The sequence below is a fragment of the Paenilisteria newyorkensis genome, from assembly GCF_000766145.1.
Classification (GTDB): Bacteria; Bacillota; Bacilli; order Lactobacillales; family Listeriaceae; genus Listeria_A; species Listeria_A newyorkensis.
This window is the reverse complement of record NZ_JNFB01000024.1, coordinates 115,343-230,685: the sequence shown is the minus strand read 5'-3', so window position 1 is coordinate 230,685 and position 115,343 is coordinate 115,343. Positions and strand designations below refer to the sequence as shown.

The window sequence follows — 115,343 nt, the reverse complement described above, 5'->3', positions numbered from 1 at the left end:
TTGGATACCCCGCATCACTTTTGAATCCTTATTCAGCGTGTGCCAATGAATAACATCAATCGTCTTGCGCGCTATTAACTCCTTGATAATCTTCCGTGTTCGCACCACGTACTCCAAATCCTGCAACTTTTTAACTGGCGCAAAAGGAACTCGAATCACCCGCAAGCCGTCCAACATTTCCTCTCTAATTTTCCAGCCGAAACCGTCATATTTTGTAAGTACGGTTACCTCGTGCCCCTCCTGCAAAAGTTGCTTGCTAACCTCATACACATACGCCGCAACGCCTCCAATATTCGGTAAAAAATCACTCGATAACATTAAAATTCGCCGTTTTGTCATTAAATCGATCCTTTCCCCGCGATAACTAACCATACCGTTTTGAAAAAAATAATGATGTCTAACATCGCGGTCTGTTTCTCAATATATTCTAAATCCAGACGAATTTTTTCCCCGTTATTAATATCGCTCCTACCGTTAATCTGAGCCCAACCGGTAATGCCAGGCTTCACCATCAATCGCTGTTTCTGCTTTTCCGAGTAGCAAGACGTAATTGGCACAATCTCTGGACGCGGTCCAATAAGCGACATATTGCCAAACAGCACGTTCACAAATTGTGGCAACTCATCAATACTAAACTTCCGGATAAAACTCCCAACCTTCGTCACACGCGCATCCTGCTCCCCTGTATCTTTAAAAATAAACGTATCCGGAACGCCATTATCCCATGTGTACGCACTATCCGAACTACTCGCAACCCGCTCCGTCATCGATCTAAATTTATAAATCACAAACGGCGTATCATTTTCCCCACTACGTTCCTGTTTAAAAATAACCGTTCCACCGTCCTCCAACTTAATCGCAATAGCCACAATCAGAAAAACTGGCGAGAGGAGCACGATTGCAATCAACGCCCCCATAATATCCATCATCCGTTTACTGCTACAATAACCAGTCCTGACTATCTTACTTATCAGCATAATCATCTACGCCTCCTTTACTTCAATAGTTCCAGCTGCCCGATCTGCCTTTCGGGACGTCCCACCGACACGTAATGCACATCATTCATTTCCGCTATATCAAAGCAATTCCTGCCATCATACACATGAGCCCGACGCATTTTTTCACTAAAATCCTGCGACGTCAAAGCCACAATTTCCTGCCATTCCGTAAAAATAAAGCACATTTCCGCATCCGTAATACCCGCTAATGCCGATTTCGCATACGTCACACGATCCCCCAACACACGACGCGCATTTTCCATCCCAACTGGGTCATAAACCGTCACATTGGCGCCAGCCTTCACCAGCTCCAACACATTCCAAATCCCTGGCGACTCCCGCAAATCATCCGTATTCGGCTTAAACGTCAACCCCAACACAGCAACTTTCCTACCCGCAAAACTCCCAAAATCCGCCTCTGCCCGATGCAATAATTTATAAATTTGAGCCTGATTCACATCAATCGCCGCTTTGACAGTACGCATTTTATAACCCGCATCTTCCGCGAGACGATACAGCGCCTTCGTGTCTTTCGGAAAACAAGAGCCACCATAACCAACACCAGCATTCAAAAACGCCTTGCCAATACGCGGGTCAAGTCCCATACCGCTCGTGACGCCATCAATGTTCGCGCCCAACACTTCACATAGATTCGCAATGTCATTAATAAACGAAATCTTCAACGCCAGAAAATCGTTCGACGCATACTTTATCATTTCCGCACTAACCAAATCCGTCACGACAAACGGCTGATGGAAGCCAGCGTAGACTTCACGCATCCGCTTTTCCGCCTGCAAAGTCTCGACACCAAGCACAATCCGCGAACCTTCAAGCGTATCCTTAACTGCCGTCCCCTGCGATAAAAATTCTGGCGCCGAGACGATTTCTAACTGCTCTTCTGCATTTCGACGCGCGTTGATATAATCAATCAACTGCCGATTCGTCCCCACCGGAACCGTCGACTTCATCACAATCAGTGTATTTTCGCGCGCATAGTTCGCAATATCATCTGCCACCTCGTAAATAAATTTCAAACTCGCCGATCCATCCAATTCCTCAGGTGTCCCAACACAAATAAAAATGATATCCGCTTGCGCATAAGCCGCCCTCATATCTGTCGTAAAATGCAGCGTTCCTTTCTCCAGATTCTGCTGTATCATCTCCTCTAATCCCGGCTCATAAATCGGTGAAATTCCTTCTTCTAATTGAGCGATTTTCATCTCACTAATATCCGCACATATAACATGCTTCCCAGTCTGCGCCAGGCTCACCCCCGTCACAAGTCCGACATAGCCGACACCCGCCATTACAATCTTCTCCATCATTTCACACCCCTAAAAAATTCTCTTTTTGACCGCATTTGCCATGTAGCCAACCATGCAATACGAAGCGCGCCAAGCTGGTAACCCTACTTCTTCACGATACATTCGCCAATTCGCGCGTACCATTTTCCATTTGTTGCTCGATAATGACCCCGAAACAACACGATAATAAGCCAATACATTCGGTATCCCATACGCCACATGACCTTTTTTCAAAATACCTAACCACGTCGCTGTATCCTGCCTCGACCGGAGTTTTGGCATCCTAACTTCACCAACAATATTCCGATCCAACATCACAGTGAGGCAACCAATAATCGTGTTCCGAAGCAATTTTTGATATGTCATCGTTTCTGGAACTCGGATAATTTTTTTCAAATCGCCCCGCTCATCCACACTTTGATACGCCGTAAAAGTAAAACCTACATCCAGCTTTCTCATATACTCCAACTGTTTTTGTAACTTATTCGTCGCCCAAAAATCATCGCTATCCAAAAAAGCAATGTATCGCCCACTGGCCATCGCCATGCCCTTATTCCTAGCCATAGCAGCACCTTCATTTCCAGCCGATTCTAGCGCCACAATCCGCTTATCTCGCCTCACGTACTCCACCACAATCTGCCGACTCGCATCCGTTGAACCGTCATCGACAACAATAAGTTCCCAATTCTGATACGTCTGCGCCATCACGCTTTCCATCGCTTCTTGAATATGCGTTTCACCGTTATAACAAGGCATAATCACACTAACTCGGCCATCTATCCACCGCTTTTCGCCCACGAACGGACCTCCTTCCTAACTCTTTTAACATATTTTTCGTACGCTCCGCTTGCCCTTTCTTGTTCACGTGGTAAACAGAGTTATAGAAATATTCCGAATCATACATATACAAACTAGTACTTCCCAACACATGAAAATGCTGCGTTAAAAACGACTCCAATTCCCCAAAAAACGGCTCCATCTCATACATTTCAAAATACACCGTATCCGGATACGTGAGGTAAAACTCAATCTGATGCCGTTCACAATAATTTTTTAAAGCTAGCAAATTAGCTGTCACCGCATTCTCCTCAAATTCCGCAAACTGCAGTGGTATTTTTTTATGCTTTGGCAATTCGCAACCATGAATATTTCGATAAAAACCCGATGGACTCATATCAAACGACTTCTCCTCAAAACGCAAATTCAACACAAAATTTTTCATCAAATAATACGCACGCTCTTTCCAAGTAAAGCGATACAACTGACCCCGATCATACATCCGAAAATACTCATACGCAAAAACATCATACAACGGTCGATCGTACAACCCGTATGCCAACGATAGCACCAACGTATCACCACTTTTCAAACACAATTTCGCTTGATCGATAATAAAACCCGCGCCAAACCCAATATTAGAGCCCAAATTAACCGTGGGAACACCTAGATGCTCACTCAAACAATCCGTATCAAAACTATACAAAACCTCACTACCACCAGCAATCACAATCTTATTTTCAGCAATCCCATCCGCATACTCCTGCTTTTTCTCCAGCATCTGCTGCAAAATCTCAATTCGTCGCGATTTGTAGAACCAGCTATACAGCCCAATTGCTCCAAAACCAGCCAGCACAATCCCGACAACCCCGATTAAAAACCCCATTCACCATCTCTCCTCCAAAAAGCCTGATTACTAACAATCGCCAGCGCAATCCCTAACGAAATCCACAAAAACCGAATCTCAATAATCGTACTAATCCCAACCGACGCACTTAAAAATTCAGCCATAATTAACACTGGAACGACTGCAAAAAAGCCGTATTTCATATGCACGAAAAGATATTTCAAACTCAAAATCAACACCATCACAATCACCGCGAATAAAAAGAATGACCACAGTCCAATATTCCCGACTGTTTCTAGAATAAAATTATGCGGTGCCCGATACGCGTTATCCATCGTCCCATGGCCCATAATCGAATTATTCAACTCAATCGGAACATTCCCAACGCCAACACCTAAAAAATGCGACTCATTAATAATTTGCAACGTTTTTTGGTACATCATCAATCGCTCATTCGTCGATCCACCTTTTTCCGTAAAAGCCGAAACCACATCTGTGAATAAGCTACTATTCTCGGCCCCTAGGTGCAACACGTTCACAGACACAATTGCCAGCAACCCAATGACCGAAGCAATCACACCCCACACTCTAAACCAAAGAATTAACAGCACGACCACCTCGATAATCCAAATCACCATCGAAACCCGCGAATACGTATTGATAACTAAAAAACCACTCAAACCAACAACCGCAACAATCAATACATACTTCACATGCCACTTCCACGTATTAATGCCCCACACAACCAATGGCAAAAACATCACCAAAAACGCGCCAAAATCATTATAATTATATTGCAATCCCGCCGGCCGATATTTATGCCGTTCCTGCGTATACTCCAACACATTTCCCGAAAGACTCATATGCCACCCCGTCAAAACCTCAATCAAGCCAATAACGAGACAAAAACCATATACCGCACTAATAAAATACGTAAGCAGCGCCAAATCCTTTTTCGAACGCACATGATAAAGCGTAATTAAAATCAAATACCCCGCCTCAAAAACAAAATACAGATAACGAAACGTCGCACTGATATAATTCGCCCAAAGCATCGATGCCACATTTCCAAACAACCAACACATAATCAGAATCACAATCACTTTTTCCATTTTGCTATAACCTAATCGATTCCGCGACAACTTCCACAGAAACAACGGAACATGTAATAACAACAAAACCCGAAAAAGAAAAATACTATTATTCCCCGGCAACCCTAAATAGGAACCAAAAAATGAAGTCACAACAATCCCAATCCAAAGCGCATATTCTATCTTATTAAAATCAAGCATGAATACGAGTACAAGTAGCAAAACACAAATCGCCATGATAATGCCGATACCACTTAATAGACTTGCCACAACGCCAAAACAAAGCAACAACATGCAAATAATTAATTTCCAACTTTCCTTCATTACAACCATTCCACGCGCTTCTCTCCTAATAATAACTGTACGTCGCCATCTCTCTTTTGCTAAGTTTCTTGTCGTTGTATATCGCACCTAAAAACTTGTCTTGCTTCGCCTCAATCAAATCAATCGCTCGACAAATATCTGCTTTTTTAGTGTAAGCCGCTTTAATTACTAAAATCACACCATCACTTGCCGCACCAATCGTTCGCGAATCAGATATTAATAAAATCGGTGGTGTATCAAACAAGATAAGATCATACTCTTCACGAACACACGCTATAAAAGTTTGAAAATGTTCGGAGTTCAATAATTTTGTTGGCGCTGGTGGTAACGGTCCAACCGGCAAAAAGTAAAGGTTCTCCAGCCCTGTTTCCTGTACAGCCTCCTGGTAATCAACCACACCTGTTAAAACCGAACTAAATCCTGGTTGATTCACTTGCTGAAACGACTTACTCAATCGCGGGTTATGCATGTCCGCATCAATGATCAACACCCGCTTCCCTTGCATTGCATAAACAGCTGCCAAGTTCATTGATGTAAATGTTTTCCCTTCACCTTTATGCGCCGAAGTCACTGTAATAATCTGTGCCTTATTATTAGAAAACTGAATACTAGACTGAATCGAGTTTAACTTTTCAAAAAAAACCGACCTTACTTCTGTGACAGGCAACTTATCCCACATCAACTTATCTTCATGACTCTTTTTCAAAGTACTCAATCTCTACTCCTCCTTTTTCGAACATGCGGCACATCTCCAAGAACCACCACGCCCATGTCAGTTAACTGCTCCTCCTTCGTAACTATCGTATCAAGCAAAATAGCGATAATTAGAAAACTAATGCTTAATATAATTCCAATGATGAAAGTAATAATGTACTTACTCACATTCGAAATCGCCGTCCCATACTCGCCTGAGGTAATGATTGTTACCTTCGTACCTTTCACCAACGCTTTTAATTCCTTCGACGCATATTTCGCGATGGCATTCACAACAAGCGCACTTTCTTCAGGATTTTCCGACTTATAACTTATGCTGTAAACGAGCGATTTCTCATCCACATTCACGGCTGTTTTTCTCTGTATCTCCTCAAAACTCTCTACTGCTTTCGTTTCCTTCACTACATTTTTCAGTACTTTCGGACTTTGAATCAACTTCGCATACGTATCTGTCAGTCCCTGCGTCATCAATAGCGACTCATACGTTTGCGATGCCACCCCGTCCGCATTTACTGTGACAAATAACTGTACATTCGATGTATACTGCTTCGGTATAAAATAAGAATACAAAATGAAAACCGTCGCTAGTAAAACAATTGGAAATGCAGTAATCCAAATAATGTTCTTTTTAGCCACACTCCAAATATCTTTAAAACTTAATGTATGCATCTATAAGCACCTTTCCTCATTTATTTTTCCCATCTTTTGATACAATTCAAGTAACTTTTTCTCCTCATGACTCCAGTTGTAAAAATTTTCAAAATAATAACGACCACTACTTCCCATTCTCGCAATAAGCTCCGGTCTATCTAATAATCGCATCACAGCCCCACCCAACTCTTCAATATTCAAAGGATTCACGCAAACGCCAGCTTCTGTACCATCGATTAACTCCTTCCAATCGGGAAAATCAGAAGCAACAATAGCCATATTGGCAGCCATATACTCATATAACTTCGTTGCGAGTGAATTCAAGTAATTAGGAAGCGGATGAAGCAAGCATAAACCAATATCCGCTGAATAAAGTTCTTCCCACATTACATCATATGGAATGGTTCCCTTCCAGAAAACTTGCTCCTGTAAATCATTTTCACGTATAAAATTAGTCATTTGATCCACTAATTCAGGAGCCATTGTACCGATTAAAACAAGTTCAAAGTCTGTACCCCAATGTTGTTTAATATATTTTGCTAGCTGTAACATTTCCATCAAGCCACGAGCTTTTGTGATATCTCCAATGTAAACTAATTTTTTTACACTTCCACTTTTCACCTCAAAAGGCGGTTGATATGTCGGAAAATTATATGTATCAATCTTGGGGCAATTAAGAAAATCATAATCTACTTTGTACGAACGTTCTGCAAATATGACGGCATCCATTCGTATCAACAGCCTACGCTCAAGTTGTCGAATCATTTTAGAGAGCGGCATTCTCATTCCCCGCCAAATCCATGGTTTCGATTGGATAGCTTTAGGGAAATTTTCATACATATCGTATATAAAAATAGCATCCTTTTTTCGCGCCCTCACTAACAACGCGACTAAAAGTAGTTCCGGATCATTAAAGTGAAAATAACCTGCTTTCGAGTTTATAGCAGCTTGGTAAATTTTCCACCAATTTAACGGTCTGAAATAACGTTTTCTCTTCGGCAAAATCCGTAATTGCACGTTGGTAAGTTCGCTAGTAATATTTCTACCTTGCTCAATTGCCATAAGCTCAACCTTGTAACCATCCTGCGCTAAAGACCTCGCTGTTTTATGATACAACCTAGTCCCGTTCCAACTATGAACACTGCTGCATAAAAATACCGTATCTTCATTCATCTTTTACACACTCGAATTCTATAGATTTTTTGTAACCAAAATCACTTTCGCGATTTCATAACTTGCATAAATTAGTTTAATATAGTCCACAATTTTAATCTGTTCAAAAATCACACGTGAAAATGCATTTTTTGACAAGATACACCTTTAACATTTGAAAACAAGCTATCTAAAAGCTTTTATAAGTCTATACATATTTCAAATTAGCATCCTAACCCTGTATTTTTCGAAAAACATATAGTAATATACTATACGTTCTGCACGTGCAAACAGTTTCAAAATCACTACAGATTTATTCCAATTGATTATAGCTATCAGAAAAAGGAGGAAACTTATTATGAAAAACTGCCTATCCAAGCAACACCTGCGTCATCTTAAAATCATCAACTTGCTATACGATAATAAAAACATGACGCTCGATAAAATAAGCTTTACACTGGGATTTAACAGCCGCACCCTACGAAAGGACATAGAGCAAATAAACGATTATGCAGCCCCCATCGAGATTTTATCGTCCAAAAATGGTTTTTACACATATATTCCGATGAATTATAATATCAATTATTTATACGCCGCTATTTTGCATGATAGTACAGAATTTTCGTTAATCGAAGAAATTTTCTTTAATGAAAACCATTCCATTGACTCACTCTCTGAAAAATTATTCATCAGTAGCTCCACGCTCCGCAGAACAATCTCTTATCTCAACAAAACATTGAAGAAAAAGAAAATAAAAATAAGCTCGCAACCACTGTTATTAACGGGGGACGAGTCTGAAATTTGCAATCTCATCATTCACGTCATGGAAGAGAAATACGGCATTTCCAACATTCCTTTTCCCAAAATCCAAATCGGTGCACTTGATAAAATCCTTACTTGGGTCGCTAAAGGGAATGGGCAGCAAATGGATTTTTGCGAATTAAATCGGCTCCGGCTTTGGATCATGATTATCCTTACACGCGTCAGAAATGGACACATCCAATCGAAAGACGCCAAATTCCCAGAGGGAGTAGATACGTCTCTCCTAAAAAACAAAGTACTGACTGGTCTTTTCAAATCAGTATTTAAAATCGAGTTAACAGAACCCGTCGCTTACAGTCTATTCGGCGTATTCATCCATACAAAATTCGCGTTCAACTATGAGCATCTAGAAGAATTAATTGCTAGTGATAATGCTGTAAAAATTTCAGTAGAAAAAAATCAACAACTACTTGATACCTTATCCAACAAACTAGAAATTCCCATCGAAAATAAAGAGCATATCCTCATCAATATTTATAATACTGCCGTACTCTCAAGCAATTTGAGCAGTGAAAACTATATTCTCTACAATTCGCACCAAGCTTTAGTACATCGAATTACAAACCAACATCCTTACTTTACAGACATACTAAACGAAACACTCAAAAAAATCTTTGGGTCCTCAGGGTACAATAAAAATCGGCGGGACACACTTACTTATATGCTGCTAACACATTGGCGCAATCTCGCTATCCATCTGCAGCAAGGGACGCCTACTGTCAACGTTTTCATACTTTTAGATACAGATATCGAGCATATGGAACTCATTAAGGATGAACTCTACGTCCAATTCGATAATAAATTTAACATCTCCATCACAGAAGAGTTCACCCTATCCGCCTTCAAGAAAAAAGCTTCCATGTACGATATCGTCGTCACCAATATTCCCGGCCTCTCTTTCAAAAATGATGCAATGGTCGTCTGCATTTCCATGTTTCCGACACCCCTAGATATTAAAAATTTACAAAATTGCTATGAAAAACTGACAAGCGCATCAGAGAACTAGATCAAAAAAGAGAAACTATCCATCTATGCCAGTAAAGCATTGGTATCGATGGATAGTTTCTTTATTCGCTTATTTTCTTGATTTCATGTATATTCGGATTCCTAATACGGATACCAATGCCCCGAACAACACTACCCATGGTGAAGCCTGATCCCCCGCTGTCGGTAATTCTGGTTGTTTTTGTGGCTTTTCAGGCTGATTCGGCTCTAGTTGCTCGTTTAATTTCGTTAGTTCTATGGTTTTCGTAGCATTCGACTGGTTAATTTCAAACGCAACCTCTTTCTCATCTAATATATATCCTTCCTGCGCCTTGATTTCTTTAAAAGAATACTCGCCCCATGCCATATTTTCAACCCTGATTTCTCCATTTTCATCGGTGATTAGCTGATTTTGAACGATGTTTCCTTTATTATCGAGCAGTTGGAATGCCACACCGGAAAGAACCTGCCCCGTATCGCTATCTTTTTTCGTTAGTATGGCGGAACCTTTTGCGCGGTTGTTTTCAACGGTAACCGTGATGGCCTTCGTTTCACTGCTAATAACCTCGATTGTTCTTTTGGTTCGGTCCAAAACATAACCTTCAGGAGACACAACTTCCTCCAAAATATAGTGCCCCGGCTCCAAATTTTCAAAACGTAATTCGCCATCTGAGTTGGTCTTTCCTGTTTTAATTCCCTGATCTGATGTCAACGTGAACTGAGCGCCGGCCAACTTATCTTTTGTTTCGGCATCTACTTTGTCAACTTGGATAGAGCCTACATCATTTCGCGCATTCTTAAAGAGCAACTCTATTATTTCCGAGTTATCAGCCTCAATAATAAGCGGTTTCGGTGTCGTATCTAAAGCATAGCCTTCAGGTGCCGCGGTCTCAACTACGGTGTATTCTCCCGGTTCAATATCTTTAAAAAGTAGTTCTCCCGCCCTATTCGTCGTACCTTCACGAACCACATCTCCAGCTTTATTCAACACTTGAAACGTTGCCCCAGCCAAAAGTTTACCGCTATCTTCTTGATCCACTTTTCGAATCAAAACGCCGTTGCTTACTCGTTTCGTCACGACCGTATTGGAGTCATATTGCTTATCATCCAACTTGATTTCACTTTTATTCGTCACTGTGCCACCAACAGGAAGATCCGCGGCGTCTACCTCGAACGTCACTTCCCCTTTTTCACCTAGCGTAATGTCTTTTTTCGCGGTGAACATCATCGTTTGTCCGGCAAGTTTCATGTCAAATAAATCTGTCCCTGCCAACATTTTTCGATATTGCAAGCGATTATCTAGTGTGTCTGTAAAAACTTGCCCCGCCTTAATCGTACCAGCAATCGCCCTCAACGTTAGCGAGTAAGCGAGCGTGCTATCATCACCAATTAATAAATTCTTATCCACTGATTTTGTTAATACCTTATTAAAATTCGTATTACTATCCGGACGCACTAAAATACTTCCCGAAACATCATCCATATTCGTACTTTGCATCGTAGCTGTATTCTTATAAACCTCTTTATTCGTATCCATATTCACACGATATTCAATCAACAAACAATCAGTTTTCGTCAGATTTTTAAAATTCACTTCGAGACGTTGCGTCGCTTCATCAAACGAAATAGCATCTTTATACTGACTCGTCACATACTTTCGCGAACCATCTGTTGCAATTTTTACAATTCGAATCCCCTTAACCGCAGCAAAATCACTAGCTTCAATATTCGGTGTTATAACTGGACTTTGTTCCACCGATAAACCATCTGGAATCTGATCCGTCACCGTCACATCGCCTAATTCAAAGTCACCATATGGATTCACCGCTAAATGAAAAATATTGTACCTAGAATCACGCTCATCTAAAATACCAATGCCATTCGAATCGACCGCGGATTTCCACCATTTCTCAAAAGGAGTCGGTTTTCCGCCTTCCTCAACTTCCACCCGTAACGTTTGCGAATCCGATTTACCGTTATACGTTACTTCAAATGTTTGCTCAGGACTAATCTCCGTTCCCGGTCGCAATAATGGCGCTTGAAATGCCAAACGGAAAGAAGCCGACCAAGCACCGCCCTCATTGTAACTCGCGTCTGGCTTTACATACACCGCAATACTATTCGGATCATCGTTTGCTGGATTTTCCATATGATCAAACGTAAAGGCATCGGAATAAATATTCGCCAAATCCCCCGACGAAAAAATCTCCCGTGAAATCGTCACTTTAACCAAGCCATTCTCATCCACAATCGTATTCGCATCGGCACTAAGCGTGACCTTCATATTCACTTGACCATTACTAATAATCGGATCATCATACACTTCTAAACCAATATCGAAATTGCCCGCATCCACACTCGCCTGCCCTGCAACACTCGGAAGCATGGCACTGCCACAAATAACTAAAACTAACAACATACTAATTAATCTCTTCATCTCGTACTTACCTCTCCTTAACAAATGATGCCACAGCTTAAAAAATAATTGGTGCTAGAATTGGTAAATAGCTTAGCAAATCAAATATATAAATGTTTCGAACGCCATTTTCATGATTCATACAACTTTTCCAAAGCATCTAGGCAAACCAATTTTTCTATAAACCATCACATCATAAAGTATTAAATTTCCTAGATTCATTGTTTTCACTCTCTTACTTTTCAAAAATGAAAGTCGATAAGACGGTTTTCATTCATCTTATCGACTTTCTACTCACCTATAAACTAGTTATTTCACAACGGCTTCTGTCTCATTTGTTGTATAATCACCTGATAATGAGCCAAATATTGGATCTTCAATAATATCCCACGGTGAAGAAGCAAAAGCTAGCGTGCTAGAAAATTTGTAGCCAGACGGTGCGTTATCAATCGGAATGTTAGGGTATTTTTTCAGAATTTTACCGAAATCAAGCACGACATCTGCTCTATATTTCCCCTGAATAATGAAAAATGATTTTGGAAACTCGACAACAACGCGATCAGAGAAAATTTTCAAATCGCTTGGTGTAATTTTTTTCGTGCCGTTTGGTGTCGAAATTTCTCCCGTGATAGCTCCTAAAAACTCGTCTTGCAGCGCGATATATTTGAATTCATCTGGAATTTTAATCAGTAAATTCGCGTTATCAAAGTCGACAAATCCTAAGCTTTTGCCTTCGTAATGTAGCGTCGCCTTACCAGAGTTGTTCACACCCGGAATATATTTAGCGAGAGATCCTTCTAAAGAGCTCTCCGCCAAAATATGCAACGTATCTGTTGAGCCACCTGTATTTACTTCTTGCGCTGATGCAACCACACCATCGACTTGTAGTGCACTTAATCCTACCATCGCTGCCAAACCTACTGCTAGAACTTGACGTTTATTCATTTCTCCACACTCCCTTATTTTCTAATTGCTGCTGTTTCTTCTGTTACCCATTTACCTTCTTTTGAGCCAATTAAGTTGAAATCAATCATCGCATCTTCTGAAAGTACCGCCGCAAAAGAGTAACCAGATGGATTCTCATCAATTGGAATATTTGGGTATTTGTCTAAAATCGAACCGTAATCAATGGAAAGATCCGCGCTGAATTTAGAACCAATAATGTAGCTAGCTCTTGGGTTTTTTAGGACAATTCGGTCTGCATAAATAGTAATGTCCCCTGCCGTGTATTCGTGTGTTGCCGAGCCGAGCAATGTTGGATACGTAATACTACCCTTGATTGCTCGTTTGAATTCATCTTGTAACGCAACATATTTGAATTCATCTGGAATTTTTACAATCAAATTCGATTTATCAAGCAAGCCAATGCTAACAATCGATTTGGCCGTATAATGCGCGGCGATATTACCTGATTTCGGCACTCCTAGGATGTATGGTGTCAATCTTCCTTCTAGTTCACCACTCGCTAGCAAGCTCAAGCCGTATGTTCCAATCTCGCTGCGCTGTGTTGTGTTCTCCTGTGCGTGAACATCTCCTGGCTGTACTACAAATAATGAACCTGCTAATGCTAATGTGCCTAATCCTACTACATATTTATTCATTCTGTTCCTCTTTCCTAATCCCCTAGTGGACCTTGTTTATTTATTTTCTCTAAAAATTAGTTTGTTACCATCACTGTTGTTCGCTTAATTTCAAATCCTAATTTAGAATACGATACGACTTCTACTTTATCTGTACTGTTTTTGACATAGCCGAGCGCATATACTGCATATTTACCACCTTTCACAAATGCATGGTTCACCGTTTTGCCATTGACAACTAGATCAATTTTATGCGCACCACCCGTCGCTGTTCCAGTAATCAGGTCTTCACCTATTTTATAGGGATCAGCCGTAATGTCTGCACCATCCATGAGATATTTGACATTGACAGGGACTTCCTTAAGCAAGACGCCCTCTTCATTGTAACCACATATCGTCACGTCATCTGTTTCACTCATAATTTTTCCTTGTGCATAAATTTCATACTGGCCATTCTTTGTGGCTATCTGATTTACAATTTTGCCATTGACCTTCAGTTTCACTTGCTTAATATCACTGCTTGCTTTACCTGTAATATTTTCATCAAGCGTCATAATAAAGTCGCTAGCAGTCAGTTCTGTTTGCGATTTCACGATGTTGACTTTCGCCTCTGCAATGACGTTACCTTTTCTGTCCAAACCTTTAATCACTACATCATCTGTAAACTTAGTAATGTATTGGCGGGCGTAGATTTTGTAGTTTCCTTTTCCAGCGTTATTCGTTGATGCTGTCATCCGATCGCGACCATTTACGAAAACTTTTACTTTCACGATGTCTCGTGAATGTGTACCAGTAATGTATTCATCATGGCGATCAAAATCGTAATCATTGGCAGTCAGTTTCGTCTCGATTTTTTTGATTATGACATCTTTTTTGGCGACTACTTTTCCAGATGCGTCAAGCCCATAGATTTCGACTTTTTGATTAGGATCTGTGATGAATTCAGCGGCCCAAATTCTGTATTCTTCGCCAGTTGTGGCCGTTGTATTTTTAACAACGCCATCTACGACAAGTTGGACTTTTTTGATGTTGGGAGAGTTGGTACCGGTGATGTAATCGTCAAACATTTCGTACTCGTCTGCTGTCAATAAGTACTCTTCTTTCGGAATGACGGTGACTTTGATTGTTTTGGTTGTTGTGTTGCTATCTGAATCAGTGACTGCGTACTCCACTTCGTAAACGCCTGACACGTTTGGGTTAACCTCATTTTTGAGTATCTTGATGTCTTTTGTTAGGTCGCCATCCTCTGCGTCATGCGCCGTTACACCTTCTTTTGGATCAAATTTATCCCCTACCTCGATAGTTTTATCTTCAGCGTTGATGACTGGTTTTTCGTTTGATCGAACCGTAACTTTGATGGTTTTCGTCGTTGTATTGCCGTCTGAATCCGTTACCGAATACTCCACTTCGTAAATTCCTGGCACGTTTGGATTGACCTCATTCCGTAACACCTTAATGTCCTTCGTTAGGTCGCCATCCTCTGCGTCATGCGCCGTCACGCCTTCTAGTGGATCGAACTCATTGCCTACTTTGATGGTTTTATCCTCAGCGTAAATGATTGGCTTTTCATTTGAGCTAGCCTCGCCGCTTCCGCTAATTCTTCCGTAGTTTAGCATCTGAAATTTCGCTTCCAAGTCTGCGTCGGTAGATTCCGTATTTTTGGAGCTTGAGCCATCAATGGTTGTTGTCACCATGTTTTTCTCCCAAGCATTGTCGGGCTCTCGATCGTATTCGCCGCCTGTCTTCGTCCAAGTCATCACTGTAGCATCTTTAATCGCAAACATCGTGTTTTTAGTAGCGTAAAAAAGCGGGCTATGCGACTTCTTGTTTTTGATATCGTATGCTTTTGGATTATCCAGCGTTATTCTCGAACCGCCAACCGCAGTAATGACGCCCTTCATGCTATTTCCTGTGACCATAAAAGTGGCTTCTGGATGAATGTTAATCACGCCTGCTTCTTGTAAATCCACAGCTGGATATTCGCCACCACCGCGACTTGTAAGCGCCAATTTTGCATCTTTATGCACAGTTATTGTCGGCGTTGAGTAGTATGCGCCCCTCGCTGCAAAACCTATCGCAGTTCCCGATGCATCAATTTTTAGCGCCGCCGATTCTGCGACATTAATATCGTATACCTTGCCATCAAAAGCGGGATAATAGTATAGGCCTTCTGTATCTTTCGGTGCAACCGCGATGTTCACGTTAGCGCTAGGCTCCACGCTCACTTTCCCAACCGCTTTTCCGCCTACATACTCGCCATCAAAGGCAAAAGCAGCACGTTTGGCGCCATCCGCAGCAATCCCGTTATAATGACCGTTTTCCTTGAATATGACATGACGCACACTCGCATTTTCATACAGTGTCTTCACCGTATTTTGACCGACAAAACTTACTGTTCCGTTCGATGCCTTCACAAGCTTAGAACCGTTGTAATCCATACCTTGAAAAACGACGTCCCAACCACGATTGGCTTCGATGAACTTATAGTCCGCCGCACGCATACCAAGCGCTTTCATATTCTCAACCGTCAATGTGCGATTTTCACCGGTGTAATTCTCTTTTGCACGAATGGCGTATTGTCTCGCATCCACAATCACACCTTGATCCGCGTTACCGTTGATACTGACATTTCGCCAATTCATCTGAATATCTTCTGAAAACGCAATATCTGCTTCAATACTAATGCTTTCCACAGTCGCGTCTTGCAAAGCCTTCTTCAACTCGGCGAACGTATTTACTTTTACAGTCTCGGCCATTGTTTGGCTCGCCGCATTTTTCGAAACAGCTTTGGCATTCGGAATACTGATGTGCATTTGACTCGCAATAACTAGAACAATCAGCATTATTTTAAACATTGATTTCATAATAATAAGCTATTCCTCCCCTCAAACATAATTTTTTTCTGTACTTATGCTTCTCCATATACATTGCTATTACAGGCATCCCTCCTTGCATACAAAATGGATGTAATGTTTTCATTTTATGTGATAACAGCCAATGTATCTGACCAAAAAATGACATAACACATATATTTTTTGAAAAAATAAGGATATGAATTCCCTGTTAAATCATGGCTTTGTTGACCTCATGCGTTATCCTTCACAAATAATCTTAGTATTGGATACTGCTAGTGTGACCTAAAATTTAGGGACAGCTTTTCATGATAAAAAACTCGGAGAATAGCTCCGAATCCTATTTGGTAGCGATTTTTTTCATAAAATGCTCATCTGTAAGTATTTTTTGATTAGATGTCTTTCTAAATAAATCATACGATAACCCTAGACAAGAAATTGTCGCTTGGCATCAAAAATTTTAGGATGCACATCAATTATTTTATATGAGAAAAGAGGGTTAACATGTATTTAGATTATGCTGCAACTACACCGATACACCCATCGGTACTAGAAACAATGTTTGCTGTGATGGAGCAAGAATTCGGGAACCCATCCAGTGTACACCGATTTGGTCGGAAGGCTCGCTACATTTTAGATTCAGCCAAAGTTACGTTAGCTACGAGTATTGGCGCGAAAGAAAACGAAATTATTATGACAAGTGGTGGCTCAGAAAGCAACAACTTAGCCATTTTTGGTGTGATAAATCAACTGCCTCGAAATGCCGGAAAGCACATTATTACGACACAAATCGAGCATGCTTCTGTGAAGGAGGCAATGTCCTATTTAGAGACACAAGGTTTTGAAGTTACTTATTTGGCAGCACAAGCGGACGGTTCCATTTGTCTAGATGTTTTGCAACAAGCAATCCGCCCCGACACGGTTCTTCTGTCTATCATGATGGTGAATAATGAAACGGGTGCTATTATGCCGATTAAGGAGATTAACGCGCTGATTCGAAAGCATCACCCGACAATGATTTTCCATACAGATGCTGTTCAGGCCTATGAAACGCAAAATATCGATGTCACTGAACTTGGCGTAGACCTACTTTCCACCTCTGCCCATAAAATTAGCGGACCTAAAGGGATTGGTTTTCTTTTTAAAAGACAGGGTTGCAAAATTGAGAGCTTAGTAAAAGGCGGCGAACAGGAGGAAAATAATCGCGCTGGGACGGAGAATATTGCGGGAATCGCAGGGTTTGCATACGCGGTGAAAATCATGCAACAGCCTGAAAATAACGTTGTGCCTCATATCCAAGCATTGCGGAATACATTTTTACGAGGTATCGCTGGGCAAGTTGCTTTTGAAGTCAATGGTAGCAATACAAACAAGGCACCGCATATTTTAAATATCTGGTTTCCCGGTATTCCATCGAATTTGCTAGTCCCGCATCTAGATCTCGCTGGTATTGCGATTTCGGCTGGCTCTGCTTGTTCTTCTGGAAGCGTGCAGTTAAGCCATGTTTTAGTTTCGATGTTTGGCCCAGAAAACCCAAGAAATACCGAATCCGTTCGCATTAGTTTTGGTCCAGATTTAACGATTGCAGATATCGAAAACGCTACAAAAATTCTAGTAAAAACAATTTTGAAAATCCAAGACTTATTGCAAAAGGAAGTGTCTCTATGAAAAAAAATATAACAGTAGTAGTAGGTATGAGTGGCGGCGTAAACTCATCGGTTGCCGCCTATTTACTAAAAAAACAAGGATATAACGTCATCGGCTTGTTCATGAAAAACTGGGACGAGAAAAATGAGGATGGCATTTGTACTGCAATAGAAGATTATCGAGATGTTGTAAAAGTCGCGACTGAGCTTGATATTCCTTACTACTCGATTAATTTTGAGACAGAATATATGGAACGTGTATTTAAACATGTCGTTCGCGGCCATTTGGAAGGGAAAAATCCCAGCATTGATGTCCGCTGTAACCAAGAAGTAAAATTCGGTCTTTTCAAGAAATACGCAAAACAATTAGGCGCTGATTACATCGCGACGGGCCATTACGCCAAAATAAGCGTTGTCGATAACGATATCAAGCTTATGACTGGCGCTGATCAAAATGAACAAACCTATTTTCTAAGCATGCTGAAAAAAGAACAATTAGAAAATGTGATTTTCCCGTTATCCGGATTGGCGAGGTGGGAAATCCGTGAACTTGCTATTGGCGCGAAGCTTGCAACCGCCGCAAAAACCGATTCTGATGGTCTTTGCTATATTGGCGAGCAAGAATTTAACCAGTTTATTCGTGATTTTGTAGACCAGGAAAAAGGCGCTATCATTCATGAACAAGAGGAAATCGGCGAACACGATGGTTTGGCTTTTTATAAAATCGGTTCAAGCTATGAATTCGTGACAAAAGACACTACGCTACGACTAACCGTGATTGAGAAAAATGACAGAAATAATACGCTCACCGTTAGCGAAGATCATAATCATCCTCAATTATTCGTCACGGAAGCTCTAATTGAGAGTATAAGCTTGTTTTCACACGCCAGTAACACCTTTGATTCGCTTATTTGTCATGCCAAAACAGGCTACCGCAAGGCAAATATTAGAGTCACCATTTCTCCAAGGAACGAGCGTACACATATCCTATTTGATGAACCAGTACGAGCTCTTTTGCCAGGTCAACATATCGCTCTTTATAGCGGTTCTGAATGTATTGGAGGCGCTATCATTGTCTAGGCTCTTGTTACAAGAAAGTATCTCTAACTATAAAATTTTACATGACGCGCAAGAATCACTTTTTCCCTATATCATTTCTAGAATGGAAAGCAACTCCTCTTTTTCTGTATTAGGCAACATTGCGGCGACTACGCTAGGAATTATAGAAGAGGATGGCGCGACAATCGAATACATGGGTACTCGCTTCGGACCATTATGTAAAGGTTTTTACTTTTGTATTCCTGGTGTTTTCGAATTCACTGGAAAAGCAGTTTTACTAGAACGTACTGGGTACAATGGAAATTTGACAATAGGAAAGGCGAATTTAAAAAGCAATGCTAACCTAGATTCTCTATTTTTCGAAGTACCATTAATTACACAATTAGCACCTAGTACACCTGCATTGAACTATTTTATTTTTCCAAAGGGTTGCCACATTGCATTGCCAAAATCAGTCCACCTCTATGTCGCAAGCGGCAATATTATCCACGATCATGAATCACTAACAGCGAAAGATATCCGTTTTACGACAACATCTACCACGATGGAAGTTAAAAGTGAAGTGGGTAAAGGTTTTCTACTAAGGGCTTTCTAAATTAAAAACAGGTTTAGTGAAGGTACCGATCCCTTACACTAAACCTGCCTTTCGTTGCTCTATTGATTCAAAATACTCTCTTCCAAAAATTCCGACCGATCTCCGTAAACACGCTCAATATGGCCGTCACCCCAATTGCACAGCGCACTTAAAATACTCTCCAGTGATTGCCCGTATTCACTCAATTCATATTCCACTTTCGGCGGCACTTGATTATACACAATCCGATTGATAATCCCATCTTGCTCTAACTCTCGCAATTGCTGCGTGAGCATTTTTTGCGTGATGGATGGAATAAGGCGTTTTAGCTCGCTCGTCCGTTTTTTTCCGTGCGTTAAATGGCATAGAATCACACATTTCCACTTGCCGCCAATGACTTCAAGTGTAGCCTCGACGGAGATATTATATTTCTTTTTCATATTTGGCTCCTTTTCATAGGTACTAAAAAGTGCCTACAGCACAAAAAAGTACGTACTTGTTTTAATGTCTACTAAGTATCATAATAACACTTGTCATCAAAAAAGCAAGCAGAACTTAGGAGGGTTTAACTTTGAAAGGGAATCGAAATATTTTTGCCTTATTAGCTTTAGCAGTTAGTGCTTTTGCGATTGGAACGACCGAATTTATCAGCGTCGGGTTGTTGCCACTCATCGCCGAAGACTTAGCAATACCAGTGAGCACAGCAGGTCTGACCGTCTCGCTTTATGCAGTTGGCGTCATGTTCGGCGCACCAATCCTGACCGCACTCACATCACGCATGAATCGCAAAACGTTACTGCTCGCCATCATGATTGTATTCATACTCGGCAACTTGGCCGCGGCATTCTCCAACACCATCGCGCTACTACTCATCGCCCGCGTCATTTCCGCCTTCGCGCACGGCGTCTTCATGTCCATCGGGTCCACCATCGCGGCTGACCTCGTCCCACCAAACAAGCGGGCAAGCGCCATTTCCATCATGTTCACCGGACTCACCATCGCAACCGTAACCGGCGTCCCAATCGGCACACTCGTCGGGCAACAGTTCGGCTGGCGCGTCGCGTTCTTCGGCATCGCAGCAATCGGCATCATCGCCCTTATCGCGAACCTCATCCTGATTCCGAAAAAACTGCGTCCCGGCACCAAAATGACGCTCGGCGACCAAGTCAAAGTACTCACAAATGGCCCACTACTACTCGTGTTCGCCATCACAGCACTAGGCTACGGCGGAACCTTCGTCGTATTCACCTATCTAACACCGCTACTCGAACAAGTCACCGGTTTCCCAACGAGCACCATCGCGATTCTCCTTTTCATCTACGGAATCGCCATCGCAGTCGGCAACATGATCGGCGGAAAAGTCGCGAACAAACGGCCAATCCAAGCCCTATTTTACATGTTCATCGCGCAAGCCATCGTGCTCGGATTGCTCTACTTCACCGCCCCATCCAAAGTTTTCGGACTCGCAACGATCCTGCTCATGGGCGTGTTTGCCTTCATGAACGTTCCCGGCTTACAAGTCTACGTCGTGATTCTAGCCGAGAAATTCGTCCCAAAAGGCGTCGACATCGCGTCCGCCCTTAACATCGCAGCATTCAACGCAGGAATCGCGCTCGGCTCCTATCTTGGCGGCCTCGTCATCACCCACATGCGCATCATCGACACGACCTGGATCGGCATGATCATGGTCCTCGTAGCCGTCGCCCTAACCGCATGGAGTAAAAAATTAGAAACAAAACAGGAGGAATTTTAAAAATGAAAACAGTCAAATTAGCAAATGGAATCGACATGCCCGTCCTTGGACTCGGCGTATTTAAAGTAGAAGAAGGCGCAGAACTCGTGTCCGCCATCAAAGAAGCTATCCGAATCGGCTACCGCAGCATCGACACCGCAGCCATCTACGGAAACGAAGCCAGCACAGCGCAAGGAATCCGCGAATCCGGCGTCCCACGCGGCGACCTTTTCATCACATCCAAAGTCTGGAACGCCGATCTCGGCTACGAAGAAACGCTCGCCGCATTCGACGAAACCCTGCGCAAAATGGAGCTCGACTATCTCGACCTCTATCTCATTCACTGGCCAGTCGAAGGCAAATACATCGACGCATGGCGCGCCCTCGAAAAGCTCCACAAAGACGGCCGCATCCGCGCAATCGGCGTCAGCAACTTCCAGATTCACCACCTAGAAACGCTCAAAAAACACGCCACCATCATGCCCGTCGTGAACCAAATCGAACTCCATCCAAGACTCACACAAAAAGAGCTCATCACGTATTGCACTGAAAACAACATCCGCGTCGAAGCCTGGTCCCCACTCATGCAAGGCGGCCTGTTCGACAACCCGACACTCCAAGAAATCGCAACCAATCACGGCAAATCCGTCGCCCAAGTCATCCTGCGTTGGGACTTACAAAACGACATCATCGTCATCCCAAAATCAACAAAAGCCCACCGCATCGCAGAAAACATGGACATCTTTGACTTCGAATTAACCCCCAAAGAACTAACAAAAATCGATGCGCTCAATCAAAACCTCCGAGTCGGTCCAGACCCAGATAACATTGATTTCTAAACGCGAAAAAGCGATGGTTCACAGAAAAACCATCGCTTTTTTCTACTTCTTGAATGTATATTTATTCGTATTCCTCACAACCATACTATTCGGATCCGCAATCCTCGTCACCAATTTTGCCTTCCTCGTATTCAACTTCCCATCCGTAAACAACGCAACATCCCGATAATTTTTCGACAAAATCATCCCATATCCCGACACCTTGCTCCATTTCATATTATTCCACTCCCCATTATTATGCGCACCACGAAAAGCAATAACCTCAGTCGGCATCGCAACAATTTTCCCAATGTAATTCCCGATGATCGCCGTCCGTTTATTATTCACAGTCAGCGAAATCCCATTATAATTCGTCCGACCGCTACTCTCCAGCTGCACCCGATTCCCCGAAACAACCGCGCCAAAAGTCGATTGCATCACGATTCCGCCACCATAAATACTGACCGCCTGCACATTCTCGACCTGATTATTCAAAACCTGTATACCTGTTGCATAAACCGCATCCCGATTCTTCTTCAATTTCGCACCCGAAACAACGATCCCCCGAACCGTCTTAAATTTCTCCGATTTCACCAATTTCAGCTTCGCATAATCCGCCTGCTTATTAATCCGGTTATTACGAATCATCACATTTTGAGGCGGGCTAACCGTTCCCACATCACCAGCCAGCGTTATCGAAACCACCGCAATCGCGTTTCTCACATTCACAATCGTATTATTCTGAATCACCAAATTCCGTCCATGATGCGTGTCAATCCCTTCCCAAACCGCATTATTCAAAATATACGAATCCGTAATCACAGCACCATCACTACGCGGATTCACCTTCGCCTGCACACTCGCCACCAATTTACTATTATAAATCTCCGTCAACGCAATATTGTACGCCAATCGTTCCCCCATCACGCCAATATCCCGCACCGTCACTTTTTGAACCGTCGTATTGTTCGCCGAATAGCCAATAATCCCCGCATACCCAATCGCCGAAACCACCATCTGCGCCGGCGTCGTCCCAGCAATCCGCACCCGATCCGTATACTTCATATAAATCCCATTCCCACCAAAATTCCGAATCCGGCTATTCACAATTTGCACATTCCGCACACGCTGACTCGCACTCGCACCAACAATCTCAATCCCATTATGCCGCTGATTCACAACCTTACTCTTCTGCCCATCCAAAACAACATTTTCAAGCTTCGTGTCGCTTCCCATCCTCACAACCGGAATCGACTCATTTTTCCATATCTTCAAAACTGGCATCGCGCTCAAACTAGCCCCACGGAGCGTCACGCCCGCCGGAACAACCACCGTCCGCGCAAGCATCATTTCCCCTTTCGGCAATGTTACCACTTTCTCCGATGCCACCTTACTACTCTTCGCTTTTTGTAACGCTGAATCCATCATTTGACTATTCATCTCTGGCGACAACTCCACCGAAGCGTTCGCGCCCGAAGAAAACATCATGGTGAGAAATACTAGCAATGCCCCAACGACAATCTTGGCCTGCATCATCCTATTCTCCTCCATTCAAAACAGCTTTTCCCCCTTTACCATCATTTTTCCCAATCCAAACAAAAAAGCGTGAAAAGCACAGCTTCCACTGCCAATTCACGCCATTCAATCAAATATATTTCAAAATATCACTCGGCTTCTCCAACACAACATTCGCGTCCGCAAAACCGTCCGTCCTCCTCGCACCCCACAAAGCCAGCCCGAAATCAGCACCAGCCGCGTGAGCGCACGCCATATCATATGTAGCATCCCCAACATAAAGCGTCGTCGCCGGATCCGCACCAAGCAACGCCATACACCGTAAAAGCGGATCAGGATGCGGTTTATGATTCTCCGTGTCACTCGCACAAACAATCGCGTCAAAATACTGCGCCAAATCAAACGGATAAAATCCCGTCTCCATCTCGCCCGCATTTTTCGAAGTCACCACACCGATTCCGCCCAACTTCGCCAAAACCTCCACGATTCCGTCGAAAACCTCGACCTCCTCATTCAGCTTAGCCTCCATCGCGAACCAGTCCGCCATCACCGCATCCCGATCCTTCACATCCAGTTGCGCCAATGCCTTCTCGCCCGTAATCCCAAGCGCAAACCGCAAATCATCCTGCTCATAATGCAAACCAACATTCCCGAGCGCCACGCGTAACGCCTGTAAAACCACGCGTTCCGTATCCAAAAGCGTCCCATCCACATCAAAAATCACCGTTTTATACACCAAAATACCGCTCCTCTCGCGCGCACCACTCACTCCACAAAATGATGCTGGTGATGCGTCGTATATTGCCGTCTCTTCTCATATTTAAAACGCTGCACTTCCGGTTTCACACCATATCGCGCCGTCCGTAACTCCCGCGCAAAATCCGCCAAATCACCATCCACAGCCTCACCCAACTCAAAACACATATCCCCACAAGAAAACGTCACGAAAAGCCGTCCATTCTCCGGAACAACCACAATATCCGTCAACTTCGCAATCGGAAACGTCTGCCGCTTTTTCAAGCCCAAGCTATAATTCCGATCAAAAACAAGATAATCTCGCTCCAAATAAAACTCCCCGTACTGAAACTCCATCCCAAAATTCGCCGTCACTTTACACATACCTTGCACACGCATCCCAATCGCCTCCTCTAATCAAGTGTAGAATATACACCAGATAAATCGGCGGCAAGCGTCCGCATCTCGAGATTTTGACGGACTTCCGGTTCTCACATACACCAGTATGCTCCGCTTCCGGCTTCCGCCAAAATCTCGAAATACAAACGCTTTCGCTCGATTTGTGCAATGCCAAATTGGCATCCTACACCAAAACAAATACGTAGTGTTTTCACTCTACACTAAAGATAAACGATGAAATGCGTTTCAGGTCAAGCCCCTATATCGAATTTCGCATAATAATTTTATGTTGCACCAGTTTTTTCTCCACTTTTCCATTCAAAAATAGCTCCACAGCGCACTTCCCAATCTCCCGCAAATTCTTATCCACCGTCGAAATATCCAGCACATCTGCAATCGCCAAATTCTCCTCACCCAAAATCGCAATGTCCCGCGGCACATCCAAGCCCCGATGCGTCACATAATAATGCATCCCAGCCGCGACTTCATCCCCATTCGCATACATCGCCGTCGGAGGTTCCGCCAAAGCCAAAAACGACTCCGCCGCCCGCTTCCCGTCCGCCACATCATAACAATCCTGCAAAATAAGCCCCGCGTCCAGTTCCCCGAATACAGCCTCATACGCCATTATTTTCAACTTCGTACTATTGCTCCACTGCTCCGCGCGTCCGGTCGTAAAGCCAACACGCCCATGCCCAGCATCCTTAAAAGCCTGAAACCCGTCCGTGTACGCCTGAAACTGATCCACATAAGCACACGAAATCAGCGGATCATTAATATACTCACAAGCCACAATCGGCCCATAATTCGCATACGGCGCAATCGTTTTCCAATCATTCGCCCGCGACGCAATAATCAGCCCATCAATCCGCTTCGTTTTCAGCATCCGTAAATACCGCTCCTCCTCTGCCCGATCATACCCAGTCGGACAAATCACAACCGAATAACACTTCGCAAAAGCCGCCTCTAAAACACCGTTCATCACCTTATCAAACCACGGATGATCATTATACGGCAGCACAAAACCAATCGTATTCGTTCGCCCCCGACTAAGATCCACCGCATTCCGATTCGGACTATAATCCAGCTCCGCCATCACCTCTTGCACACGCTTACGTTTTCCCTCCGCCACATACGGATGCTCATTCAAAACCCGCGAAACCGTCGTCACCGAAACCCCCGCCAATTTTGCAATATCCTTAATATTCGACAAGCCACGCACCTCCGTTTTCACCTACCCCTATCATACCCATAAAGCCCCAGCATCTCAAGTCTCAAAAATGTACAGCGAAAAAACCGTGTTTAGCCTCAAAATCACTTTTTGTATTATTCATCAATTTCTGTTAAAATTTATATACAAACTACAACGTAAGGTGGGATCAGATGGAAAGCACGATAGAACATAATACGAGAAAACCGCTTTTAAGCTTTGACGAACTAATCCACAAAATGCGTAACAAAGGAATCCAATTCAACATCATCAATACCGCAACAGCCAGAGAAGTTTTAGAAAAACACACATACTACTTCAAATTAGGCTCCTTCCGAAAAAATTATAAACAAGATTCCAACGGGCATTATATAAAACTAGAATTTGCTTATTTAGCAGACGTCGCAACACTCGACACCCAGCTAAGATATATCCTTTTAAAAATGTGTTTAGATATCGAACATGCTATTAAAACAAAAATAATAACCAATGTTACAAATGATCCACGTGAAGACGGATACAGTGTCATCGATCTTTTCTTTACAAAAACGCCCTCTAAAAAAGACATTTTATTCGAGCATGTCAGTAAGTCCAGCAAACTATACAAAAATTATTACACCGAAACACCTATCTGGGTAGCATTCGAGCTAATGAATTATGGCATGTTCACAAGGTTTGTAGAATATTACTATGCCAATGTCCAACTCAATAAAACACATTTCAAAAAAGCTAATGAACTCATCAAATATGTGAAAAACATCCGAAATAAAGCAGCCCACAGTAGCCCTATCATCCTCTCCATTCACCCAAACAAGCAAAAAAATTCCTATCTCTATAATATAAGCAAAGAGATAAACCTGACCAATAATCAAATCAAAGTAGAACGCATCCATGATATCCTCGCTATTTTCATCTTACATCAAGCCTACTGCACCAAAGGCATTCATACCGATCGAATAAACCTTATGACAGCATTTCTTAAAAGATATGAGCAAAATAAAAAATACTACGCTAACAATGAGAATATAAAACGATTCTTCTCTTCTCTCTACATTTTAGTTGACAAATATCACTAAACCATCTATTATTATATTCAAGGAACAAGGTTCAAACCTTGCGGATCAATTGTACGCATGCGATCTGTTTTGCACGAAATAAAGAGGCCTAGTAGTTCAAGCTACTAGGTCTCTTTTGTGCCCTCATCACACAAAAATGCGTCTCCAAAACTATCCTTGGAAACGCATCTTCATCATTACTCTTGCCGTTCTATCTCCACTCGCATTGTGACAACACGTGAATCCTTAATCTCCGTCACAATAAAAGTTAAATTCTCATATTCCAAAATGACCTCTTCCCCATCATCTGGAATCGTCTTCAGCTGCGTCAACACAAAGCCCGCAATCGTATCAATCCCCTTGTCAGGAAGTTCCACGTGAAACAATTCATTGAAATCGTCAATCGGCATACGTCCCTCAACAATAAATGTATGCTCATCCAACTGCTTCACCTCGTCAGACAACGCATCAAACTCATCATCAATCTCACCAACAATTTCCTCCAATAAATCCTCCACCGTCACGATACCCGCAACGCCGCCATACTCATCCATCAAGATTGCCATTTGATTATGTGATTTTTGCATTGCTTTCAACAAATCATCCACAAAAATCGTCTCCGGCACAAAGAAAGCCTCTTTTACTAACTGTTTCACGTCGATATTATCAAAACCATACTTCCTCGCCGCCAAAAATACATCCTTCATATGCAGAATACCATACACCGAGTCCATGTCATTCAAATAAACCGGAATACGCGAATAATTACGCTCCAAAAGTTTATCCACCAACACACCCGAATCCTCATTCGCATCAATCATAAAGCTATCCGTCCGCGGCACCATCACTTCCTTCGCATAAATCGTGTCCATTTCAAAAACACCACGAAGCATGTCCAGTTCCGCCTTTTCAATCGCGCCATCACGCCGACCAGTCTCAATAATAAGCTGCATTTCCTCACGCGTCATTTTTTCCGTATTCTCATTCTTATCCATGCGCGTTATTTTCACAAGCACATTCGTCGAGAACGACAAAAATTTAACGAAAGGCGCTAAAACCGTACTGATAATCATAATTGGTCGTACTGAAAAACGAGATATCGCTTCCGCTTTTTGCAAAGCCAACCGCTTCGGATAAAGCTCACCAAAAACAAGCGTAATATAAGATAAAATAATCGTCACAACGACTACAGCCATCTCATTCGCAAAAGCAGTTCCACCAAATCGCGTCCCCAGAACAGAGGCAATACTCGTTGCCGCCGCCGCACTAGAGAAGAATCCAGCAAGCGTGATACCAACTTGTATCGTCGCGATAAATCGACTCGGATCATCTATCATTTTCACAAGCAACTGGGACTTCTTATCCCCTTGCTCCGCCTGTGATCTGACACGGTTTTTATTGAGCGATACCAAAGCCATTTCCGCCGAAGCAAAAAACGCATTCAATAACGTCAACACCAAAATAAGAATTAATTGTACAATAATCTGCTGACTCTCGGGGTCAGGGTTCATCCAACCATCCACTCCTTTATCTTAGTATGGAACATACTCGGTGTAAATCGTCGGCAAGCGTTCGCAATCGAATAATTTGGCGGACTTCCGGTACTCATGTACACGAGTACACTCCGCTTCCGGCTTCCACCAAATTATCCGATTACAAACGCTTTCGCTCGATTTGTGTAAAGCTAAGTCTTCATCCTACCCAAAAAGATCAGAACTGCGACTCAACCTTGTTCGAGTACATTCATACACTTGATAAAATTCTACCATGTTTCGCTACGGTTCTGCAAGAAATCATAATTCTTTAAAAATACTGACAGCGTCGTCTTGGATCATTGTGTATTGGAAGGGCAGTCGTAGCAGCTCTTGGTTCACTGCGAATACGGTGCTTCCGCTTTTGCGATAGTCGGTTAGGTTGCAGAATGGACTGACTTTGAAAGAGGTTCCTACGATGACTATCAAATCTGCTTTCGTGATTGCTGCTAACGCGCCATTTATTGCTTCTTCTGGTAAATTTTCTTCGTATAGTACGACTTCTGGGCGAATGATGCCGCCGCAGTTTTCGTGTTTATCTGATTCTAAATATTGCTCTGAACGTACCGTCATGCCGCATTTCTGGCAGTGACAGCGATATAGACTGCCGTGAAATTCTACCACGTTGCGCGACCCCGCTTTTTCATGCAGACCGTCAATGTTTTGCGTCACGACCGTCACCTTTTTCCCCGCGCGCCGCTCGATCTCCGCCATTTTTTCGTGAATTGCATTCGGCTCCGCGTCCGGATAGTACATACTATCCCGCACAAACGCATAAAACTTATCCGGCTCGTTTCGCAAACACGTCGCGCTCAGCAGATACTCCGGATTTTCCCGTCCCGTATAAAGTCCATTTTTCGAGCGATAATCTGGGATTCCTGAGGGCACCGAAACACCCGCTCCCGTCAAAAACACAATCCGTTCACTACTCGCCAGACTTTCCGCAAGCGTCATCATCACTCCACCTCCCCAGGATACACGCGATCCTTCCAATTCCACCACTTCAAAAGCGCCGGATCAGGTTCTTCCGTCTCCACAAAATACACCGCACAGCGAAACGTGTACAGCACACAAGGATCAACTCGCGCGCCCTCAAATTCACACATCAACTCATACAAATGCAGTGGATTCTTCCCTTTCAAATCCGCCATTTTAGAAACACCAATATTATGCAGCGCCTCACTCAAACGCTTCCCGATTCCAGGTATTTGCAATAACTCATCTTTCATCACGACCGCCTCCGTTCCTTGCCTCTATTCTACCACGCATGCTATACTAACTACCAAACATTTAAAGGAGCGTCACCCAATGAAAACCAGCATCCAACTAAAAATGATCCAAACCATCGCAAAAGTAGGCAAAATAAACAAACTCTGGTACTTAAAAGGCTCTGCACTAAAAACCACAATCGCAAAAAAACAAAGCAAAATAGCCCTTCCATCCAAAAAATTACGCGAATCTTGCGCGGTAACTTCCCATCAAATAGAAGGGTTCGATCTCTATGAAGTCTCCCCAAAATCCGATGCGAAAAATCTCATTATTTATCTTGCAGGCGGAGGCTTCGTGCTTCCCATCAGCTCTTTACACTGGGACTTCATCCAATTATTAGTCGACGAAACGAACAGCAAAGTCATCGTCCCACTTTACCCACTAGCACCCAATCACAATGTCGATACCGTCATGCAATACCTCACGACCATCTATAAAAATAGCACTCAACAGCAACAACCCGAAGCAATCACCATCATGGGCGACTCAGCAGGTGGCAACTTGGCGCTGGCCTTTAGCATATACCTGAAAACACTAGGTTTACCGCAACCAAAACAAATCATTGCCATCTCACCAGTCGTCGATCTCACATTCTCAAATCCTGACATCGCTGCAATTGAAGCAAAAGACTACATCGTCGGCACTCCCGCGCTAAAAGAAATCGGAGAATGGTATCGCGGTACGCACACTTTGCAAAGTCCCATTATCAGCCCATTTTTCGGTGATTTCACCCACACAGCACCCCGCGTTATTTTTAGCAGTACAGGTGATTTAACGAATCCCGACACACGCCTTTTCGCCGAGAAGCACAAGGAAAACACCACTTACTACGAGTACCCAGATTATCCACATATCTTCCCGATCTATCCTATTCCAGAAGGTGAAGATGCCCGTCGCAAAATTATTTCTCAGCTCAAAACAAAGAACAAGCCACAAATTTAGAATGGCTTGTTCTTCGTTTCCTTATTATTTCTGCGTCGCTTCCCAATCCGCCAAGAATTTCTCAATACCCGAATCAGTCAGCGGATGCTTCAACATTTGCTCATACACTTTAAACGGTATCGTCGCAATATCCGCACCCGCACGCGCGCACTCAATCACGTGAATCGGATGACGCACACTCGCCGAAATAATCTCCGTATCAATATCATGCACTTCAAAAATTTCCGCAATGTCGCGAATCAAAATCAAGCCATCCGAACCGATATCATCCAAGCGTCCTAAAAACGGCGAAACATATGTAGCACCCGCTCGTGCCGCAAGTAAAGCCTGCGCTGCCGAGAAAACTAGCGTCACGTTCGTCTTGATACCTTCCTTATTTAACACCGCGACCGCAGCCAAACCCTCACCCGTCATCGGAATCTTAACGACCATATTCGGATGGATTTTCGCAATCACGCGACCTTCTTCAATCATTTTTTCTGCTTCCAAACTCACGACTTCACCACTGATTGGCCCGTCCACAATCGACGTAATTTCCTCGATGACCTGGTTAAAATCCCGACCTTCCTTCGCTATCAATGACGGGTTCGTTGTCACCCCAGCAATGAATCCCATTCGGTTCGCCTTCCGGATCTCCTCTACATTTGCAGTATCAATAAAAAATTTCATGTTCATCCTCCTCATACGCGTTAAACGCTTTCATAACTTCCACCTCATTGTATACCTTTTGCCACTAAATGTCTCATGAACTGCCTTTTCCACAAAAAATAGGCACAACATTCGCGTCATGCCTAGCATTGTTCTATAATCTATCCTTATCTACAATAAGTAATGGCTTCGGCCGATTGCGGAGAATTCCCGCCTCAATCAGACTCATCACCGTATGCGCCACATATTCACGCGACGTATTCGTATATCTTCCCAAAATTTCTTGCGTGAGTTGTCTCGGCAAAATAATCCCGTCGTCAGTCTCCGTGCCCAGCTCAAGCCCCGTTTTCAGAAGTACCTTCCTAATCCGCTCTTCCTTCTTCAAAAAAGTCAGCTTGCAGAAAAATTGGTATTCCTGTAGCTCTTCCGCCAAACACTGCGCCATGAAAAACGTGCCTTCCTGTTCGTGTTCATCCAAAATTGAAAACAAGAATGTACTATCCACTTCCATAATTTCGCCATGTCCTAAGCTTAGCAACTTTTGGCTCGGCTTCCAAGTATCATAATAAATATGGTGCAGTCCAAAACAATCGTGCTTCCCTATGAAACGCGTAATACCGCCCTTTGGCTTCTCATCTTGTATCACCACGCCATAGATACCACTCAAAATAAAGTATATTTTGAATTCTTTGTCTTGCTTATTCCGTAAAATATCGCCTTTTTTCGTACGGCTTACAGAACAATACTTATTATAATCCGGATGCTCAAAACAGTACTCTATTAATTTCGTTACAGTAATACTTGATTTTCCTTCTTTTAGAAATAGCATAGGCTCTCCTTCTCACTTTCCAATCGATGTATCTCTGAATTATAACATATGATAACTAAAAATGACTACTATATTACCGTCGAAAAGTTTATATTTTAGACACATTGGTCATTAAAAATACGATTTTAAAGCCTAAATCGTAAATTATATACACGATAAAATCCCAAAACAGGAATTTTAGTTCAGTTTTTTAACAATTATGAAACTGTATAATAAATGTAGCTTTTATCACATTAACCGTTGTTCATATTCCATTCACAATCATGCTTTATATTAGAGTGGCAGGAGGGAAACCTCACAAAGATATCGTAACATCGAAAGGAATGGAAAAAACATGAAAAAGAAAGCCAAGTCATCCTATAGCTGGAAACAGTTTTTCCAACTACTCATTTCCACTAGACCGTCAAAAGCAGTCATCATCGGCGGCTTTTTAGCAAGTTTAGTCACAACCGCGGCAGGACTCCTAATCCCGCTGTTCACCAAAAATCTGATCGACGGTTTTTCGCCATCCTCACTGAGCTGGCAAATGATCGTAACCATCGTCGCCGTCTTTATCCTCCAAGCCGTGACAAACGGTTTTGCGATTTTTCTACTCAACTTAATGGGCCAAAAAATGGTCGCGTCGATGCGTGAGAAACTATGGAAAAAAACGCTCAATTTGCCAGTATCGTATTTTGATAATACCAAGTCTGGTGAAATGGTCAGCCGAATGATTAACGATACCGTGGTCATCAAAGAGCTCATCGCCGACAGCCTGCCGCAGTTCGTAACCGGCGTCATCTCCGTTATCGGCGCCATCACCATCCTATTCGTTATGGATTGGAAAATGACATTGCTACTCATCGTCGCCGTTCCAATCACAGCAGTCATCATCGCACCACTCGGTCAAAAAATGTTCAAAATATCCCGAGGCATGCAAAAAGAAACCGCCGACTTCACGGGTTCTATCAGCCAAACATTATCCGAAGTACGCCTTGTTAAGTCGTCTAACGCAGAGGCAAAAGAAATCAGCGACGGCACATCCGGCATCACGCGCCTACTAAGATTCGGCGTCCGTGAAGCAAAAGTAACAGCCGTTATCGGCCCCTTGATGCTCTTCGTCGTGATGGGTGTCATCGTCGGAATCATCGGCTACGGCGGTATCCGCGTCTCAGCCGGCACACTTTCCACCGGTACACTGATTGCGTTCCTACTTTACCTATTCCAAATTATCGTTCCCGTCACATCTTTCGTCACCTTCTTCACCCAACTCCAAAAATCAAAAGGTGCCACAGAACGCATCTCCGAAATTTTGGAACATGAAGAAGAAAACATTTATGACGGCGCCAAAGTCGATGTTAGCGGCAAGAAAATTACTGCAAATAATCTCTTTTTCTCCTATAATGAAGATGAGCCAATTTTGCAAGATATCTCATTTGAGACAAGACCTGGCGAAGTTATTGCGTTCGCAGGGCCAAGTGGTGGCGGTAAATCGACCCTATTCGCCATTCTTGAGCGCTACTACAAGACGAATTCCGGTGAAATCCTGATTGGCGGGCAACCTTTGAACGAGATTTCGATTCATTCATGGCGCAGTCAAATCGGCTATGTTTCCCAAGAAAGCGCGATGCTATCCGGCACAATTCGCGACAATTTATGTTATGGTTTAGATAAAGAATTCAGCGACGATGACCTGTGGGCCGTTACAAAACTAGCCTACGCCGACACCTTCATTGCAAAACTGCCAAATCAACTAGATACCGAAGTCGGCGAACGTGGGGTGAAACTTTCCGGTGGTCAGCGTCAACGCATCGCGATTGCACGAGCGTTCCTTCGCGATCCAAAAATCTTGATGCTAGACGAAGCAACAGCTAGCCTTGACAGCCAATCTGAACGCATTGTCCAACAAGCCTTGGCGAACTTGATGGAAGGTCGGACAACATTCGTGATTGCCCATCGCCTATCCACGATTGTGAACGCGAATCAAATCCTATTTATCGAACACGGCGAAATCACAGGCCGCGGAACACATAGCGAACTCGTTGCCAGTCACCCACTATACGCAACATTCGCAGAGCAGCAGTTGACTTAATTGAAAAAAGTAGCGATATTTCCCGGGAAATATCGCTACAATTCGGAGGTGGAAACAATGAACCGCATTTTGATGGTAGATGACGATAGCAACATTCGCGAACTCGTCACCATTTTTCTAGAAAAAGAAGGCTTCACCGTTTTCAATGCAGAAGATGGCGTTGACGCGCTCGCCGTCCTTGAAAAAACGACGGTCGATTTAGCGATTATCGATATTATGATGCCGAACATGGACGGCTGGGAACTATGCAGCGCAATCAAAAATTTTCAAGAAATTCCCGTCATTTTCTTAACCGCACGTGGCGAAATCGAGCAGAAAATCAAAGGGTTCAGCCTCGGCGCCGATGATTACGTCGTCAAACCATTCGCCCCAGAAGAACTCGTAGCAAGAATCCGCGTCCTTCTGAAGCGCTATCAAATCCTAGCAACCCAAGAAATCCGCATAGGCAACATCTCCCTCAACGAAAAAGAGATGCTCGTCATGCTTCAAAACCGCGCCATCACGCTACCACTCAAGGAATTTCAACTCCTATTCCGACTCGCCGGCTATCCCGATAAAACATTTTCTCGCGAGCAACTCATCGAAGAAATCTGGGGCTACGATTACGAAGGCGACGAACGCACAGTGGACGTCCACATCAAACGCCTTCGCGAAAAATTCCCAACCGACATCTCCGGTTTTTCAATCCGCACCATTCGCGGACTCGGCTATCGCTTGGAGGAAGCCTAAATGATAAAAACACTCAAAAGAATTGGCAGTAGCATCCTGGTCGGCATTTTTTTCGTCCTATCCAACCTTGCCTCCTACACCGTTTTCACTTGGCTAAAAACAACCATCCATTTCTCTTGGCCAACCATCTGGGAACAAGCAGTCATCGCGGCTGGCGGCATCATTATCATGGTTTGTATCGGATTCATCCTCAGCCGCTTCTTTTTCCGACACGAAAGAACCTATTTCAAAATTTTCCGCTCCGTCCTAGAAGAAATTGGACGCGGTAATTTTCAAGTCAGCGAGCTATTAATCCCTTTGCAACGCATGGACGACGGTAATATCCGCGACACCGTTTTTCAAGTCGAAAAAATGGCAGAACAACTCGGCGAAATGGAAACACTGCGGCAAGACTTCATCGCCAACGTTTCCCACGAAATCCAATCACCACTCACATCGATTTCCGGCTTCACCAAACTGCTCCAAGACAACAACCTAAGCACCGAAAAACGCACCCATTACCTAGAAATCATTCAAGCAGAAACAAGCAGACTCTCCAAAATCAGCGAGAACCTACTCAAATTAACCGCCCTAGAAAAAAACGACTACAAACTAAACCCCACCGAGTTCCGGCTAGACTATCAAATCCGCGACATGATTCTAACCGCCGAACCCCAGTGGCAAAACAAGCAACTAGACGTCATCGTAGACCTCACACCAACCAAAATCTACGGCGACGAATCCCTACTCTACCAAGTTTGGCAAAACCTTTTTCATAACGCGATCAAATTCACACCAGAAAAAGGCACAATCCAAGTCACACTCGCCAAAAATAAAGACGACCAAACCGAAATCACCATCCAAGACAGCGGCATCGGCATTTCCCAAGAAGACCAATTACGCATCTTTGAACGATTTTACAAAGCCGACCTCTCTCGCCAAGCCAAAATCGGCGGCAGTGGACTCGGACTCTCAATTGTAAAACGAATTGCCGACCTACATGACATGACGATTGCCATTGATAGCAGCGAAGGATACGGAACCAAAATAACAATACAACTCTCGAATTTAAACAAACAGTATGCGCTGCGAGCTCAGAATTTAGACCTAATTTAATTAGACTCCTTGGCTAGCCTGAAATCGGTTAGCTCTTTTTACGTTATCCTACTTTTATCGATCGGCTTTTAATAAACATTTAATCTTTTCAAGATATCCAGTTAATATATGGATGATAAAGTTAATATAACGAAGGCTAGTTGTTACTTAGCAGAATACACATGCAAATCAAAAAAAGAGAAGGAGACTAAAAACATGAAGTTAACAACAAAATTTGCAGCAATAACCATATGCACCATTGGTCTAAGCGGAATAATGATACCACAAACAAGTGCATCATCCACAGAAAACATGGTTAGCGAGGCAACGAGTGCAAAAGCAACACCTAAAATCAAGAACGCTTTCCATCCATTATTAGCTAGTGATATTGCATTATAGTTAGGCAAAACAACAGAAGACCGCTTCACTGCTGAGGATGCAGCTAAAATTACAAGCCTAGTTATAAAGTCCGATGTTACAACATTCAAAGGTGTGAATCAGCTAGTCAACTTAAAACAGTTATTCTATGCTGGTGGTAGTGTTAAATCTATTGACCTAAGCGCGAATACAAAACTAGAACACCTTGCATTAGTAAATGGTCAAATGACAAAACTCAATGTAAGTGCTAATGAAAATCTAGTAAGTCTATCCATCAATAATAATTTGCTAAGAGCGTTAGATCTTACAAACAACGCAAAATTAAAATCATTACAAGCAAGCTCTAACCGTTTGAGAACGCTTGATTTTTCTAAGAACAGCGAGCTAACTTCTATTACTGTGGACAACAATCTATTAACAAGCTTGGACACAACATCTAACAAACAGTTGCAAACACTTTGGGCATATAATAACAAAATAGAGACAATTGACTTGTCCAAAAACAATCAGCTATCTATGCTATCTCTTGATAATAACGCTCTAAAGACATTAGATTTATCGCAGAACAAATCGCTACTTTTTGCTAGTGCTGCGAACAATCCAGGCGTTGTAACAGGAGCTATCAAAGAACTCTATCGTACTTATTAAATAATAATCTAGATTTGCGTGTTCTGTCTTCTTATTTCATATAGCATTCGTTAGAAAACATACTAAAAATAATAGACGAGGCCTAACTCATGGCCTCGTCTATTATTTTTAGTTACGATTTGATGTTATACTATTTCTCTTGCGAATGCGCTCATACCACATGGTCTCTGTACGACACATCCTATTTTTTCTAATCTATATCAAGGCGTATCTTCCAATGTCCAATGAATCGTTGTGCTATATTCCTTATTCGCACGCGCCGTTCCTGGACGAACATTCAAGACTAACTCAGAAGCATCCGCCGTATTTAAATCAATCTCCGTCACACCGTCTGAACCTGACGTATTTGAGAAAAACTCATTCGCCACGCCATTTAGCGGTGTCATAATCACATTCCCGTCTTGCTGATTTCGAACAAACAAGCTATTGATCAATTCCTCACCATCCGCCGTTGCGAGCGGAGAATCCAGTTGCGCCGTCAGTTTCCAATTAGTCCCTTCCGAACGCGTATCTTCAACCGTCAACTTCACATCATCTTGCGGCTTCAAAAACTGTTCACGTGAACTAATAGCCGCCGTTCCAAATGAAATTTCCGGTGTCGCTGATTTAAATTGTAACGTTCCAGCCAGAACCGTGACCGTAATCTCACGCTCTAACTCACCCAACGTCACCTTCACTTGATATTTTCCAGGTGTCGATGTAATCGCCTCATATCCAGTTACCTGAACAAACGCCATCACACTCTCACCCGTTGGAATAAAGTACGCCTGCACATTCGCCATTTCTAAAACCATGTCCTTCAAAGCAGCCGGTGTTCCTGGCACGTCCGCCGTCGCTACTATGAAATCGTTCGCATGCAAGAAAGAATTCTCATCTTTAATCGAGCTATCATTTTGCACAAAAACCGGAATCACAAAATCCGCAGCATTCCCAGCATTATCCGTCAACGTCACCGTCGCCGTCGTGTAGCCAATTTTAGAAACATCAGGCACTTCTGTAATCGCATAACTAATATTATCATCGCCGTTTCCAGCGTTATCCGTCACATTTTCCACAAGATTCTTCGGATTCGTCGTGAACTTATCACCAAGCGTTACAAACTGCCTAATCACGTCCGCCGTCGGAGCCGTTGTATCCACAACAGTCATCTGATTAGACATGATACTCGTATTCCCAGTCGCATCCTTCGCCACCGCGTAATACACTGTGTTCGGCGTCATCGGGCGTTTCTCAGCAGGAACCGTTATCGCAAAATTCCCCGTCCCGTTCGTCACACCACTCACAAACGCACTATCATCCTCCGCGTCGTAAATCGTAACCGTCGTTCCAACCTCCGCTTGCCCACTAATCACCGCATCCACATCTTTAATCGCGGCCAAAACTGGTACCTCAGGAGCCGTACCATCTTGAACAACCGTTTGCGCCGAAGCATCCTTCCCGTTCAAGAAAGCATAAATCTGCACCGTATTACCAGCCGTCAAAAACGTCCCCGCAGGCAACTCATAACGATAATTCCCGTCATTATCCGCAATCAAATGAAACTTCGTCGTCTTATCTTCCTCATTCGGTGAATCCAGCGTCCCAACAGGAATCGCAGGGTCACCAGAAAGTTGCACCGAAGCACCCGGATTCGCCTTCCCAGTAATCACCCGACTGTTTTCACGCTCCACATTATCACTCAAATTCCCAATCGTCACATCCACATCCGGAATCCCTTCAAAAAGGACACGCTTGAAATTCTGCGTTCTAAAGTTCGTCGTAAAACTATTTTTCGTCGCCGCATTTACCGATTGACCCGTTGCAGCCGTTACGTTCGCCGCACTATACGTCACCTTAACCTGAAACATCGGATTCCAAAGAAAACTAGAATTATCATCCATGCCATCCGTCCAAGCCTTCGTATTCCAAGCCTGAATCGACTGAACATCCACATCCAAGTTCCCCGACATCCGCAACAAACGAGCACCAGCAGCCGAATTCACATTATTAAACCTAAGATCAACACGTTTCGCGTTCGCAAATTGGAATTTTGAAGTCCCACGCAGATAAACCAAGTTCTTAGCCCCAGTCCCATCCGAGCTGACATCAAACACGCCATCCTTGCCAATCAAAATCGTACCAGTTCCCGTACTAAAAACATCCTGCGTAGAAGTCCCAGTATCCGTCGCTTCGAGCTTAAACTCCGCATTATCGCTAACATTCAAAGTTCCCGCACCATTAATATAGAACGGGCTACCATAATACATCGCGCCACGAGCCTTAATATCCACTTTTGCGTTATTAGAAACACTAAACGTACCAGCGTTCATCCAAATCCCGCCAACCGCAGTCCCCGAGGATGGAACCGCATTATCCATCTTCAGCGTCGCGCCATCACGTACGTTAATATTTCCATAACTAGTGATTCCTGAAACCGCACCATCCGCGACCGTAGAATTCGTTCCGGACGTATAAATGTCCAAAACCGAGTTCTCCGCAATATCTACCGTTCCACCTGTATAAATATACATCGCGCCACTAGATTCATTCGTCACCTTCACATCCGCGCCTTGCATTATATTCATATCACCAACCGCAAACGTCGTCTGATTCGCAAGCGTCGTATAACTCACACCATCAAAAGGGCTCACATAACTATTCGTCTGCGCAAAAGATGATTTTCCAGAAATTTTAGTCGTTGTCGCTGGGGCATGAATCGCTTGAGAACCACGGTAATTCACGTTATTATAAACAATCGTATTCGTAGCATTCGTTCCACCAGCCGAATTATCAGTATAAAAACCATAATAATTTTTCCCATACGTATTCAAATCATTAAACGTCACCACTTTTGGCAAAGAATACGTATCGTAAGGCGCATAAGACTGGTTTCTAAAATCAATCGTATGCCCATTCCCATTTATCGTAAACGGACGTTCCGGCATCCTTTGATAATAAGCACCCGTATTCGTCGGGCTCGCATCCGCCGCAGAAAACGCCGCATAATTAATATCCGCTAAAACATTAATTGTCGCGATATCCTTATTCATCATCGCATTATGAAACTCCGTCAACGTACTCACATTGGCAACGCTTGGATCTATAACATCCGCAAAAGTAACCAGTTCGTCCGCAACTCTTGGCATCACTTGCGGGCTCGGCGGTGCCACCGTCTTCTCTTCCTCTACTTTCGGCGTGACTTCTTCCACTTGTTCCCGCTCGGCGTCAATCGTCACCACATCCGACTTCACTTCATTTCCACTCGCATCATATCTCACAGCCTGAAGCGCATAACTCTGCGCCTTTTCAGCCGTCAAAAGTAAATCATACACATGCTCCGTCGCTTCACTATTCCAAGTCACCCGAGCAATCCCAGACTCCTCATCAAAATCAAGCGTACCCGCATTTTTCGCAGCATTATGCTCCTGCGTCGCCGCCAAATCCAAAATCATCCCAACCGGAATCGCGATAGAAACCGCATTCACCGTCTCCTCATCACTCGGCGGATCATCCGAATAACTCAGCGCCGTATCGTCTTTTACAGTCAAACTAAACTGGCGATTCTCCGTCTGCTTTGGCTTATCCACAACAAGCGACAAACCAGTTCCAGCCGAAACTTCAGTCGAAAACCAATTACCAAGACCCGCACTATTTATCGGTCCAATCATCGTAATCGTAAAAATCAGAAGAATAACAATTGGCATCTTCATTCTTTTTTTCATCATATAAAAAACTCCTCTCGTATCTCGTAAAGGCACACGTCCACGTCCATTAATCTAGCTACACTTCTATACTACATGCCAACACACGAAAAAACGGCCTTTTATCAAAAATTTCTACCGCCGAGGAATAAATGACGCCACAAAAAAACTTATCCTGTAAACGCAAATTTACAAGATAAGCTCCATTTCTTCTATTAAACTATTCAATCCCCGCCAATTTATGCGTCTGAATACTGAGCGACCACTTATCCTCGCCACGCTCCGCATTCAATTTTCCAAGCTGGCTAATCGTCTCCAACATATTAAATCCGCCATCCTCTTCACACGGCGATAAATAATACCGTTTCGCAGGAATCAACACCTCAATCTGCGCACAAAATTCCTGAATATCGCCATCCACAACTATCCGAACCTCATCCGCGCGCGATAAATGACGCTTCTCATACATTTTACTGTATAAACGTTTCGGACTCGTAGCCACATAATCAATCTCCACCGGCACTTCCTTCAAGCCATTCGTCTCAATCGCCAAATAGTAACCCTCCGCCTTCAAAACTTGCAAAAGCTCCTCAATCCCGCGTTGAATCGTTGGCTCACCACCAGTTATAACAATATTTCGCGCCGTATATTTATGCACCTCGTCCAAAATCTGCTGGCCCGTCATCATCTCGAACTCATTATAATTCGTATCACACCACGGGCAATCCAAGTTACACCGGCCAAAACGAATAAAAACGCTCGGCATCCCCGTATTATAACCCTCACCCTGCATCGTCTCAAAAATCTCCACAATTCGATACTCGCGGTCCATCATGCCCGTTCACCTCTATACTCACAAAAAGAAGTCGGCGTCTCACCAAGTCGAATCGCAGAAACGGGCAAATACGGCACTAACCAATCAAAAATCACCATCGCCATTCCCTCCGCAGTCGTCCGGCAAGGCAGCGCAACCGTTTTGCGATCCATCTCTTGCAGTAATTTTGCAATGCGGCACTCGTTCTCATTTTCCTCAAAATAAGCAAAAGCATGATCCAATTTCGCCGTCACGTGCTCCTTCACGATCCGCTTGATATCGCCGTAATCCAGCACCATCCCAGCCTTCGAACCATCCGCAATCAAGTCACCAGCCACTTCCACCTGCAGCGTATACGTATGACCATGCAAATGATGACATTTCCCGTCATGCCCATCCAACATGTGCGCCATATCGAACGTAAACTCCTTCGCAATCCGCATCATATCGCGCTTCCAGCCTTCTGCTCCAAGTACTCCGTCAAGCCCTTCTCCCGCAACTCACAACTCGGGCACTCGCCACATCCGCCTTCCACGCCCATATAACACGTATGCGTATGCTCCCGAACATAGTCCAGCCGTCCCAGCTCATCCGCTAATCTCCACGTTTCCGCCTTCGTCAAATACATCAACGGCGTCTTCACCACAAAAGGATAATCCATCGCCAAATTCAGCGTCACGTTCATCGATTTCACAAACACATCGCGGCAATCAGGATACCCACTAAAGTCCGTTTCACATACACCAATAATAATATCCGTAATGCCCTGCCCCTTCGCATACGTCCCCGCGAGCAACAAGAACAGCGCATTACGCCCATCTACAAACGTATTCGGATACTCCTCCGATTCCCCTTGCGAAATCTCCATCGACTCATCCATCAACGCATTATTTGTCGTTTGTTTTATAACCGACGTATCAATCACCGTCTGCTTCACATTCAAATCCTGCACAATCCATTTCGCCTTCTCAAGCTCAATCACATGCCGCTGACCATAGAAAAACGTGATAACCTCGACATTCTCTTTCCCATAATCCTGAATCGCCTGAAACAAACAAGTCGTCGAATCTTGCCCACCAGAAAAAACCACTAACGCTTTTTTATTTGTCATTTTCATTTCCTCCTACCGATTATCCACTTTTTCAGGGTACATATCATGATTCATTAGGCGATGCATCGCAACTTCTTCAAAGCGCGAGTCAGGTTTGCCATAATTCGCATACGGATCAATCGAAATCCCACCACGCGGCGTGAATTTCCCCCATACTTCAATGTATTTTGGCCCCATAAGCTCGATCAAATCCTTCATTATGATATTGATACAATCCTCATGAAAATCGCCATGGTTTCGAAAACTAAACAAATAAAGCTTCAGTGACTTACTTTCAACCATCATTTCGCCAGGCACATAGGAAATATAAATCGTCGCAAAGTCAGGCTGCCCAGTCATCGGACAAAGACTCGTAAACTCAGGGCAATTAAATTTCACAAAGTAATCATTATCCGGATGCTTATTCGGAAATGCTTCCAACACTTCCGGCGCGTAATCCATCCGATACTCCGTCCCCTGATTTCCTAAATGTGTGACACCAGCCAGTTCATCTTGGTTTCTCATATTTACTTCTCACTCCTTAGTTTTTTTACGTGGGATTGTCCCGAACCACGGAAACTTTAAACTTGTGCCTACACGATGTAAATCGGCGGCAAGCGCTCGCATTCAGGAGATTCGGCGGACTTCCGGTTCTCATGTACAGTCGTACACTCCGCTTCCGGCTTCCACCGAATCTCCTGAATACAAACGCTTTCGCTCAATTTGTGTGAAGCAGAATTTTTCGTCCTACCCTAAGGTAAAAACCTAATTCTGCGTCACGTCATGCTTAGCCACTCGTCTTAGCTTCTTTTAGAAATTAACACAGTTTTTGGGAATAGTCAAAGAAGTGTGCGCTAAGATGACGAATAGCGCACACTTCTTTGTTATAATAGCGAACCTAAAAACATTCCCGCAACGACCAGCGCGAGTCCCGCCGAATACGTCACGATTTGATACAAAATCACTTTTTTCCATTTGCGCTCGGCGTGTAACTGCACACTTTCCAATTTAAACGTCGAAAAAGTTGTAAATGCTCCTAAAAATCCCGTCGTTGCAAGCAGATTCCAGTCAAACGACAACTGCAACTGTACAACAAAGCCAAGCACAAACGCTCCCGACAAGTTAATAATCAACGTTGCAATCGGAAAATCCCATTTTACACGGCGCTTTATCCAAGTCGACAGCCAATATCGCGCATTTGCCCCAAAGAAAGCACCAATCGCAATGGAAATCACGTCCATCCACATCACAAATCGCCCTCCTTGACCGCTTCTCTTTTGCGCACGAATCGCCGTTCACCAAGCGTAAAACCTAGCCACGCCAACAAATTTCCGCCTAAAAAACTAAATCCTAAATAGGTAACCGCCAAAATTGCATTTCCCGACTCAAAAAGCCGTACAACTTCCAAGCTAAACGTCGAAAAAGTCGTATACGCGCCCAAAAATCCCGTTCCAACCGCAATCACCAAATCCGTATTCAAAATCGTCAACCGAAACAAATACGTCGTGAAAAATCCGAGTACCAAGCACCCACTCAAATTCACAAGCAATGTCCCCAGCGGAAAATCAGTTCCCCAGAAAACACCGACGCCCATTCCAACAAAATACCGGCACAGCGCCCCCGCAATCCCTGCGACGCCAATCATCAAAAACCGTTTCATTCGCTAACCTCACCCAATTTCAAATCCGCAAAATCAATCCGCTCCAGTCCATTCTCCTCAAACCACGCACGAACCCGCGGATCACAAAGCGTCGCAAGCTCTCGACATCTCGGCGCCGTCATGGATGAATTATCAAGCACAAACTGATCCAAAAATCCCGCATCAAAATGCATCTCAATCACTTTTTCCGGATCCTGCCGAAGCAACCCAAAATCATCCCGCAAAAAATTCTCAACCAGCGTCCCAGCCTCAATAAACGGCAATCCATTAACCTCCAAAAGCAATCCCGTCTCCACATATCCCGGCAACGAAGGCCAAACCTTATCCCCGCTATACTTCAACGTCGTATGTATCCCATATTCCAGCGCAATATCATAAAACGCCTGATCCACAACCTCATCACCGACCGCGTGACAATCAATATGCTCTGGAAAATGACCAAGCAGCTCCCGAAACCGCTCCATCTGCGCAATCGTTTCCAGACGAACCTCCTCATACACAAAATGCCCATTGCCACTCCGATAATACGCCGAACGATGAAAATTCCCGTTTTTATCAACCATCGAAGGAATTTTAGCAGGATCAGAACACGGTTTTCCGAGCAAAAAATTCGTATGCTGCCCAATAAACAAATCCGGACAAGCCACCGACGCCAATTTCACAGCATGTTCCGCAGCCTCCAAATTCGGCATCAACAACGTCGAACTCACAATTCCATTTAAATACGCTTCCATAACGCCATAATTGATCCCTTTTGACATTCCGAAATCATCCGCGTTCACTATCACTTTTTGCATTATCCATCACTCCTTTCTTCCTACCTAGACCTTCATCACAGCACTAAATAAAGACAAAAAATAACCATCCAACTCACTTTTTCCCCGCGGAGGTAGATGATTTTTCACAAATATTAGGCCATCATCTTTTCAACGGCTCTACACCAGGAAGTCATGTTAGCGCATGGCTCTCTTTTCCACCCCAATTCTAACACACACCAAAAAGATATTCAATCCACGCAAAAAAACTCCTCATGAACGCGCCACAAGGAGTTTTTCCATTATTTCATTTGTTTACGAATCCCGTTAAATAGTAACAAACACGCAATTCCTTGGAAAATAAAGAACGCGCCGAGTATCAAGCCGACAGTTACCGCAACAATCGCTGAGCTAAACAACGAGATGATTGCGATTAAAGCACCAATAATACCGATAATCATGATGAAAATCCAGCCTTTTGAGCCTTTCACCGAGAATGCCATCACGATATTCAGAATCGCCGAAGCAAGTACCCAAATAACGAAAATTAGCACGATGAATTTTTCACCAATATTGTTGTTAATCAGAATAATTAACCCCGCTAGGAACGATAGAGCACCATCCAAAAGAATCCAGTTCGAGATTTTCAAAACCTTCCGACCTTTGAAATAAGAAATAATCTCGTTCAAACCATTTAGTAATAACACAATTCCGATTACGAATGTGAAAGCCGCAAGCGACGTACTCGGATTAAATACAAACCAAAGTCCCAGTCCAATCATTACAAGTCCCATTACTAAAATAAAATACAAATAAAATTTACGCATGATTCCATTCCTCCCCTGATAGTATTGCAAAACCTTTGCTTTACTACTATACCCTAAGAATCACCGTTAAATCTACTTTTAAGCCAAACATTTTTTTCTGAAAACAGGAAAAAGCCAAGTAATCGAAAAGACTACTCGGCTCACATTTTATTATTTTGTGCCTAAGAATGGGCCGTACGTGTTCGCAAATGCGTTATTATACGAAACGCCTGCACTGCTCTTACCAGCATCCCAGTTTGCAGACCAAGTCATGATACCTTTCAGCGGAGTTCCCGCGTTTTTCAACATAGTGAAAGCATCGAAAACGTTTTGCGGATTAACCACATAACCAGCTGCCGCCGCATCATTATTCGTCGGTAAACCAATAACTAGCTTGTCAGCCGGAATTTGCAAGTAGCCACGCGTACCATGAATTAGCGAATCCGCCATGTAATAAATGAACTCTTTTTTCAGCGTGTCATTATTCTGCGCAATCCATTGGTTCGTTTCGTCAACCCAGACACCATCGCCACCTTGGTTGTAAAATTGAGGCGCGATATAGTCATAGTAACCAGTTAGCGATGTAATGTAACTTTGATACGCAGCGCCCGGCTTCAAATATGGAAACTCCGGAGCCATCGTAATCAGGAAGTTCTTGCCTTCCGCCGCATAATGATTTTTCACAATTTTAAGCGCCGCAGGAATCACCGTTTGGTTGTTCCCAGCCGTAATCGCCGTTTGCTCCAAATCAATATCCAAGCCGTCAAAACCGTACGTCTCTACTTGGCGAATAATTTCATTGGCAAACGCTTGCTCGTCACCAGTTTGCAGTTGAACATGTCCATCTGCACCACCAAGCGCCAACAACACGCTGCGTCCTTGTTTATTTAAAGCTCCAACTTGTGCGCGGAACTCACTATCCGTTAACCCAACCGGCTTGAACGTCGGAATCCGATTCACGCCATCGCCCTTCATGAAGGAGACCGGAACCACATTATACGCCGCGTTCACATCTTTCAACGCGATATCAGCCGAGGTACCTTGCTTGTAGCCATCTCTGCCCGTGGATTTCCAACTATGCCAATAACCGACTAAAACCTGTTTCCCTTGAATGCTAGGCATTGGTGTCGCATCATCAACCGCAGCATGAGCCTGTGTTCCTCCCGTTAAAGAAACCCCAACTGCCACCGCCGCTGTCAAAACTCCGCCTGCTACCCATTTCTTCGTGTTCTTCCAATCTACCATTCGTAAATCCCCCTCATTGTTTACGCTTTCAATAAGCGTTTTTTGCATTTTGTCATAATCCCTGACACTAAGCAAGTACCCGTGCCCTTTAGGAGTAAACCTCGGAAATAATTGGTTCAAACTATAATGGGTCTATACCAATTTGGTAGATTTGATTGTCTTGTCAACGCTTTCACGACTGTCCGATTTGTTTAAATTCTAACAAAAATAAAATTGGGCTTTTTTTGAAATCAGACTTTTAGACAAATAAAAAAGAAGCCAGACGCATCCAGCTTCCTCAAGTGCAAACCGAAGTAATACACCGCAATTCATAGTTTTAAAGAGCATCAATATCTCTTTGTTCCCTCGCCTTAAGAAACGTGACAAACTTGGCGATATACTTGAATAATACATAACCAAGCAACGCCCCAAATGTGTTACAAATAAGATCATCCACATCAAATGAGCGGTAGTTAAAGCCCAAAATTAAATTGATAGCCTCTTGAGTTAACTCGATAGTCAAGGAAAACAAAAATGAAATAAAGATAATTTTTTTAAATCCGAATTCTGGCAAAATAATTGGCAGATAAAATCCAAATGGGAAAAACAAAGCTATATTCGCAACTGGTTGATAAAAAGCACCTAGTATACCAACATAATCTATATCACTCATTGCGTCAATCCATGCCCTAAATGGAATCATATTATTAGACACGCCCTGCTTATATTTAATCATATCCAATATATATTCTTTTTGTACCGGTAACGGAAAAATAACGAGACAAATAACTATCATAATATAAATTGCAAAAAATGAAATCATCATAAGTTCCCGATTTGTTTTTTTATTTACTGTCTTCTTGTAAATAATTAGAGTACAGATGAATGTAACAATCATAATTAACAATGGAAAAATAAATTTCAACATAAGATTCAGTAGCTAAAACTAGCTTTTCCACTAATATATTTACCATTTTGATTCTTCCAAAACTCTGCACAATAAGATTTGCCTTTAGTTACAGAATACGAAAACTTTTTATTCCCTGTTGGAGAAAAATAAGTTCCACCTTTGTAGATATCATTTAAAATTACTCGATGTTCAAATAATTTCACACTAAACGAACTATCTTTACCCCAATTACTCACACTTCCTGATAAGATCCCTTTTGTCGCATTCATCTTACCGTTAACTGCGACCATATGCTTAAAATCATACGATACATTATTAACAGCCGCATAAGCTGTCAGCGGGACAAGTATACCCATAGAAAACACAACTGCAACGATACAATACTTCAAATTTTTAACCATTCCAAGCAACTCCTTTTTCGTATAATTAAACAATACCACACATTATGTGTCGAGTCAATTTAGATTTCCAACTCTATATGTCAAAAAGAACCGTTTTCCACCCTAGCAAAAGCTAACATGGAAAACGGCTCTTTTTTATATTACAACTCTTTCCCGTTCGTCTCAATCACTTTCTTATACCAATAAAAACTATCTTTCGGAATCCGAGTCATCGGGGCATCATCAGAAATATCACGATCCACATACACGAAACCGTAACGTTTTTGATAGCCGTTCAGCCAGCTCAGAAGATCCGTGAACGACCACGTGCAATAGCCGAGCATATCCACACCATCATCAATCGCCGCTTGAATAGCGCCCACGTGCGAGCTCAAATAGTCAATCCGATACGCATCATGCACTTCGCCATCCTCCAACTTATCAAACGCACCCAAACCATTTTCCGTAATCAAAATTGGTAACTGGTAGCGGCTATTAATCCGACGAAGCGCGATGTGAAGCCCATCAGGATCAATCGTCCAATCCCAGTCCGTAGTTTTCACATAAGGATTCTTCACTTTCTTGTACAAACCAGGAATCCCAGTCTCCTCCGCCGTTCCTTTTTTACCAGTCGTGTTGAACGTATTACTTTGGCCAACTCCATCCAGTGGATTATGAGCCGCAGTCGCAGATTGGTAATAGTTCAATCCCATGAAATCTGGTTTCGCAGACGCAAGCAATTCCATATCGCCAGGCTCAATCGTCGGCGCCAAATCATTCTCTTCCAAGTAACGCCAAACCGCCTTCGGATAAACGCCCCACGCATAAATATCCATCCAAAAATAACCGTTCAAGTCTTCCGCATTTTCCGCAGCAAGTACGTTTTTCGGATCCGTATCAACTGGATAATACGGCGTGTAAGCAAAACTCGGTCCAATTTTTCCATCCTTCACGATTTTATGGAACGCATTGATAACACTAGCATTCGCCAAATTCGCAATATGGTTTACCTGATACATCCGCTTGTCGTCCGTCACTTTCGGCGGATGAAGCGCCATCGAATAACCAAGCGATACAAAAATATTCTGCTCGTTCAAGGAAACCCAATACTTCACACGATCTCCGTAACGCTTGAATAACGTCACCGAATAATTCGTGAAATCCTCCACCACTTGGCGCGATTCCCAGCCACCGTACTCATCCATCAACGCCTGCGGAATATCCCAATGATAAAGCGTCACAAGCGGCTCGATATCATACTTCAACAACTCGTCGATAAGATCATCGTAGAACTTCAAACCAGCCTCGTTCACCTCACCCTTACCAGTCGGGAAAATACGGCTCCAAGCAATCGAAAAACGGTACGCCTTCAGTCCAGCATCCGCCATCAACTTCACGTCTTCCTTATAACGATGATAATGATCCACCGCCACATCACCATTCGTACCCTCGTATGTCGTACCAGGAATCTTCACAAAATTGTCCCAAACAGAAGGCCCCTTACCATCCGCGTCCCACGCACCCTCAATTTGATACGCCGCTGATGCAGAACCCCATAAAAAATCTTTCGGAAAAGCCGTATGTTGTTTGTGCTCCATTATTAAAACCTCCATTTAGGTAAAATATATTCTTCTTCATTTTAAAGTATATTCTTTTAAATTGGTAGCAGAAAGGTCATTATTTCCCGGGAAATAACGAAAAACCCGCGCAGATTTGCAAACGGGCTTCACATTTTAGGCTTTCACATCATCATATTTCTCGGGTTTACGCTCAAACTCAGCTTTAGCGAACGGGCAGGTTGCTGTAATTTTCTTACCCTCTGCACGCATTGTCTCTGCCACTTTCTCCACGAGCTGTGACGCAATCCCTTGCCCACGAAGGCTCTCATCAACAAAAGTATGATCCAAAATAACAAGCGAATCCCCACTCGGAACCCACGTTACTTCCGCGATCAATTTTCCGTCCGCATCTTCCTTAAAAAAACGATTCTCACCCTTCACAAATTCCATCATCATAACCTCCTATTTCACTCGATACTTCCAGAGCACCACTCGGACAGCGATGGCTATCAGAGGAACGAGAAATACTCATTTTCGTCGTTAAAAGCTCCGTTCCGATGCTCATGTACAATCGTACGCTCCGCTTCGGTACTCACTTTTGCCTAGAAACTAAGCACTTCTCGTTCCTCTGAGGTTTGGCAATTAGTCACTCGTATCAAACACAGCCGGGTCACCCTTCACACATTTCGCTGCATGTTCACAAATCGCCGTATTAAAATAAACATCGATCTTCTCGCCTCGGTATTCACGATAACCCTTCTCTATCCAATCACTCATCAGTCGCACCTATCCTTCTAAAACAAATTTATTGATCGCATGCGCCACGCCACTTTCTTCATTGGAAAGCGTAATAAAATCAGCCATCGCTTTAATTTTATCAATCGCATTTTCCATTGCAACGCCAACACCTGCGTATTCAATCATCGTCGAATCGTTCTCTTGATCACCAATACACATGACCTCACTCTGCTGGATTCCGAGCTTCTGGGCCAAACCATGAACCGCATTCCCCTTGCTCGCCTCAGGATTTAAAACCTCCAAGAAGAACGGAGAACTCCGCACCAAGTTATACTTTTCGCCAAAGCTCGCTGGAATTTTCGCAATAGCCGGTGCCAAAATTTCTTCCTCATCGATAAACATCGCCTTGGAAACCATAATGTCCTCGGTCACCTCATCCATCGGTGTGTAGAACAATGGCGTGTTCGTCAAATAAGACTCATAAACCGTGTATTTCCCGATATCACGATTCGGCGTATACAGATTACTCATATCATTGAAATGCATATGCAAGCCAAGTTCGCGACTCATTGCATAAATATCCATAATATTCGCGTGATCTAGCGTCAAATGTGAAATAACCTCTTTTGTAAACGTATCTTGCACCATCGCACCGTTGAACGTAATCACGTAGTCGCCTTCGCGCTTTAGCTCCAAGTCCGACAAATATTGCTGCACACCGGTAATTGGGCGCCCTGTACACAAGACAATTTTGACACCTTGGGCTTTCGCTTTATGAATCGCGGCGTGAACCTCGGGCGTGATTTCATGCTTATCGTTGAGTAATGTTCCATCTATATCGATCGCTACTAATTTTATCATCCGTCTAAACCCCTTCAACTATACCCTCAAGATGAGCGGTATCATTTGCCGTAACTACGCGGAATTCGCCGTTTTCGTATTCCACAACCGTGACACTCGTATTCAAAATATGCGGTGTTTCCGTGCGATGCGTCTGTAAATCAGCCTCCTGCAAAGCAACGAATATCAAGACACGCAAAGCCATTCCGTGTGAAACGACCAAAATATTGCCCTCCGGTTGCTCCTCCAAAATCTGCTCCACCGCTTGCTTTGTGCGCTCCTTCACTTGGTAGTAAGTCTCACCCTTACTCACATTCGCCTCATATGTTGCCGGATTATCCAGCATCATCGCGTACTCTTCCCCATAATTCTCCGTAATATCAACAAAACGCTCGCCTTCCCAAATTCCAAAACTCATTTCGCGAAGGCCATCAAGCGTTTTGACATCTATATCTCGATCACCAATAATATACCCAGTCGTGTCCACCGTGCGCTTACTTGGGCTAGAATAAACAGCCGTAAAGTCCACATCTCGCAATGCTTCCCCTGTTGCAATCGCACCATTAATACCTTCTTCAATCAATGGCGAATCGCCCCAACCCTGCATTCTCCTAGCCAAGTTCCACTCCGTTTTACCATGACGTACAAAATAAAAAGTGCGTTTACCCAAAATATTGCCTCCTCCAAATTAACTCTCCACTAAAATTGTACCACTGTTTCGCGGAAAGTTAAATGAAGTTTCGCACTTTTAACCAATTTTCACACAGTTCCGGCCAAATTCGCGCCTCCTGATTATCCTTCGCCATCCCAAGCCCATGCCTACCTTGCTCAAACGTATGAACCGAGTGTGGCACATTATGCCTTCTAAGCGCCGCCGCAAAAATAAAACTATTGTCCACTGGCACCGACTGATCTTCTTCCGTATGCCACAAAAAAGTCGGTGGCGTGTGATTTGTCACGTGTAACTCATTCGAAAGTTCCAAAATCTGCTGCTTCGTTGGCGTTTCTCCCAACAAGTTATGCAAACTACCTTTATGCGTCTGCGCTCGCATCGTGATGACTGGATACGCCAATATCAACACATCAGGACGCGTACTATATTGATGCATCGGATCTTCCGCGTCAGGTCGCCCTTCATCTACATGTGTCGCCAAAGTCGAAGCCAAGTGCCCACCAGCCGAGAAGCCAATCGCACCAATCCGGTTCGGGTCCACGCCCCATTCCTCCGCACGATGTCGCACCATTCGCATCGCCCATTTTGCATCCTCCAAAGGAACAGGATGTTTATGCGGCGCCACCCGATAATTCACGATAAACGCTGCAATTCCAATACTATTCAACCATTCCGCGACAGGCTTACCCTCACGCTCCGTCCGATTTCCATAACCACCACCCTGAAAAATCAACATGGCTGGAACGTCATGCTTACTAGATACTAAAAATCGTTCTAAATTAGGACAGTCCTTGTTGGCTATGCCTTCATACCTGTTTTCCGTCATATTGTTTCACCGCCTATTATTATGTTACCCCTATCATAATAGATACTGCTGTCTTTTACCATTATTATTTATCACTATCAAGCTCCGTCAAATGCGCCTCAATATCTGCTCGACGCTCCTCCAATGCGGGTGGAAGCTCCACATACGTGCCATGTTCCTTCGCAAAATCCGTCTTAAAGCCTGGTCCATCCGTCGCAAGCTCAATCAAAATACCATTTTCCTCTCTAAAATAAAGCGAATGGAAATAATGACGATCCACAAAACCAGAATTCGGGTATCCTAAATCTTGAATATACGTCACCCAATCGCGCAACTCTGCATCATCAGCCACGCGAAACGCCACATGATGTACACTGCCAATTCCCTCGACAGCATGCGGATCTTTGAAATTAGCCTCCAACTGAACCTCCGCGCCGGACCCACCTTCACCTACTTGGAACACTGTCACTAAACGCTCATCGTCCTCATATGCACCAATCCGATCGAATCCCAGAATTTTCGTCAACACACGGTCCGTCTTCTCTTTTTTCAATGTCGAAAATAGAACCGGACCAAGCCCAGTAATCGCAAATTCAACAGGAACCGGACTATCCTGCCACGGATTCCCACCAGCAACGCCTTTATTACGTTGATCAGAAATAAGCTGAATCGCCAGTCCATCCACATCTTCAAAATCTAAAACCTTGCGATCAAACTGTTCATAAACGCCCTCATGTTTCACGTGAAACAATGTTAAACGCTCTTCCCAATAAGCTAGCGCCTCATCATTCGGCACTCGTAGCCCCATTCGCGCAATCGAATTATATCCCTTACTTCCCCGATTCGCCCGTGGAATTTCAAAAAACGTAACCGTCGTACCTGGATTTCCAATCTCATCCGCATAATACAAATGATATGTGTACGGATCATCCTGATTCACCGTTTTTTTCACTAACCGCAATCCCAAAACCTTCGTATAAAAATCGAAATTAGCCCGTGCATTCTCCGTGATAATCGAAATATGATGTATTCCTCTTAATTCCATCTCGCCACTCCTCACTAATCATCTAATTTTTTTAACAAACTAAGCAATTGTTTCTGTTCGTCACGTGTTAACTTGCCGAATTGCTCTTGCTGAAACGCCTCTTGCACTGGCACGTTTTCCAAATAACACGCCTTACCCTGCTCCGTCAAAGCAATGTACTTCTCCTTGCCCTGCTTTCGTCTACAAATCAAGCCCTGCTCTTCCAATTTCACAAGTAGTTGCGTGATATTGCCTTTGGTCACCACAAGCCTGTCTGCAAGCGACTTCTGCGTACTTTCGCCCTCCAAACCAATTTGAGCAATCACGTCAAACTGTGCCATCGAGAGATTCGCTTTTTTGAGATTTTGGTTGGTCAATTTAATATTACGGTTATAAAATCTGCTGAGCCTAAACCAAAGTAATACGCCTAACCGTTGCTCTTTTTTCACCAAGGGAATCCCCTCCTCACCATTAGTTTAGTTCTAAACTATAAAAAAAGCAACTATTTAATCCTGCTCTATGATTTTCTCCAAATATGTAATGACCGATTCCGCACGTTTGGCGTCCCAGACTCCGCACATAGCCCCATACCACATGCCATCTAGCGCCACACTGAGCAAATCCGCACGCACGACGCCAATCTCCGGAGTCATTTTCGCAAGTTCCCGATTATAGATGTCCCGCCAAACCGCCGTTGCCTCATCATTCGAAACGAGAACCTCCATCGAAGCCGCGTGTACCTTAATCAACTCAGAATCATTTAATTGACGCAAATTCCCCTTCAAAAAAGCATGGACGTGACGCAAAGTATCATTTTCCGGTAGTCTTTCGAATTCCTCTGCGATTGTTTGTTCATACTCCGCAACCGTGAAGTACGTCAAAGCCATCATTAAATCCTGTTTATTTTTAAAATGATAGAAGATGGCAGGTTTCGTGATTCCGACTTTTTCAGCGATTTTAGCCAAGCTTAGCTGATGTACGCCATCTTCCTGAATTACCTGTATTGCTGCATCAATTAGTTCCTGTCTCTTCATTTCAAACCCTGCTTTCCGTTGCGCTATTACGTTTAATGTAACGCAAACGCCACCGTTAATCAAGGCAAAAAAGAGATTAGCCACAAAACCAGCCAACCTCTTTTCCAAATTACGCTAAATCATCACCATTTGTCTCAATTACTTTTTTGTACCAGAAAAATGAATCCTTGCGTGATCGAGCAAGCGTCCCGTTTACGTCATCATCTTGATCCACATAAATGAAACCGTAACGCTTCGACATTTCACTCGTAGATGCGCTGATCAAATCAATCGGACCCCAACTCGTGTAGCCAATCAAATCCACGCCATCCGCAATCGCTTCTGCCATCTGCTCGATATGTTGACGCAAATAATCAATGCGGTACGGATCATGAATCGCGCCATCCGCCTCAACCGTATCATACGCGCCCAAACCATTTTCCACGATGAAAAGCGGTACTCTATAGCGATCATATAACCCGTTCAGCGTCACACGCAAGCCCTTAGGATCAATTTGCCAGCCCCAATCTGAGCTCTCCAAGTATTCATTTTTCACGCCGCCCATAAAGTTTCCGCCCGTTTGATCTCGGTTTGGATCTGCCGAAACGGATAACGTCATGTAGTAACTAAACGACAAGTAGTCCACCGGATAATCTTTCAAAAGCTCCAGATCGCCGTCTTCCATTTTGATTGTGATGTCGTTTTCCGCGAAGTAGCGTTTGATGAAACCAGGATAGTAACCGCCAACTTGAACATCCGTGAAAAATAGATTCATCTGATTTTGGTGTTGAGCAAGCAAGATATCGTCCGGATTATTCGTCGCAGGATACGTTTCCATTCGCGCCAACATACAACCGATTTCGAAATCTGGATTGATCTCATGACCTAATTTGACAACCTTCGAACTCGCAACAAATTGATGGTGCGCCGCTTGATAAGAAACTTCCAGCGGATTCTCCACGCGATCCACGACCACGCCACCACCAGTGTACGGGCTAATCGCGATGATATTAATCTCATTGAAAGTCAGCCAATACTTCACTTTATCCTTGTAACGCGTCATCACCGTTTCCGCATAACGCACATAATGATCGATAACCTCACGGCTCGCCCAACCATTATATTTCTGCGTCAAACCAAGCGGCGTCTCATAATGAGACAACGTCACGAGCGGCTCAATACCATACTTCACCAACTCATCAATCACATTATCGTAAAATTTCAAACCAGCCTCATTCGGCGTTAAATCATCACCATTCGGGAAAATCCGCGCCCAGTTCAACGACAAACGAAACGTCTTGAATCCCATTTCCGCAAACAACGCGATGTCCTCTTTATAACGATGGTAAAAATCGACCCCATCACGCTTCGGAAAACGAGCCTTCGATTTCCCCGCCAAAATCTCCTCAATCTCAGCCGAAGTCACATCCAGCGCATGCCCATTACCACGCTCATCTTTCGGAACAAATTTCACCATATCAGCCGTTGAAAGGCCCTTACCATCTAAATCAAAGCCGCCCTCAACCTGGTTCGCAGCCGTTGCACCACCCCATAAAAATCCTTCTGGAAATTGCTTTTTGATCTCTGCCATTTGTATATTCGCCCCTCTCAATCTTGTTTACATTTTGATTATACTTCATGTAATGCATTACAGAGCAAGCCTAAAATAAGCCGAACCACAAAATAATTTTTGCAGTCCGGCTCGTGTTTTATGCTAAATCAGTACCATTACTCTCAATCACTTTTTTATACCAATGGAACGATTTCTTCTTAGAACGATCAAGCGTCCCTTTACCTTCATTATCGCGGTCAACGTAGATGAAACCGTAACGCTTCTTCATCTCGCCTGAACCAGCGCTGACAAGGTCGATACAACCCCATGGCGTATAGCCAATCAAATCAACACCGTCCTCGATCGCCTCACCCATTTCGCGCACGTGCTCACGCATGTAATCGATCCGGTAATCATCGTTAATCGATCCATCAGCCTCCACCGTATCCACTGCACCAAGACCATTTTCCACAACGAAAAGTGGTTTTTGATAGCGGTCGTAAATCGCGTTCATCGTGATACGCAGGCCAAGTGGATCGATTTGCCAACCCCATTCGCTCGCTTCCAAATTCGGATTACGCAATGTCGCAAAAACGTTGCCCTCAGTCTCCTTCATCACTTCAGGATCCGCACTTGTTAGGCGTGATGAATAATAACTAAACGCCACATAGTCGACCGTATGATTTTTCAGAACGTCCAAATCGCCGTCTTCGATCACCAAGTTAATGTTGTGTTCCTTGAAGAAACGCTTGCTATAGCTTGGATAGTAGCCCCGCGCCTGCACATCAATGAAGAAATAACCCTCACGATCCGCTTGCATTGCTTTCCAAACATCTTTCGGATCACATGAGAACGCATACGTCGAACCAGCCGCCAACATACAACCAACCTGGTTTTCCGGATCAATCTCATGCGCCAATTTCGTCGCCATCGCAGAAGCCACCAACTGGTGATGCGCCGCTTGATACTTCGCCTCTTCCGGATTCGCTTCCCCATTCACATCCATACCACCACCGAAAAACGGCAGATGCAAAATCATATTAATCTCGTTGAACGTCATCCAATACTTCACTTTTCCCTTATACCGATTAAAAATAACCTCACAGAAATTCATATAAAAATCGATACATTTGCGGTTCTTCCAGCCACCATAATTTTTGAAAAGTTCCACCGGTGTATCAAAATGGTTAATCGTCACGACAGGCTCAATGCCATATTTCGCACACTCATCAAAAACGCGATCATAAAACTCAAGGCCCGCCTCATTCGGCGTCGCATCATCGCCATTCGGGAAAATACGCGGCCAACTAATCGACAAACGGAACGACTTGAATCCCATTTCCGCAAACAACGCAATATCCTCTTTATAACGGTGATAAAAATCGATTGACTCATGGCTCGGATAATAATCATATTTCGTTTCAAGCGCTTTCGTCGGATTCATAACCGCATCCCAACGGCCTCCTTCAACAGACGGCAAAACATCGACCGGCGACAAGCCCTTGCCATCCTCTAAATACGCGCCCTCACATTGATTGGCAGCAACCGCGCCGCCCCATAAAAATCCTTCTGGAAATGGTGATTTTGTCATAATAATTTTCTTCCTCTCTATAATTGAAATGCTGAAAGAGCCCGTTAGGCCCGAAAAAAACTGGAGCGGCCGCAGGAAAAACCCGCCCTTGGTTTTTGTGGAGGGCGTGAAGTTTTCGAGGGCCTGGCTCTTGAAGCTGGATCCGAAGGCGCCAAACAAGACGCCCCACTATATTAAATATTAGTTAATAATGACGCTGCTTCCTTATCTAAAATAACCGTAATCGATGGATGCAATTGTAAAATAGAAGACGGCACATCTTTCGTAACCTCACCGAAAAAGGCTTTTTTAACGATTTCCGCTTTATGCTTCCCATTCGCAAACATAATAATATTTTTCGCCTGCATCACCGCTTTTGGCCCCATCGTCACATAAAAATCAGGAACTTTCGATGCATCTCCGCCAACTTCGCCAATCAAAATCTCTTTCATCTCAGGCGTCGTCGGAACCGCAACCGTCTCGTCATGAACGTCCGTCGTATCCGGCAAATTCCCACAAAAATGGCCATCCGCACCAATACCAAGCAACATCACATCAAGTCCGCCGTCCGCTTTCAACCGCGCGTCATGCGTCTCATAATTCGTTTCGTCAAGCACATGAATCTGCTCAGCCGGAATCCCCGCTGGCGTGAAAAACGACTTCGCCAAATTACTAATCGTCACACCTGGATCACCAGTTCCTTTGAGCGGAATCTCATCAAAATTATAATAATGAACATTATCAAAATAAGATTTCCCCTTCACCTGCGGAACAAGCTGCTCATACATCCGAAGTGGCGTATTCCCAGCCGTGATCGACATATTAACGCGGCGATCCTGATACATATAACCCAATAAATGCTGTCCTGCAACCGTACTCATTTCTTCATACGAATCCGTGATAATAAATTTCAAAAAATCAGCTCCCAATCTTCCTCTATATTTTATAACCTAAAACAAGTGTAAACTGTGTAATGCATTGCAGGTCAAACGAAAAGCTGAACGCGCTCGTTAGGCTCGAAAGAAATTGTTAGAGGGCGCAGTGAAAACCTTCATTTGGTTTTTGCGGAGGCCACGAAATTTCCGAGAGACTAGCGCGTGAAGCTAGATCACTGAAAAGCTGAAACGGCTCGTTCAGCTCCGAAAAAAACTGGAGCGGCCGCAGTAAAAATCTGCTTTTGATTTTTATGGAGGGCGTGAAGTTTTCGAGGAGTTAGCCGTTGAAGCTAGATCCGAAGGCGCGAAACCAGAAAACCATAAAAGCCCGGAAATCCCCTAATAGCAAAAACCCAAACCAACAACAATCCCGAGCACAAAAAATATGCCCCGTTCTTGCCATCAATCTAGGTTATGCCTGGTCGCACCAGTAACAATCCTTCATTTGATTGCCATCTTATTCATTTGTCCGATTCCGCTCCGTCACCCGGTGAATATGAAGCGTTAAATACACCCGTTCATCCTTCGTAAGCGTAGCGTGATGCGCCTTTTGCAAATACGCGTCAATTTTTCCCGTACACGCAAAGCTCTCTGGATATTTCACCTGCACCTGATCAAACAGAAAATCATCGCCAGAATCCACAATCTCATTCCGCAAAAGCCGCTGCGCAAAATACTGCAAATGCGTCACAAAACGCGTATAATTCAGAGACGACTCATCCAACACCACATTAAAATGGTACGTCACAATGTTCAGCACATCCTGCACAACCTGCGTCATATCAACCGTTGTCTTCATCGCCTGACCATCCGTCCGCGCATTCACAATATGCAGCGCAATAAACCCACCCTCATCCTCACCAAGCTGAATCCCGAGCCGCTCCTTAATAATCTCCAGCGCCTTCAGACCAATCTTAAACTCATCCTTGTAAAACTTCTTGATTTCCCACAACATCACATTGCGAATCAGCATCCCTTTTTCATGACGCGCAATCGCAAAACTAATATGATCCGTGAGCGTTAAATACACATTATCACTGATTTTCGCATCAAAATTTTCCTTCGCATAATTCACAATTTCATCCGCTATTTCCAAATGAATCGCTGGAATTTCGCCAAGTAAGTCCATCAATTTCTCAGACAACTCGTCCGTTTCTAAAACAAAAACCTTCTCAATCACCGCATCATCAATAATATCATCCATCTTCTTCTGGAATCCAACACCCTTGCCCATTATCACGAGCTCATGTCCCTGCTCATTCACCGCCAGAGCAACATTATTATTAATCGCTTTAATAATCTTCATAGAAGCCTCCTCGCTTTCATGGACGAAAAAAATACCAATATCACACGCAGCCACACGTACTCCAATACGTGCTCCCCCGTCGATGTTGGTAATGCCTGATCGAATCAGTAACAATCCTTTTCCTATGCCTAAGTATAGCACCATTTCGAAAGCGCTGTCAACGGAATTTTTCAAATTTATTCGAAGCTTTCCGTCTTACTGTATAAATACGCCAATTCCATCATCGACTTCCTTACAATCTCTTCCATAGCAACACATTTCACCGCTTCCTCTCTCGGAATAATTCGCCCAATTCGCAGCCATTTTTTCGAATTTTCCAAGAGTGCAAGAATCGGTTCCGGATCCTCCAAATAATCCGCCAACGTCACAAAATTATCCGGCTCATCCTCATACGACGTCCAAACCCGATATTCCCGCACATCAATTCCCAACTCCCGAATCCACTCCGGCAAAAACGCGACCCATTTCGCGTGATCCTCATAACTCGTCACCGAATCCGAACTCCGATACGCATGCCACTCTAAATAAATCCGAAAATTATTCTTGTTCAGCAAAATCGCAATCATACTCGCCGAATCCTGCCGCGACAACCCCTTATAATACGCCCAAAAATGCGACCGAACCTGCCAACCATTCGTCCAACTCTCCACTTTCGGCTTCCCAAAACCAACCGTTTCCCGCTGACACAACGCCGCAAAATCCTTCCAAACATCCCACTTAGCCTTATATTCCGCCTTCACACTCTCCACCAGCGTCGGCGTAAACTCCTTCATTTGCCGAAACTGAAAATAATCCCGATCAAAAAGCGCAAAATCTTCCTCATAAAATCGCATTATGTCATACTCCTTTATCCAATCTTTGTATGCCATTATACCTCAAAAAGGCTTGCACGAAAACAAGCCTTGAAATATAGTTTTTAATACATCCAAGCAAATCAAGGAGTTTAATAACACTGTACTCTCCAAATCCGATAATTTTCCTGACTTTCCAAATTAAAAATTATTGTTTGATAAACCATGTCACTAAGATTATCAGCAGTATCACTTGAATTGGAAACAAAATATATATTGTTTTTTTTAGCAGTGCACAAAATTTCTTATATCTATTTTTCTTCGATAGAGTTGATATTAACAGGGATGAGATTCCTAACAGAATAGCTACTATACTGTTACTATATAACACAAATGATTCCATAACTCATTTCCCTTGAGGCGTGGTCCAGTAAACAGCTGCCCAAGTCACATTCAAAATAACGCCTCTATTTGTTTTAGCATTAGTATGGGCAATACTAGCTGACATTAATCCAAAGTATGCCGCGCTCAACCCAAAGAATGCAGTTAATGGAATGAAGCGAATAAATTTAGGTAGGAGCGATTTAATCGATGAGGCTCCACCATTCGTCCCCGCAATGACCGCAAACGCATATGCTGCTTCAACAGCTCTTGCCTTAGAATAATAGGATGATGTTCCCCACCATCTCCAAACAAACTTAGTCTGATTCGCTTGAAGTAAATTAGTATCTGTAGTACTTCTCACAACTCCATCAGCCCCAATAACTGCCTTATCCTCCGCTACCTCTGCATTAATCTTCTCAATCCCATCTTCCATCGCTTGCACCGTCTCTGCACCATACTCTGCTTTCAACGTTGCTGGAATCGGAGCCACATCAAAATAACCATCTTTTACACTAACATACGGGTCCATATCTTCAATCAAATTCGCAGCAACTTGCTCCGAGGCATCGCTTTCCGTCACGCTACTATTTTCATTTTGATGGAATGCAATTGTTTCACCGTTCGCGTCATACGCTGTCACATGTGTACGATAATCTGTACCTATTACCGCGCTTGGATTGTTCAGTTGATAGACAGGAGTCGGATCAGCCGCTATCTCCGTTCCCACCCCGTCATTATGAAGCCCTTTCTTACCACGCGCAATCTCATCTTTAGTCGGCCAAATCCCTTTTTCAAGCGAACTCCACTCCAGCTCATTTTTTACATCATATGCGTGGTACGATTTCCCGTCAAACAGCCAAACCTTGTAACCTACCGCCTGATTCACTGCATCCCAACTCATACTAATGACGCCAGAATTCTCATCAACTTTCGGCATTACGATACTCACATTATCAATATCTGCAAACGGCATCCGCGGCGCAATAATATCAGAAGGCGCCGAATCACCATCCGGATAAACCGCAATAATACGTACAAAATGCGTTAGACGCGAGCTATAATCGGTTTTCTTCGTTGCTTTATAAGCGTTGGCGTATACTATCGAAGGATCTAATACCAAATCAGTTCCCTTGCCATCCGTATGTAAAGCATATTTTCCATCGCTAATCTCACTAGCTGTTGGCCAAACACCCTGTCCTTTCGTTGACCAATTAAGCACGTTCCCGACATCTACAAAATCATACGTAACACCGTTAAACAGCCCAACTTTGTATCCAATAGCTCCCGTCATCGCTTGCCATCTAATATCCAGATATCCCTTATTTGAACTACCGTCCAAAGCATAACTCTTAGCAATCGGCACCGTCATTTTTACAGTACTTGCAGCAGTTGCTTTCAATAATCGAGCAAACTGTCCTTCTGGTAAATCCTGTTCTACCGCAGAATCACCTTTGCTTGGTACCACAGTTTCTTCCGCTCTCACAACTTCTTTCGGGGGCACGGTTGCTATAACCAAACTCAACGACAAACTGATAACCAGCGCTTTTATCATTCTTTTTCTCATCTGTCTAATCTCCCTTACTCGTAAATTTGATAACGCCATTTTAAAATAACCCTACCAAACCTAGCGTAACAAAAAAGAACCGAAAATAAATACAAAATCTCTCCTCATTAGACCCCATTTCAAACAAAAATACGACAAATCCGTCACATTTAAAAAGCAGAAAAAAAGACTCTCCTCCACATTCAGAGAAAAGCCTTTTCATATATAACTTATTTATTTTTTCGGCGCCGTAATCACTTCCACGCCACCCATATAATTTTGCAATACTTTTGGAACCGCGACAGAGCCATCAGCCAACTGATAATTCTCCAAAATCGCTGCAACCGTACGGCCAATCGCAAGTCCAGAACCATTCAGCGTATGCACAAATTCAGGCTTCGCACCTGGCTCGCGACGGAAACGAATATTCGCACGACGCGCTTGGAACGCCTCAAAATTACTACAAGAAGAAATCTCGCGGTAGCTGTCACCGCTCGGAATCCACACTTCGATATCGTATTTTTTCGCAGCCGTGAACCCTAAATCAGCAGTACACATGCTCAGCACACGATACGGCAACTCCAACAGACGCAACACTTCCTCCGCATTATCCGTCAAAGCCTCGAGCGCCGCATAAGAATCCTCAGGTTTCACAAACTGCACCATTTCCACTTTGTTAAACTGATGTTGGCGAATCAAACCACGCGTATCGCGGCCCGCAGAACCCGCCTCAGAACGGAAACACGCACTGTAAGCCGTATACTTTTGCGGTAGGTCATCCACATTCATAATCTGATCACGATGATAATTCGTTACCGGAACCTCCGCCGTCGGAATCAAGAAATAGTCCTCCTTCTCAATCAAGAACGCATCCTCCTCAAACTTCGGCAACTGCCCAGTCCCCGTCATACTATCGCGATTCACCATGTACGGCGGCAACATTTCATCATACCCGTGCTCCGTCGCATGCAAATCCATCATAAAATTAATCAACGCCCGCTCCAGTCTAGCACCCAGTTTCTTATAAAAAACAAACCGGCTTCCCGCAACCTTCGCCGCATTCTCAAAATCCAAAATTCCTAAATCCGTACCCAAATCCCAATGCGCTTTTGGCTCAAAATCAAACGTCCGAACCTCGCCCCATTTGCGAACCTCCACGTTATCATCTTCCGTATCACCAATCGGCGTAGACTCATGCGGAATATTCGGAATCGCCATCAAAATATTGCGCAATTTCTCATCAATCTCGTTCAACTCAATATCAAACGTCTTAATCCGATCCCCAACCACACGCATTTCCTCAATTTTCGCGTCCGCATCCTGCTTATCACGCTTCAACTGCGCAATCTCCTGCGAAACCTCATTACGCTGACTCTTCAACGTCTCCACTTCAATAATCAACGTCCGGCGCCACGTATCCAGCGCACCAAACTTTTCAAATTCCCCAAGCTCTTCCCCACGATGCGACAACTTCGCCTTCACACCTTCAAAATCCTCACGTAATAATTTAACATCCAACATCTCTTTTTCCTCCTCATAAAAATATAATCTTGATTTTATTTGGTTGTTAGATTCGAAATAGACCTTAGCCAGCCTAGCGACAAATGGTTAGATGCTAGGCAAAGCTGAGTACCAGCGCGGAGCGTACGACTTGTACGTGAGCACTGGAACGGAAGCTTTAACGACGCAGATGACTGTTTGTCGCTAGGCTTTTTTCGTTCAAAGAAAGCATATTATGCTTTCTTTGAACGAAAAAAAACCCCCAAATCTCTCCCCAAATAAAATACATGGAAAGGGACGGAAGTACCGCGTTGCCACCCTAATTGAGTCCGAGAAACATCCCAAACTCCAGCTCAATTGATATAACGGTTCCCACCGAAGCAGATTACTCACATTTCCTCTGCCCACTCCAAGACGGATTCATAAAAGCGTTCCTACTGATTCCCACCAACCATCAGCTCTCTAAAAAGCCCAACTTTTACTACTAGCTCTTGTCAACGTTTTAATTCATTATTTAAGAACATTCTACCCCATAACCTCAGAATTAGCAAGCCAAAACAGAAAACTTCCCACCATTCCAAATTTGTAATATTCACCTAAAAATTGCATTACATAATCATCAGAGCAACCCTGAAAACCCATGCTATAATAGGCTTACAAACAAGTTTATGATGTGGTTGGCAGCCTAGCTAAGAAAGTAGGTAATGCCATGTTGTTCGTGGTTTCTTCCAGAAAGGAAAAAGCATGACTGTATTCGAATCATTAACGATAGCAAGTAAAAAACCACTCCTAGGCTTGAGAGCTGAGTGGCATTTGAAATTTTCAGGCTGTCACCATCTTAAATGGTGTTTGTAATTGGAAGTTGTGTTTGCCGCACAGCTTCCTTTTCTCATTCATTATAACAATTCCTCTCCTCCTTTGCAATCATCCTCCTCACCCCCGCATTTCAACCCAACAAAGTTTGTGAAATCACAAGTCTGCTTATTGGACAAACCGTAACTAGTTTGCTATAAATAGGGTGGACGTATATCCATTGAAATTCCATTTAGGAGTGATATTGTGATCCTGTTAATCGATAATTACGACTCGTTTACATACAACTTATATCAATATTTATTAGAGCTCGGCAAACAAGTACGTGTTGTGAAAAATGATCAAATAACCGTAGCCGAAGTTTGTGAAATAAATCCCGAATCGATCGTCATTTCACCTGGACCCGGTACACCCGATGACGCAGGAATCAGTCTAGCCGTCATCCGCGAATTTGCTGGTAAAATCCCTATTCTTGGCATCTGTTTGGGTCACCAAGCTATCGTTCAAGCATTTGGCGGTGAAATCATTCGCGCTCCTGAACCCGTTCACGGCAAAACATCGATAATTACAAATGACCAAGAAGGCGTGTTTACAAGCTTAAGCGCGCGTTTTTCTGTGACCAGATATCATTCCCTCGTAGCCGCAGAGTCCCATTTTCCAAACGAATTACTCATCACCGCAAAAACCGAGGATGACCTTATCATGGCCGTTCGTCACCGCAAATTTTTAATAGAAGGCGTTCAATTCCATCCCGAAGCCATTCTTTCCGAACACGGGCACGAAATCTTGGAGAACTTTGTAAAACTAACGGAACGGAGCTACGAAAATGAAAATGCAGTTCGATTTTAAAGGAAAAACACAACTATTCTCGTCTCCCGAAGCCATTATTCAAACGGACAATCTAGATGACGTGATGGAACGCATGAAACAAGTCGAGCAGGCTGTTGATCTCGGCTATTATGTCGCGGGTTATATTGGCTATGAAGCAGCTGCGGCCTTCAATAAAAATCTAATCACACACCAACCCGGCAAAATGCCACTTCTTTGGTTCGGCGTTTTTCGTGAAATGCGTGAGATTGAGCAAACCGCTACTCCACTCTCACAGCCACCAAAATTAGACTGGCAACCAACCACCGACTACAGCTCCTACGCAAAGGGTATCCACTCAATTCGAGAGCAAATCGCAGCCGGAAATACATATCAAACCAACTATACTATCCGGTTACAAAGCGATTTTACAGAGGAAGATGAGAATTTTTACGAACAGCTAAAAACGGCACAGCAAGCGGATTATTCAGCCTATTTATCAACTGGCCGGTTCCATATTTTATCCGCCTCGCCCGAACTTTTTTTCCATTGGAAAGACGGCGTCATCAAAACCAAGCCGATGAAAGGCACCGCAAAGCGCGGCATGACGCTAGAAGATGACTTTAAAGCACGCGACTGGCTAGCAGCTTCTGCAAAAAATCAAGCGGAAAACGTGATGATAGTAGATTTATTACGCAATGACCTCGGCCAAATCGCCAAACCAGGTTCCGTCAAAGTTCCCCAACTATTTGATGTCGAACGCTACCCCACCGTTTGGCAGATGACCTCGACAGTCGTCGCTGAAACATTGCCAGAAGTCCATTTGACAGCTATTTTCGAAGCGCTTTTCCCATGTGGATCCATCACCGGCGCACCTAAAGTGAAAACGATGCAGCTTATCGCCGAATCAGAAACCTCTCCGCGTAATGTATATTGCGGCGCGATCGGCTATGTAACACCAGATAAGGAAGCTATTTTTAACGTCCCGATCCGAACCGTTGTGGTCGACACAGAAGAAAAAACAGCTGAATACGGCGTTGGCGGTGGCATTGTCTGGGATTCACGTAGCGGCGCTGAGTACGAAGAAGTTCAAGCCAAAGCAGCCCTTCTCACCACCTACTTACCAGAATTTGAATTACTGGAAAGTCTACGCTTGGAAGATGGCACCTATTATCGCACCGATTTACATCTAAAACGCATCGAAAAAAGCGCCCATTATTTTGGTTTCACGTGGAACATTGATGCCGCAAATGAGGCCCTAGAAGCATTCGCGAAAGAGCACCCAAACGATATTTGGAAAGTTCGCCTGCTCTCAAATAACGCTGGCGACATTACAGTGGAAGGCACACTCATCATTTCGGATCCAATCACATGGACCGCCCATTTTGCCGACAAGTCCATCACCAGCACCGATCCATTTCTCTATCACAAAACGACCAATCGGACTATGTACGAAAAGCGGCGCCGAATTGACTACGACGAAACGCTACTATGGAATGAACGCGGCGAGATTACAGAATTCATTAACGGTAACCTCGTCGCAGAAATAGACGGGCAACTAGTCACACCAAAACAATCATCCGGCTTACTAGGAGGCACGATGCGCGAAACCCTCCTAGCCGAAAACACGATTACCGAGCGAATCTTGCACCGCAACGACCTGTTAAAAGCCACAAAAACCTGGCTAATCAACAGCGTCCGTGGCTGGGTCAACATCGATTTACATTAATGAAAGAAAGCTAGCCAAACATTCATCAATTTCTCATTTAACTCACAGCAAGTTTTCCTTCCCGACCGTTATTATATAAGTATAAGCTAACAACAAACGAACTTTCATTCTTTCCCCCTTTTTGGATGAAAGCTCGAAACTCCCTTTTTGACCACCGTGGTTCCTCCCTTTTCCACGGTGGTTTTTTTGCGTGTATTTTTATGTTTTTGAATATTAATGCTTTAATTCCTAACCTTGAAGACCTCGCTAAACCTCAGCGAAGCGACAAGTAATTAGATCCTAGGCAAAAGCGCGTACCGACGCGGAATGTACTCAGGTACATGAGCATCGGAACACAGCTTTTAACAACGGAGATGATTGCTTGTCGCTTCGCTGAAAGACGAAACTCCCTTTTTGACCACCTGGTTCCTCCCTTTTCCACGGTGGTTTTTTTGCGTGTATTTTTATGTTGTGTTACTTTTCTTAATTCCTAACCTTGAAAGCCACGCAAAACCTCAGCGAAGTGACAAGTAATTAGATCCTAGGCAAAAGCGCGTACCGACGCGGAATGTACTCAGGTACATGAGCATCGGAACACAGCTTTTAACGACGGAGATGATTGCTTGTCGCTTCGCTGAATGTTGACATATCCAATCGGAATACATATAATTAATAAAAATAGTCAGAAAAAAGGAGGAACAACATGCATTTCACAAAAAAAGCATTTGCAACTGTATCATTAGTAAGCGTTCTATTTTTAGCGGCTTGCGGAGGAAACACAAGCAAAACAAATGAAAAAGCGGCGGAACAAATCAACTTTTTAGAGACAGGGGAATTGCTCACGCTTAATACGACTGCGGAGGAAGACTTTGTTAGTTTCACTGCGCAAAACCAAGTATTTGAAGGGCTCTACACGTTGGATAAAAAGGATAATTTCGTGCCTGGCGTTGCGGCAAGTATGCCCGTAATCAGCAAAGATCAGACGGAATATACGATAAAACTAAGAGATAACGCAAAATGGTCTGATGGTTCGCAAGTCACCGCGGACGATTTTGTATATGCGTGGCGACGCGCGGTTGACCCAAAAACAGCGCCGAGTTATGCAGCACTTTTTAAAGATTCAATTAAAAATGCCACAGAAATTCACGAGGGTAAATTGCCTGTATCAGAACTCGGCGTGACCGCACCAGACAAAGAAACCTTAAAAATCACACTCAAAAAACCAGTGCCTTACTTCATATCGCTACTATCATTCGAAACCTTTTTCCCGCAAAAACAAGCTTTTGTGGAGAAGCAGGGCGACAAATATGGCACAGATGCAGCCCACACGTTGTATAATGGCCCATTCGTTATGAAAAACTGGGATGGAAACACCGCCAAAAAATGGACCTACGCGAAAAACAACGAATACTGGGATAAAAAACAAGTAGCCATCGATGAAATCTCTGTACAGGTAGCAAAAGACATTAATGCTGGTGTAAATCTATACACGACAAAAGAAGCCGACCGTGCACCACTTTCTGGAGAATACGCGAAACAGTATAAAGATCGCTCCGATTTTCTAACCGAAAAAGATGCACTCGTCAGCTACTTACGCCTGAATCAAAAACGTGACGGCAAACCCACACCTCTTGCAAATAACTCTCTGCGTCACGCACTAAATTTAGCAGTAGATAAAGAAGCATTAACAAGCGAAATACTAGGCGACGGCTCATTTCCAGCGAACGGTTTATTGCCAAAAGACTTTGTGCAGAATCCAGAAACAGGCGCTGATTTCCGAGCAGACAGCGGGGATCATCTCACTTTTAATAAAGTAGAAGCGAGCAAATATTTGGCTCAAGCAAAAAAAGAACTGGGAACAGATACAATCACGCTTGAACTTTTAGGCGATGACCAGGATACGACAAAAACGATTTTTACCTTCCTAAAAGATCAATTTGAAAAAAATCTGCCCGGTGTGACGATCAATATTAAGACGATGCCGGCCAAGAGCGCGACGGAGCTGACTCGCACTAGCAATTATGATCTTTCGCTTGCCGCATGGATGCCCGATTTTAAGGATCCGTGGACATATAGCAGTCTATTCCTATCTGATTACTACAACAACAGCATGAATTACAACAGTCCCAAGTACGACCAACTCGTTAAATCGACCGATACAACACTAGCTACAGAGCCAAATGCAAGATGGAACGCCTTTGTCGAATCCGAAAAAGTACTACTTGATGATGATGCTGCAATTCTGCCATTATATCAACACCAAACGGCCGTATTGCAGAATCCGAAAGTAACCGGCGTTCAAAAACACGCTTTCGGCTCACCATACAGCTACAAATTCATAGAAATGGCAAAAAACTAGGAAAACATTCATCAATTTCTCATTTAACTCACAGCAAGTTTTCCTTCCCGACCGTTAATATGTAAGTATAAGCTAACAACAACAAACGAACTTTCATTCTTTCCCCCTTTTTGGATGAAAGCTCGTAAAACTCCCTTTTTGACCACCGTGGTTCCTCCCTTTTCCACGGTGGTTTTTTGTTATGTATTTTTCACCACTTTGTCTAAATTCCTAATGCAGAATGTCACGCCGCACCTCAGCGAAGCGACAAATGCTTAGATCCTAGGCAAAAGCGAGTACCGACGCGGAGCGTACAATTTGTACGTGAGCATCGGAACACAGCTTTTAACGACGGAGATGAGCGGTTGTCGCTTCGCTGAGAGATAAAACTCCCTTTTTGAGCACAAGGTTCCTCCCTTTTCCACGGTGGTTTTTTGTTATGTATTTTTCACCAAACTTTGTCTAAATTCCTAATGCAGAATGTCACGCCACACCTCAGCGAAGCGACAACCACTTAGATCCTAGGCAAAAGCGAGTACCGAAGCAGAGCGTACAATTTGTACGTGAGCATCGGAACACAGCTTTTAACGACGGAGATGAGCGTTTGTCGCTTCGCTGAGAGATAAAACTCCCTTTTTGACCACAAGGTTCCTCCCTTTTCCACGGTGGTTTTTTGTTATGTATTTTTCACCAAACTTTGTCTAAATTCCTAATGCAGAATGTCACGCCACACCTCAGCGAAGCGACAACCACTTAGATCCTAGGCAAAAGCGAGTACCGAAGCAGAGCGTACAATTTGTACGTGAGCATCGGAACACAGCTTTTAACGACGGAGATGAGCGTTTGTCGCTTCGCTGAGAGATAAAACTCCCTTTTTGACCACAAGGTTCCTCCCTTTTCCACGGTGGTTTTTTGTTATGTATTTTTCACCAAACTTTGTCTAAATTCCTAATGCAGAATGTCACGCCGCACCTCAGCGAAGCGACAAATGCTTAAATCCTAGGCAAAAGCGAGTACCGACGCGGAATGTACTAAGGTACACGAGCATCGGAACACAGCTTTTAACGACGGAGATGAGCGGTTGTCGCTTCGCTGAGCGCAAAAAAAGGATTGGAGATATTCCCCAACCCTTGCTTTTAAAAATTCACGACGCGACCATATCCTGCAATGTATCTTTTCCAATAGCCGCTCGAAATATTATCGTATTTTACGCCATTATTTTGTGCGTTGATCATTTTTCCACTGCCGACATAGATACCGACATGCGCGATGCCGCTACCGTAATTGAAGAATACCAAATCGCCTTCTTTTAGCTGATTGGCCTTAATTTTAGTAGATGCATTGTATTGTTGCTTCGCCGTACGTGGAATCGCTTTGTTGATTGATTGTTTGAAAACATAGCTTGTGTAGCCTGAACAATCGAATGAAGTTGGACCAGTTGCGCCCCATTTATACTTTTTGCCTAAATGTTTTTTTGCTTCGACATTCAGTGCCGTAAACGACTGTGCCTTATATGGCGCTAAGCATTTCCCCGATACATACCCCACTTTGCCTTTGTATGTAATGCGGTACCAGTTATTTTTAGTTTTGGCGTTGAATGTAACAGTTGTTCCTGCTTTGTAATATCCAATAATTGCATACTTCACGCTATCCCCAGTTCGAATATTGCTCTCTACAGTTGTCGTCATTTTGTAAGTTGTTGCCGCTTCCCCAGACTTCGGTAATATCAAGACACTTACTGCCAGAATGATTACAAGTAACATAGCCATACATTTGTTCCTAGATTTCAACGTCAAAACATGCACTCCCTTTTCCCCATTTGCAACCCATCATACCAGATGCACATTACAAGGAAGCTACAAACCCGCGTCAATCCCTTTAAATCCAAAAGTTATTTTTCATCAAATTCTAATCTAACTCACAGCAAATTTTTTTCTCGGTGCTTTATTATATATTTATAAGCTAACAACAAGCAAATAAATTTTCATACTTTCCCTTAAGAATGAAAATCCCAAACTCCCTTTTTGACCACCGCGGTTACTCCCTTTTCCGCGGTGGTTTTTTGTTATATATTTTTCTAGAAACTTTGTCTTAATTATAACTCTGAAGGACACGCACACCTCAGCGAAGTGACAAATGCTTAGATCCTAGGCAAAAGCGCGTACCGACGCGGAGCGTACTAAGGTACATTGACTGAAAACAGGGAGGGAGTCTTATCCCCGACCATGTGAGAAGTTATGCGAAACGCAGTGTAGAAGAGCATCGGAACACAGCTTTTAACGACGGAGGTGAGCGTTTGTCGCTTCGCTGAAAGACCAAACTCCCTTTTTGACCACAGTGGTTACTCCCTTTTCCGCGGTGGTTTTTTGTTGTGTATTTTTCTAGAAATTTTGCCTAAATTCCTAATTTCAAAGGACACGCCACACCTCAGCGAAGCGACAAGCTACTTATTGCAACAACTCACAAACCAAATCGAGAAACTATGATTGCTGTGGATTCAACATTTTCCATAGCGATTTTTTTTGCGTTTGAAAAATTTTTTTACAATTACCTTGAAAACGTTTACAATACGTGCTATATTAAACTTAATAAATTTTGTATTTACATATCATATTCTGTAAGGATTGTTACCGTTTATTCGGGCATAACCTAAATGGATTTGAAGTCGCGTCTTTTTGATGCCGCTTGAATCTGTTTGGGTTTCTTTTTTTGACCAGTTTTCAACAGTTTCCCTCAACTGTCGAGATAAAATTTTAACAAAAAAGGAGCAAAAAGATGAAAAAGCAGATGTTAAAGATTTTGATGTTGGTTTGTGGTTTAATGCTAGTCGTTGGTTGCAGTAACACGAGCGCTGACTCTAAGGACAAGGATACCACGGCAAAAGATGGAACGGTTACTTTTTACGTAGTGAGACACGGGAAAACGATGCTTAACACGACAGATCGCGTGCAAGGTTGGTCTGACGCTGTACTTACGCCTGCTGGTGAAGAAGTTGTCACGGATGCCGGTAAAGGTTTGAAAGATGTTAAATTTGGCTCAGCGTACAGCAGTGATAGCGGACGAGCGATTCAGACGGCTGATATTATTTTGAAAGAAAATAAGAAATCCGATGGTGTGGAGTTGAAGACAGATCCGCGCTTCCGTGAGTTTAATTTTGGGACATATGAAGGCGATTTAAATCACAATATGTGGACTGACATCGCAAAAAGCCAGGGAAAAACGCTAGAGCAGTGGCAAAGCGAAGGCATCTCGCCGAAGGATTTCGCCAATAGTGTTGCGGCGCTGGACAAAGAGCGCGTGAAAGACAATGCCAACTGGCCAGCCGAAGACTACGCAACAATCACCGCGCGCCTACAAGAAGGCATTAACGAAGTCGCGAAAAAAGAAAGCAAAAAAGGCGACCACAATGTACTCCTTGTATCCCATGGTTTGAGCATCGGCGCCCTACTTGACAGCATTTCACCGGGCTATAAACTACCAGATGGCGGCTTAAAAAATGCCAGCGTCACAAAAATCGAGTACAAAGACGGCAAATTCACGATTGGCGACGTTAACGACTTAAGCTACGTTGAAAATGGCGCAAAAGAAAAGTAAAACCAATAAACTTGGCGCACGTCATCCAAATACGCGCACCAAGTTTATTTTTTAATTAAATTCTAATCTAGATCACAGCTAAATCTCCCCGACGACAGTTATTATATAGTTATAAGCTAACAAATTAAATTTTTATTCTTTCCCCTGAGAATAAAATCCCAAACTCCCTTTTTGACCACCGCGGTTCCTCCCTTTTCCGCGGTGGTTTTTTGTTATATATTTTTCTAGAAACTTTGTCTTCATTATAATTCTGAAGGTCACGCCACACCTCAGCGAAGCGACAAATGCTTAGATCCTAGGCAAAAGCGCGTACCGACGCGGAGCGTACTAAGGTACATTGACTGAAAACAGGGAGGGAGTCTTATCCCCGACCATGTGAGAAGTTATGCGAAACGCAGTGTAGAAGAGCATCGGAACACAGCTTTTAACGACGGAGGTGAGCGTTTGTCGCTTCGCTGAAAGACCAAACTCCCTTTTTGACCACAGTGGTTCCTCCCTTTTCCGTGGTGGTTTTTTGTTGTATATTTTTCTAGAAATTTTGTCTGAATTATAATTCTGAAGGTCACGCCACACCTCAGCGAAGCACCAATCGATCAGACCCACTCTGAACAATCTCTGCAAAATCCAAAATACCTTTCACACGGTTCTCATACGTTGCGTCTAATTTGATGACTTTTTCATAGCCTTTTTGTGCAATGCGCGCCCTCAACTCGTCATTTCGAGTGTAAAATGCCACTTTTTCAGCTAATTCTTCTGTGCTACCGAAGAAATCTGCTTCCACTCCGGGTTTAAAAATTTCGACATGTTCCTCGGTTCGTGTTCCCAGAAAAAAGCCCCGACATGCTGGAATTTCAAACGTCCGCGCTGTGTGTTGCTCTGCGGATAATTGCGTCAAAAACCCCACCGAAACCTTCGCACCTTGAAAAACTTTCGCCATTTCCTCGCAAAAAATGGGCCGGCCTTCACAATACTTATTTAATTCGTAGTTTTTTGGAATCTTGTCCCACTTTGTTCCCCATACTTTTAAATCATAATTCTCTTTTGCAAGGCTATTTAATGCGTCTGCCCTCGGTGGTTCCATCCTGCCAACGAACGCTACATCGGTTTGGAATCCACGTTTTTCAGCTGCGCTCAACTGTACTGGGTGATGAATATCTGGGTCATATGCATACTTCATAAAGTGCACATTGCGACATCCATACTGCTTATATTTCTCGACTTCGGTTGTCTTCGCAGTCACCACCATATCATACGAAAGAATAGCCTTATCCAAAATCAGCGACGTGTGATAACGATCATCAAAAAGAAAATCTGGATGGAAATGTATCGTTGTAATCCCTCTTAACTTAGCGTACTGAATGATTGCTTCAGTCACCCAGAGCCCCTTCACAACAAATAAAATATCTGGTCGATAGGAGTCAATTGTCCGCTCAATGGTTTTATTGAATTTTTGAAATTTAACTTTCAGCGGAACCTTGCGAACCTTCATGTATAACCGTTCTGGTATGGAATAATTGTAAAAATAGCCGTCCGTTTCAATAATTCGAACGTCACATCCTAGTTTAGAAAAACCATTGAAAAGCGATTTACTATTAGAACCTCGCCAACCCGCTCCAACGGCTAAAACTTTGAGCTGTTTCTTCATATCGCCACTCCTGTTCTAATTTTTAAGTTATTTGTATGTCGCGTTTCTGCTCTATTAAATTGACGAGCGTAGCAGCTAAACCGAGTCCGAGCCACACAATTCGCATTTCGAAAATACTGCTACTGCCAATCGATATCGCTGCAAACGCGACTAAAATACAGATTGGGATTGCTGCTAGTAACTGCTGGTTTTGCGCATATACTCTCATAGTGTGGACAATGAACCATATAGCAAACAAAATGAATGGAAAAAAGCCGAGAATACCCACATCGGATAGGTTCGAAAGCCATAGGTTATGCGCGCTCATCGTTCGCTGCATCGTATCCGGTATATTCGATGTCCCGTATAATGCCGTAAAAACGAATTTTGGCGTGACACCTATGCCGACGCCTAGAAAATGATGCTCTTTGCACAGCTGGAAAATGGTCTCGTACATAAATGCTCTTTGGTTGGTGGAATCTGTTTTTCCCGTGAAATAGGCCGTTAATTGCGCTCCATGTTGAACGAGTAAGAAACATAATCCTATTAGCGTGCTCATGATCAATCCGAAAAAGAACATGATTTTATGATGAAATATTTTGTACAGCATTAGTAAAACGACGACTGCAAAAGCGATCAGCCCAGATCTGGACTCGGTTTCTAAGATGATGAAGGTTAGAATTCCAAGTGCTGCGATGCCGATAAGGCTTTTGAAAATTGTTTTTTTGTGGAAAAGGCAGAGTAGTAAAACTGGGATATAGAATGCGAGGTAGGAGCTGTAATCGTTCGTGTTGACGAGTAGCCCTGTAGGTCGCGTGTCTCCGTAAGATAAAATGTTGCCCGCAGAGTATTTCAGATGATCTCCCGTTAGGCTTTCCCATAGACCAATCGCTATCGTCACGATATAGATGAGTACGATCCACGTTAGAATTTGCTTTAATTTTGCAAAGTTATCGATGTAATAAATAAACGCAAATAGTAGGTAAAATGACTCTATTTGGTAATATATCGCCATGATGCTGAGCAATGGAGATTGCGTCCATAATAAGCTAAAAATAGAATACAAAATCCAGATTATGAACAGGATTAACGGTATTTTGACGCGATCTAATTTCTTGAAATCCTTTTTTTCGAATAAAAATAAAAGCATGTGTAGGATAATTAAAATTCGGAAAAGAAAGAAGCTCGGAAATGCTGGCAGGGCAAGATATGGTCCTAAAAACCCGCTTATCACAACGCCTATAAAAAGATAATAATTCAATTTTTGAAGCGGTATATCCTTCATCATGTAGCAAGTAATCGCGATAACAAGCACCGCCAAAATAGCTGGTACAAAAGGAACCACTACACTCAACAGCATGAAGAAAATAATCACATTTCGTTTTTTACCATCCCAAGTTTCATTCCATCTATTCATGGTAATGTCCTCTCAAATCTGTAGATACAATCGGATTGTTGTTTGCTACATTTATTTAATGAAGTTTTTTATATCTAGATTCGTTGGTGGATCTGGTTTCTCCCACCAAGCTTCTTTTACGAGATTTTCAATGGTATTTTCCGCAAATCTTTTTCTGAGAATTTTAGCAGGGACGCCGCCAACAATCGCGTACGGCGGCACATCTTTCGTTACCACAGCGCCGGCAGCCAATATAGCACCGTCACCGATGTTCACACCTTGCATTACGAGAACTCCCCCGCCTATCCAAACATCGTTCCCAATGACCGGTGGATTTTGAAAATTGTCCCAATCTCTGCTGTCGTAAGTGAATGGTGAGGTGGACAGTTTGTCGATTGGATGTTCATCTAAACCAATTTGGCAGTAAGCGGCAATCGAGCAGTACTTTCCTATAATTCCGGAAGCAATAATCGCCCCTTTATTGACATAGGAATAGTCGCCAATACTCACGTTGCTGCCGATGATAACATCTTTATTGATCCAGCACTCCTTTCCTAATGTAACATTCGCGCCAATTTGACTCGACTGAATTCTGTTTTTTGGAAATCGTTTTCTACATTTAATCAGATTCATATAACCTCTTAGCCCCAATGGCATATACTGTTTCATATTCATATTGTAGATCCCCCATCATTTTTAGAAGCAATCAATGTCCTTAAGCTTATTAATAGTATAAAGGAGCTATGTTTTATTTTCAATACAAAACGAGTTGTTTTTAAATACAAATACTCCTTTTGAGCTCCTTTTTTGTAAACGTATTTTATTATACATCATGGATAAATGCGCTTAATCCTATTATTGCCGTTTTAACCCCGCTTAGAAGCAACTCGAATTGAGTCGTTCCGTGAATGAAATGTCTATACTGTGAACGGAATTTAATATTTTTTACACAATGAAAAAACTGAGCTCGATTTTGCGTTGAGCTCAGTCTATTTTCTATTTAATTAAACCAACCACTGATTCCATCTACAACATAATTCCAAATACCTGCGAAAAAGTCACCGATACTACCGAGCATCAACATAAACCAGTTTGCTTTATCGACATCGTCTTTTGTGACAACATTGATTGTATCGGTTTTCTTGCCGTCTACGTAACCCAGCGTATCACCGTCTTTCAGCTGAACTGTCATTGTCCCGACTTTCGTGTCTTTCTTCACCGGTGCATCGATTGTTTTTTTATCTAATGCCACTTTTTCATCTAGTTTTGGCTCGGTTGTCGTTTTTGGAACAACGATTTTCACAGCGTCTTTCGTCATTAGGGCAACGCTATCTTCCTTGCCTTTATTAACGGCGAGCGTCTCTTTCACCGCTGTATCTGCTTTGCGAACTTCCATTACTTTAAAATTGTTAAAAGCGAAATCGAGCATTTTATTCGTTTCGTCAAAACGGGTTTTGTCATGTGCGCTAGTTCCGCCATTCGCATGCATCACTACTGTAATCACGCGCATACCGTCTTGAACCGCAGTCGCCGTGAGACATTGTCCTGCATAATCAGTCGTTCCTGTCTTCAAACCGTCCACGCCTTCACGCGCATAAATCAAGCCCGGCAGTAACCAATTCCAGTTCGTCATATCAATCTGGTCGCTGGTACCTTCGCGGAATTTCTTCTTAGCAATACTTGATGTTTTCAGCACATCGGGATAGTCTTGAATGATGTGCTGTGCCAGTTTTGCCATGCCACGAGCCGTCATTTGGTTCTCATCTTTCGCGCCTCCAACTTGAAACTTGCCTTTTAAATCGGAGTTATTCAGGCCTGTTGCATTGACAAATTTGTGCGCGCCAAGTTTCAAATCATCGGCCTTCTTGTTCATCATGTCGACGAATTTGGCCTCTGAACCAGCGATTTTTTCAGCAACCGCAATGGCTGCACCGTTCGCAGAATAAATCGCGATGGCTTGATAAAGTTCCTCAACAGAGTATTCCTCGCCACGTCTGAGCGGTACATTGGAAAGCGAGCGATCTTGCGAAATTTCATACGCATAATCCGAAATCGTGACTTTATCGTCCCATTTCAGCTTGCCTTTCGCTACAGCTTCCGAGATTAAGTATTCATTCATCATTTTGGTCATCGATGCAATGCCCATGAGTTGATCCGCATTTTTGCCGTATAAAATTTTTCCTGTGCCTTCTTCAATTGTAATTGCCGCGTTTGCATTGACAGTTGATGGTGCTACTGCCGCATCCGCCGTCACCGGTCCATGTACTAAACTGCTCATTGCCAAAGTTGCCGCTAAAAAGACAACACCTATTTTTGAAAAAATTCTCACCTTACCGCTCCTTCATACGCTATCTTTTTTTATTATTAAACAGTCAAGATCAAGCTCCCTTAGCCTCTTGAAAGGTACTTTAAAATTAGAGATACCTCACCATTCTACCATGAATTAAATGGCTAGTATAGGAACTTTAGTCATGAAATTACTTAATTATCGGCAGCAAAATATGGGATGGATGCTCTACATCGTGGAAAATGGTTTGATTTGCAACAACGCTCTCCGTCGTGTCGATAAAGCTGGCACCTGTATTTGGATTCGCGTCGAACCTTGGGAAGTTACTAGATGATATCTCAACACGAATGGCATGATTTTTCAGAAATACGTTACTTGTAGACCATAAATTAATCGTATATTTATGCAATCCGTTCTGCACTTTATCTCCGTGTTGTTTAGAAGCGCGAATGATGCCTTCTGTGAGATTATAAGCGGTTCCGTCTGGCAGAACATCTATTAATTTAGCCGTGAAATCTGTGTTTATAGCATCTGTTTTCGCCCACAAAACAACTTCGACTGGTCCTGTTACTTCGATTTCCTCGGTAAGCGGGTCTGTTGTGTAACACAATATATCTTCGCGCTCCTCTAAATGGCGTTGATCACGCGGACCATCGGCTTGAATAGCTTTATGAAGCGTTCCACCGCCGTGAGATGGCACCGGATTTTCCGGATCATATGCAAAAACATCACTCGTTTCAGCAGTTTGTGGCCGTTTGAAATCCGCTTTTCCATCACCATGAAGCGTATTCGCCTTGCCTTCGCTGTGGAAATATAATGGCGTGAAATTCGTGTTCTCCAACGGCCAATTTTTAGCTCCCTGCCACTTATTAATTCCCATCGTGAAAATTTGAATCGGCGCTGTGTGCGGTAATGGTTCCCCTTTTAGCCAGTGGTTAAACCATTCTAGGTGGCGCGTATGCATACTTGCCTCACCCCAAGAACCAGCTGCAGTTCCAAAATCACGGTCACCAATCATCGAGATGAAATTGCCATGCGTCCAAGGTCCAATCACGAGTTTGTCTCCAAGGCCTTGACGATGACCCCCAAGGAAGTTCGCGATTGTCTTATCCAGGAAACAGTCATACCACCCCCCGATGTGCAGACCCGGCGTTTTCACTTTATCGTAGTTATCTTTCACACTCGTATTTTTCCAATGCGGATGATCTAGCGGATAATCAAGAATTTCTGTGAAATATGGCATCGCACCAGTACTTTTAATCGGCGGCCAAGCATTAATTGGTTTGAATTTATACCATTCTTCCAAATTATCGAGATCCTTCTCTAACTGTTCAAACGCAACTTCCCGTTCTTTAGGATCCGTAATATGACGCGTAATTAAATCCGGCAAAATCGATTCAATACTCCATGAAGCCCAAGCGCCTAGCTCAAGTGCACCATCATGATCGTTAAACACATCCGTCATATTGTTTTGCGACATCGTTGGGACAATCACTTTCAAACTTGGCGGCTCAGCCATCGCAGCCAATAATTGCGTGTAGCCATAATACGATAATCCAAACATGCCGACCTTCCCGTTTGCTTGTGGTAGTTTCGCCGCCCATTCCACCGTATCGTAGCCATCATTTGCCTCATTTATGTACGGAACAAATTCTCCTTCTGAGCTGAAACGTCCACGCACATCTTGCACAACAACAATATATCCATTCTCCGCCAACACATCTGGGCGTAAGAAATGTAATCCAAAAATCTTGCTATATGGGAGTCTTGTTAGTAAAACTGGAAATTCTCCGTCCGCATCCGGGCGATAAACATCCGCATACAACGTCACACCATCTCGCATTTTTGCCGGAACGTCTTTTTCAATCTTAATTTTGCAATGTTTCACGTGAAACAACCTCCTTCTATATACTTATTATTGTTTCGTATTCTGGCGCTAGAGTCAAGAAAAGCGCGCAAAAAAACCAGAGTCCTTCTAATTTAGCATCAGAAATACTCTAGTCTGTCGTTATTTAAGCGAAAATGGCCACACTTGCTGTCATAATCATAATGGTCACCAATTTGTAGCTTTCATTAATCAGAATTAGCTTAAACGGCTTCATCTCAAACATGTAATTCTTGATTGCCGATAAGATTGCGATGCCAGCAACGAGTAAGCCTCCCAGATAAATATCTAAATCTAGATGAATCAAAACAAAACTCACAAGCACAGCCACTGCCATTTCAACAACAAGTGTCACAATCATCGGGGTTACCGGTGATGCTTTCTGAACAGCTTCCTCCGTTATTCCTACTGCCTTCATCCACGCCTTTCCAAAAAGCACCGAATACCATAGCGCCCCGACTGCAAAAGCAACTAATCCTGCTAATAATGCAATAATGATGTTCATACATAATCCCCCTTCTTCGTGCAAAAACTATATTAGCACGTTTTCGGCGGTTTTAAAACCTTATTATTAATATTTATTCCAGTTCATGGCGAATCAAATCCAGTGGGACTGGCCCAGCAATGCCGATAAATACAAAATCTGTCGAGCCAGTATTCTTCATGCCATGCTTTTCCCCTGGTCTCGCTACACAAACCATCCCTTTTGAGATTTCGACGGACTCGCCGCATTCTGGATAATACGCACCAGAGTCCCCTTCTATACAAATCCAGATATCATCCGCGCGCTTATGAGAATGGAAGTAAAGTTCCTGACCTGGCTTCAAACACCACACAGCACCAACAGTTTGTCCTGTTTCATAAAAAATATTCTTCTTGGCTTGGCTATCATCGAAAGACTTGATTTCATTTACATCAAAAATACGTTCCTTATAATCTTGTACTTTTTTCGCAAACATCATGTAAAGCAACTCCTCTCGAATTTGTGATTATATTCACAAATTATATTTTACACTGGAGGAGACGATAAAGCTTTGTTTCTTTAGACTAATTTTTTAGCACCTTTTTATTTAAATGGGATAAAAAAACTTGATATTTCTATCCGCCGTGTTGTTTAGTTCAACTAGATAGTTTCAGGATTTCGTCTATAATGGCTGACTAACCTTTATGTCCACCAACCATGGATGCTCGCCTTATTCCAGTCGCACCAATTGCTAGACTGCTTGCATGCATCAAAGATTGGAAACCATACCTGTCACGAATTTTGTCTATGGTTCGCTCTAGCTGCTCTTGATTGACAGTCTGGACAGCACTTTCAAACAGGTTTAACTGCGTTCCTTCTTTATAACGAATTTTGCCAAGCTGAATGGATAGACTGCGAATTGGCTCATTAGCGACATGTTTTCGGAATATATGGAGTGCGTAGGTCGTTATTTTCTTACTGCTGTCGGTCGGATGAATCTTCAATTGGCTGCCGAAGCCTTTTAGTGTACTGTAGCGACTATAGCCTATCAACACATGGACAACAGCTGTTTCTGCATGCTCCCGTCGCAATCGCATCGCTATATCTTCCACCATTTCGCGGATGACAATCTCAACTTCCTTGTGATTCGCATAGTCTCGTTCTAATATCTGGCTCTTGCCATAACTCTTCGACAAGGGAACGTACTTCTCTGCCAAATCTGTGTAATCAATACCGTTAGCATGATAAAAAAGTTCCTCTCCAACGATTCCCATCGCGTGGCGCAAATAATTAGGTTCTGCATGTGCTAAATCATAGATGGTATAGATGCCTATGCGATTCAATTGGACTTCTGTTCTGCGTCCGATTCCCCACATCTCTGTCATCGGCTTTACTTGCCACAATTTGTTCGGGACATCAGCATAGCGCCATTCTGCAATCCCATTGGGGTGGTGTTTTGCCTCGACATCTAAGGCTACTTTCGCAAGTAATGGATTCTCTCCAATTCCAATGGTGACATATAGTCGTAACTCATCTAAAATGTCTTGCTGTATCCGTTTTGCGATTGTCATGGTGTCCCCAAATAGACTATGTGAATGGGATACATCCAAAATAGCCTCATCAATGGAGTAAACTAGCAAATGTTCTGGTCCTACATATCGTTTGAATATCGCGATAATCATTTCATTGACTTGAAGATATAATTTCATCCGCGGTTCTGCGACGACAATTCGCGCATCTTCTGGTATTTCGTAACGTCTTGATCCTGTTTTAATATTGAATGTATCCTTCATTTTCTGTGTGGCTGCGAGCACTAAACCGCCTTGGCTTTCTTGATTACTCATCACGACTAAATAGGCCTCTAAAGGGTTTAGACGTCTTTTCACACATTCAACAGAGGCGAAAAAAGCTTTTTACATCGATGCATAGAATATCTCGTTTTGGCGCGCTTTCGTAGTCAATTAGCTGTACCATTTCTCAATCCGCCTCTCTTCTACGTGACGAATGTTGGGTAGCTCAATCGCATGGATGCCCGTACTTGTGCGAATATAAATGCTGTCTCCTTCGATGCCGATTAATTGCCCGATAATATCTGGTTGTGCCTCAGCGCCAATCGGCTGATATTCTTGAATCGCAAGCATCACATGGTTAGAGGTCGCGTGACTTAATACGGATTGGATACTCGCCTCATCCATCGCTACTTTCCACTGCGGCGTTCTATTGGATTGCTCCATATGAGCAGTATGTTCACTCAGTATGAACCCGCCCCACTTCTTTAGTCCTCGATCTTTGTAGGCCATCCTAAATCGCCTCCTGTTTATTGGCTGGATGAAAAATTCGATGCTATTTTCTCCACCACTCTAATTAACAGTATACAAACATATGTTCGTTTTTGCAAGTCACTAAAGAACTATTTAAAATCAAGAACGAATAGGCTACTGGATTTCCAATTTAAAGCATTACACGCAAAAATACACATCCAAAACCAGTCTTGGGTCAGGATGTGCACTGTTTCTTTATTTTAGTTTCAACTTCGCCAACGCTTCTGCCATCGGGTTATTGAACGGTTCTTCTTCTTTCTTGTTTTGCTTCTTCATGTAGTTTGCAACTTCGCTTTTCGAGACGTTTTTATTTTTCTCATTGCCTCGGCGGGCGTTGAATGCGGATAGTTTTTCACGATGACCACACGAGCAAGTGAAGATTTGTTTGTCGCCCTCACCGCGCAGTTCCATGCGTTTATGGCAGTTTGGACAGCGGGCGTTTGTTGTTCTCGCAACGGATTCACGATGGCCACATTCGCGATCTTGACACACGAGCATGGTGCCTTTTTTACCTTTGACTTTAAGCATCAGTTTGCCGCAATCTGGGCACTTGGTCGATGTAATATTATCGTGTTTGAATTTCTTATCGTTTTGCTTGATTTCCGTCACGGCTTTTTTGGCGTAGTCGCGCATTTCGTTCGTAAATGTTGTTTTATCTAGTTGGCCTTTTGCAATTTTCGATAGTTTTTGCTCCCAGATTGCGGTTAGTTCTGGGGATTTCAAGTCGGCTGGCACAAGATCTAGCAACTGACGGCCTTTTGACGTAATCATGATGTCTTTGCCTTGCTTCTCTAGGGAAAAACTGTTGAAAAGTTTCTCGATAATGTCGGCGCGTGTTGCAACGGTGCCAAGTCCGCCTGTCTCGCCGAGCGTTTTCGCCAGATCTTTTTTACCACTGGATAGGCTTGGGTTTTCCATCGCGGAAAGTAATGTTGCTTCATTATATCGAGATGGTGGCTTCGTTTTGCCTGTCGTTAGCTGGATGTCGCGAACCTTCAACTGCTCGCCTTTTTTCAATTTTGTTACCGTATCTGTGTCGTTGTCTTCATTATAGACGGCTTTCCAACCGAGTGATTTCACGACTTTGCCTTTTAAGCCGAAAGTTTCGTTGCCGATTTTGGCTTGCACGGCGGTTTCTTCATACACGAACGGTGCGGAAAGGACGGCCAAAAAGCGCTTCACAACAAGGTCATAAATCTTGCGTTCGCGGTCGTTTAAATCGGACAAACTTGGCGTTTCTTCCGTCGGGATAATCGCGTGGTGATCGCTTACTTTGCTATTATCGACGAATGACTTGTTCGCCTTGATAGGCTTCGATGCAACGGTGCGTGCCGGTTTCGCGTACGGACCAATGCCACACGCTTCGACGCGTTCTTTCAACGTTGGCACGATATCATCGGAAATAAAGCGTGAATCAGTACGCGGATACGTCAGAATTTTATGGCGTTCATATAGAGCTTGCATGATATTGAGCGTTTCTTTAGCGGAAAAATCGAAGCGTTTATTGGCGTCACGTTGCAGTTCCGTCAAATCGTACAGACCCGGCGCGTGCGTTTTCTTCTCTTTCACAGCCACATCGGTAATCACGGCTTCCTTCCCATTCAGGCTCCGCGCGATTTTCTCAGCCTCGGCCTCATCAAAAGTCTGGCCTTTACTCCAAGCAAAGCTACCTTGTTCCGTCACCGCGGTCAATTGGTAAAATTCCTTGGGCTTAAATTGGCGAATTTCTTCTTCGCGCCCAGCAATCATCGCAAGTGTCGGCGTTTGCACGCGTCCACAAGAAAGTTGCGCGTTATATTTTGTCGTCAGGGCACGCGTGGCATTGATTCCAACCACCCAGTCAGCTTCAGAACGCGCCTCAGCGGAACGATACAGGTTTTCGTAAGCTTTGCCCGGTTGTAATTTACTGAATCCTTCACGAATCGCCTTGTCGGTTACAGACGAAATCCAGAGACGCTTGATCGGCTTCTTCACTTTGGCATATTCGATAATCCAACGCGCCACGAGCTCACCCTCACGCCCTGCATCCGTTGCAATGACAATGGAATCCACGTCTTTACGCGTCATCAGACTTTTCACCGTTTCATATTGTTTACGCGTTTGTTTGATTGGTACGAGTTTCATTTTTTGCGGGAGCATCGGTAAATCTTCCATGTTCCACGATTTATATTTGGCGTCGTAATTCTCTGGATCGGCGAGCGTGATTAAGTGGCCCAGCGCCCAAGTTACGATATATTTCGAGCCTTCCAGGTAGCCGTTCTTGCCTTGTTTGCAGCCAAGAACGCGCGCAATATCTTTCCCAACAGAAGGTTTCTCTGCTAAAACTACTGTTTTTGTCATTTTAAAATTCCTTTCTGGATTATGAGATATGTTTATTCTATCATAAATGAGCTTAACATACTCCAAACGCCAATCAAAACCCGGATAGAAGCCATGTTACAGCTCCGATCCGGGTTCTTTTTACTTATTCTTTCTTGTCTTCGTCTTTATCTTTTTTCGAGCGTTTTCCTAACCAGAATGCTAGGAGTACGAGTAGAATAAGTGCTAGCGCGCCGCCTGCTACGTACCACCAGGTGTAGTCTTTCTCAAGTTCTACCGCGGTGTCGTTCAGTTTCTTCGCGTCGTCGCCCTTAATGGTGAATTCTTCATCCCATTTCCATGTTTTATCTCCGGATGTTGCTACCATTTTCAAACGGTATTTCCCGGCTTTTAGTGGCTGGTTTTCCCAATCGATTGCATAGTTAAAATTGGAATTTGGCGCCATTCTTAAATTATCGCGTTTTGCTTGGTGCAACACTTGATCGTCCCCTGATTTGTAAACTTTCGCGTCAATCATTAGCGGTTTGATCATCGTCGCTTCTGGATTTTGCAGGTTCGCCGTCACCACGTTGCGATAATTGATTTGTTGCGGTTTAATCGCATGCAATTTCATGTCAGGCTCTACAACCGTATCGTTTTCCGATAGTTGCACACCGACTACATACGCATAGCGATTCTTGATTTGTACCCCTTTGCCATCTTCTTTTTTCGCGTCAGGGTCTTCTTTTTCAATGAATTGTAAGCCGCCTAAAATAATGCCGTCAAAGGACGCAGCGGGCATCGTTACCGTTACCTTGATTGTCTTACTGCTGTTCGCGGGAAGCACGGCCTCATCGTCGGTTTTCGCAATTTCGGAAAATGGTGTTTTCAGCGATTTGTCCAGTTTCGGATCGGTTTGGCTGTAGTCCACAATCCCATTATCGTTGGTAACCGCCGTGTTTGCGTTGGTTTCAATCGTGATTTCCTTATCTGTATCGTTTTTAAGTACAACCTCTAAATCCTGTTTTTGACCCGGTTTCATGCGTAAGTCGAAGTATGTTTTGGATTTATCGATTTGGTTATCTGGAATAACCGCCGTTACCGAGAAATTCGCGGCCGCCTCAGGGCTTAACGGATGAAATAACACCCCTATCAACATAATGGGCAACACTAAAAGTAACATGAACTTCTTCACAAAATCCCAACTCCTTTCAATTCTCTCTTTTAAAAAATAGTTTATATTCCTCCATTACCAGTACCCGTTGATTCGGTTTTAAAAACTAAAAAATTTTTCATGTTTCCGTAAAAAAAGGATTGTTTTGGTGAACGTTTTGTGACTATCGTCTTTTTCACCCTTTTTAGCAACAAAAAAAGATAGCATCCCAATTTAAGCTCACTTATGCTTGTAACAGTACAGTATAGAAAGGGTGGAAATAGTGAAAAAAATACAAATCTATTCTTGGATGACATGCTTAATTATTGCCATTTTTGTGATTTTACCATTATCAACAAAAGCGGCGGAAAACGGCTTTATTCCAACTGTAAACATTGTTACAACGACTGGAAATGTGGTCGATCTACCGTCAGAAGTGGATCAGGCAGACAGAGCTTATAAGTTAACGAAAGCAAAAGTACGATGGGACGCTGTTGATCCAGCAATTTTTAACGGGGTTGGGGAACATGTAATACATGGAACAACCGAAAATGGGCAGCGTGCCGTGAAAGGTGTGATTCATGTTTTTGCGAATACGAAGCCGGTGAATGTGGCTGCGATTGGCGATAGTATCACATATGGTATGAATGTGGAGAATTGGGCTTATAATGCTTATCCGAAACAGCTGAACAATCGGCTTGGAACGAATTACAATGTCACAAATTATGGGAATAGCGGGAAAACGTTGCTGGAGAGCGGAAATGATCCGTATATTCGCACGACTCAGTATACGCAAAGCCTTGCTTCTAATCCAAATGTCGTGATTATTCAACTCGGAACAAATGATTCGAAACCTGCGAATTTTGCGAAAATCGATTCGTTTGTTGGCGATTACGTGAAGTTAATTAACAAATATCAGACGCTGGCGATGAAACCTGTTGTCTATGTAGCGCTACCACCAGTCGTGTTTAACACGGCGTACACGATTAACCAAGCAAATATGGATAAAATTTTGCCAAAAATCGTGGAAGCTGCTGAAAAAGCGAATGTGGACGTTTCGATTATCGATAATCAGACGGCGACGGTTGGCGCGAAGGAGTTTGTGCCTGATAATGTGCATCCGAATGGAAAAGGCGCCGCGATTTTGGCAAACAATGTGTACCATACGATAACAGGAGAGCAACCTGAATTATCTGGAAAAGTAGCGGCGAATGCCTATAATACGAGCTATGGCGCGATTAATGCGATTCCTACTACAGCAGACAAAACGCTATTTTTATCCAACATTTCGACGCAAAACTGGGTTTCTTATAAAAATGTGAATTTTGATAAGTCTCTTGGTAACTTACAAATGTCAGCAGCGGTTCCCTATAATGCCACAACGGTTGAAGTGAGGCTGGATAGTCCAACTGGTACCAAGATTGGGACGAAAGCGCTGAAGCAAACTGGAAACGTGAATACATGGGCATTAAACACAATTCCGACAACGGATGTGACAGGTACGCATGATGTCTATTTTGTCTTTAGCCGACCTTCTACAGCAGCGAGTGTTGAGGTGGCGCGTTTAGGAAGTATCGATTTTTCCTATGATGCCACGAAGCCTACCGAAATTATGTCCGCACAAGACCTTGAAGCAGCTTTGGCAAGTGGACTGACGAATCTGAAATTGATGAACAACATTACGTTTACGAAGAATTTACAGCTTTCTGACGACACAAAATTAAACCTAAATGGCTTCACGATGGACACCGCCAATTATTATTTAAGCAAAAATGACACGGTTGGAAAACGCATTCAATTTGACATTTTTGGTGGTAATGTCGCTGGTAAGAACGCCTACGGGAGCATTTACAGCGCCACTTCTGAGAATAGCAACTACGGCATGAATATTAACGCGAAGGACATTACGTTTAACGGGACTCTCTTTATTCGCAATAACGTGCTAAACGCAATCGTGACTTTTGATGGTCATAATGTAATTAAATCGACGACCGGCAGCAATGTCTACGTTCGCAACATGACGATCAAGGCGGGCGCATATTACTACGGTTCCACGGAGGGCGGCGGTTCATCCAATGAAAGTGGCTCGACGGTTATCACGATGGGCATTGGCAATACCGATAAGAATTTCATCGTAGAACCTCAGGCAAAAGTCGAGCTGTACCCCGGCAGCAAAGGTACGGGTTACGGACAAAATGCGATTTACGGTTTCTCAAAAATCAATATTGCAGACGGCGCTAGTTTCACGGCAAGCGGTGCTAGACCAATGATTCGTACGGAATATACGGCAAAAAATGCACGTGTAGAAGTTGCGCCAAATGCGGTATTTGATGTTCGCACAACAGAAGCAGCAGAAGGGTTTTCGTTCAGCTACGGCATTGATTACGTTTTCAATCACGCCATGTATCTGAACTTGGAGAGCCCAACTAAAACGAGCTTCATGTACGCCCACCGCAACAGTTCCATAAGCATTTACGGTGGCAAAATCAGCGTCTGGACTGCGGCAAATAGCACACAAAATTGGGATTCCGTCGATGTTTTCCAACTGAATAATATTCTTAGCGGCAAAAATATGGGCACATTAACGACAAACTCGGCCGAACTGAAAAACACATTCGGTAGTCTTGCGAATTATGTAAGACTCACGAATCAAAATTAAACGAAAAATAGCCGTATCTGGACTCGATAATCGTCCAAATACGGCTGTTTTTTCACGCTTGTTTCTGCAAAACTTCCAAAAATTCCGCGCCATATTTCTCAAGCTTGTTCATACCAACACCTTTGATTTCCAAAAATGCCTCTTCGTCTTTCGGCAAGTATTCACACATTTGCCGTAGCGTTTCGTCAGAGAAAATAATATACGGTGGGACTTTGTGTTTCGATGCCAGTTCCCGGCGTACTTCTCGCAATTCCCCGAACAATCCTTCGTCCACATCAATCGATACTTTCGTAACTTTACGCGCCGTTTTCCGCGTCACTTTCTCTTTACCGAGTAGCACGTTAACCGCCTCGTTCGTCAGTTTCAATGATGGAAATTGGCTATCCGTATACGCTAAATACTTCTCCGCCGCCAAATAATCAATCAATTGCAGCACATCTTTTTGCGAGCGGTCCTTCATCAAGCCATGCGTCGATAACTCCTCCAAACGCCACTGCTGGATTTTCTGATCCTTCGAGCCCGTCAACACTTTGGCAACCATCACTTTTCCGAACCGTTCTTGCATTCTTTTTATACATGAAAAGACTTGCTGTGCCTCAATCGTGATGTCCTGCGCCTCTCGCGTATCTAGGCAATTCCCGCAACGTCCGCAGTTCTCGCCTTCCTCGCCAAAATACTGCACAATATATTTCTGCAAACAAATCTCCGTGTAGCCGTAACCCGCCATTTGACGCAGTTTTGAATACTCATTTTGCTTGCGTTCCTCGTCCATTTCCGACTGATCAATCAAAAAATGCTGAATATGCGTGTCTTGCGGACCAAACAGCAAAATACAATCACTCGCAACGCCGTCACGCCCAGCACGTCCCGCTTCCTGATAATATGCCTCCACATTTCGCGGCAAATTATAATGAATCACGTAACGCACATTCGACTTGTTAATTCCCATACCAAACGCATTCGTCGCCACCATCACGCGCACATCATCGTACAGAAACTTCTCCTGCCAACCGTTACGCTCCTTGTCCGACATGCCACCATGATATTTCCCCGTCGGAATACCCTTCTTACTCAGCATCTCGTACAGCCGCTCCACCTCTTTACGCGTCGCCGCATACACGATTCCCGACTGCTCACCGTTCGTTTTCACATAGTCCAGCAAATACTTATCACGATCCTGCCCCTTCACAACCTGAAAAGCCAAGTTCTCCCGTGCAAATCCCGTCTGAACAATGCTATCCGGGCCAATGTCCAGTAGCTTCATGATGTCATCCGAAACCGTTGGCGTAGCCGTCGCCGTCAGCGCAATAATTAGCGGTCGCGGATGAATCCGATTCAGCGTATCACACAGCGTCAAATAACTCGGCCGAAAATCATGTCCCCAATGCGAAATACAATGCGCCTCATCAATCGCAAAAAGCGCAATATCCGTCGTGTCCACCAACCGCTGAAAGCTCGCCGTCTCCAAACGCTCAGGCGCGATATAAAGCAGTTTTACCGCCCCATTTTCCGCATCCCACAATCGGTTATCAATCTCATTTCCAGTCAATGAACTATTCACAAACGTCGCCGGAATCCCCTGCTCATTCAGCGCATCCACCTGATCCTTCATCAACGAAATCAGCGGCGAAACAACAATCGTCAAGCCGTCCAAAACTAGCGCTGGAATCTGGTAACAAAGCGATTTCCCGCCCCCAGTTGGCATAATCGCCAGCGTATCCTTGCGCGCATACAAGTTCCGCAATACATCCTCTTGCCCATCACGAAACGACGAATAACCAAAGCTCTCCTGCAAAACCTGCTGCGACCTACTCCAATATTGTTCTATCATTTTGACCTAGCACCTACCTTTATCTCCCGTTCAAAACTTTTCTATCTATCCAGTATACCGTTTTTCACCAAACAAAAGAAGGGCTTTCGCGAAATCCGTTTTTTCAAGGATACTTCCCCACCGAAAATGGAGCTTTCTACATAATACAGATAAAAACATCTCCATTTTCTCATTAAAACAACATAATTCCGCCACAATTTCATTCAGAAAAGAAGAAATCCTGTATTTTTTATAACCTTTTCCCATGATAAGCTCTTATTTGTAGCCGAAAAATAATCATTTTCACCCCTACATTAAAATATTATGAGGAGGGTAGTTATAGTCCGAGCATAAAAATACGAACAAAAAAAGGAGAAACAAAAAATGAAAAAAAATATGAAGAAAATAGCCATTGCACTAGTAGCAACAAACGTACTAGCAAGCACAGTAATTACGGCATTACCACCAGTACAAACACACGCAGCAGAGAACAAATTAGCAACAACATTGAAAGCGACACAAGGACAAGAGTTAATAAACGTGCCTTTCGTGGGAGATAAAAAACTAACTGGACACATTCCAAATGCAGCCGGTAAGCAGATTACTATAGAGGTCTCTTTCCCAAGTGGCTCATCTTCCCAAGTGAAAGATACTCTCACAGCAACAGTCGATGCTAACAATAACTATTCAATTGATTTATCAGATAAAACTTATCTTCTAGCAGAAAGCTTTGGCTTTACACTTCGAAATGACAGAAATGAAATCCTCGCAGCCCGCTCTGTTCAAACTAACGCAACCACATATAAAGATGGATACATTAATCTTTTGACAACTGGAAATAACAAAATAGTGAGTGGTCGGTTCAAAAACTATCCTAACCAGCGGATAGAGGGTCAGACCATGGATAGAGGTAATTATGGGAATGGTGGATATTATATGGAACCTACTACGACAGATGCTAATGGTTATTTCTCCACTACTATTCCAGGTGCAGTAGCAGACCATACTACAATTGCCATATATCAAACGAAACCTAATACAGATAGTGTAAATACAAACAGATTACTAACAGCACCTCTTAATTTCACAACTATGACAGAAGACACTATCGTTCAAACAACGGTAGACCCATTAACAGTAAATTCCACAACTGTCACAGGAAAAGGGGAACCAAATGCAGCAATTGGCATCAGAAATGGCAATACCAGCATTGCAACTGGTACAGTAGATAGTAACGGGAACTACTCCCTTACCATCGCTAAACAAGCTGGTAATTCTACTATTACAGCAACTGCAACGAAAGCATCAACGAAACAAACATCCAGTGCTGAAACAACTGTTCCAAATGATGCTTTGGCACTTGCCAAAGCTGCTGTCAACAACCTATTCTCAGATGTAATGCATACTAGTTTAAAAGACACAACAACACAAGCCGTGGTTGATGCAACAAGCGCACAAGTCAACGCTCTGCCAGCAAGTGCCGACAAAACAGCATTACAAGCAGATGTGGCAAAAGCACAAAACATACTAAATAAACGCGAAGAAGTAAAAGCATCTATTGTTACTTTCTATCTATCTCATGATAACAAGCCTGTGTTAATTCTAAATAAACAGAAGGCAGCAAACTTCCACTATTTCATGATTGAAGATAGTGCTACCACATCTTTCAATCGATCTTATGCTTATATTGATAACGGAATAGACACTGTTGGATATTACACTACAATCATGGATAAAAATGGTCTTTTAACTGTGTCAGGTACTTCAGCAGTCTCATTATCGAATCGATTTTTCATGCAAACATTTACTGCTGATTCTGCATCTCTAGCAACAGGAACTTTTTACCCTACCGCATATACCCAGATAGTGAGCGAAGCTAAAACAGCAGTTAACGAACTCTTTATTTCGAACAACACTGCAAATCATATCAAAGACACTACTAACCAAGCAGCTATTGATGCAGCACAAGCAAAAGTTAACCTTGTAACCGAAGCAACACAAAAAGCTGAATTACAAGTAAGCGTAGATAAAGCACAAAATGAACTTAATGCTGGGGCAGCGACTATAAGTGTCAATGAGCTTTTCATCAGTAATAACCCTGCTAACCACATCAAAGACACCACTAACCAAGCAGCTATCGATGCAGCGCAAGCAAAAGTCAACCTGGTAACAGATACAACAAAGAAAGCAGAATTACAAACAAGCGTAGATAAAGCACAAAATGAACTTAATGCACGCAATACCGAAGCAGCTAACCAAGCAGCTGCAACAGCGAGCGCCAATGCTTTATTCATCGATAACGACCCAACAAAAAACATCAAAGATACAACTACACAAGCAGATATTAATGCAGCACAAGCTTTAGCAGATAAAGTAACAGATACAACGAAGAAAGCAGATATCAACAAAGAAATTACCTTAGCACAAAATATTTTAAATGCAAAAACCAACTTCCATGGCCTGAGCACAAACGCTAATGCAACAGTATGGTTTGCAAAACTTGATGAAAGCAAAAAATCAGCGTATCAATATAATATGTTTGTCAATGGCGAATATATATCTTCTTGGTATAAAAATGGAGTCTCAACATATTCTCAAAACTATACAGATGGCGTGGATCGGATTGTTAGTGCGGGTTATGCATTCAAAGAGGGCGATGTCCTGACAGCTTCAGTAGAAATAGATGGTAAACAATATCAAGTTGGGAAACTAACCATATCATTATTTAATAACGCAAAAGCAGCGGTCAATGCCTTGTTCATCGATAATGACCCAGCGAAAAACATCAAAGATACAACTACACAAGCGATGATTGACGCTGCAAGTGCACAAGTCAATGCTCTACCAGCAAGCGCAGACAAAACAGCAATGCAAGGCAACGTAACCAAAGCTCAAAATGAACTTAATCAACGCAACGCCGAAGTAGCAGCAAAAACCGCTGTGGACGCTTTATTCATCGATAACAACACTGCTAACCATATTAAGACAACAACAGACCAAGCGGCCATCGATGCAGCACAAGCAAAAGTTAATCTTGTGACAAATACCACGAAAAAAGCGGAATTACAAACAAGCGTTACAAAAGCTCAAAACGAACTTAATCAACGCAACGCCGAAGCAGCAGCAAAAACCGCTGTGGACGCTTTATTCATCGATAACAACACTGCTAACCATATTAAGACAACAACAGACCAAGCGGCCATCGATGCAGCACAAGCCAAAGTTAACCTAGTAACAGATACAACGAAAAAAGCGGAATTACAAACAAGCGTTACAAAAGCTCAAAACGAACTTAATCAACGCAACGCCGAAGCAGCAGCAAAAACCGCTGTGAACGCTTTATTCATCGATAACAACACCGCTAACCACATCAAAGACGCAACCAACCAAGCGGCCATCGATGCGGCACAAGCAAAAGTTAACCTAGTAACAGATACAACGAAAAAAGCAGAACTACAAGGCCAAGTGGACAAAGCCAAAGCCGAGTTAGCTGCTAAAGTTGCTGTAACAGCTGCAACAACTGCCGTTAATAACCTGTTCAGCAACGCACCAACGAATACAACTTTAAAAGACAGTACTACACAAGCCATGATTGATGCTGCAAGTGCATTAGTTAACGCTTTACCAGCAAGTACAGCTAAAACAGCACTACAAGCCGACGTGGCGAAAGCTAACACATTGTTCAACCACATCGATCAAACAACCATTAATGACGTTACAGTTGATTCTACAAGCGTCTCTGGAACCGGCGAAGCAAATGCAGCCATCGTCATCAAAAATGGTAGCACAACCATCGCATCTGGTCGTGTAGCTAGCGATGGCACTTATTTGTTCAACATTGCCAAACAAGCAGGTGGCTCTACGATTACTGCAACGGTAACAAAAGCATCAAATGGCAAAACATCAAGCGCTAGTACTACGATTGCAGATGATAGTTTAGAAGTTGCAACTGCAAGCGTTAATGCTTTGTTTGCTAATGCCCCAACGAACACTATTTTAAAAGATACAACAACACAAGCTATGATTGATGCTGCAAGCGCAAAAGTTGATGCCTTGTCACGTAACATCCCAGAAAAAGCTGATTTACTAGCAGACATTCGTACAGCAGATCAATTGTTCAATCAAATCACAGCAACAACTATCGAAGCACTAACTATTGATAGCGTGACTGTCTCTGGAGAAGGTGAGCCAAATGCAGCTATCATCATCAAAAATGGTAGCACAACCATCGCATCTGGCCGTGTAGCTAGCGACGGCTCTTACCTGTTCTTCATTCCAAAACAAGCAGGCGGTTCTACAATTACTGCAACGGTAACGAAAGCATCGAACGGTAAAATTTCGAGCGCTAGTACAACTATTGTAGATGATACCATTGCGCAAACAACAATCAGCGCACTAACTGTAGATTCTACAAGTGTCTCTGGAACCGGCGAAGCTAACGGAGCTGTTGTCATCAAAAATGGTAGCACAACCATCGCATCTGGTCGTGTAGCAAGTGATGGCACTTATTCCTTCAACATCGCTAAACAAGCAGGTGGTTCTACGATTATCGCAACGGTAACAAAAGCATCGAACAGTAAAACATCGAGCGCTAGTACAACTATTGTAGATGATACCATTGCGCAAACAACGATTAGCGCACTAACTGCTGATTCCACGAGCGTATCTGGAACAGGTGAAGCTAACGGAAATATCGTCATCAAAAACGGCAGCACAACCATCGCAACTGGTCGTGTAGCTAGCGATGGCACTTATTTGTTCAACATTACCAAACAAGCAGGTGGTTCTACGATTACCGCAACGGTAACCAAAGCATCCAATGGTAAAACATCGAGCGCCAGCACGAGACTCCCAAACGTTATAGACTATAGCCTAACAGCGAACACTTACGCAATAGGGAGCGACGAACTAACAGGAACATACGGCAAGAATATATCCAAAGTTCGCTTATGGGTCAACGGTAGAGTCAAAGACCAAGCGACACTCAACGCAGACGGCACATATAGCTTTGCTAACGTACCAAGCCTTGTCAAATTGTCCACCGATCAAGTCGAAGTTGTAGCTGTTAATGGCGCCTATGTCGAAGTCGCACGTAAGACTGTTACAACTACAGGGAGCTCTATCTTAGACACAAGCTTAACACCTAACTCGTATGCGAAGGATAGCGCAACACTCACAGGCACATACGGCAAGGATATCGCCTACGTTCGCCTATGGGTCAATGGTAAACCTGTTCGCCAAGCCGAAACAAGCGGCAGAAACTTTACCTTCACAAACGCTGCTAGCTTCATCAAAAATAGTACCGACCTTGTTGAAGTAGTCGCTGTCGATGCACAATACCAAGAATTAAACCGCAAAACCGTGACGAAGACAGGTTTTGACACACTAGACAATAGCCTGACAGCACCAGAGGATTTCACTTTGGACAAAGACACGGCGATTAATGGAACAATGGGAACGAATGTTGCGTTTGTTCGCCTCAATGTCAATGGTGAAAATGTCAAACAAGCAGCAATGACAGCAGGCACTTACACGATTGCAGGCGCTAATAACTACATCAAGAAAACAAGCGATGTGGTGAAAATCATCGCAGTCAACGCACAGTACCAACAAGTAAACAGTAAAACAATGACTGTCAAAGCTGATGATACTGTCTATGATTATGCTTTAACTCCGAATGCTTACACATTTGGTGATGCAACAATTACAGGAACATACGGCGCAGATGTCAAATCCGTCCGCCTTTCTGTAAACGGTGATACAATTAAAGCAGCGTCAATGAGCAATGGAACCTTCACCTTGACGGGGCTCTCACGTATTACAAGTGCCACAGACTTAGTCGAAATCGTAGCAGTGAATTCAAGCTATGTCGAAGTCGCACGTGTAGCTGTTCAACCAAGATAATTGCACTATAAATAACAACTACAAAAAACATCATACAAATTTCAGCAAAATAGCACGCAACCCTAAAAACAGGTTGCGTGCTATTTTTCGTCTAATAACTAATCGCGCGTTTTTTCAAAGCATTCCACGTACTATTAAACGAAGCCTTCGAAATGCGGACATTCTTTTTCACCGTCCAAGGATCATTATAGTAATAATAACTGCCGTCGTAACCCGTCAGCGTCACAGCGTGCACACTAAAACCATGCATCCGCGTCCAAGCAACGACCGGCCGTCCCGATTTCAACTTCTTTTCCAACGTCACATTTGCAGCGCCGGTCATATTCACAGCCGAGCCCGCATATTTCTTCGTTAATTTCATCAAAGCAGGCGGATAAATCGTGTATCCCGAGCGATTAAATGGATTCCCGACATAACCCAAATTCGGATTACTCGCATGTTTCGGCATCTCGCGCGCCAACCTCGTCTTCTCCACATTCGCGCCCTTGTATTTCAACATCATCGTCACCGCGACAATCTCACAACCCGTTGGTAACTGCGGTCGCTGCGCAATCAACGGCACATTCAGCAACACTTTCGCAACCGGTTTTGGCGGCACAGCAGGCTTCACAACCCGCGTCGTCAAATAATTCCCCGACACATACGCCTTTTTCCCTTTAAAAATAATATGGTGCCATTTCCCAGTTTTCGCTAAACTACTTACCTTAGCGCCTTTTGATAGCCAACCGACCGCCTTATAATTCGTTCCAGCCCCAGCACGCACCGTCAAATTCGCCGTCGTATAGTAAATCGTGGCAGCCGAAACCGCCGATACACTAACAATACTCAACAAAATAACCAAAACCATTCCCACAAGCCACTTTCGATAATTCCCCACTTTACAATCCCCCTAATCATTTCCACAAAAAAAGACCAACATTCCCCTGCTAGTCTCTCACGTTGCGCTAGTTCTATATACCACCGCACGCACAACGTAAACAAAAAAGCGTACTAGATTTGATGAGATTTAAGAGTCTCTTCAAGCCTAGTACGCTTTATTTTTGTTTAGGAAATACTGTAGTTTGGCGCTTCTTTTGTAATTTGGATATCGTGTGGATGCGACTCGCGCAAGCCCGCACCAGTCATCCGAATGAATTGCGACTCTTCACGTAAGTGGCGCAAATCGGCCGAACCGCAATAACCCATACCAGAACGAATACCGCCAATCAGTTGGAACAGCACGTCCGCAAGAGAGCCCTTGTAAGGCACGCGACCTTCAATACCCTCTGGAACTAGCTTCTTCGCATCCGCTTGGAAATAACGGTCCTTAGAGCCCTTCTCCATCGCAGCAAGACTACCCATGCCACGATACGTTTTAAAACGACGACCTTGGAAAATTTCTGTTTCGCCTGGGCTTTCGTCGGTTCCAGCAAACATACTGCCAATCATAACCGCATGTCCACCAGACGCCAGAGCCTTCACGATATCGCCAGAATACTTAATCCCGCCATCCGCAATGATCGTTTTGCCATATTCACGCGCAACTGTTGCACAATCATAAATCGCCGTAATCTGAGGCACACCAACACCTGCAACCACACGCGTCGTACAAATCGAACCAGGTCCGATACCCACTTTCACGATATCCACCCCAACATCAAAAAGTTCACGCGTTGCTTCGGCCGTAGCCACATTTCCCGCAACAATATTCACGTCTGGGAACGCTGCACGAATCTCAGCAATTTTATTCAAAACGCCTTGCGAGTGACCGTGTGCCGTATCAATAATGATTGCATCCGCACCAGCTTTGACAAGTTTCTCCGCACGGCTCAGCGTATCATGCGTCACGCCAACTGCTGCTGCAACGAGCAAACGACCATGAGAATCCTTCGCCGAATTCGGGAACTCAATCACTTTTTCAATATCTTTTATCGTAATAAGACCTTTCAAAACACCATTATCATCCACGAGTGGCAATTTCTCAATACGGTGCTTCTGTAGGATGTTCTCAGCTTGCTTCAACGTCGTGCCAACTGGTGCTGTAACTAGGTTTTCCTTCGTCATCACATCAGAAATCACGATCGAATAGTCTGTAATGAAACGCAGATCCCGGTTGGTCAAAATCCCAACAAGAATGCGATCTTCTTCATTATTAACAATCGGTACACCCGAAATACGATATTTCGCCATCAAATGCTCCGCGTCAAATACTTTATGATCTGGCGTCAAGTAGAATGGGTCAATAATAACACCACTCTCCGAACGTTTCACCTTCTCAATTTCCCCAGCTTGCTCGTCGGCTGTCATGTTCTTATGAATAACCCCGATGCCGCCCTGACGCGCAATCGCAATCGCCATTTTGGCCTCCGTAATCGTATCCATACCCGCACTAAAAACCGGTACATTGAGCTTAAGTGTCGGCGTCATTTCGACTTTCAAATCCACTTCATTCGGCAGTACATCCGATTTCGCCGGTACCAATAATACATCATCAAAAGTAAGACCTTCTTTTGCAAACTTAGTCTCCCACATGGGTCGCAACACTCCTTCAAATTTGGTTGACGTCACCGCTCCAAAATTACAAGCCATTCTTTATAGTAGAAAAAATCGCTCGCAACTCCGCTTCGTTTCCGCCGATAGATTTTGCTAATTAGATAAATGCTACAAGAAATAGCGTCATATGTCAAGAGGCTTGCAATTATCAGTTTTTTCTGAACTAGTTTGACTTTTAGACCATCATCTAACTATTTTGATATGAAAGGAGTTACAGCCGTTTTTCACGTTCTTTCAACATGGGTATATAGTCTCTATGTTTCACGTGAAACAATTGCTTTTCGCTTCTGCACCGCATACGAATAATTTCCACCATACGAAAAAATTTGTCCCTGTTCCAACCAAACCGTCCGATTGAAAATCTGATCCATGAAAAAGCGGTCATGCGAAATTGCGATTATCGTCCCGTCAAAATTCCGCAGCGCTTCCTCAAGCACTTCCCGTGACGCGATATCCAAATGGTTCGTCGGCTCATCTAAAAGTAGCGTATTCACCGGCTGATTCATAAACTGCGCCAAACTAAGCCGCATCCGCTCGCCACCACTTAAGTTTGCCACTTTTCGAAACACCATTTCGCCGTAAAATAGGAAAGTCGCTAACATATGTCGCGCGTCACCTTCAACAACCGCGACCTTATCACGAAACGCTTCGATGACCGTCTGATTTTCATCACCGACATCCATGTGCTGCGATAAATAAGCAATATCAACGCTCGGCCCAACATGCACCGTCCCAATATCAGGCTGCAACTCACCAAGAATCAGCTTCAAAAGCGTCGACTTTCCAGCACCATTCTCGCCAACAATCGCAATCCGCTCCTTCTGCCGCACATGCCAATCCAGGCTCTCAAACAAAATCCGCGTCCCGAACTCCAAACCAACCTGATCAAAAATCACCACATCTTCCCCACTACGCTTCGACTCCTCGAACTCAAGCCGCATATTCTTCTGCTCCAAAGCCGGTTTCTTCAAGACCTCGATCCGGTTTAGCGCCTTTTCCATACTTTTCGCTCTGCGGAACAATGCACCGTTCGGCGGATTAGCCTCCATCGCCCACTGCCGCAAGCGTTTGATAGCCTGCTTCATCTTCTTGATTTTCTTCTGCTGGTCCTTATAATCCTTGAATTCCTTGAGCAGCCTCTCCTCGCGCTCCACCAAATACCCCGAGAAATTCGTGTGATACGTGATCAATTCCTTATTTTCGAGTTCCACAATCTTGTGCACAACCTCATCCAAGAAATACCGATCATGCGAAACAACCAGCACAGTCCCCCGATATACCCTCAAAAACTGCGTCAACCAATCCACCGCCCGCAAATCCAGATGGTTCGTCGGCTCATCCAGAAGTAGCAAATCCGGTTCCTCGAGCAACATCTTGGCAAGCGACACCTTCGTCCGTTCCCCGCCACTCAACTGTTTCCAAACCTTATCTGCCAAGTGAGGAATCCCCAGCCCATGCAAAATTTTATCCATATTCGTATCCAAATTATAGCCACCAAGCTCGATAAAACGCGCCTGCTTCTCCCCATAATTTTGCAACAACTTCTCGCTCGTATCGTGCACCATTCGGCTTTCCATCGCTTCCAGTTCCGCCTGCAAAGCCAATACATGCCCAAACGCCGTCCTCAGAAAATCACGCACAACCATGGTCCCCGTCACATTCGGCATCTGATCCAACAAGCCTACCGTCGCACCCTTCTGCACCGAAACAATCCCCTCGTCAGGCATCTCCATCCGCGCAATAATCTTCAAAATCGTACTTTTCCCCTCACCATTTCTCCCGATGAGCCCAATCCGTTCCCCCTGCTCGACCTGCAAACTAATCTTTTCTAAAATCAAATCCCCAGTAAAGCGTTTTGTTACGTTATTTAAAGCTACTATTGTCATAATTCCTACTCCTCATCATCCGAGAAGCATGGCTATCTTAATCTGATTCGACTTTGTTAGAATCTCAATATGCAGTTTCAATGTTTCACGTGAAACAACCACCCATTAAAATTGCACAACAAAAAACTCAAGCAAATCCCTAAGAGTCTGACACATCGGTCAAATTCAGCATTCGAACAAAGAAGTACTCCATTTCGAATTTGGGATTAGTCCTGAGTTTTTATATCAGTCCAGATTCAATGGCTAACTCCTCGAAAACTTCACATCTTTCGCAAAAACCAAAACCGGGTTTTCACTACAGATGCTCCAGTTTTTTTCGGAGCTAAACGAGCCATTTCAGCTTTGTGTACAGGAATCCATGCTTCTCTTATTTTTCCGATATTCAGTTACGCAAATTGGACAGACTTGTGTCCTGTAACTGAAAAAATGGAAAAAACGGCACGGATGATACTACATAAATTGGCTACTAACTTCAAACGTGCTATCGAGAATTTCATGGATTCCTCACCTCTTTCCGTTCCTAAAATATGCTTTTAGAATACTAGGTTTGGCGCAGATTGTCAAACCCTATTTATTACGCCTTCCCTTTTTTCCTATACAGCATCATCACAGACGTCAAAATTGCTAGCAAACCAACGAGGATTAGCCAGTTATTCGATGACTCATCGCCCGTTTCTGGGAGTTCGCCAACTTTTTCTGGACTTTTCGAAGCAGTCGCAGCTTCTACCACTTTCACGTCTTGTCCATTATCCACGGTTGGTGCTGGTACTGGCGCTGGCGCAACTTTTGCGTAAGTGTAAACGACCTCTTGTGCCGTTTCTGAAAACGTGCCGCTAGTATTTCCGTTCACCTCTTGCAACGTATAATCCGGAATATCTTTTTGCGCGAAATCATAACTCTCGCCGAATTTCCCGGTAAGCTGCGCATTATCCGCAAGTTTTTCACCATTCGTGTCTTGGTAAATCGCCGTCACTGGCTGTGGAACGGCTGCAATACGGCTCACGAGATTGGCAACAGCTTCATTGACCTCCGCTTCCGTATATTTCTTCCCGCCGATCAGATTTGTTAATTCGGTTTTTGCCGCTTTCAAAGCCTCCACATTCGCCGTATTATTCGCCACTTTAGACAGGATCAAATCAGCTTCGTCAATCGCCGCAAACGCTGATGTGAGGTCAATACTCGCCAGTAATTTCTCCAAAATAGGATCATAACTCGGACTAATTGCCGTTTCAAAATTCGCACCTAGAATCGCGACATTCACCTCGTACAGATTGCTCGCCTTGTTAATACGATTCTCAAGCTCGGCAACTTTGGCGCTGGCGATACCTTTACTGTACTGAATACGCTGCAAATGATGCTTCGCCAACTCTTTCGCGCTTTCTACAGAATAACCGTTAACCTCCAAAATCGCCGTTTTCGTCCACAGCAGATTCGACGGTGAAACGCTACTTATATCAGGCTCATTATACGTTTTCCCATCGCGATCGAAGGCGTACAAGAACATTCCCGATAAATTATTCTCCCGCACATATTTCGCAAGTTGGTACATATTCGATTCCCCATACGGAAGTTTCGTGTCATACCAACGATTCCGATCCTGCTCCTCCGGGAAAGTAAGACCCGGCAAGAATTTATCCTTCGCAATATACGGCGCATAAGCATTCGACGACATGGCCGTTCTGTCCGTGCCACTGCCATACTGCTGATACGCCAACATGTCAAAACTATCGCTCACATTCTGGAACGGAGCCATCGTTTCAGCATTGGTATCGTACAAAAAGAGCGTCCCATTATTCGCTTTCGGACCAATATATTTCGACAACGCCTTGATAACACCATCAGAAATTTTCACGTCAGCCGGACTTGGATGCGTTTCCATATCAATATCCAGCCCATCCAAGCCCCACGGAATCATCAACTCATCCAGCAAAGCTTTCGCATAATCGTCAAATTCTTTTTCAGTCGGAAAACTCCCCACATGCGGAACCGCCAACAATTTCGAATAGTCAAAACCGCGAATCAACTTCACCCCACGCGCATGCAACTCCGGCCCATATTCCGTTTTTAGCTTATCAAAAAACGGTTTTGCAAGCGCCTCCTGACCCGGCGGCACATAACTGAAAACGTTCACAATATTAATCCCATAAGGAATATCGCTCATGCTAATCCAGTTCTCATCCGGCAAGCTCGTATTAACCCCCTTCATCTCCACGTCCCGCCAAGCCCGATAATAAACCAAGAAATTCTTGTTCGTGACCTGCTCCTCGGCCTGCACAGTTCGAGATGGCAACGAAAACATCGGAATCAAGCTAACACACAGCACAAAAATAATCGAAAAAATCAAGCTCTTCTTACTCATGAAAAAACCCCTTTTCAGTTTTGTCTTCTAATCTCCCAAGGCATACTAAATAAAACTAAAATTTCAAAAAAGCGCTTTCATAACGATTTTAGCATATATAAAGTAGGATTATATAGACAAATTAAAGGTATTAGTGTACAAATCATTGTTTTTCACCTAGACAATATTCAACATGCCCTCCCCAGTATCGAGAAGAGCATGATCCTTAAAACTACTTCCTCACAACCGGTATCCAAATCTCACTTTTATAATTTGGTTTGCTAGTATCAGGACTCTCATTCCACAGGATTTCCGGTCCAGGAACAACTTCATAACCCGACGTAGGGAGCCATTCCGAGTATATCCTTGCCCAAACATCCTGCAATGCTTTAGGAAATTCTCCACACACAGTAAACACTACCCAAGTTGAAGGTTCCACCACTAAAGTTTCCCATTTTTCCGGAACCGCCATCGTTGTAGCAACACCAATATATTGATCTAACTCGGCGCCCTCTTGCCTGCCTTCACCAAAGTTCGTTGAAGCACAAATGATTCCTGATGGCTGAATATTCGATAGTTTTTTCAACTCCACAAAGTCTTCTGGTTTGAAACTGGCCCACATAGAATCCATTTGCGGATTTACACCTTCATACACGAGTTTAATGCGCTTGCTAATCCCGACAATTTTAAATGCATCCTTTGTTTCAATCCGATAATCCATTACATTTCCCCCTTGAATCTTCAATTGGAAGGTCATCGGCAGAAAAGCTTTTACGTGCGTATTCTCTTTTTTAGCCTGCGTAGGCGTGACATAATGCATCGACTGAAAAGCTCGGGTAAAAGCATCCGGCGACTCATAGCCAAAACGCATCGCAATGTCGATAATTTTTTCATCACTATCTTTTATTAAAATGGCTGCTACGGCTAATTTTCTTAATCGAATATACTCACTAAGCGGCATTCCTGCAAGGTATGAAAAGACCCGTCTAAAATGATACTCCGAGCAACACGCGATTTTCGAGAGCTCTTTGTAATCCATTTTGTCCATCAAATGAGCTTCAATATACTGCATAGCCAGATTCATTTGCTTGATTGTACCCATTCCAACGACCTCCTTTAAAGCGATTTTATCAAAAATACAGAGAATGTTCCCGTCATTATCGTTGCATGTAGTAACGCTTGTGTAAATTATCGCTAAAATTAGACCTCCGCCAAATTTAAATGATTATTCAGTGCCCTCACTTAAAATTTTTCTAGCAATAGCCATATACTCTTCTTTGGTAAATTGAATTATAGAATCGTCAAATGCATCTATAAAAACTTCTTCAATTTTATTGGCAAGTTCAAAATCTGTAACCTCACGTCTATTTAAAAAGTAAACAATTTGATTTATTTCTGAATCATATTCATCTGATGGAGCAAATGGAAGTACTTCAATTGGATCCCATTCATCAATGACATGCTTTACTTTATTTCTCATATTACGATTCTCCCTTAACTTAAATTCAATACAGTTCATTCTTTCTAAATCCTCTATTACATGATAAAATCCACGCTTATCTTGTTTTCTCTAGGCAAAGGAATCCATTCATTACTCATAATCAAACCCAAGCAAGTATCTTAGGCACCACATATACCACAGTTGCAATAAAAAACAGGCACACAACGAGCAACGACGCCATTTTCCTTCGTGTTTTATAAATTTTCGTCTTATAAATAACAAGCATAACAACTACTATTACAAAATTGACTATTAACGCCATCACACCCGCTTCTTGATACAATTTTGCCCCTCCCTTCATCTACAAAAATATGACTACACTCACAGTAATCAGCAACCAAAACGTGAATAATACGCCCCAAAAACTTTTCCATTTCTCGTTTTTAAAATTCACTAACATGAGGCATGCAATTACAATTAATACGTAGAAAAAATCGTTTATACGCTCAATCATGATTCAACACTCCTTTGGCGCACAGCCACCTTCAGCCACCAAACACCGTCTGACCACTCTCCCATGCATTTTTTAATAGCACAGACCCTAGACCTAGAAAAAACACCACGCCTATCATTTTTTTAATAATGGAAGTTTTGCTATCAAGTACAATAATCCCGACAACAGAACTAATAATCCCACCAATCAGATATAAAATAAAAACCCACATGCTTCATGACTCCTTTGCGTCACTCATAATAAATAAAAGTATCCACCACATACTTGGCATAAGCCCCAACAATCAACAAAAATACACAAATCGAGCTAAGGGTTAGCCACTTAGTATGTCCGTAGGCTTTCATTGCAAAATAAAGTACCACAGTGACCAAAAACAGAAGTAAAAACACCGCAAAATAAACAAAACGATATATATTTGAAAACTCCATTTCCCACCTGCCTCGACATTATATTGTTACATAGAAACCTAGACCAACGATTAGTAGCCATACACCCAACATGATATACGAAACTCCTCTATCAAGAGCACCCCATTTAAATTTCTTAATAACTCCTAAAAAGGGGATCGTGATAAGTAATAATAAATGTATAGCTATATTAAACAACGAATCCAAAAGATACCACCACCTACCTGTATGTATGTTACTTCTTCATAAATTAACCAACTTCAACAATTACCTTACATACAGCCCTTCCACAGCTAGCAACCCAATTTCATACCACCAATACTTTGAACACAAAAACTAGCAGTACGCATAACATCATGAAACTCCTCTTAGCAGCAACATTCATTGACGATCTAGCAACTATGTAACAGATTATTAAGCAAACTAATATTAATACTGAATAAATGAACCACATATCTTACTCCTTTCAAAACAGCTCGATAAAAAGAAGCCTGGAAAAATATCCGCCACCTAGTATCGAGAAATATAGACAAAAAGTTTATCGAACTTAACTAATTTTTTATCAGACTCTACTTTGAAACACATGCCTAAGCATACTAGTATAGCAACGGAGTAGATAAAAATATGCATACAGTAATCCCTCTTTCTTCTCAAAATAATATTAGTTATAAAACAAGCCCTTCTCAAAACTCGAGAAGAGCCCGTTCCCATCTTACCTCGCTTGCTTCCGCAGTTTCCGCATCATATCTTGCTCAACGCTACCGCCAAATCGAACCGCAACAATGTCTTCTTTTTTGATCCAGCAAGTGCCATCCGGACGTCCTTCATCAGTGACCAGACTGACTTCCAAGCCTTCATAGTCATTTTCCGCGATAATCCCTGCGACTTGAGCCTCGTCTCCCAGGATTTCGATACCCGCGATTTCCTCATTTTGATACACATGATCCACCGCAATTTCGAATAGCGAATGCTTTTTGTTTGGTACTTTATCAAAGAACGCCGGACTTCTCGGTTGGCCTAGCTGCTTCGCGAGTAATTCTGCGGTTTTCAGAAAAGCCGTGTCGATTTCGATGCGATACACCATTTCCAGTGGTAGCACGACAAATCCTTCCTCATAGCCATCCGCTCGCCTTGCACGGAACATGACGTCGCTTGCAGTGAGTGCTTCAATGTAGCCCGCCTCGAAATAATCTGCCTCGCGAGCCGTGTAGATGGCTACGAGTTTTTGTTCTTGTTGGCATTTTAGTAAACGTTCGTATATGAATTTTGTGGACATTTTTGTTCCTCCTTGATTATATTATCTCTTTTATCGCTGTCTACTTAAGCTTTACAAGCCTCGACAAAACACATTATCTCATCAAATAGTAAAACCACTATCCCATCTACTTTTTCGTATACACAATGATTCTTGCTGGAGAGATCTACCCAAATTGAGTTCCCTTCAATGTAGCCTATCAACCAAAAGAAATCTGGAACTTCTATCCCATCGCCAACTACTCCAAATCTGTCATCGTTAATACTGTAGATAAAAATTTCTCTTTCATCGATTTCCCAATTTTTATTTTCAATTTCGTTCACTTCTATTTTTAACCTTTCTGTATCAATCTTAGCATTTCCTTCTATTTTTGATGAGAAAAGGGGCGCAATGAAGATATATAGACATATTTCAAAACCAGAATCAATCATTTGAAAATACACTGGATAGTCACGTTTTTTTAAAATATCATCACTATTGGATTTTATTATCTCCTTTTGAAATATATTCGGTACATCTAAATCTTCTAACTTGCTTATTTCACCAAAGATGACAGCATCTGGATTCTCTTTAATTATTTCCATTATATTTTTAGCTACATTTTTCTTAATTTCAATGATTCCATAAAAGAAAGTTACCCCATCTGCCTCCTCTACATATTCTTGAGATAAGCTACACTCACTACTCCTAATGATACCGTTGTTCTTCCCCCATACTTTCTTGTACTGATCTATGCGCGTTGGAAATTCTACTTCTTCGACTATCAATGCAAAATAGTTTAGGTCAGATGGTTCAGGTAGAACGTTATCTAATGTCTCTACACAGTACTCTTGGTAGTTATGGTGAACTAGTTCCATTTCAATACCATTTATAGCCAAATATTTCAAATTAGAATTGAATTCACTTTTCTTAAACTCAGTCCATATTTTACTCATAATTACCATGCCAACCTTCCGAAATAATCATAATGGCGACCACCTTTACCGTTAAAATGAGGTCCTCTATTTTGTGAGGGGTCATCCTTATATCTATGTCCGCCAGAGTGATCTCTAATAACCCTTTTACGCTTACCTTTTCCAAATGTATAGTCGCGTCCTGGTATCCCTTTACCTTGCCTATTTTTAGCAGGTTTAACACTAGTTGGGTGTTGTGACATCGGTATCCCGAATTTTCTTTTAGCTGCTCTGAAAGCACCTCTTCTCCCTGCCCCTTTTGGTGTATAGTTTTTAGGCTTGGCAAAGCGGTACAATTTTTTAGCCCCTCTAAAAGCTTTTTTAGCTAATTTAAATTTCCCACCACCAATAGCACCTTTTGCAGCTGCTATTCCAGCCTTCTTCCAACTCTTTGTTTTTTTGTATGCTTTATAACCATCATAGGCCGCAAATCCAGCATTAATCGCAAGCCAGACCCAATGACCATCAGGATCGATATGCATGACTGGGTTATTATTGGCATAGTTGTAACTGTTCATCGTTAATGGGTCATCTTCATCACCTGGATCTGGATCCACACTGATAAAGATACCTTGTTCTGGTTCGTAGTAACGAGCCATCAAGTAGTACATACCTATCTCTTTGTCATACGTATAGCCAGCATAGCCGAATGGGTTTTGTTTGGCTTCATTGGTCGTCTCGGTAGCTTTTAGTACGTTACCCCAAGCATCGTAGCTGTATTCTGCCACCAAGTCGCCTGCTTCATTCGTCAGGGCAACCACATCGCCATGCGCGTTGTAGTGATAGAAGACTGTTTTTGTACCAACTTTCATTGCCATGCGAACGTTACTATCAGAATAGACATATTGGCGTTGCACCGTTCCTGCACCGTCTGTTTCATACAGCACATCAATACTATCGCCATCGTAGTAATACTTGGTTGTTTGTCCATTGACTGTTTTTTCAATACGACGGTTATCGTCATCGTATTTATACGTGGCGAATGGTGCTGTTTCGCCTTTTTTCGTAATGGCTGTTAGCTGGTCTGCGGTGTCCCATGTATACGTGTATTTCCCATCACTTAGACGATTTCCATTTGTATCGTAAGTTAGTTTGTCGCCATTCCACATGGTTAGTTGGTTACCATCATTATAACTTGCATCGATAGCTTTTGTCTTGCCTGAATCTGTCACTTTTGTGCGATTGCCAAAACCATCGTAGGTGTAGGCTTTGACGGTACCATCTGGTAGTGTTTCTTTGGTCAGCTGGTTGATCGCGTCATATTCGTAACTGGTTTTACCCGCTTTCTTATTGTCAATCGTGGTTCGGTTACTTGCTGCATCATAGGTGTAACTTTCTTCAAAAAGACTATCGCCCAGCTTGTTTCCGATTTGAATTTCGCTTACTTTTTGCGTCGCATCATAGTTGAAGTTCGTTCCAACACCGTTCCCATTGATATATTGGCTGACGTTTCCAAATTCATCGTAATCGAGATAATAGTTACGAGAACCATCGTTAAATTTGGTATTTTGGTCCAAAGCATTGTAATCATACGTTGCTTTATAATTATGCGCACCATGAGAAACGATGACTTCATTGATTTTGTCGGTTTTTCCTTTATTGTCTTTGCTTGGTTTGTCTTTATATGTCCAGGAAACACTGCCTCCGCGTTCGGTTTGTTTGGTGATACGATCGGCGTCGTCATATGCTTTATCGCGTACCATACCAGATAGAGCATCGGTCACTTTTGTTTCATTGCCATTCGGGTCAAATTGGAAGCTGAAAGCGGTTTGACCGTTCCATTTCACGCCTGTTGCACGATCGGCCGAGTCATAGATGCTTTCGATGGTGTCGCCGTTTGGTTTCGTGACTTTAGTTTGGTTCGCATTGGCGTCGTATTCGTAGCTGATTTTACGACCTAAGGCATCTGTAAATTGCGTGACTTTGTTGTCGCTATCGTACGCGTAACTATTTTGTTGTTCTTTCCCATCTGCCGTTACGAATTTCTCCGTGGTATTGCTGTTGTCGTCATACTTGTAGGCAACCGCTGTCCCATTCGCCAGCGTTGTTTTCGTCAATTGATTATCGACGTTATACTCGAGTTTCTTCGTGTTGCCTTTTTCATCGGTTTCGGTGAGTTTGTTGCCGTACACATCATACGTGAAGCCCGTTTTGCGATTTTCCTCGTCATAGGAAGCCACAACGTAATTGCCACTCGCATCATACGTGTTTTCTGTCATCACTTCGCCGTCTAAAATACGAACATCGTCAAACCATGCTTTACCTGTCGCACTGTTTTGGAACATTGTGGACAACATCACCGTTTGAATCGGTTTCTTCGCTTTCACTACCACCGCACTTCGGTTCCATTCATTGGTTCCGAGTGGGAATTTCGCGCGGACATATTCGTTGGTACCGTCGGTGTACCGTACATCGGCCCATAACGCGTAATCATCGCTTAACTTGCTGGTACCACTTGCTTTGGCGTTCTCCGATTTCGACATGCCGGTAATCGTCACGGCTTTGGCTGTCGTCTGGTTCAATGCCACGGTTTGTCTCAAAAAGGCATTGGCTTCTGCGCTCGTTTTGCGTTCATAAAGCACCGAACTACCGCCACTGAATCCTTCTTCATCTGTAATACGCATCGCGGTTAAGGCGCTATTTCCTGCGCGTACCCAGCCATCCGCCGTCAGCTCTGTACTCTTCTCGACGCTGTTATTTACTAGTGGATTGTAGGTTGACGCAATACTGCCTTTTTCCAGTTGCACATTGTCATACCAAACGGTGCCTTTTCCTTTGCTGCCAACCGTTTGCTCACTATCCAAGTACACCAAAACTTTGTTAGTTTCTTTTGTGGTCGTAAAAGTCAGTTGACGCTTCACCCAGCCCCTATTTCCTTGAATCGAAGCCGCTCGATTGGAATTCCATACCGCACCATCTGTCACGTCTTTACTGGCCGCTGTTTGGGAGCGTGTAATCAGAATCGCGTCCGCATTTGCCATATTTGCAGTCTTGATATAGGCACTCAGCGTGTACGTCGTTTCTGGCTCGACATCCACATATTGCGTCGCTGCGGTGTAGCCTTTTTCCGTATTGGCACCTTCACTCGTGATCTTAACCGCGCCGCTTCCGCCTAGAGCTCCCGGTGCTTTTTCGGCACTATCAAAACTCAAGCCGCCCGTCGCATTGCTCTGAATCATTTTCCAATTCGTGAGCGCGGTGCCACTTTCAAAACCACTGTTCAGTAGTAAATTCCCAGCGACGGACAAATCGCCACTTCCACTTATTGGATTCCCGTATGCATCGTATTGCGTCACCGAAGACATATTTGCTTCCGTTTGGGTTGTCTCGGATACCGCATCCGCACCACTGTAAGCTGTGGTTGTTTCGCGATTCTCCGTGTCTGTTGCGGAAATCACGTCATTATTCTCATTATACGTATAATTCTCCGTCCCATAAGGATCGGTCACCGACGTCACATTCCCGTCCGCGTCATACGTATACGTCTCTTCTTGCCCTTTTGGACTCACTTCTTTAATCAGGTTATTCGCTTCGAAGCTTGTGGTCGTGCTCAACTTCAAGCCATCCGCGTCCACAACCACTTTCTCGGGATTTCCCGCCTGATTGTAGGTATAAACCGTCTTCTTACCTTTCGCGTTCACCAGCGTCGCCTCACGCTTCTCAGGCGCATAGCTCAGCGTCGTCGCTTTGCCAACTGGATCGGTCACTTTCACCAATTTCTTATCTGTGTACGCATATGTTGTCTGGTACGGCGTCGCTTCCGTGTGCTCCGGATCATAAATCGCCGTCAACAAGCCATCCGTGTAGCCATAACGATACGCCTTCCCGCGCGGAGTCGTCGATGCCGTCAATTGTTTCGCCGCATCATACGTAAACGTCACATCGCGATTCTCCGGCCCGGTGATTTTCGAAATCTGCGCACCGTTGTAAGTCACGCTCACCTTCCGACCAGACGCATCCGTGATCCCCGTCAACTTCCCACTCGCGTACGTATACGTCAACACATTCCCATTCGGATCCTTCTCCGTCAAAAGTTGTCCCGCCGCATTAAACGCCACTTCCGATTTATCCTGCTCCACCATCAAAAAGCCCGTCGCAGTTTTCGTCAGTTCGCTATACACACCAGCAGGCGCCTCATACGTCGTGCCCGTTTTCATAAACAATTGCGTTTTATTATCAGACTCATACAACATCACATCGCCGTTCGACTGTTCTGCGACGCGTGTTTCCAATGTACTCGTCCAGCCTTTTCCGAACAATCCGACTTGGTCATTCTGGCTGTTAAACGTCCGGCTAATATTGATGCTCGGCCCGCGTCCTTCCAGCTCGAAATCCGTCTCGCTGAACAAGAAATTTCCATTCGTCGCGTTGACTTCGCCGCCAATAACAGGAATCGATGTCCAATAATCCACCATGCCTTGCTGTGAACCAACAAGTGGAATCGTCGGCTTATAAATTCCAGAAATGGCGCTGATCGCTTGTTTTCCAGTTTTTGTGTAAGCTTTCACCCGGAAAGCGTAGGTTTTCAAATGACCTAATGTCCCGCCAGAATTCGTATACACCGGCGAAGGATCTTGCGCTAATTCCGCGCCTTTTCCATCCGTATGCAACGCCCAACCACCAGCTGCAATCTCCGCATTTGTCGGCCATAGCCCTTTATTCTGCGTCGTCCAACTCGTCTTATTTCCAACATCAAATTCGACATCCTTTTTCCCGTCGAACAGCGTCACGATATACCCTTCCGCATTCGCGACAGGCGCCCAGTTCACTTGCACATAACCAGTATTCGTGCCAGCCAAGTTCGCGTACGCTTTCCCGGTTGGTGCTGCTGGCGTCTCAATCGGCATGTACACGTCTGTAATATCCGATGTAGGGCTATCCCCACCTGGGAACGTAGCTAAAACACGTACGATATAGTTCTGTCGATTCCGGTAATCCGCGGTACTACCTGCTTGATAGCCATTGTCGTAGAGCTCTCGTGGATCATTCGCGAACTCCGAACCTTTTCCATCCGTATGGAACTCAAAGTCACCTTCCTCCATTTCCGCCTGTGTCGGGAATATTTTCTTCCCTTTCGATGTCCAAGTGGTCACATTCCCAACTGGGATATGCTCATAATTGTAACCATTCCAAATCAATAGTCGGTATCCCGTCGCGCCCGGCACCGCATTCCACGTCAAGTCCATGTACCCCGTGCCAGTACCCGGTCCATTCGAATACGTTTTCGCAACCGCTTTCGCCGGTTTCGCATACGTATACGTCACTTCCAAATACGGCACATTCGTACCCGTTTCCGTCGCCGTGAACTTTTTCCAGAAACCTTGCGTGTTCGTCGTGTGCATCATGAAACCGTAGTTCACCCGCGTGCCCTGCGCCCATGCCTGCACTGTATCTTTCACGTTAAAACTGGCCCACTGCCCGCGTCCGACATTCGTCTCCGCAATGTTCGTCGCTGTCGGTTTCGTATTCCACGTCACCGCGCCCGGCGTCCAAGCACTCTTCACCTCATCCAGTTTCACCAAGTTCGGCGTCGATGGATAGTAATGCCATTTTGCATACGCTTTAAAAGTCGCCGATTCAATCGAAGCCTTCGCGAGCGACGACACATCCGGCTTGATATACGCGTAATTAATCCCCGTCGTGCCATCATACTGACCAACCGACATCGTATACTCGCCTTGACCCGCGTCCCACAACTTGCTTCCCGAATAATTCGCCGTCGGGTAAGCACTCGCAATATGCGCATCCGTCACCTTTTTCAACTGCACACTCGGATCAATATACACCGGATACACCCGGTCCTCTGCCTTCAACCAGTCCTCATCCGCCACCACTTGCAACGAATAAACCGTACTCGTCAACGCCTCCAGCTTGAATTCCACCGCATCCGAACTCACCGCGATGCCCGATTTATCATCGATTTTCGAGTCCGACATCACCGGCTTCGGCAATTCAAAAACCACCGCGCCCTTGCGATTCGTAAAGCTGATCGAGCCGTCCTCCGTTCCACTTTCAATTTCGTGTCCAATC

94 protein-coding genes, 1 pseudogene, 1 riboswitch and 1 other annotated feature (2 of these 97 running past the window's edge) are annotated in these 115,343 nt (G+C 43.5%); of the genes and pseudogenes, 19 read left to right on the top strand and 76 right to left on the bottom strand.

Annotated elements, in window-relative coordinates:
• The 9 genes in view from EP58_RS10340 to EP58_RS10300 are tightly spaced (at most 16 nt apart) and all read right to left on the bottom strand, a layout consistent with a single transcriptional unit that may run on beyond the window.
• A protein-coding gene (locus tag EP58_RS10340) for a glycosyltransferase family 4 protein (RefSeq protein ID WP_036093130.1) crosses the window boundary here: on the bottom strand, positions 1 to 339 show its 5' end (the start). It extends 822 nt beyond the left edge of the window; only the first 339 of its 1,161 coding nucleotides appear in the window; the start codon lies at positions 337 to 339; its stop codon lies beyond the left edge, outside the window.
• The gene (locus EP58_RS10335) at positions 339 to 983 is read right to left on the bottom strand and encodes a sugar transferase (protein ID WP_052171436.1); all 645 of its coding nucleotides are present in this window, start codon (positions 981 to 983) and stop codon (positions 339 to 341) included. The genes EP58_RS10340 and EP58_RS10335 overlap by 1 nt, the downstream gene beginning before the upstream one ends.
• 11 nt (positions 984 to 994) lie before the next feature.
• Positions 995 to 2,323, bottom strand: a complete 1,329-nt coding sequence (locus EP58_RS10330; RefSeq protein WP_308738476.1) for a UDP-glucose dehydrogenase family protein — start codon at positions 2,321 to 2,323, stop codon at positions 995 to 997.
• 9 nt (positions 2,324 to 2,332) lie between these two features.
• Positions 2,333 to 3,100 (bottom strand): glycosyltransferase family 2 protein, encoded by a 768-nt coding sequence (locus EP58_RS10325; RefSeq protein ID WP_241481011.1) that lies wholly within the window; start codon positions 3,098 to 3,100, stop codon positions 2,333 to 2,335.
• A complete protein-coding gene (locus EP58_RS10320; protein ID WP_052171435.1) occupies positions 3,066 to 3,965 on the bottom strand; it encodes a hypothetical protein in 900 nt (299 codons plus the stop codon). Before EP58_RS10320 ends, EP58_RS10325 begins: the two co-directional genes overlap by 35 nt.
• A complete protein-coding gene (locus EP58_RS10315; RefSeq protein ID WP_036093127.1) occupies positions 3,953 to 5,350 on the bottom strand; it encodes an O-antigen ligase family protein in 1,398 nt (465 codons plus the stop codon). Before EP58_RS10315 ends, EP58_RS10320 begins: the two co-directional genes overlap by 13 nt.
• A 16-nt stretch (positions 5,351 to 5,366) precedes the next feature.
• Positions 5,367 to 6,056: a tyrosine-protein kinase family protein gene (locus EP58_RS10310; protein WP_052171434.1), complete on the bottom strand. Its 690-nt coding sequence runs from the start codon at positions 6,054 to 6,056 to the stop codon at positions 5,367 to 5,369.
• Positions 6,053 to 6,724, bottom strand: a complete 672-nt coding sequence (locus EP58_RS10305; protein WP_036093125.1) for a YveK family protein — start codon at positions 6,722 to 6,724, stop codon at positions 6,053 to 6,055. The genes EP58_RS10310 and EP58_RS10305 overlap by 4 nt, the downstream gene beginning before the upstream one ends.
• A complete protein-coding gene (locus EP58_RS10300; RefSeq protein ID WP_036093123.1) occupies positions 6,725 to 7,879 on the bottom strand; it encodes a glycosyltransferase in 1,155 nt (384 codons plus the stop codon).
• Positions 7,880 to 8,216: 337 nt separating this feature from the next.
• Between EP58_RS10300 and EP58_RS10295 the strand changes: the two genes are divergently transcribed.
• Positions 8,217 to 9,686: an AcpB/EbpR/MafR family transcriptional regulator gene (locus tag EP58_RS10295; protein WP_036093122.1), complete on the top strand. Its 1,470-nt coding sequence runs from the start codon at positions 8,217 to 8,219 to the stop codon at positions 9,684 to 9,686.
• A gap of 69 nt (positions 9,687 to 9,755) precedes the next feature.
• On the opposite strand, the gene EP58_RS10290 is transcribed toward EP58_RS10295, so the two are convergent.
• From EP58_RS10290 to EP58_RS17030, 4 genes are all read right to left on the bottom strand, one after another.
• The gene (locus EP58_RS10290) at positions 9,756 to 12,101 is read right to left on the bottom strand and encodes a SpaA isopeptide-forming pilin-related protein (protein WP_137657477.1); all 2,346 of its coding nucleotides are present in this window, start codon (positions 12,099 to 12,101) and stop codon (positions 9,756 to 9,758) included.
• Between the two features lie 288 nt (positions 12,102 to 12,389).
• Positions 12,390 to 13,025 (bottom strand): hypothetical protein, encoded by a 636-nt coding sequence (locus EP58_RS10285; RefSeq protein WP_036093120.1) that lies wholly within the window; start codon positions 13,023 to 13,025, stop codon positions 12,390 to 12,392.
• A 14-nt stretch (positions 13,026 to 13,039) separates the two neighbouring features.
• Positions 13,040 to 13,681 (bottom strand): hypothetical protein, encoded by a 642-nt coding sequence (locus tag EP58_RS10280; protein WP_036093119.1) that lies wholly within the window; start codon positions 13,679 to 13,681, stop codon positions 13,040 to 13,042.
• A 56-nt stretch (positions 13,682 to 13,737) separates the two neighbouring features.
• Positions 13,738 to 16,524, bottom strand: a complete 2,787-nt coding sequence (locus EP58_RS17030; RefSeq protein WP_052171432.1) for an immunoglobulin-like domain-containing protein — start codon at positions 16,522 to 16,524, stop codon at positions 13,738 to 13,740.
• A 492-nt stretch (positions 16,525 to 17,016) separates the two neighbouring features.
• Between EP58_RS17030 and EP58_RS10270 the strand changes: the two genes are divergently transcribed.
• Genes EP58_RS10270 through EP58_RS10260 form a run of 3 tightly spaced genes read left to right on the top strand, consistent with a single transcriptional unit; the run spans position 17,017 to position 19,812 of the window.
• Positions 17,017 to 18,180 (top strand): cysteine desulfurase family protein, encoded by a 1,164-nt coding sequence (locus EP58_RS10270; RefSeq protein ID WP_036093118.1) that lies wholly within the window; start codon positions 17,017 to 17,019, stop codon positions 18,178 to 18,180.
• A complete protein-coding gene (gene mnmA, locus EP58_RS10265; protein ID WP_036093117.1) occupies positions 18,177 to 19,238 on the top strand; it encodes a tRNA 2-thiouridine(34) synthase MnmA in 1,062 nt (353 codons plus the stop codon). Before EP58_RS10270 ends, mnmA begins: the two co-directional genes overlap by 4 nt.
• Complete coding sequence (locus tag EP58_RS10260; RefSeq protein WP_149028269.1) at positions 19,216 to 19,812, top strand: hypothetical protein; 597 nt, start codon at positions 19,216 to 19,218, stop codon at positions 19,810 to 19,812. Before mnmA ends, EP58_RS10260 begins: the two co-directional genes overlap by 23 nt.
• A gap of 59 nt (positions 19,813 to 19,871) precedes the next feature.
• Here the strand turns inward: EP58_RS10260 and EP58_RS10255 are convergent, their stop codons facing one another.
• Positions 19,872 to 20,231, bottom strand: coding sequence for a winged helix-turn-helix transcriptional regulator (locus EP58_RS10255; RefSeq protein WP_036093113.1), 360 nt, complete (start codon positions 20,229 to 20,231; stop codon positions 19,872 to 19,874).
• A 131-nt stretch (positions 20,232 to 20,362) separates the two neighbouring features.
• Here EP58_RS10255 and EP58_RS10250 point away from each other — a divergent pair, with 131 nt between their 5' ends.
• Positions 20,363 to 21,544, top strand: coding sequence for an MFS transporter (locus EP58_RS10250; protein ID WP_036093112.1), 1,182 nt, complete (start codon positions 20,363 to 20,365; stop codon positions 21,542 to 21,544).
• A gap of 2 nt (positions 21,545 to 21,546) precedes the next feature.
• Complete coding sequence (locus EP58_RS10245; protein WP_036093110.1) at positions 21,547 to 22,362, top strand: aldo/keto reductase; 816 nt, start codon at positions 21,547 to 21,549, stop codon at positions 22,360 to 22,362.
• A 42-nt stretch (positions 22,363 to 22,404) separates the two neighbouring features.
• Here EP58_RS10245 and EP58_RS10240 read toward each other — a convergent pair whose 3' ends face one another.
• The 4 genes from EP58_RS10240 to EP58_RS10225 all read right to left on the bottom strand — a co-directional run bounded on the left by EP58_RS10240 (position 22,405) and on the right by EP58_RS10225 (position 26,203).
• A complete protein-coding gene (locus tag EP58_RS10240) occupies positions 22,405 to 23,877 on the bottom strand; it encodes a right-handed parallel beta-helix repeat-containing protein (protein WP_036093108.1) in 1,473 nt (490 codons plus the stop codon).
• Between the two features lie 109 nt (positions 23,878 to 23,986).
• Entirely contained in the window at positions 23,987 to 24,592 is a 606-nt protein-coding gene (locus EP58_RS10235) for an HAD family hydrolase (protein WP_036093221.1), read from the bottom strand.
• A 29-nt stretch (positions 24,593 to 24,621) separates the two neighbouring features.
• Positions 24,622 to 24,990 carry a hypothetical protein gene (locus EP58_RS10230; RefSeq protein WP_036093107.1) on the bottom strand — a complete coding sequence of 123 codons (369 nt, stop codon included), beginning with the start codon at positions 24,988 to 24,990 and terminating at the stop codon, positions 24,622 to 24,624.
• Positions 24,991 to 25,249: 259 nt separating this feature from the next.
• Positions 25,250 to 26,203 (bottom strand): LacI family DNA-binding transcriptional regulator, encoded by a 954-nt coding sequence (locus tag EP58_RS10225; protein ID WP_036093105.1) that lies wholly within the window; start codon positions 26,201 to 26,203, stop codon positions 25,250 to 25,252.
• Positions 26,204 to 26,373: 170 nt separating this feature from the next.
• Here EP58_RS10225 and EP58_RS10220 point away from each other — a divergent pair, with 170 nt between their 5' ends.
• Positions 26,374 to 27,276: an Abi family protein gene (locus tag EP58_RS10220; protein ID WP_036093104.1), complete on the top strand. Its 903-nt coding sequence runs from the start codon at positions 26,374 to 26,376 to the stop codon at positions 27,274 to 27,276.
• A gap of 176 nt (positions 27,277 to 27,452) precedes the next feature.
• On the opposite strand, the gene EP58_RS10215 is transcribed toward EP58_RS10220, so the two are convergent.
• The 3 genes from EP58_RS10215 to EP58_RS10205 all read right to left on the bottom strand — a co-directional run bounded on the left by EP58_RS10215 (position 27,453) and on the right by EP58_RS10205 (position 30,016).
• On the bottom strand, positions 27,453 to 28,766 hold the full coding sequence (locus tag EP58_RS10215) for a hemolysin family protein (protein WP_036093102.1): 1,314 nt from the start codon (positions 28,764 to 28,766) through the stop codon (positions 27,453 to 27,455).
• Positions 28,767 to 29,048: 282 nt separating this feature from the next.
• Positions 29,049 to 29,744: an NAD-dependent protein deacylase gene (locus EP58_RS10210; protein ID WP_036093100.1), complete on the bottom strand. Its 696-nt coding sequence runs from the start codon at positions 29,742 to 29,744 to the stop codon at positions 29,049 to 29,051.
• Positions 29,744 to 30,016, bottom strand: coding sequence for a helix-hairpin-helix domain-containing protein (locus EP58_RS10205; protein WP_036093098.1), 273 nt, complete (start codon positions 30,014 to 30,016; stop codon positions 29,744 to 29,746). The genes EP58_RS10210 and EP58_RS10205 overlap by 1 nt, the downstream gene beginning before the upstream one ends.
• 79 nt (positions 30,017 to 30,095) lie before the next feature.
• On the opposite strand from EP58_RS10205, the gene EP58_RS10200 reads away from it, so the two are divergent.
• Complete coding sequence (locus EP58_RS10200) at positions 30,096 to 30,998, top strand: alpha/beta hydrolase fold domain-containing protein (RefSeq protein ID WP_036093096.1); 903 nt, start codon at positions 30,096 to 30,098, stop codon at positions 30,996 to 30,998.
• Between the two features lie 24 nt (positions 30,999 to 31,022).
• Here the strand turns inward: EP58_RS10200 and fsa are convergent, their stop codons facing one another.
• Both fsa and EP58_RS10190 read right to left on the bottom strand, forming a co-directional pair.
• Positions 31,023 to 31,667: a fructose-6-phosphate aldolase gene (gene fsa / locus EP58_RS10195; protein WP_036093095.1), complete on the bottom strand. Its 645-nt coding sequence runs from the start codon at positions 31,665 to 31,667 to the stop codon at positions 31,023 to 31,025.
• 133 nt (positions 31,668 to 31,800) lie between these two features.
• On the bottom strand, positions 31,801 to 32,475 hold the full coding sequence (locus EP58_RS10190; RefSeq protein ID WP_036093093.1) for a Crp/Fnr family transcriptional regulator: 675 nt from the start codon (positions 32,473 to 32,475) through the stop codon (positions 31,801 to 31,803).
• Positions 32,476 to 32,809: 334 nt separating this feature from the next.
• On the opposite strand from EP58_RS10190, the gene EP58_RS10185 reads away from it, so the two are divergent.
• The 5 genes from EP58_RS10185 (at position 32,810) to EP58_RS10165 (ending at position 37,375) form a co-directional block, all read left to right on the top strand.
• Positions 32,810 to 34,546 carry an ABC transporter ATP-binding protein gene (locus tag EP58_RS10185; RefSeq protein WP_036093091.1) on the top strand — a complete coding sequence of 579 codons (1,737 nt, stop codon included), beginning with the start codon at positions 32,810 to 32,812 and terminating at the stop codon, positions 34,544 to 34,546.
• Between the two features lie 57 nt (positions 34,547 to 34,603).
• Positions 34,604 to 35,275, top strand: coding sequence for a response regulator transcription factor (locus tag EP58_RS10180; RefSeq protein WP_036093090.1), 672 nt, complete (start codon positions 34,604 to 34,606; stop codon positions 35,273 to 35,275).
• Positions 35,276 to 36,370: a sensor histidine kinase gene (locus tag EP58_RS10175; RefSeq protein ID WP_052171431.1), complete on the top strand. Its 1,095-nt coding sequence runs from the start codon at positions 35,276 to 35,278 to the stop codon at positions 36,368 to 36,370.
• Between the two features lie 195 nt (positions 36,371 to 36,565).
• The gene (locus tag EP58_RS10170) at positions 36,566 to 36,748 is read left to right on the top strand and encodes a hypothetical protein (RefSeq protein ID WP_036093088.1); all 183 of its coding nucleotides are present in this window, start codon (positions 36,566 to 36,568) and stop codon (positions 36,746 to 36,748) included.
• Between the two features lie 93 nt (positions 36,749 to 36,841).
• Positions 36,842 to 37,375, top strand: a complete 534-nt coding sequence (locus EP58_RS10165; protein ID WP_036093086.1) for a hypothetical protein — start codon at positions 36,842 to 36,844, stop codon at positions 37,373 to 37,375.
• Positions 37,376 to 37,575: 200 nt separating this feature from the next.
• On the opposite strand, the gene EP58_RS10160 is transcribed toward EP58_RS10165, so the two are convergent.
• The 28 genes from EP58_RS10160 to serS form a co-directional block, all read right to left on the bottom strand.
• Positions 37,576 to 41,079 (bottom strand): pectate lyase-like adhesive domain-containing protein, encoded by a 3,504-nt coding sequence (locus EP58_RS10160; protein ID WP_036093085.1) that lies wholly within the window; start codon positions 41,077 to 41,079, stop codon positions 37,576 to 37,578.
• A 196-nt stretch (positions 41,080 to 41,275) separates the two neighbouring features.
• Positions 41,276 to 41,890 (bottom strand): 7-carboxy-7-deazaguanine synthase QueE, encoded by a 615-nt coding sequence (locus EP58_RS10155; RefSeq protein ID WP_036093084.1) that lies wholly within the window; start codon positions 41,888 to 41,890, stop codon positions 41,276 to 41,278.
• Complete coding sequence (gene queD / locus EP58_RS10150; protein WP_036093082.1) at positions 41,887 to 42,315, bottom strand: 6-carboxytetrahydropterin synthase QueD; 429 nt, start codon at positions 42,313 to 42,315, stop codon at positions 41,887 to 41,889. Before queD ends, EP58_RS10155 begins: the two co-directional genes overlap by 4 nt.
• A complete protein-coding gene (gene queC, locus EP58_RS10145) occupies positions 42,312 to 42,986 on the bottom strand; it encodes a 7-cyano-7-deazaguanine synthase QueC (protein WP_036093080.1) in 675 nt (224 codons plus the stop codon). Before queC ends, queD begins: the two co-directional genes overlap by 4 nt.
• A gap of 6 nt (positions 42,987 to 42,992) precedes the next feature.
• Positions 42,993 to 43,484 (bottom strand): preQ(1) synthase, encoded by a 492-nt coding sequence (queF, locus tag EP58_RS10140; RefSeq protein WP_036093078.1) that lies wholly within the window; start codon positions 43,482 to 43,484, stop codon positions 42,993 to 42,995.
• Positions 43,485 to 43,494: 10 nt separating this feature from the next.
• A riboswitch (PreQ1 riboswitch) is annotated at positions 43,495 to 43,539 on the bottom strand.
• Between the two features lie 304 nt (positions 43,540 to 43,843).
• The gene (gene crcB, locus EP58_RS10135) at positions 43,844 to 44,206 is read right to left on the bottom strand and encodes a fluoride efflux transporter CrcB (protein WP_036093076.1); all 363 of its coding nucleotides are present in this window, start codon (positions 44,204 to 44,206) and stop codon (positions 43,844 to 43,846) included.
• Positions 44,206 to 44,619, bottom strand: a complete 414-nt coding sequence (gene crcB, locus EP58_RS10130) for a fluoride efflux transporter CrcB (RefSeq protein WP_036093075.1) — start codon at positions 44,617 to 44,619, stop codon at positions 44,206 to 44,208. The genes crcB (EP58_RS10135) and crcB (EP58_RS10130) overlap by 1 nt, the downstream gene beginning before the upstream one ends.
• On the bottom strand, positions 44,616 to 45,416 hold the full coding sequence (locus EP58_RS10125; protein WP_036093073.1) for a ChbG/HpnK family deacetylase: 801 nt from the start codon (positions 45,414 to 45,416) through the stop codon (positions 44,616 to 44,618). The genes crcB (EP58_RS10130) and EP58_RS10125 overlap by 4 nt, the downstream gene beginning before the upstream one ends.
• 260 nt (positions 45,417 to 45,676) lie before the next feature.
• Positions 45,677 to 46,201, bottom strand: coding sequence for an HdeD family acid-resistance protein (locus EP58_RS10120; protein ID WP_036093072.1), 525 nt, complete (start codon positions 46,199 to 46,201; stop codon positions 45,677 to 45,679).
• Between the two features lie 150 nt (positions 46,202 to 46,351).
• Positions 46,352 to 47,425: a chitinase gene (locus EP58_RS10115; RefSeq protein WP_036093070.1), complete on the bottom strand. Its 1,074-nt coding sequence runs from the start codon at positions 47,423 to 47,425 to the stop codon at positions 46,352 to 46,354.
• A 316-nt stretch (positions 47,426 to 47,741) separates the two neighbouring features.
• Positions 47,742 to 48,227, bottom strand: a complete 486-nt coding sequence (locus EP58_RS17025) for a VanZ family protein (RefSeq protein ID WP_255309530.1) — start codon at positions 48,225 to 48,227, stop codon at positions 47,742 to 47,744.
• Between the two features lie 110 nt (positions 48,228 to 48,337).
• Entirely contained in the window at positions 48,338 to 48,715 is a 378-nt protein-coding gene (locus EP58_RS10105) for a hypothetical protein (RefSeq protein WP_036093069.1), read from the bottom strand.
• Positions 48,716 to 48,855: 140 nt separating this feature from the next.
• Positions 48,856 to 50,292 (bottom strand): glycoside hydrolase family 1 protein, encoded by a 1,437-nt coding sequence (locus tag EP58_RS10100; RefSeq protein ID WP_036093067.1) that lies wholly within the window; start codon positions 50,290 to 50,292, stop codon positions 48,856 to 48,858.
• Positions 50,293 to 50,427: 135 nt separating this feature from the next.
• Positions 50,428 to 50,703 carry a GNAT family N-acetyltransferase gene (locus tag EP58_RS10095; RefSeq protein ID WP_036093066.1) on the bottom strand — a complete coding sequence of 92 codons (276 nt, stop codon included), beginning with the start codon at positions 50,701 to 50,703 and terminating at the stop codon, positions 50,428 to 50,430.
• A 192-nt stretch (positions 50,704 to 50,895) separates the two neighbouring features.
• The gene (locus tag EP58_RS17235; protein WP_077917893.1) at positions 50,896 to 51,030 is read right to left on the bottom strand and encodes a (4Fe-4S)-binding protein; all 135 of its coding nucleotides are present in this window, start codon (positions 51,028 to 51,030) and stop codon (positions 50,896 to 50,898) included.
• Between the two features lie 9 nt (positions 51,031 to 51,039).
• Positions 51,040 to 51,852, bottom strand: coding sequence for a sugar-phosphatase (yidA, locus tag EP58_RS10090; RefSeq protein ID WP_036093065.1), 813 nt, complete (start codon positions 51,850 to 51,852; stop codon positions 51,040 to 51,042).
• A 4-nt stretch (positions 51,853 to 51,856) separates the two neighbouring features.
• A complete protein-coding gene (locus EP58_RS10085) occupies positions 51,857 to 52,501 on the bottom strand; it encodes a histidine phosphatase family protein (protein WP_255309528.1) in 645 nt (214 codons plus the stop codon).
• A 58-nt stretch (positions 52,502 to 52,559) separates the two neighbouring features.
• Complete coding sequence (locus tag EP58_RS10080) at positions 52,560 to 53,330, bottom strand: alpha/beta hydrolase (RefSeq protein ID WP_036093061.1); 771 nt, start codon at positions 53,328 to 53,330, stop codon at positions 52,560 to 52,562.
• A gap of 64 nt (positions 53,331 to 53,394) precedes the next feature.
• Positions 53,395 to 54,354, bottom strand: coding sequence for a ring-cleaving dioxygenase (locus tag EP58_RS10075; protein WP_036093060.1), 960 nt, complete (start codon positions 54,352 to 54,354; stop codon positions 53,395 to 53,397).
• 14 nt (positions 54,355 to 54,368) lie between these two features.
• The gene (locus tag EP58_RS10070; RefSeq protein ID WP_036093059.1) at positions 54,369 to 54,785 is read right to left on the bottom strand and encodes a MarR family winged helix-turn-helix transcriptional regulator; all 417 of its coding nucleotides are present in this window, start codon (positions 54,783 to 54,785) and stop codon (positions 54,369 to 54,371) included.
• 54 nt (positions 54,786 to 54,839) lie between these two features.
• Complete coding sequence (locus EP58_RS17020) at positions 54,840 to 55,367, bottom strand: TetR/AcrR family transcriptional regulator (RefSeq protein WP_137657480.1); 528 nt, start codon at positions 55,365 to 55,367, stop codon at positions 54,840 to 54,842.
• 109 nt (positions 55,368 to 55,476) lie between these two features.
• A complete protein-coding gene (locus EP58_RS10060; protein WP_036093058.1) occupies positions 55,477 to 56,937 on the bottom strand; it encodes a glycoside hydrolase family 1 protein in 1,461 nt (486 codons plus the stop codon).
• Positions 56,938 to 57,055: 118 nt separating this feature from the next.
• On the bottom strand, positions 57,056 to 58,489 hold the full coding sequence (locus EP58_RS10055) for a 6-phospho-beta-glucosidase (protein WP_036093056.1): 1,434 nt from the start codon (positions 58,487 to 58,489) through the stop codon (positions 57,056 to 57,058).
• A 173-nt stretch (positions 58,490 to 58,662) separates the two neighbouring features.
• Complete coding sequence (locus EP58_RS10050) at positions 58,663 to 59,382, bottom strand: glucosamine-6-phosphate deaminase (RefSeq protein ID WP_036093215.1); 720 nt, start codon at positions 59,380 to 59,382, stop codon at positions 58,663 to 58,665.
• A 478-nt stretch (positions 59,383 to 59,860) separates the two neighbouring features.
• The gene (gene licT, locus EP58_RS10045; protein WP_036093213.1) at positions 59,861 to 60,709 is read right to left on the bottom strand and encodes a BglG family transcription antiterminator LicT; all 849 of its coding nucleotides are present in this window, start codon (positions 60,707 to 60,709) and stop codon (positions 59,861 to 59,863) included.
• A 176-nt stretch (positions 60,710 to 60,885) separates the two neighbouring features.
• Complete coding sequence (locus EP58_RS17015) at positions 60,886 to 61,542, bottom strand: HI_0552 family protein (RefSeq protein WP_052171428.1); 657 nt, start codon at positions 61,540 to 61,542, stop codon at positions 60,886 to 60,888.
• 364 nt (positions 61,543 to 61,906) lie between these two features.
• Positions 61,907 to 63,448, bottom strand: a complete 1,542-nt coding sequence (locus EP58_RS10035) for a hypothetical protein (RefSeq protein WP_036093055.1) — start codon at positions 63,446 to 63,448, stop codon at positions 61,907 to 61,909.
• A 213-nt stretch (positions 63,449 to 63,661) separates the two neighbouring features.
• Positions 63,662 to 64,948, bottom strand: coding sequence for a serine--tRNA ligase (gene serS, locus EP58_RS10030; protein WP_036093054.1), 1,287 nt, complete (start codon positions 64,946 to 64,948; stop codon positions 63,662 to 63,664).
• A 269-nt stretch (positions 64,949 to 65,217) separates the two neighbouring features.
• Positions 65,218 to 65,434 (bottom strand) — a binding site (T-box leader).
• 552 nt (positions 65,435 to 65,986) lie between these two features.
• Here serS and EP58_RS10025 point away from each other — a divergent pair.
• From EP58_RS10025 to EP58_RS10015, 3 genes are all read left to right on the top strand, one after another.
• Positions 65,987 to 66,589: an anthranilate synthase component II gene (locus EP58_RS10025; RefSeq protein WP_036093052.1), complete on the top strand. Its 603-nt coding sequence runs from the start codon at positions 65,987 to 65,989 to the stop codon at positions 66,587 to 66,589.
• Positions 66,567 to 68,276: an aminodeoxychorismate synthase component I gene (gene pabB / locus EP58_RS10020; protein ID WP_036093050.1), complete on the top strand. Its 1,710-nt coding sequence runs from the start codon at positions 66,567 to 66,569 to the stop codon at positions 68,274 to 68,276. The genes EP58_RS10025 and pabB overlap by 23 nt, the downstream gene beginning before the upstream one ends.
• A 682-nt stretch (positions 68,277 to 68,958) precedes the next feature.
• The gene (locus EP58_RS10015; RefSeq protein ID WP_036093048.1) at positions 68,959 to 70,614 is read left to right on the top strand and encodes a peptide ABC transporter substrate-binding protein; all 1,656 of its coding nucleotides are present in this window, start codon (positions 68,959 to 68,961) and stop codon (positions 70,612 to 70,614) included.
• Positions 70,615 to 71,729: 1,115 nt separating this feature from the next.
• Here the strand turns inward: EP58_RS10015 and EP58_RS10010 are convergent.
• On the bottom strand, positions 71,730 to 72,362 hold the full coding sequence (locus EP58_RS10010; protein WP_036093047.1) for an NlpC/P60 family protein: 633 nt from the start codon (positions 72,360 to 72,362) through the stop codon (positions 71,730 to 71,732).
• A 1,006-nt stretch (positions 72,363 to 73,368) separates the two neighbouring features.
• On the opposite strand from EP58_RS10010, the gene EP58_RS10005 reads away from it, so the two are divergent.
• Positions 73,369 to 74,187 (top strand): histidine phosphatase family protein, encoded by an 819-nt coding sequence (locus EP58_RS10005; protein WP_036093046.1) that lies wholly within the window; start codon positions 73,369 to 73,371, stop codon positions 74,185 to 74,187.
• Between the two features lie 574 nt (positions 74,188 to 74,761).
• On the opposite strand, the gene EP58_RS10000 is transcribed toward EP58_RS10005, so the two are convergent.
• The 11 genes and pseudogenes from EP58_RS10000 to EP58_RS09950 all read right to left on the bottom strand — a co-directional run bounded on the left by EP58_RS10000 (position 74,762) and on the right by EP58_RS09950 (position 87,644).
• Positions 74,762 to 75,832, bottom strand: a complete 1,071-nt coding sequence (locus EP58_RS10000) for a CgeB family protein (protein WP_052164975.1) — start codon at positions 75,830 to 75,832, stop codon at positions 74,762 to 74,764.
• A 22-nt stretch (positions 75,833 to 75,854) separates the two neighbouring features.
• On the bottom strand, positions 75,855 to 77,228 hold the full coding sequence (locus EP58_RS09995; RefSeq protein WP_036093044.1) for an O-antigen ligase family protein: 1,374 nt from the start codon (positions 77,226 to 77,228) through the stop codon (positions 75,855 to 75,857).
• A gap of 51 nt (positions 77,229 to 77,279) precedes the next feature.
• The gene (locus EP58_RS17815; RefSeq protein ID WP_036093043.1) at positions 77,280 to 77,882 is read right to left on the bottom strand and encodes a xenobiotic acyltransferase family protein; all 603 of its coding nucleotides are present in this window, start codon (positions 77,880 to 77,882) and stop codon (positions 77,280 to 77,282) included.
• Positions 77,883 to 78,207: 325 nt separating this feature from the next.
• Entirely contained in the window at positions 78,208 to 79,485 is a 1,278-nt protein-coding gene (gene pbpD1 / locus EP58_RS09985) for a D-alanyl-D-alanine carboxypeptidase PBPD1 (protein ID WP_052171440.1), read from the bottom strand.
• Positions 79,486 to 79,684: 199 nt separating this feature from the next.
• On the bottom strand, positions 79,685 to 81,382 hold the full coding sequence (locus EP58_RS09980; protein ID WP_036093040.1) for a CocE/NonD family hydrolase: 1,698 nt from the start codon (positions 81,380 to 81,382) through the stop codon (positions 79,685 to 79,687).
• A 124-nt stretch (positions 81,383 to 81,506) separates the two neighbouring features.
• On the bottom strand, positions 81,507 to 81,884 hold the full coding sequence (locus EP58_RS09975) for a DUF1761 domain-containing protein (RefSeq protein ID WP_036093038.1): 378 nt from the start codon (positions 81,882 to 81,884) through the stop codon (positions 81,507 to 81,509).
• A gap of 73 nt (positions 81,885 to 81,957) precedes the next feature.
• A complete protein-coding gene (locus EP58_RS09970; protein ID WP_241481010.1) occupies positions 81,958 to 82,341 on the bottom strand; it encodes a cupin domain-containing protein in 384 nt (127 codons plus the stop codon).
• A gap of 196 nt (positions 82,342 to 82,537) precedes the next feature.
• Positions 82,538 to 83,816 (bottom strand): annotated as a pseudogene (locus EP58_RS09965) (Y-family DNA polymerase).
• On the bottom strand, positions 83,804 to 84,142 hold the full coding sequence (locus EP58_RS09960) for a hypothetical protein (RefSeq protein ID WP_036093035.1): 339 nt from the start codon (positions 84,140 to 84,142) through the stop codon (positions 83,804 to 83,806). The pseudogene EP58_RS09965 and the gene EP58_RS09960 overlap by 13 nt, the downstream one beginning before the upstream one ends.
• Positions 84,143 to 84,358: 216 nt before the next feature.
• Positions 84,359 to 86,503: a DNA topoisomerase III gene (locus tag EP58_RS09955; protein WP_036093033.1), complete on the bottom strand. Its 2,145-nt coding sequence runs from the start codon at positions 86,501 to 86,503 to the stop codon at positions 84,359 to 84,361.
• A 124-nt stretch (positions 86,504 to 86,627) separates the two neighbouring features.
• A complete protein-coding gene (locus EP58_RS09950; RefSeq protein WP_036093207.1) occupies positions 86,628 to 87,644 on the bottom strand; it encodes a WxLIP family cell surface protein in 1,017 nt (338 codons plus the stop codon).
• Between the two features lie 253 nt (positions 87,645 to 87,897).
• On the opposite strand from EP58_RS09950, the gene EP58_RS17010 reads away from it, so the two are divergent.
• Positions 87,898 to 90,273, top strand: coding sequence for a GDSL-type esterase/lipase family protein (locus tag EP58_RS17010; RefSeq protein ID WP_052171427.1), 2,376 nt, complete (start codon positions 87,898 to 87,900; stop codon positions 90,271 to 90,273).
• A 52-nt stretch (positions 90,274 to 90,325) separates the two neighbouring features.
• Here EP58_RS17010 and recQ read toward each other — a convergent pair whose 3' ends face one another.
• Positions 90,326 to 92,104 (bottom strand): DNA helicase RecQ, encoded by a 1,779-nt coding sequence (recQ, locus tag EP58_RS09940; protein ID WP_036093032.1) that lies wholly within the window; start codon positions 92,102 to 92,104, stop codon positions 90,326 to 90,328.
• A gap of 363 nt (positions 92,105 to 92,467) precedes the next feature.
• Here recQ and EP58_RS09930 point away from each other — a divergent pair, with 363 nt between their 5' ends.
• A complete protein-coding gene (locus tag EP58_RS09930; protein ID WP_036093030.1) occupies positions 92,468 to 97,987 on the top strand; it encodes a toxin Cry1Ac domain D-VI-related protein in 5,520 nt (1,839 codons plus the stop codon).
• A gap of 91 nt (positions 97,988 to 98,078) precedes the next feature.
• On the opposite strand, the gene EP58_RS09925 is transcribed toward EP58_RS09930, so the two are convergent.
• The 12 genes from EP58_RS09925 to EP58_RS17695 all read right to left on the bottom strand — a co-directional run.
• Entirely contained in the window at positions 98,079 to 98,864 is a 786-nt protein-coding gene (locus tag EP58_RS09925; protein ID WP_036093029.1) for a C39 family peptidase, read from the bottom strand.
• 167 nt (positions 98,865 to 99,031) lie between these two features.
• The gene (gene guaB, locus EP58_RS09920) at positions 99,032 to 100,498 is read right to left on the bottom strand and encodes an IMP dehydrogenase (protein WP_036081931.1); all 1,467 of its coding nucleotides are present in this window, start codon (positions 100,496 to 100,498) and stop codon (positions 99,032 to 99,034) included.
• Between the two features lie 275 nt (positions 100,499 to 100,773).
• Positions 100,774 to 102,405, bottom strand: coding sequence for a ribosomal protection-like ABC-F family protein (abc-f, locus tag EP58_RS09915; protein WP_036093028.1), 1,632 nt, complete (start codon positions 102,403 to 102,405; stop codon positions 100,774 to 100,776).
• A gap of 574 nt (positions 102,406 to 102,979) precedes the next feature.
• The gene (locus EP58_RS09910; protein ID WP_077917891.1) at positions 102,980 to 104,764 is read right to left on the bottom strand and encodes an EndoS/ChiA family endoglycosidase; all 1,785 of its coding nucleotides are present in this window, start codon (positions 104,762 to 104,764) and stop codon (positions 102,980 to 102,982) included.
• Between the two features lie 211 nt (positions 104,765 to 104,975).
• On the bottom strand, positions 104,976 to 105,845 hold the full coding sequence (locus tag EP58_RS09905; RefSeq protein ID WP_036093027.1) for an AraC family transcriptional regulator: 870 nt from the start codon (positions 105,843 to 105,845) through the stop codon (positions 104,976 to 104,978).
• 123 nt (positions 105,846 to 105,968) lie between these two features.
• Positions 105,969 to 106,223 (bottom strand): DUF1871 family protein, encoded by a 255-nt coding sequence (locus EP58_RS09900; protein ID WP_036093026.1) that lies wholly within the window; start codon positions 106,221 to 106,223, stop codon positions 105,969 to 105,971.
• Between the two features lie 121 nt (positions 106,224 to 106,344).
• Complete coding sequence (locus tag EP58_RS09895) at positions 106,345 to 106,527, bottom strand: hypothetical protein (protein WP_036093024.1); 183 nt, start codon at positions 106,525 to 106,527, stop codon at positions 106,345 to 106,347.
• 202 nt (positions 106,528 to 106,729) lie between these two features.
• The gene (locus tag EP58_RS09890; RefSeq protein ID WP_036093023.1) at positions 106,730 to 106,909 is read right to left on the bottom strand and encodes a hypothetical protein; all 180 of its coding nucleotides are present in this window, start codon (positions 106,907 to 106,909) and stop codon (positions 106,730 to 106,732) included.
• A 908-nt stretch (positions 106,910 to 107,817) separates the two neighbouring features.
• Entirely contained in the window at positions 107,818 to 108,381 is a 564-nt protein-coding gene (locus tag EP58_RS09880; protein WP_036093020.1) for a hypothetical protein, read from the bottom strand.
• A 44-nt stretch (positions 108,382 to 108,425) separates the two neighbouring features.
• The gene (locus tag EP58_RS09875) at positions 108,426 to 109,295 is read right to left on the bottom strand and encodes a hypothetical protein (protein WP_137657494.1); all 870 of its coding nucleotides are present in this window, start codon (positions 109,293 to 109,295) and stop codon (positions 108,426 to 108,428) included.
• A gap of 2 nt (positions 109,296 to 109,297) precedes the next feature.
• Positions 109,298 to 115,249, bottom strand: coding sequence for a DNRLRE domain-containing protein (locus tag EP58_RS09870; RefSeq protein WP_474200027.1), 5,952 nt, complete (start codon positions 115,247 to 115,249; stop codon positions 109,298 to 109,300).
• Positions 115,249 to 115,343, bottom strand: partial view of a hypothetical protein gene (locus EP58_RS17695; protein WP_052171425.1) — the 3' end only. 589 nt of this gene lie beyond the right edge of the window; only the last 95 of its 684 coding nucleotides appear in the window; its start codon lies beyond the right edge, outside the window; it ends in the stop codon at positions 115,249 to 115,251. Before EP58_RS17695 ends, EP58_RS09870 begins: the two co-directional genes overlap by 1 nt.

Bases quoted from the DNA above. Each gene is read 5' to 3' on its own strand.
- EP58_RS10330 (WP_308738476.1), bottom strand. From the start codon at position 2,323: ATGATGGAGAAGATTGTAATGGCGGGTGTCGGCTATGTCGGACTTGTG.
- EP58_RS10240 (WP_036093108.1), bottom strand. From the start codon at position 23,877: ATGATGCAGGCCAAGATTGTCGTTGGGGCATTGCTAGTATTTCTCACC.
- EP58_RS10035 (WP_036093055.1), bottom strand. From the start codon at position 63,448: ATGAGAAAAAGAATGATAAAAGCGCTGGTTATCAGTTTGTCGTTGAGT.
- EP58_RS10220 (WP_036093104.1), top strand. From the start codon at position 26,374: ATGGAAAGCACGATAGAACATAATACGAGAAAACCGCTTTTAAGCTTT.
- EP58_RS10155 (WP_036093084.1), bottom strand. From the start codon at position 41,890: ATGATGGACCGCGAGTATCGAATTGTGGAGATTTTTGAGACGATGCAG.
- EP58_RS10175 (WP_052171431.1), top strand. From the start codon at position 35,276: ATGATAAAAACACTCAAAAGAATTGGCAGTAGCATCCTGGTCGGCATT.
- EP58_RS09970 (WP_241481010.1), bottom strand. From the start codon at position 82,341: ATGATGTTTGCGAAAAAAGTACAAGATTATAAGGAACGTATTTTTGAT.
- fsa (WP_036093095.1), bottom strand. From the start codon at position 31,667: ATGAAATTTTTTATTGATACTGCAAATGTAGAGGAGATCCGGAAGGCG.
- EP58_RS17235 (WP_077917893.1), bottom strand. From the start codon at position 51,030: ATGAGTGATTGGATAGAGAAGGGTTATCGTGAATACCGAGGCGAGAAG.
- abc-f (WP_036093028.1), bottom strand. From the start codon at position 102,405: ATGACAATAGTAGCTTTAAATAACGTAACAAAACGCTTTACTGGGGAT.
- EP58_RS10305 (WP_036093125.1), bottom strand. From the start codon at position 6,724: ATGCATACATTAAGTTTTAAAGATATTTGGAGTGTGGCTAAAAAGAAC.
- EP58_RS10000 (WP_052164975.1), bottom strand. From the start codon at position 75,832: ATGAAGAAACAGCTCAAAGTTTTAGCCGTTGGAGCGGGTTGGCGAGGT.
- EP58_RS10295 (WP_036093122.1), top strand. From the start codon at position 8,217: ATGAAAAACTGCCTATCCAAGCAACACCTGCGTCATCTTAAAATCATC.
- EP58_RS09960 (WP_036093035.1), bottom strand. From the start codon at position 84,142: ATGGCCTACAAAGATCGAGGACTAAAGAAGTGGGGCGGGTTCATACTG.
- EP58_RS10080 (WP_036093061.1), bottom strand. From the start codon at position 53,330: ATGACGGAAAACAGGTATGAAGGCATAGCCAACAAGGACTGTCCTAAT.
- EP58_RS10335 (WP_052171436.1), bottom strand. From the start codon at position 983: ATGATTATGCTGATAAGTAAGATAGTCAGGACTGGTTATTGTAGCAGT.
- queC (WP_036093080.1), bottom strand. From the start codon at position 42,986: ATGAAAATGACAAATAAAAAAGCGTTAGTGGTTTTTTCTGGTGGGCAA.
- EP58_RS10055 (WP_036093056.1), bottom strand. From the start codon at position 58,489: ATGACAAAATCACCATTTCCAGAAGGATTTTTATGGGGCGGCGCGGTT.
- queF (WP_036093078.1), bottom strand. From the start codon at position 43,484: ATGAGAAACCAAGATGAACTGGCTGGTGTCACACATTTAGGAAATCAG.
- EP58_RS10160 (WP_036093085.1), bottom strand. From the start codon at position 41,079: ATGATGAAAAAAAGAATGAAGATGCCAATTGTTATTCTTCTGATTTTT.
- EP58_RS10210 (WP_036093100.1), bottom strand. From the start codon at position 29,744: ATGATGACGCTTGCGGAAAGTCTGGCGAGTAGTGAACGGATTGTGTTT.
- EP58_RS10060 (WP_036093058.1), bottom strand. From the start codon at position 56,937: ATGGCAGAGATCAAAAAGCAATTTCCAGAAGGATTTTTATGGGGTGGT.
- licT (WP_036093213.1), bottom strand. From the start codon at position 60,709: ATGAAGATTATTAAAGCGATTAATAATAATGTTGCTCTGGCGGTGAAT.
- EP58_RS09955 (WP_036093033.1), bottom strand. From the start codon at position 86,503: ATGACAAAAACAGTAGTTTTAGCAGAGAAACCTTCTGTTGGGAAAGAT.
- EP58_RS09900 (WP_036093026.1), bottom strand. From the start codon at position 106,223: ATGAGAAATAAAGTAAAGCATGTCATTGATGAATGGGATCCAATTGAA.
- EP58_RS17030 (WP_052171432.1), bottom strand. From the start codon at position 16,524: ATGAAATCAATGTTTAAAATAATGCTGATTGTTCTAGTTATTGCGAGT.
- EP58_RS10315 (WP_036093127.1), bottom strand. From the start codon at position 5,350: ATGGTTGTAATGAAGGAAAGTTGGAAATTAATTATTTGCATGTTGTTG.
- EP58_RS10125 (WP_036093073.1), bottom strand. From the start codon at position 45,416: ATGCAAAAAGTGATAGTGAACGCGGATGATTTCGGAATGTCAAAAGGG.
- EP58_RS10200 (WP_036093096.1), top strand. From the start codon at position 30,096: ATGAAAACCAGCATCCAACTAAAAATGATCCAAACCATCGCAAAAGTA.
- EP58_RS10245 (WP_036093110.1), top strand. From the start codon at position 21,547: ATGAAAACAGTCAAATTAGCAAATGGAATCGACATGCCCGTCCTTGGA.
- pbpD1 (WP_052171440.1), bottom strand. From the start codon at position 79,485: ATGAGCAGTTTAGTACATGGACCGGTGACGGCGGATGCGGCAGTAGCA.
- EP58_RS17015 (WP_052171428.1), bottom strand. From the start codon at position 61,542: ATGCGATTTTATGAGGAAGATTTTGCGCTTTTTGATCGGGATTATTTT.
- EP58_RS10100 (WP_036093067.1), bottom strand. From the start codon at position 50,292: ATGGAGCACAAACAACATACGGCTTTTCCGAAAGATTTTTTATGGGGT.
- EP58_RS09975 (WP_036093038.1), bottom strand. From the start codon at position 81,884: ATGAACATCATTATTGCATTATTAGCAGGATTAGTTGCTTTTGCAGTC.
- EP58_RS10120 (WP_036093072.1), bottom strand. From the start codon at position 46,201: ATGCGTAAATTTTATTTGTATTTTATTTTAGTAATGGGACTTGTAATG.
- EP58_RS10255 (WP_036093113.1), bottom strand. From the start codon at position 20,231: ATGAAAAAGAAATATAATATCTCCGTCGAGGCTACACTTGAAGTCATT.
- yidA (WP_036093065.1), bottom strand. From the start codon at position 51,852: ATGATAAAATTAGTAGCGATCGATATAGATGGAACATTACTCAACGAT.
- EP58_RS09995 (WP_036093044.1), bottom strand. From the start codon at position 77,228: ATGAATAGATGGAATGAAACTTGGGATGGTAAAAAACGAAATGTGATT.
- EP58_RS17020 (WP_137657480.1), bottom strand. From the start codon at position 55,367: ATGAAGAGACAGGAACTAATTGATGCAGCAATACAGGTAATTCAGGAA.
- guaB (WP_036081931.1), bottom strand. From the start codon at position 100,498: ATGTGGGAGACTAAGTTTGCAAAAGAAGGTCTTACTTTTGATGATGTA.
- EP58_RS10075 (WP_036093060.1), bottom strand. From the start codon at position 54,354: ATGGAATTAAGAGGAATACATCATATTTCGATTATCACGGAGAATGCA.
- EP58_RS10105 (WP_036093069.1), bottom strand. From the start codon at position 48,715: ATGGTTAAAAATTTGAAGTATTGTATCGTTGCAGTTGTGTTTTCTATG.
- EP58_RS10205 (WP_036093098.1), bottom strand. From the start codon at position 30,016: ATGAAAGATGAGTTATTGCAAATACCTGGAATCGGGAAGCGTTTGAGT.
- queD (WP_036093082.1), bottom strand. From the start codon at position 42,315: ATGATGCGGATTGCGAAGGAGTTTACGTTCGATATGGCGCACATGTTG.
- EP58_RS10115 (WP_036093070.1), bottom strand. From the start codon at position 47,425: ATGGTAGATTGGAAGAACACGAAGAAATGGGTAGCAGGCGGAGTTTTG.
- EP58_RS09870 (WP_474200027.1), bottom strand. From the start codon at position 115,249: ATGTCGGACTCGAAAATCGATGATAAATCGGGCATCGCGGTGAGTTCG.
- EP58_RS17025 (WP_255309530.1), bottom strand. From the start codon at position 48,227: ATGATTTCATTTTTTGCAATTTATATTATGATAGTTATTTGTCTCGTT.
- EP58_RS09910 (WP_077917891.1), bottom strand. From the start codon at position 104,764: ATGAGTAAGAAGAGCTTGATTTTTTCGATTATTTTTGTGCTGTGTGTT.
- EP58_RS09890 (WP_036093023.1), bottom strand. From the start codon at position 106,909: ATGTGGGTTTTTATTTTATATCTGATTGGTGGGATTATTAGTTCTGTT.
- EP58_RS10180 (WP_036093090.1), top strand. From the start codon at position 34,604: ATGAACCGCATTTTGATGGTAGATGACGATAGCAACATTCGCGAACTC.
- EP58_RS10190 (WP_036093093.1), bottom strand. From the start codon at position 32,475: ATGCTATTTCTAAAAGAAGGAAAATCAAGTATTACTGTAACGAAATTA.
- EP58_RS10320 (WP_052171435.1), bottom strand. From the start codon at position 3,965: ATGGGGTTTTTAATCGGGGTTGTCGGGATTGTGCTGGCTGGTTTTGGA.
- EP58_RS17815 (WP_036093043.1), bottom strand. From the start codon at position 77,882: ATGAATATGAAACAGTATATGCCATTGGGGCTAAGAGGTTATATGAAT.
- crcB (WP_036093076.1), bottom strand. From the start codon at position 44,206: ATGTGGATGGACGTGATTTCCATTGCGATTGGTGCTTTCTTTGGGGCA.
- recQ (WP_036093032.1), bottom strand. From the start codon at position 92,104: ATGATAGAACAATATTGGAGTAGGTCGCAGCAGGTTTTGCAGGAGAGC.
- EP58_RS10300 (WP_036093123.1), bottom strand. From the start codon at position 7,879: ATGAATGAAGATACGGTATTTTTATGCAGCAGTGTTCATAGTTGGAAC.
- EP58_RS10095 (WP_036093066.1), bottom strand. From the start codon at position 50,703: ATGGAATTTGTGAAGGGTGAGAATCGTTTTTTTAAGGAAGATGCGGAC.
- EP58_RS10270 (WP_036093118.1), top strand. From the start codon at position 17,017: ATGTATTTAGATTATGCTGCAACTACACCGATACACCCATCGGTACTA.
- pabB (WP_036093050.1), top strand. From the start codon at position 66,567: ATGAAAATGCAGTTCGATTTTAAAGGAAAAACACAACTATTCTCGTCT.
- EP58_RS10015 (WP_036093048.1), top strand. From the start codon at position 68,959: ATGCATTTCACAAAAAAAGCATTTGCAACTGTATCATTAGTAAGCGTT.
- EP58_RS09950 (WP_036093207.1), bottom strand. From the start codon at position 87,644: ATGTTACTTTTAGTGTTGCCCATTATGTTGATAGGGGTGTTATTTCAT.
- EP58_RS10280 (WP_036093119.1), bottom strand. From the start codon at position 13,681: ATGAATAAATATGTAGTAGGATTAGGCACATTAGCATTAGCAGGTTCA.
- EP58_RS10285 (WP_036093120.1), bottom strand. From the start codon at position 13,025: ATGAATAAACGTCAAGTTCTAGCAGTAGGTTTGGCAGCGATGGTAGGA.
- EP58_RS10005 (WP_036093046.1), top strand. From the start codon at position 73,369: ATGAAAAAGCAGATGTTAAAGATTTTGATGTTGGTTTGTGGTTTAATG.
- EP58_RS09875 (WP_137657494.1), bottom strand. From the start codon at position 109,295: ATGAGTAAAATATGGACTGAGTTTAAGAAAAGTGAATTCAATTCTAAT.
- EP58_RS10170 (WP_036093088.1), top strand. From the start codon at position 36,566: ATGAAGTTAACAACAAAATTTGCAGCAATAACCATATGCACCATTGGT.
- EP58_RS10290 (WP_137657477.1), bottom strand. From the start codon at position 12,101: ATGAAGAGATTAATTAGTATGTTGTTAGTTTTAGTTATTTGTGGCAGT.
- crcB (WP_036093075.1), bottom strand. From the start codon at position 44,619: ATGAAACGGTTTTTGATGATTGGCGTCGCAGGGATTGCGGGGGCGCTG.
- mnmA (WP_036093117.1), top strand. From the start codon at position 18,177: ATGAAAAAAAATATAACAGTAGTAGTAGGTATGAGTGGCGGCGTAAAC.
- EP58_RS10185 (WP_036093091.1), top strand. From the start codon at position 32,810: ATGAAAAAGAAAGCCAAGTCATCCTATAGCTGGAAACAGTTTTTCCAA.
- EP58_RS10230 (WP_036093107.1), bottom strand. From the start codon at position 24,990: ATGCGTGTGCAAGGTATGTGTAAAGTGACGGCGAATTTTGGGATGGAG.
- EP58_RS09880 (WP_036093020.1), bottom strand. From the start codon at position 108,381: ATGTCCACAAAATTCATATACGAACGTTTACTAAAATGCCAACAAGAA.
- EP58_RS09930 (WP_036093030.1), top strand. From the start codon at position 92,468: ATGAAAAAAAATATGAAGAAAATAGCCATTGCACTAGTAGCAACAAAC.
- EP58_RS09905 (WP_036093027.1), bottom strand. From the start codon at position 105,845: ATGGGTACAATCAAGCAAATGAATCTGGCTATGCAGTATATTGAAGCT.
- EP58_RS10010 (WP_036093047.1), bottom strand. From the start codon at position 72,362: ATGGCTATGTTACTTGTAATCATTCTGGCAGTAAGTGTCTTGATATTA.
- serS (WP_036093054.1), bottom strand. From the start codon at position 64,948: ATGTTGGATGTTAAATTATTACGTGAGGATTTTGAAGGTGTGAAGGCG.
- EP58_RS10215 (WP_036093102.1), bottom strand. From the start codon at position 28,766: ATGAACCCTGACCCCGAGAGTCAGCAGATTATTGTACAATTAATTCTT.